The organism is Wenzhouxiangella psychrophila (assembly GCF_042310375.1).
Taxonomy (GTDB): Bacteria; Pseudomonadota; Gammaproteobacteria; order Xanthomonadales; family Wenzhouxiangellaceae; genus Wenzhouxiangella.
Genome location: NZ_JBHJMQ010000003.1, coordinates 109160 through 222882 on the forward strand (window position 1 = coordinate 109160; position 113723 = coordinate 222882).

General features: G+C 63.8%; 103 protein-coding genes and 1 tRNA gene (2 of these 104 running past the window's edge). 57 read left to right on the forward strand and 47 right to left on the reverse strand.

Annotated features, from left to right (window positions below; all coding sequences use genetic code 11):
• Both ACDC66_RS05210 and ACDC66_RS05215 read right to left on the reverse strand, forming a co-directional pair.
• Window positions 1-533, reverse strand: partial view of a hypothetical protein gene (locus ACDC66_RS05210; RefSeq protein WP_376695628.1) — the beginning only. The gene continues 643 nt to the left of window position 1, outside the view; only the first 533 of its 1176 coding nucleotides appear in the window; the start codon lies at window positions 531-533; its stop codon lies beyond the left edge, outside the window.
• Between the two features lie 108 nt (window positions 534-641).
• Window positions 642-1766 (reverse strand): GGDEF domain-containing protein, encoded by a 1125-nt coding sequence (locus ACDC66_RS05215; protein WP_376695629.1) that lies wholly within the window; start codon window positions 1764-1766, stop codon window positions 642-644.
• 135 nt (window positions 1767-1901) lie between these two features.
• Here ACDC66_RS05215 and ACDC66_RS05220 point away from each other — a divergent pair, with 135 nt between their 5' ends.
• Window positions 1902-3101 (forward strand): aminotransferase class V-fold PLP-dependent enzyme, encoded by a 1200-nt coding sequence (locus ACDC66_RS05220; protein ID WP_376695630.1) that lies wholly within the window; start codon window positions 1902-1904, stop codon window positions 3099-3101.
• A 45-nt stretch (window positions 3102-3146) separates the two neighbouring features.
• On the opposite strand, the gene ACDC66_RS05225 is transcribed toward ACDC66_RS05220, so the two are convergent.
• The 3 genes from ACDC66_RS05225 to ACDC66_RS05235 all read right to left on the reverse strand — a co-directional run bounded on the left by ACDC66_RS05225 (window position 3147) and on the right by ACDC66_RS05235 (window position 5609).
• Window positions 3147-3668: a protein tyrosine phosphatase family protein gene (locus ACDC66_RS05225; protein ID WP_376695631.1), complete on the reverse strand. Its 522-nt coding sequence runs from the start codon at window positions 3666-3668 to the stop codon at window positions 3147-3149.
• Window positions 3655-4773: a hemolysin family protein gene (locus tag ACDC66_RS05230; RefSeq protein WP_376695632.1), complete on the reverse strand. Its 1119-nt coding sequence runs from the start codon at window positions 4771-4773 to the stop codon at window positions 3655-3657. The genes ACDC66_RS05225 and ACDC66_RS05230 overlap by 14 nt, the downstream gene beginning before the upstream one ends.
• A gap of 77 nt (window positions 4774-4850) precedes the next feature.
• Complete coding sequence (locus ACDC66_RS05235) at window positions 4851-5609, reverse strand: SDR family oxidoreductase (RefSeq protein WP_376695633.1); 759 nt, start codon at window positions 5607-5609, stop codon at window positions 4851-4853.
• 95 nt (window positions 5610-5704) lie between these two features.
• Between ACDC66_RS05235 and ACDC66_RS05240 the strand changes: the two genes are divergently transcribed.
• Both ACDC66_RS05240 and ACDC66_RS05245 read left to right on the forward strand, forming a co-directional pair.
• A complete protein-coding gene (locus tag ACDC66_RS05240; protein ID WP_376695634.1) occupies window positions 5705-7585 on the forward strand; it encodes a DUF294 nucleotidyltransferase-like domain-containing protein in 1881 nt (626 codons plus the stop codon).
• Window positions 7586-7591: 6 nt separating this feature from the next.
• Window positions 7592-8311, forward strand: a complete 720-nt coding sequence (locus tag ACDC66_RS05245; protein ID WP_376695635.1) for a 3'-5' exonuclease — start codon at window positions 7592-7594, stop codon at window positions 8309-8311.
• A 108-nt stretch (window positions 8312-8419) separates the two neighbouring features.
• On the opposite strand, the gene ACDC66_RS05250 is transcribed toward ACDC66_RS05245, so the two are convergent.
• The 5 genes from ACDC66_RS05250 to ACDC66_RS05270 all read right to left on the reverse strand — a co-directional run bounded on the left by ACDC66_RS05250 (window position 8420) and on the right by ACDC66_RS05270 (window position 15429).
• Complete coding sequence (locus ACDC66_RS05250; protein ID WP_376695636.1) at window positions 8420-9595, reverse strand: alginate export family protein; 1176 nt, start codon at window positions 9593-9595, stop codon at window positions 8420-8422.
• A 90-nt stretch (window positions 9596-9685) separates the two neighbouring features.
• Window positions 9686-10408, reverse strand: coding sequence for a helix-turn-helix domain-containing protein (locus tag ACDC66_RS05255; protein WP_376695637.1), 723 nt, complete (start codon window positions 10406-10408; stop codon window positions 9686-9688).
• Window positions 10409-10483: 75 nt separating this feature from the next.
• On the reverse strand, window positions 10484-13606 hold the full coding sequence (locus ACDC66_RS05260; RefSeq protein WP_376695638.1) for an efflux RND transporter permease subunit: 3123 nt from the start codon (window positions 13604-13606) through the stop codon (window positions 10484-10486).
• Window positions 13603-14730, reverse strand: coding sequence for an efflux RND transporter periplasmic adaptor subunit (locus ACDC66_RS05265; protein WP_376695639.1), 1128 nt, complete (start codon window positions 14728-14730; stop codon window positions 13603-13605). Before ACDC66_RS05265 ends, ACDC66_RS05260 begins: the two co-directional genes overlap by 4 nt.
• A gap of 108 nt (window positions 14731-14838) precedes the next feature.
• Window positions 14839-15429: a TetR/AcrR family transcriptional regulator gene (locus ACDC66_RS05270; protein WP_376695640.1), complete on the reverse strand. Its 591-nt coding sequence runs from the start codon at window positions 15427-15429 to the stop codon at window positions 14839-14841.
• A gap of 160 nt (window positions 15430-15589) precedes the next feature.
• Here ACDC66_RS05270 and fabA point away from each other — a divergent pair, with 160 nt between their 5' ends.
• Entirely contained in the window at window positions 15590-16117 is a 528-nt protein-coding gene (fabA, locus tag ACDC66_RS05275; protein WP_376695641.1) for a bifunctional 3-hydroxydecanoyl-ACP dehydratase/trans-2-decenoyl-ACP isomerase, read from the forward strand.
• The gene (locus ACDC66_RS05280; RefSeq protein WP_376695642.1) at window positions 16114-17334 is read left to right on the forward strand and encodes a beta-ketoacyl synthase N-terminal-like domain-containing protein; all 1221 of its coding nucleotides are present in this window, start codon (window positions 16114-16116) and stop codon (window positions 17332-17334) included. Before fabA ends, ACDC66_RS05280 begins: the two co-directional genes overlap by 4 nt.
• Before the next feature lie 18 nt (window positions 17335-17352).
• Here the strand turns inward: ACDC66_RS05280 and ACDC66_RS05285 are convergent, their stop codons facing one another.
• The 4 genes from ACDC66_RS05285 to ACDC66_RS05300 all read right to left on the reverse strand — a co-directional run bounded on the left by ACDC66_RS05285 (window position 17353) and on the right by ACDC66_RS05300 (window position 19826).
• Window positions 17353-17859 (reverse strand): helix-turn-helix transcriptional regulator, encoded by a 507-nt coding sequence (locus tag ACDC66_RS05285; protein ID WP_376695643.1) that lies wholly within the window; start codon window positions 17857-17859, stop codon window positions 17353-17355.
• Window positions 17860-17964: 105 nt separating this feature from the next.
• Entirely contained in the window at window positions 17965-18600 is a 636-nt protein-coding gene (gene queE / locus ACDC66_RS05290) for a 7-carboxy-7-deazaguanine synthase (RefSeq protein ID WP_376695644.1), read from the reverse strand.
• Window positions 18597-19685 (reverse strand): 6-carboxytetrahydropterin synthase, encoded by a 1089-nt coding sequence (locus tag ACDC66_RS05295; RefSeq protein ID WP_376695645.1) that lies wholly within the window; start codon window positions 19683-19685, stop codon window positions 18597-18599. Before ACDC66_RS05295 ends, queE begins: the two co-directional genes overlap by 4 nt.
• A 64-nt stretch (window positions 19686-19749) precedes the next feature.
• Window positions 19750-19826 (reverse strand) — tRNA-Met (locus ACDC66_RS05300).
• A 176-nt stretch (window positions 19827-20002) separates the two neighbouring features.
• Between ACDC66_RS05300 and ACDC66_RS05305 the strand changes: the two genes are divergently transcribed.
• Together ACDC66_RS05305 and ACDC66_RS05310 are read left to right on the forward strand one after the other, a co-directional pair.
• Complete coding sequence (locus ACDC66_RS05305; RefSeq protein WP_376695646.1) at window positions 20003-20584, forward strand: type VI secretion system tube protein Hcp; 582 nt, start codon at window positions 20003-20005, stop codon at window positions 20582-20584.
• On the forward strand, window positions 20581-21018 hold the full coding sequence (locus ACDC66_RS05310; protein WP_376695647.1) for a hypothetical protein: 438 nt from the start codon (window positions 20581-20583) through the stop codon (window positions 21016-21018). Before ACDC66_RS05305 ends, ACDC66_RS05310 begins: the two co-directional genes overlap by 4 nt.
• Window positions 21019-21057: 39 nt before the next feature.
• Here the strand turns inward: ACDC66_RS05310 and ACDC66_RS05315 are convergent, their stop codons facing one another.
• Together ACDC66_RS05315 and ACDC66_RS05320 are read right to left on the reverse strand one after the other, a co-directional pair.
• Window positions 21058-23034 (reverse strand): DUF7452 domain-containing protein, encoded by a 1977-nt coding sequence (locus tag ACDC66_RS05315; RefSeq protein ID WP_376695648.1) that lies wholly within the window; start codon window positions 23032-23034, stop codon window positions 21058-21060.
• A 96-nt stretch (window positions 23035-23130) separates the two neighbouring features.
• A complete protein-coding gene (locus ACDC66_RS05320) occupies window positions 23131-24075 on the reverse strand; it encodes a carbohydrate kinase family protein (RefSeq protein WP_376695649.1) in 945 nt (314 codons plus the stop codon).
• Window positions 24076-24241: 166 nt separating this feature from the next.
• Here ACDC66_RS05320 and ACDC66_RS05325 point away from each other — a divergent pair, with 166 nt between their 5' ends.
• The 12 genes from ACDC66_RS05325 (at window position 24242) to ACDC66_RS05380 (ending at window position 38212) form a co-directional block, all read left to right on the forward strand.
• Window positions 24242-25288 carry a rod shape-determining protein gene (locus ACDC66_RS05325; RefSeq protein WP_376695650.1) on the forward strand — a complete coding sequence of 349 codons (1047 nt, stop codon included), beginning with the start codon at window positions 24242-24244 and terminating at the stop codon, window positions 25286-25288.
• A 12-nt stretch (window positions 25289-25300) separates the two neighbouring features.
• The gene (gene mreC / locus ACDC66_RS05330) at window positions 25301-26257 is read left to right on the forward strand and encodes a rod shape-determining protein MreC (RefSeq protein ID WP_376695651.1); all 957 of its coding nucleotides are present in this window, start codon (window positions 25301-25303) and stop codon (window positions 26255-26257) included.
• Complete coding sequence (gene mreD / locus ACDC66_RS05335) at window positions 26254-26745, forward strand: rod shape-determining protein MreD (protein WP_376695652.1); 492 nt, start codon at window positions 26254-26256, stop codon at window positions 26743-26745. The genes mreC and mreD overlap by 4 nt, the downstream gene beginning before the upstream one ends.
• The gene (mrdA, locus tag ACDC66_RS05340) at window positions 26742-28568 is read left to right on the forward strand and encodes a penicillin-binding protein 2 (RefSeq protein ID WP_376695653.1); all 1827 of its coding nucleotides are present in this window, start codon (window positions 26742-26744) and stop codon (window positions 28566-28568) included. Before mreD ends, mrdA begins: the two co-directional genes overlap by 4 nt.
• Window positions 28569-28573: 5 nt before the next feature.
• Entirely contained in the window at window positions 28574-29668 is a 1095-nt protein-coding gene (rodA, locus tag ACDC66_RS05345) for a rod shape-determining protein RodA (RefSeq protein ID WP_376695654.1), read from the forward strand.
• Window positions 29669-29888: 220 nt separating this feature from the next.
• A complete protein-coding gene (gene mltB / locus ACDC66_RS05350; protein ID WP_376695655.1) occupies window positions 29889-30860 on the forward strand; it encodes a lytic murein transglycosylase B in 972 nt (323 codons plus the stop codon).
• Window positions 30857-31642, forward strand: coding sequence for a septal ring lytic transglycosylase RlpA family protein (locus ACDC66_RS05355; RefSeq protein WP_376695656.1), 786 nt, complete (start codon window positions 30857-30859; stop codon window positions 31640-31642). The genes mltB and ACDC66_RS05355 overlap by 4 nt, the downstream gene beginning before the upstream one ends.
• A 40-nt stretch (window positions 31643-31682) precedes the next feature.
• The gene (locus ACDC66_RS05360) at window positions 31683-32852 is read left to right on the forward strand and encodes a D-alanyl-D-alanine carboxypeptidase family protein (protein ID WP_376695657.1); all 1170 of its coding nucleotides are present in this window, start codon (window positions 31683-31685) and stop codon (window positions 32850-32852) included.
• Complete coding sequence (locus tag ACDC66_RS05365) at window positions 32852-33121, forward strand: YbeD family protein (RefSeq protein ID WP_376695658.1); 270 nt, start codon at window positions 32852-32854, stop codon at window positions 33119-33121. Before ACDC66_RS05360 ends, ACDC66_RS05365 begins: the two co-directional genes overlap by 1 nt.
• A complete protein-coding gene (lipB, locus tag ACDC66_RS05370) occupies window positions 33118-33810 on the forward strand; it encodes a lipoyl(octanoyl) transferase LipB (RefSeq protein ID WP_376695659.1) in 693 nt (230 codons plus the stop codon). The genes ACDC66_RS05365 and lipB overlap by 4 nt, the downstream gene beginning before the upstream one ends.
• Window positions 33811-33826: 16 nt before the next feature.
• Complete coding sequence (locus tag ACDC66_RS05375) at window positions 33827-36004, forward strand: carboxy terminal-processing peptidase (RefSeq protein WP_376695660.1); 2178 nt, start codon at window positions 33827-33829, stop codon at window positions 36002-36004.
• A 48-nt stretch (window positions 36005-36052) separates the two neighbouring features.
• Window positions 36053-38212, forward strand: a complete 2160-nt coding sequence (locus ACDC66_RS05380; protein ID WP_376695661.1) for a primosomal protein N' — start codon at window positions 36053-36055, stop codon at window positions 38210-38212.
• A 60-nt stretch (window positions 38213-38272) separates the two neighbouring features.
• On the opposite strand, the gene ACDC66_RS05385 is transcribed toward ACDC66_RS05380, so the two are convergent.
• On the reverse strand, window positions 38273-38470 hold the full coding sequence (locus ACDC66_RS05385) for a hypothetical protein (protein WP_376695662.1): 198 nt from the start codon (window positions 38468-38470) through the stop codon (window positions 38273-38275).
• 188 nt (window positions 38471-38658) lie between these two features.
• On the opposite strand from ACDC66_RS05385, the gene ACDC66_RS05390 reads away from it, so the two are divergent.
• On the forward strand, window positions 38659-38910 hold the full coding sequence (locus ACDC66_RS05390) for a type B 50S ribosomal protein L31 (protein WP_116898216.1): 252 nt from the start codon (window positions 38659-38661) through the stop codon (window positions 38908-38910).
• Between the two features lie 9 nt (window positions 38911-38919).
• Here ACDC66_RS05390 and ACDC66_RS05395 read toward each other — a convergent pair whose 3' ends face one another.
• Window positions 38920-40059 carry an ATP-binding protein gene (locus ACDC66_RS05395; RefSeq protein WP_376695663.1) on the reverse strand — a complete coding sequence of 380 codons (1140 nt, stop codon included), beginning with the start codon at window positions 40057-40059 and terminating at the stop codon, window positions 38920-38922.
• A gap of 315 nt (window positions 40060-40374) precedes the next feature.
• Between ACDC66_RS05395 and ACDC66_RS05400 the strand changes: the two genes are divergently transcribed.
• Genes ACDC66_RS05400 through ACDC66_RS05420 form a run of 5 tightly spaced genes read left to right on the forward strand, consistent with a single transcriptional unit; the run spans window position 40375 to window position 44693 of the window.
• Window positions 40375-40770: a type IV pilin protein gene (locus ACDC66_RS05400; protein ID WP_376695664.1), complete on the forward strand. Its 396-nt coding sequence runs from the start codon at window positions 40375-40377 to the stop codon at window positions 40768-40770.
• Window positions 40771-40772: 2 nt separating this feature from the next.
• Window positions 40773-41276 carry a GspH/FimT family pseudopilin gene (locus ACDC66_RS05405; protein WP_376695665.1) on the forward strand — a complete coding sequence of 168 codons (504 nt, stop codon included), beginning with the start codon at window positions 40773-40775 and terminating at the stop codon, window positions 41274-41276.
• Window positions 41277-41287: 11 nt separating this feature from the next.
• A complete protein-coding gene (locus tag ACDC66_RS05410) occupies window positions 41288-41830 on the forward strand; it encodes a type IV pilus modification PilV family protein (RefSeq protein WP_376695666.1) in 543 nt (180 codons plus the stop codon).
• A gap of 34 nt (window positions 41831-41864) precedes the next feature.
• Window positions 41865-42575, forward strand: coding sequence for a PilW family protein (locus ACDC66_RS05415; RefSeq protein ID WP_376695898.1), 711 nt, complete (start codon window positions 41865-41867; stop codon window positions 42573-42575).
• Between the two features lie 33 nt (window positions 42576-42608).
• The gene (locus tag ACDC66_RS05420; RefSeq protein ID WP_376695667.1) at window positions 42609-44693 is read left to right on the forward strand and encodes a pilus assembly PilX family protein; all 2085 of its coding nucleotides are present in this window, start codon (window positions 42609-42611) and stop codon (window positions 44691-44693) included.
• A gap of 35 nt (window positions 44694-44728) precedes the next feature.
• Here the strand turns inward: ACDC66_RS05420 and ACDC66_RS05425 are convergent, their stop codons facing one another.
• Window positions 44729-45079, reverse strand: a complete 351-nt coding sequence (locus tag ACDC66_RS05425) for a hypothetical protein (protein ID WP_376695668.1) — start codon at window positions 45077-45079, stop codon at window positions 44729-44731.
• Here ACDC66_RS05425 and ACDC66_RS05430 point away from each other — a divergent pair.
• On the forward strand, window positions 45065-45772 hold the full coding sequence (locus tag ACDC66_RS05430) for a sensor histidine kinase (RefSeq protein ID WP_376695669.1): 708 nt from the start codon (window positions 45065-45067) through the stop codon (window positions 45770-45772). The genes ACDC66_RS05425 and ACDC66_RS05430 overlap by 15 nt on opposite strands.
• A 63-nt stretch (window positions 45773-45835) precedes the next feature.
• Here ACDC66_RS05430 and ACDC66_RS05435 read toward each other — a convergent pair whose 3' ends face one another.
• The 6 genes from ACDC66_RS05435 to rph form a co-directional block, all read right to left on the reverse strand.
• Complete coding sequence (locus ACDC66_RS05435) at window positions 45836-47200, reverse strand: MFS transporter (protein WP_376695670.1); 1365 nt, start codon at window positions 47198-47200, stop codon at window positions 45836-45838.
• 86 nt (window positions 47201-47286) lie between these two features.
• Entirely contained in the window at window positions 47287-48453 is a 1167-nt protein-coding gene (gene hemW, locus ACDC66_RS05440) for a radical SAM family heme chaperone HemW (RefSeq protein WP_376695671.1), read from the reverse strand.
• Window positions 48454-48492: 39 nt separating this feature from the next.
• Window positions 48493-48783 carry a type II toxin-antitoxin system RelE/ParE family toxin gene (locus ACDC66_RS05445; RefSeq protein ID WP_376695672.1) on the reverse strand — a complete coding sequence of 97 codons (291 nt, stop codon included), beginning with the start codon at window positions 48781-48783 and terminating at the stop codon, window positions 48493-48495.
• A complete protein-coding gene (locus ACDC66_RS05450) occupies window positions 48780-49004 on the reverse strand; it encodes an addiction module protein (RefSeq protein WP_376695673.1) in 225 nt (74 codons plus the stop codon). Before ACDC66_RS05450 ends, ACDC66_RS05445 begins: the two co-directional genes overlap by 4 nt.
• Window positions 49005-49117: 113 nt before the next feature.
• Entirely contained in the window at window positions 49118-49717 is a 600-nt protein-coding gene (gene rdgB, locus ACDC66_RS05455) for an RdgB/HAM1 family non-canonical purine NTP pyrophosphatase (protein ID WP_376695674.1), read from the reverse strand.
• On the reverse strand, window positions 49707-50429 hold the full coding sequence (gene rph / locus ACDC66_RS05460; protein ID WP_376695675.1) for a ribonuclease PH: 723 nt from the start codon (window positions 50427-50429) through the stop codon (window positions 49707-49709). The genes rdgB and rph overlap by 11 nt, the downstream gene beginning before the upstream one ends.
• A 41-nt stretch (window positions 50430-50470) precedes the next feature.
• Between rph and ACDC66_RS05465 the strand changes: the two genes are divergently transcribed.
• From ACDC66_RS05465 to recG, 6 genes are all read left to right on the forward strand, one after another.
• Window positions 50471-51385: a YicC/YloC family endoribonuclease gene (locus ACDC66_RS05465; RefSeq protein WP_376695676.1), complete on the forward strand. Its 915-nt coding sequence runs from the start codon at window positions 50471-50473 to the stop codon at window positions 51383-51385.
• Complete coding sequence (gene gmk / locus ACDC66_RS05470; RefSeq protein ID WP_376695677.1) at window positions 51375-52010, forward strand: guanylate kinase; 636 nt, start codon at window positions 51375-51377, stop codon at window positions 52008-52010. Before ACDC66_RS05465 ends, gmk begins: the two co-directional genes overlap by 11 nt.
• A 71-nt stretch (window positions 52011-52081) precedes the next feature.
• On the forward strand, window positions 52082-52354 hold the full coding sequence (gene rpoZ / locus ACDC66_RS05475) for a DNA-directed RNA polymerase subunit omega (protein ID WP_376695678.1): 273 nt from the start codon (window positions 52082-52084) through the stop codon (window positions 52352-52354).
• A 54-nt stretch (window positions 52355-52408) separates the two neighbouring features.
• A complete protein-coding gene (locus ACDC66_RS05480) occupies window positions 52409-54517 on the forward strand; it encodes a RelA/SpoT family protein (RefSeq protein ID WP_376695679.1) in 2109 nt (702 codons plus the stop codon).
• A gap of 109 nt (window positions 54518-54626) precedes the next feature.
• Window positions 54627-55016, forward strand: coding sequence for a RidA family protein (locus tag ACDC66_RS05485; RefSeq protein WP_376695680.1), 390 nt, complete (start codon window positions 54627-54629; stop codon window positions 55014-55016).
• Window positions 55017-55043: 27 nt separating this feature from the next.
• Window positions 55044-57101, forward strand: coding sequence for an ATP-dependent DNA helicase RecG (recG, locus tag ACDC66_RS05490; protein WP_376695681.1), 2058 nt, complete (start codon window positions 55044-55046; stop codon window positions 57099-57101).
• Between the two features lie 155 nt (window positions 57102-57256).
• Here the strand turns inward: recG and ACDC66_RS05495 are convergent, their stop codons facing one another.
• The gene (locus tag ACDC66_RS05495) at window positions 57257-58357 is read right to left on the reverse strand and encodes a hypothetical protein (RefSeq protein WP_376695682.1); all 1101 of its coding nucleotides are present in this window, start codon (window positions 58355-58357) and stop codon (window positions 57257-57259) included.
• 91 nt (window positions 58358-58448) lie between these two features.
• On the reverse strand, window positions 58449-59189 hold the full coding sequence (locus ACDC66_RS05500) for a hypothetical protein (RefSeq protein ID WP_376695683.1): 741 nt from the start codon (window positions 59187-59189) through the stop codon (window positions 58449-58451).
• Window positions 59190-59373: 184 nt separating this feature from the next.
• Between ACDC66_RS05500 and ACDC66_RS05505 the strand changes: the two genes are divergently transcribed.
• The gene (locus ACDC66_RS05505) at window positions 59374-60663 is read left to right on the forward strand and encodes a citrate synthase (RefSeq protein WP_376695684.1); all 1290 of its coding nucleotides are present in this window, start codon (window positions 59374-59376) and stop codon (window positions 60661-60663) included.
• Window positions 60664-60915: 252 nt separating this feature from the next.
• On the opposite strand, the gene ACDC66_RS05510 is transcribed toward ACDC66_RS05505, so the two are convergent.
• Window positions 60916-61737, reverse strand: coding sequence for an SDR family oxidoreductase (locus ACDC66_RS05510; protein WP_376695685.1), 822 nt, complete (start codon window positions 61735-61737; stop codon window positions 60916-60918).
• An 88-nt stretch (window positions 61738-61825) separates the two neighbouring features.
• On the opposite strand from ACDC66_RS05510, the gene ACDC66_RS05515 reads away from it, so the two are divergent.
• A complete protein-coding gene (locus tag ACDC66_RS05515; RefSeq protein ID WP_376695686.1) occupies window positions 61826-63832 on the forward strand; it encodes a VTT domain-containing protein in 2007 nt (668 codons plus the stop codon).
• Here the strand turns inward: ACDC66_RS05515 and ACDC66_RS05520 are convergent.
• The 3 genes from ACDC66_RS05520 to ACDC66_RS05530 are packed head-to-tail and all read right to left on the reverse strand — an operon-like array spanning window position 63795 to window position 66237.
• Window positions 63795-64382 carry an LON peptidase substrate-binding domain-containing protein gene (locus ACDC66_RS05520; protein ID WP_376695687.1) on the reverse strand — a complete coding sequence of 196 codons (588 nt, stop codon included), beginning with the start codon at window positions 64380-64382 and terminating at the stop codon, window positions 63795-63797. The genes ACDC66_RS05515 and ACDC66_RS05520 overlap by 38 nt on opposite strands.
• Entirely contained in the window at window positions 64379-65737 is a 1359-nt protein-coding gene (gene mpl, locus ACDC66_RS05525) for a UDP-N-acetylmuramate:L-alanyl-gamma-D-glutamyl-meso-diaminopimelate ligase (protein WP_376695688.1), read from the reverse strand. Before mpl ends, ACDC66_RS05520 begins: the two co-directional genes overlap by 4 nt.
• A complete protein-coding gene (locus ACDC66_RS05530) occupies window positions 65734-66237 on the reverse strand; it encodes a hypothetical protein (protein ID WP_376695689.1) in 504 nt (167 codons plus the stop codon). Before ACDC66_RS05530 ends, mpl begins: the two co-directional genes overlap by 4 nt.
• Here ACDC66_RS05530 and ACDC66_RS05535 point away from each other — a divergent pair.
• On the forward strand, window positions 66224-66499 hold the full coding sequence (locus tag ACDC66_RS05535) for a sulfurtransferase TusA family protein (RefSeq protein WP_376695690.1): 276 nt from the start codon (window positions 66224-66226) through the stop codon (window positions 66497-66499). The genes ACDC66_RS05530 and ACDC66_RS05535 overlap by 14 nt on opposite strands.
• Here the strand turns inward: ACDC66_RS05535 and ACDC66_RS05540 are convergent.
• Window positions 66468-67028, reverse strand: coding sequence for an adenylate kinase (locus ACDC66_RS05540; protein ID WP_376695691.1), 561 nt, complete (start codon window positions 67026-67028; stop codon window positions 66468-66470). The genes ACDC66_RS05535 and ACDC66_RS05540 overlap by 32 nt on opposite strands.
• Before the next feature lie 397 nt (window positions 67029-67425).
• Between ACDC66_RS05540 and ACDC66_RS05545 the strand changes: the two genes are divergently transcribed.
• The 4 genes from ACDC66_RS05545 to ACDC66_RS05560 all read left to right on the forward strand — a co-directional run bounded on the left by ACDC66_RS05545 (window position 67426) and on the right by ACDC66_RS05560 (window position 74615).
• On the forward strand, window positions 67426-68691 hold the full coding sequence (locus ACDC66_RS05545) for a 6-phosphofructokinase (RefSeq protein WP_376695692.1): 1266 nt from the start codon (window positions 67426-67428) through the stop codon (window positions 68689-68691).
• Window positions 68692-68813: 122 nt separating this feature from the next.
• A complete protein-coding gene (locus tag ACDC66_RS05550) occupies window positions 68814-70559 on the forward strand; it encodes a phosphoenolpyruvate carboxykinase (GTP) (protein WP_376695693.1) in 1746 nt (581 codons plus the stop codon).
• A gap of 284 nt (window positions 70560-70843) precedes the next feature.
• Window positions 70844-73513 carry a TonB-dependent receptor gene (locus ACDC66_RS05555; protein WP_376695694.1) on the forward strand — a complete coding sequence of 890 codons (2670 nt, stop codon included), beginning with the start codon at window positions 70844-70846 and terminating at the stop codon, window positions 73511-73513.
• Between the two features lie 130 nt (window positions 73514-73643).
• Window positions 73644-74615, forward strand: a complete 972-nt coding sequence (locus tag ACDC66_RS05560) for a class I SAM-dependent methyltransferase (protein WP_376695695.1) — start codon at window positions 73644-73646, stop codon at window positions 74613-74615.
• Window positions 74616-74619: 4 nt separating this feature from the next.
• On the opposite strand, the gene ACDC66_RS05565 is transcribed toward ACDC66_RS05560, so the two are convergent.
• Window positions 74620-75342, reverse strand: a complete 723-nt coding sequence (locus tag ACDC66_RS05565) for a TIGR02466 family protein (protein ID WP_376695696.1) — start codon at window positions 75340-75342, stop codon at window positions 74620-74622.
• Between the two features lie 133 nt (window positions 75343-75475).
• Here ACDC66_RS05565 and ACDC66_RS05570 point away from each other — a divergent pair, with 133 nt between their 5' ends.
• The 5 genes from ACDC66_RS05570 (at window position 75476) to ACDC66_RS05590 (ending at window position 85937) form a co-directional block, all read left to right on the forward strand.
• The gene (locus ACDC66_RS05570; protein ID WP_376695697.1) at window positions 75476-79465 is read left to right on the forward strand and encodes a sensor histidine kinase; all 3990 of its coding nucleotides are present in this window, start codon (window positions 75476-75478) and stop codon (window positions 79463-79465) included.
• Between the two features lie 33 nt (window positions 79466-79498).
• Window positions 79499-80083, forward strand: a complete 585-nt coding sequence (locus ACDC66_RS05575) for a LemA family protein (protein ID WP_376695698.1) — start codon at window positions 79499-79501, stop codon at window positions 80081-80083.
• On the forward strand, window positions 80084-81961 hold the full coding sequence (locus ACDC66_RS05580; protein ID WP_376695699.1) for a M48 family metallopeptidase: 1878 nt from the start codon (window positions 80084-80086) through the stop codon (window positions 81959-81961). It begins immediately after the preceding gene.
• A 116-nt stretch (window positions 81962-82077) separates the two neighbouring features.
• On the forward strand, window positions 82078-83484 hold the full coding sequence (locus tag ACDC66_RS05585; protein WP_376695700.1) for a hypothetical protein: 1407 nt from the start codon (window positions 82078-82080) through the stop codon (window positions 83482-83484).
• Window positions 83485-83564: 80 nt separating this feature from the next.
• Window positions 83565-85937 (forward strand): tetratricopeptide repeat protein, encoded by a 2373-nt coding sequence (locus ACDC66_RS05590; protein ID WP_376695701.1) that lies wholly within the window; start codon window positions 83565-83567, stop codon window positions 85935-85937.
• A gap of 49 nt (window positions 85938-85986) precedes the next feature.
• On the opposite strand, the gene ACDC66_RS05595 is transcribed toward ACDC66_RS05590, so the two are convergent.
• The 3 genes from ACDC66_RS05595 to ACDC66_RS05605 form a co-directional block, all read right to left on the reverse strand.
• Window positions 85987-86607, reverse strand: coding sequence for a hypothetical protein (locus ACDC66_RS05595; protein WP_376695702.1), 621 nt, complete (start codon window positions 86605-86607; stop codon window positions 85987-85989).
• Window positions 86608-86739: 132 nt separating this feature from the next.
• Window positions 86740-88359 (reverse strand): GMC family oxidoreductase, encoded by a 1620-nt coding sequence (locus ACDC66_RS05600; RefSeq protein ID WP_376695703.1) that lies wholly within the window; start codon window positions 88357-88359, stop codon window positions 86740-86742.
• A gap of 60 nt (window positions 88360-88419) precedes the next feature.
• Complete coding sequence (locus ACDC66_RS05605; RefSeq protein ID WP_376695704.1) at window positions 88420-89601, reverse strand: class I SAM-dependent methyltransferase; 1182 nt, start codon at window positions 89599-89601, stop codon at window positions 88420-88422.
• Between ACDC66_RS05605 and ACDC66_RS05610 the strand changes: the two genes are divergently transcribed.
• The gene (locus tag ACDC66_RS05610; protein WP_376695705.1) at window positions 89580-90347 is read left to right on the forward strand and encodes a pteridine reductase; all 768 of its coding nucleotides are present in this window, start codon (window positions 89580-89582) and stop codon (window positions 90345-90347) included. The two genes, ACDC66_RS05605 and ACDC66_RS05610, sit on opposite strands and share 22 nt — an antisense overlap.
• 170 nt (window positions 90348-90517) lie before the next feature.
• Here the strand turns inward: ACDC66_RS05610 and ACDC66_RS05615 are convergent, their stop codons facing one another.
• The 4 genes from ACDC66_RS05615 to tsaD all read right to left on the reverse strand — a co-directional run bounded on the left by ACDC66_RS05615 (window position 90518) and on the right by tsaD (window position 93329).
• Complete coding sequence (locus ACDC66_RS05615; protein ID WP_376695706.1) at window positions 90518-91075, reverse strand: hydrolase; 558 nt, start codon at window positions 91073-91075, stop codon at window positions 90518-90520.
• A gap of 237 nt (window positions 91076-91312) precedes the next feature.
• On the reverse strand, window positions 91313-91834 hold the full coding sequence (gene folK, locus ACDC66_RS05620; protein WP_376695707.1) for a 2-amino-4-hydroxy-6-hydroxymethyldihydropteridine diphosphokinase: 522 nt from the start codon (window positions 91832-91834) through the stop codon (window positions 91313-91315).
• The gene (gene folB, locus ACDC66_RS05625) at window positions 91831-92187 is read right to left on the reverse strand and encodes a dihydroneopterin aldolase (RefSeq protein ID WP_376695708.1); all 357 of its coding nucleotides are present in this window, start codon (window positions 92185-92187) and stop codon (window positions 91831-91833) included. The genes folK and folB overlap by 4 nt, the downstream gene beginning before the upstream one ends.
• 149 nt (window positions 92188-92336) lie before the next feature.
• Entirely contained in the window at window positions 92337-93329 is a 993-nt protein-coding gene (gene tsaD, locus ACDC66_RS05630; RefSeq protein ID WP_376695709.1) for a tRNA (adenosine(37)-N6)-threonylcarbamoyltransferase complex transferase subunit TsaD, read from the reverse strand.
• A gap of 60 nt (window positions 93330-93389) precedes the next feature.
• Here tsaD and rpsU point away from each other — a divergent pair, with 60 nt between their 5' ends.
• The 6 genes from rpsU to ACDC66_RS05660 all read left to right on the forward strand — a co-directional run bounded on the left by rpsU (window position 93390) and on the right by ACDC66_RS05660 (window position 99065).
• Window positions 93390-93605, forward strand: a complete 216-nt coding sequence (rpsU, locus tag ACDC66_RS05635; protein WP_116897063.1) for a 30S ribosomal protein S21 — start codon at window positions 93390-93392, stop codon at window positions 93603-93605.
• 47 nt (window positions 93606-93652) lie between these two features.
• Window positions 93653-94099 (forward strand): GatB/YqeY domain-containing protein, encoded by a 447-nt coding sequence (locus ACDC66_RS05640; protein WP_376695710.1) that lies wholly within the window; start codon window positions 93653-93655, stop codon window positions 94097-94099.
• A gap of 24 nt (window positions 94100-94123) precedes the next feature.
• The gene (gene dnaG, locus ACDC66_RS05645; RefSeq protein WP_376695711.1) at window positions 94124-95848 is read left to right on the forward strand and encodes a DNA primase; all 1725 of its coding nucleotides are present in this window, start codon (window positions 94124-94126) and stop codon (window positions 95846-95848) included.
• A 23-nt stretch (window positions 95849-95871) separates the two neighbouring features.
• Window positions 95872-97737, forward strand: coding sequence for an RNA polymerase sigma factor RpoD (gene rpoD, locus ACDC66_RS05650; RefSeq protein WP_376695899.1), 1866 nt, complete (start codon window positions 95872-95874; stop codon window positions 97735-97737).
• 130 nt (window positions 97738-97867) lie between these two features.
• Window positions 97868-98425, forward strand: coding sequence for a bactofilin family protein (locus ACDC66_RS05655; RefSeq protein WP_376695712.1), 558 nt, complete (start codon window positions 97868-97870; stop codon window positions 98423-98425).
• Between the two features lie 22 nt (window positions 98426-98447).
• The gene (locus ACDC66_RS05660; RefSeq protein WP_376695713.1) at window positions 98448-99065 is read left to right on the forward strand and encodes a hypothetical protein; all 618 of its coding nucleotides are present in this window, start codon (window positions 98448-98450) and stop codon (window positions 99063-99065) included.
• A gap of 83 nt (window positions 99066-99148) precedes the next feature.
• On the opposite strand, the gene ACDC66_RS05665 is transcribed toward ACDC66_RS05660, so the two are convergent.
• The 5 genes from ACDC66_RS05665 to ACDC66_RS05685 all read right to left on the reverse strand — a co-directional run bounded on the left by ACDC66_RS05665 (window position 99149) and on the right by ACDC66_RS05685 (window position 107014).
• Entirely contained in the window at window positions 99149-102319 is a 3171-nt protein-coding gene (locus ACDC66_RS05665; protein ID WP_376695714.1) for a choice-of-anchor D domain-containing protein, read from the reverse strand.
• A gap of 203 nt (window positions 102320-102522) precedes the next feature.
• Window positions 102523-103449: a GGDEF domain-containing protein gene (locus ACDC66_RS05670; protein WP_376695715.1), complete on the reverse strand. Its 927-nt coding sequence runs from the start codon at window positions 103447-103449 to the stop codon at window positions 102523-102525.
• 102 nt (window positions 103450-103551) lie between these two features.
• A complete protein-coding gene (locus ACDC66_RS05675) occupies window positions 103552-104691 on the reverse strand; it encodes a homoserine dehydrogenase family protein (protein WP_376695716.1) in 1140 nt (379 codons plus the stop codon).
• The gene (locus ACDC66_RS05680) at window positions 104688-105695 is read right to left on the reverse strand and encodes a homoserine O-acetyltransferase family protein (RefSeq protein WP_376695717.1); all 1008 of its coding nucleotides are present in this window, start codon (window positions 105693-105695) and stop codon (window positions 104688-104690) included. The genes ACDC66_RS05675 and ACDC66_RS05680 overlap by 4 nt, the downstream gene beginning before the upstream one ends.
• Entirely contained in the window at window positions 105692-107014 is a 1323-nt protein-coding gene (locus ACDC66_RS05685; RefSeq protein ID WP_376695718.1) for an O-acetylhomoserine aminocarboxypropyltransferase/cysteine synthase family protein, read from the reverse strand. The genes ACDC66_RS05680 and ACDC66_RS05685 overlap by 4 nt, the downstream gene beginning before the upstream one ends.
• Before the next feature lie 676 nt (window positions 107015-107690).
• Here ACDC66_RS05685 and ACDC66_RS05690 point away from each other — a divergent pair.
• Both ACDC66_RS05690 and ACDC66_RS05695 read left to right on the forward strand, forming a co-directional pair.
• The gene (locus tag ACDC66_RS05690) at window positions 107691-108941 is read left to right on the forward strand and encodes a hypothetical protein (protein ID WP_376695719.1); all 1251 of its coding nucleotides are present in this window, start codon (window positions 107691-107693) and stop codon (window positions 108939-108941) included.
• 331 nt (window positions 108942-109272) lie between these two features.
• Window positions 109273-109401 carry a hypothetical protein gene (locus tag ACDC66_RS05695; RefSeq protein ID WP_376695720.1) on the forward strand — a complete coding sequence of 43 codons (129 nt, stop codon included), beginning with the start codon at window positions 109273-109275 and terminating at the stop codon, window positions 109399-109401.
• 87 nt (window positions 109402-109488) lie between these two features.
• On the opposite strand, the gene ACDC66_RS05700 is transcribed toward ACDC66_RS05695, so the two are convergent.
• Together ACDC66_RS05700 and ACDC66_RS05705 are read right to left on the reverse strand one after the other, a co-directional pair.
• Window positions 109489-110445, reverse strand: coding sequence for a nucleotidyl transferase AbiEii/AbiGii toxin family protein (locus tag ACDC66_RS05700; RefSeq protein WP_376695721.1), 957 nt, complete (start codon window positions 110443-110445; stop codon window positions 109489-109491).
• Entirely contained in the window at window positions 110442-111236 is a 795-nt protein-coding gene (locus tag ACDC66_RS05705; protein WP_376695722.1) for a type IV toxin-antitoxin system AbiEi family antitoxin domain-containing protein, read from the reverse strand. The genes ACDC66_RS05700 and ACDC66_RS05705 overlap by 4 nt, the downstream gene beginning before the upstream one ends.
• A gap of 188 nt (window positions 111237-111424) precedes the next feature.
• On the opposite strand from ACDC66_RS05705, the gene ACDC66_RS05710 reads away from it, so the two are divergent.
• The 4 genes from ACDC66_RS05710 to ACDC66_RS05725 form a co-directional block, all read left to right on the forward strand.
• Entirely contained in the window at window positions 111425-112003 is a 579-nt protein-coding gene (locus tag ACDC66_RS05710) for a type I restriction-modification enzyme R subunit C-terminal domain-containing protein (protein ID WP_376695723.1), read from the forward strand.
• Window positions 111949-112254 (forward strand): type I restriction-modification enzyme R subunit C-terminal domain-containing protein, encoded by a 306-nt coding sequence (locus ACDC66_RS05715; protein ID WP_376695724.1) that lies wholly within the window; start codon window positions 111949-111951, stop codon window positions 112252-112254. Before ACDC66_RS05710 ends, ACDC66_RS05715 begins: the two co-directional genes overlap by 55 nt.
• Window positions 112255-112427: 173 nt before the next feature.
• Window positions 112428-113156, forward strand: coding sequence for a hypothetical protein (locus ACDC66_RS05720; protein WP_376695725.1), 729 nt, complete (start codon window positions 112428-112430; stop codon window positions 113154-113156).
• Window positions 113153-113723 carry the 5' portion of a tail fiber domain-containing protein gene (locus ACDC66_RS05725; protein ID WP_376695726.1) on the forward strand. 401 nt of this gene lie beyond the right edge of the window, so the window shows 571 of its 972 coding nt (coding positions 1-571); the start codon lies at window positions 113153-113155; its stop codon lies beyond the right edge, outside the window. The genes ACDC66_RS05720 and ACDC66_RS05725 overlap by 4 nt, the downstream gene beginning before the upstream one ends.

Below are 113723 nucleotides of genomic sequence, written 5' to 3' on the forward strand. Positions count from 1 at the left end.
TCGACCACGGCTTGGAAGTCCTCGTCGATGCCGTCTTCGGCTTGCGTTCTTCCGATGTACAGGCCGGCCGGTACATCACCGGGTGATGGCGGCTTGCAGTCCAGGCCGTGGGTAAAGGCCAGACGCTCCAGCGGCATCGAACCGCTGCCAAAGGCGGGATCCGACGAATCCCAGCGCAAGGTCGCCTCGACGCAATTGTCGAACTCGAGATCGACTTCGCCCCATTGCGGCGCTTCGAAATTCGCGGGATCGAACATGCCAAAACGCATGCCCTTTGGCGCGTAGGCCGTTCCCTCGATCGCGCGACCGGAGACTTCCCCTTCGATGTAGAGCGTCATCGGATTGCCGTCTGTGTCGAAGACATGCCAGACGACGATGGCAAGTTCCGGATTGGCCAGGGTGACCGAGAGGCCGTGCCCGGATTGGTCGGGGTTGTACCAGTGGCCGCTGATGCCGCCGGGCAGCGCCGCCGGGGCGGTTGATGCCAGCGACAGGGCGGTCGCTAGGATCAGTGCGGAGACGAGGTGCTTCATGGGATTGCCTGCTACATGCCAAACGGATGACCAGTCTAGCGCACCCCCCCCCAGCACAACGCATGCCAACAAAGAGATCCCGGCCCGGCCTTGATGGGCGTCCGAGTGTTATGCGCTCAGTGGCCGGTCGGGGGCGGCATTCCTGTCGTCATCGGCCGCGCACACGCGATTACGGCCCTGGCGCTTGGCGCGATACATGGCCGCATCGGCGCGCTTGATCAGGTCGGCGACATCGTTTTCGCCGTTGAAAGCAGCCACCCCGAAGCTGATGGTCACCGGAACCTCGTGGCCATCGCAGTGCAGCGGTGATGCGGCGATGGCTGAACGGATTTTCTCGGCAACCTTCATCGCCTCGGCCCGCCCGGTCGCCGGCAGAAGGATCAGGAACTCCTCGCCGCCCCAGCGCACCGCCCGGTCTTCGATGCGGATATTCGAACGCAGGATCCGGCCGATCTCGGTCAGTACGGCATCCCCGGTGCTGTGGCCGAAGCGGTCGTTGACGTGCTTGAAGTGGTCGAGGTCGCCCAGGATCAGAGCGAAGGTCGAATCGTGTCGGCCGGCGCGGGCCATCTCCATTGCGATCTGGTCCTCGACCTCCCGTCGGTTGCTCAACCCGGTCAGCGCGTCGGTCGTTGCCAGTTGCCGCAGCTGCTCGTCGAGCACCAGCATGCGGATTCGCGTCTGGTAGAAGACCTCCGAAATGATCAGCGCGATCACCGCCATCATCAGCGGGTCGAACAGGGTCACGACAACATCGTGCAAGGAAGCGCCCAGCGCATGGAGCCCGAGCAGTGTCGCTGCAAACGGCAGGCCGAAGAGCACGAGCAGCTCCCGCCCGCCTCGCAGCGAGATCAGCGAGACCGCGAACGTGGTCATGATCAGCCCCTGGATCATCCGATCGAGCGAGGCTGCCCCGTGGAGGTAGTCACTGGCGAACATGCCGAACATCATGCACATGATGCTCAGGCTGAGCAGCCTGAGCACGACCGGCGCGCCGCGGCCGTCGGGATGCGTGAAGCACCACGCCAGGGTCGCCAGCGCCGCGAAGACCACCAGCGAGCGCCATTGGGCGTGCAGCCACAGATGCTCCGTGGGGGCATGGTCGAGCCGCCATTCCACGAACTGGTAGAGAGGGACGATCAGAAGCGCCAGCCCCGATGCTGCCAGCGCCATCGTGCGCGCCATGTGCCGGCGTTCGGCGCGCATATCCGGCAGGTTGTCGTTCGTCGACATGGTTGGGTTCATTGCTGAGTGGTCTCGTGGGCGCTTGCGACGCAGGGATAGTTTAGAGTACAGGGTCGACCCGCGTTTTGACCCTGGACAAACCGACCTGCAGTCGGATGATTCGACCGAGTCAGGAGACTCCCAATGTATGAACCGTTGCCGGGCAGTCGTGAGCTCTTTTCCGGGCTCCAGACCGATGTCTATGCCAACCATGCCTCGCTGTCGCCGCCTTCGGAGCCGGTACGCGAGGCGGTCGGCGCGGTACTCGCCGGTTATGCCGAGCAGGGTATGGCCTGGTACGTCGAGGAGGTGGCGCGGCGTGAACGCCTGCGCGATTCCCTGGCCGGGCTGATCGGTGCGCCGTCCGGCAGCGTGGCGCTGACGGCCAATACTTCGACGGGGATCATCGCCATCGCGCAGGGCTTGCGCTGGCAGGAAGGCGATCGGGTGCTGGTCTTCGACGGCGAATTTCCCACCAATATCACGCCCTGGCAGCAGGCGGCCCGACGCTACGAGCTCGAGGTGGTCTGGCTCAAGGCCGACGATTTCCGCGTCGACCGGGATGCGGCGCTCGAGCGTTTCGAAGCCGAGTTGAAGCGTGGTGTGCGCCTGGTGGCGGTCAGCGCGGTGCAGTTCACCACCGGCCAGCGCATGCCGCTCGAGCGCATGGGTGAGCTGTGCAGGCGTTACAACACCGAGCTGTTCGTCGACGCGATCCAGGCCGCCGGCATCGTGCCGCTGGATGTCGCGGCGATGGGCATCGATTACCTCGCCTGTGGTTCGCACAAGTGGTTGATGGCGCCGGAGGGGGTCGGTTTTCTGCACGTCGCAGCGGAGCGTGCCCCGGCGCTGGAGCCGAACATGGCCGGCTGGCTCAGCCATGAAAACGCTTTCGCTTTTCTCACTCGCGCGCCCGGTGAACTTCGCTACGACCGTCCATTCCGAACCGGTGCTCTGATGGCCGAGGCCGGTACCGCCAACACGCTCGGTGCGGCCGGGCTCGAAGCGAGCCTGCAATTGATCGAACAGCTGGGCGTGAACACCATCCATCGGCACGTTCAGACATGGCTCGATGAACTCGAGCCGCAATTGATCGAACGGGGCTTCGAGTCAGCCCGCATGACGGATGCTCAGGGACGCTCCGGCATTCTGAGCGTGCGTCCAGATGATCCCGCTCATGCGCCTGCCTGGGTTCAGGCGCTGGCCGAGCGCGGCATTGCCTGTGCCAGCCCCGATGGTTGGATACGGTTTTCCCCGCACTGGCCCAACGCTCTCGAGGAAGTGCCACGCGTCATCGCGGCGATCGATGCCATCCTCGCGGAAGGATGGCCGCCGCAAGACTGAATCGAGGGTCTGCGCCAGGTCGGGTGCCGCTGAGCCGGGCGTGCCTTACTCGACCGACAGTTTCTCGCGCACCGCCGACTCCAGGCTGGTCAGGCCGTGCGTCTTGCCGATCTCCACGGCCGACTCCGCGTCTTCGCCCTTGATCCACGCCGCGCGCAGGGCGTAGAGGGCGCCGATGCGGTTGCCCGAGGCGCAGTGCAGCAGCGCCGGATCATCGCCGATTTCGGCCAGGATGCGATCGAAAGCCGCAACCGCCTCGCGATCGAGATCGTCGGTGCTGCCGATCGGCACGCGGTGGTAGGTCATGGCCAGGGAATCGACCAGCTCGCTTTCGTCCCAGGCCTCGAATTCACCGATATCGCGGGCGTTGACCACGTGCTGTACCCCGGCTCTCTCAGCCGCCACCAGTTCGGCCGGGGTCGGCTGGCCGGTGATCATGCGGTTGGGCTCCGGGGTGTGCGCACCGTCGATATCGGGCCAGCGCATGGTCTCCTGCGTCGTGGCGCAGGCGCTGACCAGCAGCACGGCTGTGAAGAGGCTCAGGAGTTGTTTTCTAGCTGTCATCATTGGGCTCCTTTTTCTTGTCCCGGCGTGATTCGTTGCCCGAATCCGCTTCATCATCCGGATGCGGCCAGTCCATGCCCAGTTTACGGGCCCGGGCTTTCCATTTTTCCCGCGCGGCATGGCGCAGGTCCTCGACAGTGTCGCTCTCGTCGACGATCTCCATGCCCACAAGGGTCTCGAGCACGTCTTCCATGGTCACCACGCCGGCCAGGCCGCCGTATTCGTCGACCACGACGGCGAAGTGATCCTGACGGGCCAGCAGCTGGCTGAAGAGGTTCTGCAGCGAAACGAACTCGGGCACGAACAGCACTTCGCGCTTGAGTTCTTCCAGGGGTGTGTCGCCGTTCCCCTGTGCCTGGGCCAGCATGATGTCGGTCTTGAGTACGTAACCGCGGATGTCCTCGTCCGAATCACCGTAGACGGGGAAACGCGAGAAACTCATGGCCCTCGGGGAATTCATGATCTCGCTGACGGTCTGGTCGCAACGCACCATGACCACGGCGACTCTCGGCGTCATGATGTCTTCGACGCGGATCGCGCTGAATCGGATCAGGTTGGCGAAGATGTTCGATTCTTCTTCTCCGAACACGCCTTCTCGCGAACCCATCTGCGCAAGCACGCGGAACTCTTCGCGGCTGACGGTGGGTGCCGACTTGTCGTGCGCCAGCCAGCGTGTAATCAGCTTTGAAAGCTGCACCAGCGGCCAGGTGAAGTAGATCAGCGCGATGCAGCTGGCGGCGGTGAATCCGGCCAGGGATTTTGAGTGCGTGGCGCCGAGGGTCTTGGGAATGATCTCGGAGAAGACCAGGATCAAAAGCGTGACCACCGCCGAGGCAAGGCTCAGCCAGGCCTGGCCGAAGACCACCTGCGCCTGGGCGCCGACGCCGGCGGCGCCGAAGGTATGGGCGATCGTGTTGAGGCTTAGAATGGCCGCCAGCGGCTGGTCGATGTCGCGCTTTAGCCGCCGCAGCCGTTTGCCCGTTCGGCTGCCGCGTTCGTTGAGCACGGCAATATGGGCGGGCGTGATGCTCAACAGAGCCGCTTCCAGGATCGAGCAGAGGAAGGAAACGCCGACGGCGAGAAACAGGTAGAACGCCAGTAAGGCCATACCGCCTCAGATGATGAAATCCCTTCGCATTGTAGCTAACCATTTGCACACGGATGTGCAGGGCAGGGCTGTTGTGACTAGAAGCCGTAGATGCTGAAGCCGCCGTCGACCGGCAGCGTCTGGCCGGTGATGTAGCCGGCCGCCGGCATGCACAGGAAGGCGACGGCCGCGGCGACTTCCTCGGGGCGGCCGATACGCCCAAGCGGGGTCCGTGACAGTACGTCGGCCAGGAAATCGGGATCGTCGAGCACCTGCCGGGCCAGCGGCGTATCAATATACCAGGGCGCGACAGCATTGACGCGGATGCCGTCGCCGGCCCACTCGGCGGCGAGGTTGCGCGTCATCTGGTTCATGGCCGCCTTGCTCATGGCATAGGGTGCGCCGGTGCGAAGATGCTTCAGGCCGGCCACCGATGACATATTCACCACGCTGGCTGAACCGGCTGCCTTCAGACTGGAATGGGCGGCGCGTGCAAGCTCGAAGCTGGCCACCAGGTTGGTGTCAAGAATGCCGCGCAGTTCATCTTCTGAATACTTCAGCGCCGGCTTCCGGATGTTGTAGCCGGCGTTGTTGACCAGGATATGCAGCGGTCCATCAAGCTTGTCCAGCATCGCCCGGCGCGCTTGGGCATCGGTCACGTCCGCGGCAATGGCGTGGACCTTCCAGCCCGCCGTGGTCAGTTCATCCACGGCCGCATTCAGTCGGTCACGTCCGCGCGCCGCCATCCACACCTCGGCGCCGCGTTCGCACAGTGCGTGGGCGACGGCCAGGCCGATGCCGCGGCTCGCGCCGGTGATCAGGGCACGACGGCCCGCGAGGGACCAGAGTTTACTCATCGAATCGTTCATGCGCGCATTATCACCGGGTGAACGCGACCACTCAATGCAGCGCGGTACCATGAAGGCATTCATCGACGCGGGGCAAGCACGGGATGGAAATCGAGCAGATCGAGATTCGCGAGCATCTCAGTGGCCGCGAGCCATTCAGTTTCCTGACCGCAGAGGAACTCGAAGAGGTCGCGCGCTCGGTCGAGGTGAACTACTTCCGTGCCGGCACGGACATTGTCAGCCTGGGTGATGAAATCCGTGACCTGCACTACATCCGCAGCGGATCGGTGGAGCTGTTCCGCCGCAGCGGCGAACTCTACAACCGCCTGGGCGAGGGCGACATCTTCGGGCAGCTGGGCCTGCTCAGCAGCAAGCCCGCCCGGTTTCCCGCGCGCGCAGTGGAAGACACGCTCATCTACTTCGTGCCGGGCGATCTGTTTCGTCGTCTTTTCGACAGCAATGTCGCCTTTGCCGACTACGTCGAAGTGGAAGATCGCACGCGGCTCAGGCAGGCCGCGCAACAGCAGGCCGGCGACAATCCGCTGCTGACTCTGCGCACCGGCAAACTGGTCCGCCACCCGCCGGTATCCGTCAGCATCTCGACAAGCGTCGAAGACGCGGCGCGGCTGATGACCGACGAGCGCGTCACCTCGGTACTCGTTCTGGAAGATCCTGAAGAGGAGGGAGAGGCCAACCCGGTACTCGCCGGCATTCTCACCGACAGCGACCTGCGACGACGCGTCGTCGCCGAGGGTCTTCCGTCGAGCACGCCGGTGGGCAAGGCCATGTCGAGCAACGTTGCCTGCGTGCAGAGCAGCCAGTTCCTGTTCGAGGCCTTGCTGGTGATGCTGCGCGAAAACGTGCATCACCTGCCCGTGCTCGATCACCAACGGCCCGTGGGCGTGCTCGACCTGGCCGACATCATTCACCACGAAACACAGAACAGCCTGTTCGTGGTCCGCAATATCTTTCACTGCAACTCGCAAGAGGAACTCGAAGCGCTCAAGCCCTCGGTGGCGGCGAGTTTCATCCGCATGGTCAACGAGGACGCCAATTCGCACATGATCGGCTCGTCCATGGCCACCATCGGCCGAAGCTTCAAGCAGCGCCTGCTCGAGCTCGGCGAGGAAAAGCTCGGGCCGCCGCCGGTACCGTATTGCTTTCTCGCGCTGGGCTCGATGGCCCGCGACGAGCAGTTCGTCTACACCGACCAGGACAATGCCATGGTCCTGGACGACGAGTTTGATCCCGGGGCCCATGACGAGTATTTCCGGGAGCTGGCCCAGTTCGTCAGCGACGGCCTGCATCGGGCCGGCTATATCTACTGCTCGGGCGACATCATGGCCACGAACAAGAAGTGGCGGCAGCCGCTGTCGGTTTGGAAGAAGCAGTTCATGGAGTGGATCCATCGGCCGAATGCCGAGCGCTTGCTGCACAGCTCGATCTTCTTCGACCTCGACGGCGTAGCCGGGGCAACCAGCATGGCAGAGGAGCTGAAGGTGTTGATTGCCCGTGAGGCCAGCGTCGAACCGTCCTTCCTGGGTTGCCTTGCGATCAACGCCAACAATCGCACACCGCCCCTGGGGTTCTTTCGCGACTTCGTGCTCGAGCACGGCGGGCGCCACGAGAACTCGATCAACCTCAAGCGCCGGGGCACCGCACCGCTGGTCGATGTGATCCGCGTACACGCGCTGGCGGCCGGCTCACGCTCGCAGAATTCCTTCCGGCGGCTGGAAGATACGGTGGCCGCCGGCTTCCTGACCGCGAGTATGGCCGCAGACCTGCGCGATTCACTGGAGTTCATCTCCATGGTACGGGCGCGCCACCAGGCCTGGGACGCCGAACGCGGGGGTGAGGCCAACAACAATATCGATCCAGAAACCCTGTCGGCCTTCGAGCGGCGAAGCCTCAAGGACGCCTTCAAGGTGCTGTCCAACGCCCAGAAGTTCATTCGATTCCGCTACCGGCCGGTGCGGACGGGCTAGGCTGTCATGTTCCCCGGCAGGCAAGCGGCAAGCGCTCCGACAGACTGGCAAGCGCGATTCGGCGAACTGGCCGGGCAAAGCCGCGTGGCGTCGATTCGCGATTTCTATCGTCGCGGCAGTATCGCGGCCGATACGGCGATTGCCGAAGTGCCGCTGGTTGCCCTCGACCTGGAGACCACCGGGCTCGACGCCAAGCGTCACGGTATCGTCAGCATCGGCATGGTGCCCTTCTCGCTGGGGCGCATCCGGCCTCCGGAAGGCTACTACCGGGTGTTGAGGCCGCGGCGCGAGATCGACGAGCACTCGATCACCATTCACAACATCACGCATCATGAAATCACCGATGCTCCGGATCTGGAGGAAGTCGCCGATGAATTGCTCGAGGCGCTTTCCGGCCGCGTGGCGGTGGTGCACTATCACGCCATCGAGCGGCGCTTTCTCTATCAGGCTTTCCAGCGCCGCTTCGGGGAAGGTCTCATGTTCCCGCTGATCGACACGCTGCAGATCGAAAAGATCGTCACCCGGCGCCCGACGCTCAATCCCATGACCTGGTTTGGCGGTCGCCGGGTGTCGCTCAGGTTGGCCGACGCACGACGGCGTTACCACCTGCCTGAATATTCACCGCATCACGCGTTGACCGACGCGTTGGCGACTGCGGAGTTGTTTCAGGCGCAAGTTGCTTACCATGGCAGTCCGAATGATGTAGTTTCGGAGTGGTGGCTATAGGCGGATTTAAAAATTCGAAATTCCAAGCACCAAGTACCAAACAAATTCTAATGACCGAAATTTGAATGTTCGAAACGGGTGTGGTGCTGCAACTCTGCCGAGTAGTCGCTACCAGTTTCCGTTCAATGTGAACCACACCTTTTGCACATCGGCGCGGTTGTCGTCGCCGTCGAACTGTGCGGCCTTGACCTCGAAGGAGAGGCCGGCAACCAGGGGGCGTTTGACCATCAGGCCGTATTCTCGGCCGTATTGGCGTGAGCGCCGGTCGCTGCGGAAGTCGTGCAGCTTGATCAGGGCGGTCCACTGTCCCAGTTGCGTTCCGGCCGCCGCGTAGGTGTCGACCAGGCCGTCCGCCGGGGTGGCAAGGAACTGATCCGTCCAGCCGTTGTGGGCGTGCAGTGTGGCCAGTGGGGTCTGGAAGGAATAATCACCGTCACCGCCCAGCCGTTCGTGGCCGGCGAACCAGTGCCAGCCTTCCAGTTTCTGGGCGAGACGGGCATGGATGTAGTTCTGGCCGTCGACGTCGTCGAGTTCGCGGATGCCGTCCTGGCGGGCGAATTCGAGCCGATAGCTGAACGTCTGTACGCCGGGTAACGGGCCGGTCAGGCGCAGGCCGAGATTGCGGTGCGAGGCCGCGCGGTCGTCGAAGGCGATGCGTTGGGCGTATACGGCCAGGGTGTTTTCTCCGAGGGGCCGGGACAGGGTGCCCATCCAGGTGTTCAGATCCGCCTCGGCCAGGAGATCGTTCGGGTTGGAGGGGCCGAAGATGCGATGGGCCTTGTCGATCCAGCGCAGATCCACGCGCCAGTCGCCGGGCTCGAATCCGGCGGTCACGGCGTCAAAGGTCTGTTCGAGCTGGCGGAAGCCGACATTGCCCAGGAAGCGAACGTTGTCCTCGATCAGCCGCTGTCGGCCGGCGCGGATCGTGAATCCCTCGGGCCGCGCGTAGCCGACCCAGGCCTCGGAGATGTTTTCGTCGTCGGGGTCGGCGACGACCGGATAAGCACTGCGACTGTTGGCAGTGGAGTTGAAGTCCTCGCTGCCGATATGGCGGTTGGCGTGGGCCGTGACGCCGAATTGCCAGCCGGACCAGTCGGGGCTGACCAGGCCGATCCGTGCGCGCAGGGTCGAGGCGGTCGCGTCTTCGGCGAAGCGATCGTCATCGACCAGCTCGAGCCTGTAGCGCAGGTCGAGCGAGGGTTGCCACTGATCGGTTTCGGCAGCCGCCGTGGCGCCGGACAGGGCCAGGGCGATGGCAAGGCAGTATCGAATCGGTGAACACATGAATGGCTCCCGGAGGCATCAATGATGGGGCCAGTATCCCGGTTATCTGCAAAGTCGTATTTGACCCGCATCAAAGAGGGGCAGGAATTTCTAGCAGTCGCCGAGCGCCTTGAGTCCGGCCATGTCGAGAATCTTGACTTCACGCCTGCGCACTTCGATAAGCCCCATCTCTTGCAGGCGGCCAAACAGGCGGCTGACGGTTTCGAGCACGAGGCCGAGGTAATTGGCGAGGTCGGCCCGGGACATGCTCAGCGTCAACTGATCCGGGCTGCGTCCCAGACGACTCTGGCGCTTGCTCAGGCTGTGCAGGAAAAGCGCCAGTCGGCTGATGGCCTGGTTGCGGCCCATCATGGCCATGTGGTCGTGGTCGTCGCCGATCTCGCGGCTGACCAGGCGCATGAACTGGCGCTGAAGGCCGGGGACGGCCGCGCTGATGCGCTCGAGTTCGGCATAGGGAAGTCGGCAGACGCTGGAGGCCTCGAGCGCTTCGGCACTGCACTGGTGGCGTTCACTGGCCAGCGCGTCGAAGCCCATGATTTCGCCGGGCAGGTGAAAACCGAGAACCTGCAGTTCACCGCCTTCGGAGACCAGCTGCGACTTGATCGCACCCGACTTGATCACGTAAAGCGCCCGGAAGGGGGATCCTGCGTGATAGAGCGTGTCGCCGGCGGCGAGGCTGGTTCGGTCGGCGACCATCTGGTCGACACGGTCGACATCCGCGCTTTCCAGGCCCGCTGGGAGACAGAGATCGCGGAGATCGCAACGTGCGCACTGGCGCCGCACCTGGTCCAGGTCGAAGGCGGTATTGGTCACTGGCATTGAGCCCCTAGAAAACGCGGTCGCTTTTGTCGATGCACTCTAGCATATGCAGTTGATATCACGACGATGTCAAGATTGGTCGGAAAGGCGGCCGGACGAGGGCCTGCCGGGGCTTCGGCCCAGCGTGAAACGTTGCACCAATACGAACAGCGTCGGCACCACCACCATGGTCAGTACGGTGGCCGTAATGATGCCGCCGATGATGACCGTGGCAATCGGCGAGAAACGCTCGGCCCCGACGGCCATCTCCAGTGCCAGCGGCAGCATACCGGCGATGGTCGACAAAGCGGTCATCAGGATCGGGCGCAGGCGGGTGGCCACCGCCACGCCGACGGCCCGTGCCGGGCTCGCGCCGGATGCCACCCGCTGCCGCGCCAGGTCAAGCAGGATGATCGAGTTGTTGACCACGATGCCGACGAGCAGAATCATGCCCAGCAGTGCCGACATGGAAACGTACTTTCCGGCGATCAGCAGGGCCGATGCCGCGCCGATGAATTGCAGGGGTACGGCCACCATGATCGTGATCGGATGGGCGAAGCTGGAGAACTGCACCACCAGCAGCAGGTAGACGGCCAATGCCGAAAGCATCAGGGCATTCATCATGCGAGCGCGAGCCTCGCCGAAGTCTTCCTGCTCGCCAACCAGCGTGACTTCGAGGCCGGATGGCGGGTCGAAGGTGGCCAGGCGTTCGCCCACGTCGGCAACGACCGCCGACAACGGCCGCCCGTCGTGGTAGCCGAGAATCTCGAGTGTCCGCAGGCCGTCCTCGCGGGTGAGGATGCGCGGCCCCTTGGCCGTCTCCAGCGAGGCGATCTCGCGCAGCGGCACGCTGCCGGCTGGCGTTCGAATGACGATGTTTTCGAGATCGTCGATCTGCTCCCGCTGCTCGGGCCGGTAGCGCACCACCACGTCCAGGTCACGTCGCGGCGGCTGTCGGTAGCGGGTGGCGACATGACCGTCGATGGCACGATGCACCGCCGCGGCGGTGCGACGCGCGCTCAAGCCCAGCTCGCTGACACGGTCCTCGTTGAGATGAACCCGTACTTCCGGAGTATCCAGTGACCAGTCCTTGTACAGGTCAGTCATGCCCGGAATGCCGGCCAGGTGATCGAGCAGGCGGGTGCCGGTTTCGTCGAGGCGGGCCGGGTCGTAGCCGGAGATGCGCACCACCACGGGCGCGGCGGTGCTGCTGCGCGCCGTGCCGCCCATTTCCTTGGGTACGCCCAGCATCACGCCCGGAGTGTGTTCGAGGGCCCGGCGGACCTCGTCCATGATTTCCCACTGGCTGGGCCCGCGCTCGGTGCGCGGCACGAGGCTCACGGTCACCTCGGCCTGGTTGGGGTTCATCGCCCCGCGCTGACCCATCGAACGGCCCCCCGGTTCGTGACCGACGCGGATGCCGACGTCGAGCACCTCTTCGCGGCCGACCAGTACGTCCTCGACCACGCCGAGGGTCGCCATCGTCTCCTCGACCGGGGTACCCGGCACCGTGTCGACAATGACCTGGAAGCTGCCCGAGTCGAAACGCGGCAGCATTTCGCTGCCGATCAGGCGCAGCATGCCGAAACTCGCCACCAGCAAAAGGGCGGCCAGACCCAGCGTGATGACGGGATGGCGCAGCGCGGCCCACAGCGCCGACAGGTAGCCGTGGCGGGTGGCCCGCATGGCCCCGTCCAGGGCGCTGGTGATGCGTCCCGGCGACGCGTCGGGGTCGGCGGGCTTGAGCCACCAGACCGCCAGCAGCGGAATGAGCGTGACGGCCATGACGAACGACGAAGCCAGGGCGAAGGCCAGCGTCATTGCCAGTGGCCGGAACAGCTCACCGATGAACCCGCCCATGAAAATCAACGGGACAAGTACGCCCAGGGTCGTGAGTGAGCCACCGAGCTTGGCGCCGAGAATCTCGCCGGTGCCGTCCATGGCCGCGCGGGTACTGCTGATATCACGCTCGCTCAAGTGACGGTGAATGTTCTCGAGGATGACGATGCCGTCGTCGACCAGCAGGCCGATGGCCAGGATCAGTGCCGACATGCTGACCATGTTGAGATCCAGGCCCGCCATCTGCATCAGCATGAAGGTGCTCAGGAAGGCGGCCGGAATCGACAGCGCGATGATCAGTGCCTGGCGCCAATTGGTCAGAAACAGCAGCACGACGATCATGGTCAGGGCGACGGCCAACAACACTGTGTTGGTCATGTCGTCGATGACCTTTTCGGTAAAGACCGAGTCGTCGTCGGCAATCACCAGATCGATCTCGGGCAGTTCCCTGGCCAGTTCGTCGACCGCCTCGCGGACGCCGGCGGCGACCTCGACAGTATTGGCATCGTCGCGCCTGAGGATCTGCACGGCGATGGCCTGGCGTCCGTTGTGGCGATAGGCCGAGCGCTGCTCGCCGGGAGCGAGTTCCACTTCGGCGACGTCGCCCAGGCGTACGAAACGGCTGTCGGCCGCCTTGAGCACGATGTTCTTGGCGTCTTCGGCCGAAGCCAGGGGCGCGTCAAAGCGCACTACCGCCTCGCGCCGGCCCTCGTTGATGCGGCCGCCGGGCGCGCTCAGATTCCAGTCATCGAGGGCGGCCATCACCCGGTCGGTGTCGAGGCCGGCGGCATCGAGTTGATCGCGGTCGATGGCCACGTGCAGTTCGAGCTTGTGCCCGCCGAAGATGTCGACCGCGGCTACGCCCGTCACGCGCTCGAGCCGATCGCGCACGGCGTTGTCGGCCAGCTCCCGCACCTGCTCGACGGGTAATGCCCCGGAGACCAGTGCGAGGGTCACGATCGGTTTGTCGGCGGTGGAGAATTCCAGCACCTGTGGTTCTTCGATGCCGTCCGGCAACGCCTGGCGAACGCGTCCGATGGCGTTCTGCACATCGACGGCGGCCAGCGCCGAGGTGGTTTGGAAGTCGAACTCCGTGCGCACCACCGACAGGCCGATCTGGCTGCTGGAACTGATGCTGGTGATGCCGTCGAGGCTGGCGAACTCTTCTTCCAGCAGCCGGGTCAGGTCGTTGTCCACGTCGGCCGCGGCCATGCCGGGAAACTGCGTGATGACGGTGACCGTCGGCGGATCGGTGTCGGGGAACAGGCGCACCGGCAGTTCGTAGCGTGCCTGCAGCCCCAGCACCAGGGCGGCAATGATCAGGGCGATCACCGTGTGGCGGTGGTCGAGCACCCATTGCGGCCAGCGGCTCATGATTCGCTCTCGCCGCTTTCAATGTGGATGCGCACCCCGTCGGACAGGCGCGGATCGGCGGTCAGAATGACAGGCTCACCGGCTTCAAGCCCAGCTTCGATGAGAATTCGGCCATCTTCGCCGGGCCCCGTTCGCACCGCGCGTCGCCGCGCCTTTTCGCCATCGGGTACATAGACCCAGCTTGCCCCGTGTTCGCTGTGGATGGCCTGGGCCGGCAACGTCAGGGCGTTCTCCCAGGCTCCGAGGCGGGCATGGACCACGGCAGCCATGCCCACGCTCATACCGGCCGCTTGTTCGGGCAGCATGACGGCGATGGTGGCATTGCGCGTGGAATCGTCCAGCGCGGGATAGATGCGGTCTATCCGCCCCTGTAATTCCCGATCGAGGGCGGGTATCGCCACGGTCACCGGCAGTCCTTCGCGGACATGACCGATATCGGTCTGGGCCACGCGCACCACCGCCTTGAGCGAATGGTCGGCAACCAGTTCGAGCACCGGGCTACCGGCGCGCGCCAGTTCCCCGCGCTGGACGTGCAGGCGTTGCACGGTGCCGGCAAACGGCGCGCGGCCGGTGGCGTACGCCAGCCGGGTCTCGACCAGCGTCAGATTGGCCGCGGCCTCGCGCTTTTGCGCGGCCAGGGAGTCGACGCGCTGGGCGGCATCGTCGAGCAGCTTCTCGGGGGTGAGTTCGCGGGCGAACAGGTCGCGCTGGCGTTCGAGATCACGGCGTGCGTTCTCGAGCTCGCCGCCGGCGCGTTCGATCACCGCCTCGAGGCGTGCGCGTTCGGCCTGCAGCTCGGCATCGTCCAGGCGAAAGACCGTGTCTCCGGCGGCCACGCGCCGGCCTTCCCGGTAAGGCAGTTCCAGCACCGTGGCCGTAAGCTGGGCCGAGAGCGTCGCGCGTTCGTCCGCGTCGATGCTGCCGCGCCAGCTTCGGTGCACGGAAAACGATTGTGGCGTCACGCTTTCTACCCGCACCGCAATCGGCGGGGCAGCTCGGGTCGGCTCGGGATCGACCGTCTCGCGGTATTTGACGACGGTTGCCCAGCCGATCCAGGCGACAAGGGCGAGCCCTACGGTGAGGCCGATCAGCGATTTGGGCGAAGGTCTGGCGGGAAGTTTCATGGCTGTCTCCGGGCCTCGCGCTGCGGCGGGCTGTGCGGCAATTGGGAATGCAGTTCGATCGTATTCACAGTTGCGAGTAAGTGCTTACTCGCTCCCATGTCAAAATTTTTACGGCTTGAGCAGCGCGGGCTCCAGCAACCGCCACAGTGCCGCGGCTTCGTTCGGGAGTTCGAAGTGGAAGTCGTGGATGGACCAGCGCATCACCAGGCCCTGGATCATGGCCAGGATCAGGCGCGCGGTCTCGTCGGCGTCGAGATCGGCGCGAAACACGCCGCTGTCGATCCCTTCGCGCAGCAGGCCGGCAACGGTGCTGGTGTAGGCATCCATGATCCGGCTTACCGCGCCCTTGAGTTGGGCGTTTTCCTGGTGCAGGCGCTCGGAGAACAGCAGTCGCGGCAGGCCCCGGTGTTTGGAGATGAAGTGAAGCTGCTGCTCGAGCAACTGGCGCAGGCGCTCGTCGGCCGGTCCCGAACCAGCGGCAACCGAACTGACCACGCCGAGTAGATGGCGCGCGATCCATTCGATCACCGCCTGGAGAATGCGATCGCGGGTCTTGAAGTGCCGAAACACTGTCGGCTGGGCAATACCGACACGCTCGGCAATGGCCTGGGCCGTAATTTGGCCACCATCGTTCTCCGCGGCCAGGTCGATCACGGCCTGTACGATTTCCTCGCGTCGTTGTTCACCGCTCTTGCGCATCTCAGTATATGTAAGTGAGCACTTGCTTTCTTATAGGAGTTGTCGAGCCGAATGTCAAGGGCAGCAACTTGACCAACGGTCAAGAAGACGACACCCAGAGTCAAGCGGGGGACAGGTCGGCTCGTTAAAGTGGGGGCTTTCCGACCGCGAATGGCTCTTCATGGATCGACCTGACCAATACGACAAGGCGGCTCTGGTCGCTTGTGGGCACGGCCGCCTGTTTGACGGCGACATGCGGCTGCCCATCGATGAAATGCTGATGTTCGATCGCATCACCCGCATCAACGACAGCGGTGGTGCCTACGGCCGCGGCGAGGTGGTGGCCGAGTTCGACCTGCATCCGAACCTGTGGTTCTTTCGTTGTCATTTCGAGGGGGACCCGGTCATGCCTGGCTGCCTGGGCCTGGATGCGTTGTGGCAGCTGGTCGGGTTCTTTCTGGCCTGGAACGGCGGCAAGGGCCGTGGGCGCGCCCTGGGAGTCGGTCAGGTGAAGTTCTTCGGCCAGGTGCTGCCCGACAACAGCCTGGTTCGCTATCGGCTCGATATCCGGCGCGTCATACAGCGCGGCCTCGAGATGGCCGTCGCCGATGGCACGGTTTCGGTCGACCATCGTGAAATCTATACCGCGCGTGATCTCAAGGTATGCCTGTTCACATCGATGGAAGCGTTCGGAGGTTCGACGTCATGAGGCGCGTGGTGGTGACGGGCATGGGCATTGTCTCCAGCCTGGGTTCTGGCCTCGAAGCGGTCGATCAATCCCTGCGCCAGGGTCGCTCCGGCCTGGTGTTCAGCGACGAAGCGCGCGAGGCCGGGCTGCGCAGCCATGTCTGCGGGGGGATCGACTTTGATCTGGAGGCGCATATCGATCGCCGCCTCCGGCGGTTCATGTGTCCGGCCGCCGGCTATGCCTGGCAGGCCATGCGCGAGGCGATCGAGGGTTCCGGCCTGGATGAGCGCCAGGTGCGATCGGATCGGACCGGGCTGGTCGCCGGCGCCGGCGGGAATTCCAGTGTGGAATTGCTCGACGCGATCGACACTCACCGCGAACGCGGTGTCCGCAAGGTGGGGCCGTTTCGCGTGCCCAAAACAATGAGCAGTTCGATCAATGCCTGCCTGAGCACGGCCTATGGCATTCGCGGCGTCAACTATGGGATCACCTCGGCCTGCGCGACGAGCGCACACGCCATCGGGCATGCCGCCGACCTGATCGCCTGTGGACGCCAGGACATCATGTTCGCCGGCGGTGGCGAGGACGTGCACTGGAGCCTGAGCATGCTGTTCGACGCCATGGGCGCGCTGTCGACACGTTACAACGATACGCCCGAACGCGCGTCGCGAACCTACGATGCCGACCGCGACGGATTCGTCATCTCCGGCGGGGCGGGCATGCTGGCACTCGAATCGCTGGATCACGCGCGCGAGCGCGGTGCCGAGATCATTGCCGAGGTCGGCGGCTTCGGGGCGACCTCCGACGGTGCCGACATGGTCCAGCCCAGCGGCGAGGGTGCGGGGCGCTGCATGCGCCAGGCGATGGCCGGCCTCGATCAGCCGGTCGCCTACGTCAACACCCACGGCACCAGCACGCCGGCCGGCGATATCGTCGAGCTGGAATCCCTCGCCGAGGTATTCGGCGGCGATATCCCGCCGCTGAGTTCGACCAAGCCGCTCACCGGCCATGCCCTGGGCGCGGCCGGCGTCCACGAGGCCATTTACTGCCTGCTGATGCAGCGCGGTCGTTTCATTGCGGCGTCGGCCAACATCGAGCGGCTCGATGAAAGGGCCGAGGGCTACCCGATCGTGCGCGAGCGCCGCGACGATGTCGACTTGCCGGTAGTGATGAGCAACAGCTTCGGCTTTGGCGGCACCAATGCCAGCCTGGTCTTCAAGCGCCCGGCTTCTGAATGACGGCTCGTCCGGGGGAAACTATTTCGGCTGAGCGTTACGAAAGCGTGCCGGTGATTGCCCCATCCAGCGCTTGAACGCACGGCTGAATGCGCTCAGTTCGGAAAAGCCCAGCTGGTGGGCCACCTCGGTGAGCGTGTGCCGGCGATCGCGTAGGAAGACAAGGGCCTGTTCGCGGCGCGCTTGATCGAGCAGGGCCTCGAAGGTCTGGTTTTCGTCCTTGAGGCGCTTGTAGAGGGTCTGCCGGCTCATGCTGAGCTGGTCGGCGATCACCGCCACCTGGGCCCGGCCGCTTTCAAGCTGCCGGTCGATCAGCGCGCGAACCCGCGCGCTGAAGCCCGGCTGCGAGCCCATCCGGTCCTGGACAAGCTGCCACAGCTGCGCCATCTGGGAAGGCGATAGTTCGGGGTTGTCGGTAGCCAGGCGGTCTGCCGGTATCCGGGTTTGCTGCGCCAGTTCGCGCGGCGAGATGCCGGCTGAAACAAGATAACGCAGCATGGCATCCGCCAGTTCGTTGATCGAACTCACGGTGTTTGCCTCCACCGGTCAGGCGCCGGGATCACAACGGGCCGATGATGGTACACCTTCGAGCGGGGCGGCGCGAGTCCAGGCGCGCGAGGATAAGCCGCTCGTTCAGTCGATTCCGAGCAGCTTGTGGGTCTGAATGCTCAACCGCCACCGCGGGTGCTGCATGCAGTAGTCGATGGCCAGGCGCGTGTTTTTTGCCACCTCGGGGCCGTCCATGGGTTGCAGCAGGAAATGATTGAAGTCGAGTTCTTCAAGATCGCCCGGCTCGAGGCCCTCCTGCGGATAAACCAGCTTGAGCTCTTCGCCTCTCGTCAGGACCAGGTCGGTGCCGGCCTTGGGGCTGACGCATAGCCAGTCGATGCCGGACGGCGCCGGCAGAGTGCCGTTGGTTTCCACCGCGATCTCGAAGCCTTGACCGTGCAGGGCCTCGATGGCGCTTGCGTCGAGTTGCAGCAGCGGTTCGCCGCCGGTGCACACCACGAGCCTGGGCCCCGATGCGTTGTGGGGCCAGCGCCGGGAGACGGCGGCCGCGAGCGATTGGGCATCCGCGAACTTGCCCCCGCCGGGCCCGCCCGTGCCGACGAACTCGGTATCGCAGAACTGGCAGATGGCGAGGTGCCGGTGCTGTTCGCGGCCCGACCAGAGGTTGCAGCCGGCAAAGCGCAGGAACACCGCCGGCCGGCCGGCGTTGAGCCCCTCGCCCTGCAACGTATGAAAGATCTCGCGCACGGAGTAGGTCATGGCACGAGCAGCCCCCGGTCGTCCGGCTGGCGGCAAAGCAGCGCGCCGCATCCGGGGGTTTCGAGCACATCGACGCGACTCAGTCCCGGCAACTCCGAAGCCATTTCGGCATCGATATAGGCGGCAATCGACGCCGGGCCGTTGTCGGACAGGCCGGGATGTTCGTAAAGGGGATGATGATCGAGCGCGCGAAAGACCGGATCGAAGCAGTGCTTGACGTCGCCGTAGTCGTACACCCAGCCCATGACCTCGTCGAGGCCGCCGGAAAGATGCAGGCGCGTGGTGAACGTGTGGCCATGGATCAATCGCCGGGGATCGCCTTCCGGCGCCCGGGCGAGCCGGACCGCGCTGTCGAAGGACATCGACTTCCAGATGCGCCAGCCCTGGCCGTCGAAGTGGCAGCCGGCCGATGCCGTTTCCATGACGGTCACGCCCGACAGGCCCGGCAGCGTGTCCCGGAGGCCTTGCCATATCCATTGTGCCAGCACTTCGCTGGTGGGGTTCTCCAGCCCTGGCAGGTCGTTGAGGCAGGCCAGGTTAAGTTGCCGGTGGATCGGGTTCCAGGCATCTGCAATGGCCTGCTGGACAGTCCGGGCATTGGCTTGCGGATCGAGGGCGGAGAACAAAACGACTTCGAATCCGTGCCCGTGCATCCGGCCGCATTTGTGACCGGCGGGTACGTTGGGTAATCGGTGGGCGGCTTCCAGGCGGAAGCGCTGCCAGGCAAGACGCGAGCCCTCGGGCCTTACGATCGCGCCGCGATCCGGTGCGCTCTGCAGCGCCAGGCCGGCCGTGCCTGCCAGTCGGGATTGATCCAGCAGCCACTCGGCAACGCTTGCGTCACAGGGCTCCGGGATTCGATCATTGAGCAGGCTGTAGTCGAGCGTTGCGACTTTCTGCGCCAGGCGATTGTGGAGCCATGCCGTCTCGTCCCCGCGAAAACCCGGCCGGCAGGCCGCGGCCGGAGCCACGATGCGCGCTTCGAAGCCGTGACCGTGGAGTGTCCCCCGGCCCGCAGGGTCATCCAGCTGCCGAGCGGCCTCGAAAGACTGACTGGCGACGACAAAAAGCGACGGAGAATGCATGCTGGAGAGCGGGTCGCGCCCGGAGCAGCCACGGTCGGACGGAGGAGGGCCGACTGGGGAAGAGTGGTGGCTACGGGTGGACTTGAACCACCGACACCAGCATTATGAATGCTGTGCTCTAACCAACTGAGCTACGTAGCCACGAACGAGCCGCGTATTGTTCTGTTTTTGGCGCCTGAAGTCAAGACTTTGGCGGCTTTCTGGCGGTGTGCAGCACGCAGCCAGATGCCGTGATGGAGTTCACGTTACCGGGCACTTTAATTGACTTCCGTCTTGGCCGGTGCTTTACTTGATCGATCCCACCGGGCGTCGTTGTCATGAGGAAGTCGTTGCAGGGTTCGGCCGCATGCCGCGGTCTTGTTTGCGGGGGGCTTTTCGTCATTCTGGCAGGGTTTTTCAGTTCGCCATTGCTGGCCCAGGACTTCCTGGTCATGCAAGCCACTTGCGGCTCGCTCCTGACCCAGGGGGAGGGGACGCGCAAGGGTCTGGAAGATTACGTCGAGATCAGTTCTTTCCATCACGGAGTGGCCAACAATATTGAGCTGGGCGGCTCCGGCGGTGGCGGCAAGGTCACGCTCGACAGTTTCCGCGTGGCCAAGCCCGTATCGGGCAGCTCGATCGGGCTGGTCGACTCGCTCGTCACCGGTAAGCAATGCCAGGAAATTCGTATCGAGCGCTGGGGCGCGGACCCCGGCACCGGTGAGAGCGTTCAGCGCTGGCGGGTCTTGGCGAGCAGCGTCTTCGTTGAGGAGCGCAAGGAGTGGCATGCCGGCAGTGACGGGCCGGCCGAGGAATCCCTTGGATTTCTAGTGGCCGAGAAAATCGAGTGGACCTACATCGACGCCAAGGGTGGGGAGCTCAGCACGTCATGGAACTTCCTAACCGTTTCCGCCGAGTGAAACAGCGGTACTGCTTACCGCTCGCCGGCCTGCTGGTCTGCGGCCAGGTGGCCGCCGGCCCGGTTCGCGTCATAGTCGACGGCGAGAAGCTCGAAGGGCTTGCAGTCGAGGCGGTCTTTCTCCTGCCCGACGGCACCCAGCAGACCTGGCAATCGCTCCTGGCCGACTGTTTTGCCCAACAGGGCGCCGGCCTGCTTGTCTACGATCCTGGTAGTGGCGATTGCCGGCCTTTCGAACTTGCGCTGCCTTCCGAATGGCCGGATACGTTCGAGCTCGAAGGCGGTGTGGTCGTCTTCGACACGCTCACGCGTGAGACCTGCCTGCCGGGCGAATGCGTCGTAACGGCCGGAGGTGGCGCGCCCACTGGCGGCCCGGTCGAACCGCCCGATCCGATTTTTGCCGACGGATTCGAGTTGCTGATTCCCCAGTCCTGAGTACATTTCTCCCTGGGGCGGCACAGTTGCAATGTGCCGTTACAGGCCTTCGAAGCGATCGCTGAACAGGCCGCAGCCCTGACTGTCGCCGTCGATGATCACGTGAAATGCGGCGTTTTCGGGCATCGGTAGTTGGTCCTGGTTGAAGATCGCCCAGCGGCTGCCGTCATACCAGATGCCGATGGGGTGGGCGTTAAAAACCCCCTGGTCGGCACTTTGAGTGACCTGCATGCGGGCGCAGGGGTTGCCGTCGAGCAGCGGGTGACGCAGCCAGGTCCAATTGTTCGAAATGTTCGCGCCGCGGGCGATGTGCTCGAAGGCGTTCTGGCTGGGATCCTGGGCGAACAGGGTGAAATCGGCGCCAGCCGGGATGTTCTCGATGTCGAGATTAGCGATGCGCCAGTGACCGGCGGCGTAGAGTACGCCGATCGGGTGGTCATTGTAGGTGCCGGGGGCGTCATCCAGATTCCAGTGCTGTGAAACGGCAAGCAGGCGCTTGGGGTGGTCGTTGGTTATCCCTTTGTCGATCTGCGTAGTGCTTTGGCTGGTGTTGTTGAAGTGGGCGGTGGCTTGAAGGCTGTCACCGGGGACAAAAATGGCGAAAGCCGCGCCTTGCGGAATATCGTCACCGATCGATTCGTTGAATACTCGCCAGAAACCACTGCCATAGTAGAGCCCCTCGTTGGCATCGTTGTAGATACCGCCCCGGCCGTAGGGATTCCAAACCTGGGTGATCTGCGGATAAAGCCCGGGCTGGTCATTGAGCGATGGATTGTCGATGGCAAAATTGTTGTTTCCACCAGCGGGGTCACGCACCAGCAGCCATTGATCGCCGAACTCGAATGCCCCGATGTCGACGCTGCCGCTGATGTAACGGCTGTTGCCGCGAGCATCCAGTGCCGGGAACCCGCCGGTTGCCACATTGTCTCCCGCGTCGATGGCGGGCGAGCCCGCACGCAGTCTGCCGGGCAGATTGGGATGCAGCAGTGGGTCCGCCATGATCGAGGTCGCATCGATGCTGTCGGGCTCGCTGACATTATCGAAGAACAGATTGTGGCGTTCGTCCAGCGTGGCCTCTTCAGCGACGAGCCAGGCGCTGAAATTGTGGGCAATCAGGTTGTTGGCCACATTGGCCGTGGTCGATCCGCCGTCGCCGACCCTCAGGGCCAGGGCATAGCCCTTGTTGATCACTGTGTTATTGGTGATATAGCCGGTGACGGGCTCGCCGAAGCTCCACAGCGCGATGCCGTCGCCCTTCTGGCTCTCCGCAGGCGGGTTGTGCACCAGGTTGGAGTAGACATAGGCCCAGATGCTGCCGCCAGCGGCGCCATTGTAGATATCAATGCCCCGGCCGACGGCACCTACGACGGTATTGCCGTAGATTCGTGTGCTGTGGGCGCTGCCTTCGTAGTCGTACACTGCGATGCCCTTGCCATTGGGGCCGCGGACGCGGATCGTGTTGCCTTCAATTTTCCCCCGGATCCAGCCGGAGGCGGGGCTCCAGCCGTTGACGCGGATCGTTCCGTGCGATTGAGGGGGGCTGTCGGAGATGGTGTTGTAGCGAACGGCGTAGTCGAGATCCGCACCGGCCACGTCGGAATGCGAAGATATCCAGATAGCGGGCTCTCCGTCCGGCCCGGAATCGAAGCGGTTGCGTTCGATGACGATCGAGCCGTCGCCGTCGTCGTGAAAGACATTGATCTGTCCGCGGGCAAATCGCAGGCCACGAATGTTGGTGGTGTGGTTACCCCCATCGGTGAAGTTGACGATAATCTCGTGGTCCTCGACAAATCGAGGCAGGTAGCCCGCCGCGGCCTCCAGGGTGAGCGACTTGTTGATGACGGAGATACTTTCTTCGACATCGTTGGCTGCAATGCGAACAACGTCGCCAGGACCGGCCGTGAAAACGCAGGATTGGAGTGTGCCGTCGCAGGGTGCGGCGCCGGGCCAGGTCAGCACGGCAGCCTGGGCGGCGGCGCCAAAGGCAAGCGCAGTTAAAAGAATGGCTGCTTTCATGCCGATCTCCCTGAATTGTTCTGCTTTTTATAGGCGAACCGGGATCGAATTACAAATCTCGGTTTGCACCCGGTGGAGCAGCATCAGAACAATTTTTCAGGGGGTCGGCATGGGGTGACCGAATTCGGCCTTGAAGCGCTCGGCAATCTGTTCGGGGTTGAACTCGTGGTTCTGCGGCCCGGATTCGGCGATCTTGAGCGAGCCGAGTATGGCACCTAACCGACAGGCGTCGTCCGGGTTCCAGCCGCGTTCCAGGCCGTAGAGCAGGCCGGCGCGGTAGGCGTCGCCGCAGCCGGTGGGGTCGATGATCTGCTCCGGCTTGACCGCCGGGATTTGGGTCTTGCCTTCACCCGTCCACAGTTCCGAGCCGTCGCCGCCGAGGGTGATGACCAGGCCGCCGTCCAGCCGCGAGGTGATGTCGGCGTGTTCCCAGCCGGTCTTTTTCTTCAGCATCTCCCATTCGTAGGAGTTGACCGCCAGCCAGTCGGCATTGGTGATCATGCGCTGAAGTTCCTCGCCGCTGAAAAGCGGCAGGCCCTGGCCGGGGTCGAAGATGTGGGGAATGCCGGCGGTGCGGAACTGCTCGGAATGATCGAGCATGGCCTGCTTGCCGTCTGGAGAGACGATTCCGAAAGCAATGTCTTCGTCTTCCGGAACGGGCTGGCAGTGTGCCTCTCCCATCGCGCCGGGGTGAAAGGCGGTGATCTGGTTATCGTCCAGGTCGGTGGTGATGTACGCCTGTGCGGTCCAGTGGTCGCCGAGGCAGCGGACGTAGTCCTGGTTGATGTCGAGCCGGTCGAGGTGGCGCGCGTAGTCGTCGAAATCCGGGCCGACGGTGGCCATCGGCAGCGGGTCGCCGCCGAGCTTGCGCAGGTTGTAGGCGATGTTGCCGGCCGTTCCGCCGAAGTTGCGATGCAGCTCGGGCACCAGGAAGGCGACGTTGATCATGTGGGTCTTGTCGGGAAGGATGTGGTCCTTGAAGCGCTCCGGAAAGACCATGATGTTGTCGTAAGCCAGCGAGCCGCAGATAAGCACGGACATGAAGTTGTCCTCGGGGAGTCGGTGAATCAGCGCAGCATTGTAACTAATCCCCGACGCGAACCCCCGTAAATTCTACTTTTCACAATATTTTACGGTTGCCGGAAGTGCCCGGCATTGCTACATTAGTCGGTCTTTTGCAATGCTGACTGGCAACCCTCCCTAAATCATGTTCAAGCGACTGCGCGGTATCTTCTCCAATGACCTGTCCATTGACCTGGGCACGGCCAACACCCTGATCTTCGTTCGCGGCCAGGGCATCGTTCTCAATGAGCCCTCGGTTGTGGCCGTGCGCATGGAGCGCGGACCCGGTGGGCCGCAGGAAGTCGCGGCGGTGGGTGCCGAGGCCAAGCAGATGCTCGGCCGCACCCCGGGCAACATCCGCACCACCCGCCCGCTCAAGGACGGCGTCATCGCCGACTTCAACATGACCGAGCAGATGTTGCAGCACTTCATCAAGAAGGTGCACTCCTCGCGCTTCCTGCGGCCGAGCCCGCGCGTGCTGGTGTGCGTGCCCTGCTCGTCGACCCAGGTCGAGCGCCGCGCCATCAAGGAGTCGGCCGAGGGCGCCGGCGCCCGCGAGGTTTTCCTGATCGAAGAGCCCATGGCCGCGGCGATCGGCGCCGGTATCCCGATTCACGAGGCGCGCGGCTCGATGGTGCTCGACATCGGCGGCGGCACGACCGAGGTGGCGGTATTGTCCCTTAATGGCATCGTCTATTCCAATTCGGTGCGCGTCGGCGGCGACCACTTCGACGAGGCCATCACCAACTACGTGCGCCGTTCCTACGGCACGCTGATCGGCGAATCCACGGCCGAGCGCATCAAGATGGAGATCGGCTGCGCGCATCAGCAGGACGAGCTCAACGAGATTCAGGTCTCCGGGCGCAACCTGGCCGAGGGCGTGCCCAAGATGATCACGCTCAACAACAATGAGGTGCTCGAGGCGCTCAGCGAGGCGCTGTCGAGCATCACCGGCGCGGTCAAGACCGCGCTCGAGCAGACCCCGCCGGAGCTGTGTGCTGACGTGGCTGAAACCGGCATCGTGCTCACAGGCGGCGGCGCGCTGTTGCGCGGCCTCGACAAGCTGCTGATGGAAGAAACCGGCCTGCCGGTGATCATCGCCGACGACCCGCTCACCTGCGTGGCGCGCGGCGGCGGCCGGGCACTCGAGTTGATGGATGAGAACAAGGGCGATTTCTTTTTCGCAAGCTGAGCCTAAGGAATCGTGACTCCGGGCGGCGGTTCATGGCCTGCGGCAATAGACGGCCAGGCGGCCGCGCGCATCGCCCGGCTGATGTTCTACGGCATGCTCTCCATCGTGCTGATGACCCTGGATTACCGGGGAGGTTATGTCGATTACCTGCGCGGCCTCGCCTGGCAGGCCCTCGAGCCGGTCATTCTCGCCGTGGAGGCGCCGTTCGACCTGGGCCAGCGCCTCGGCGAGGAAATGCGCACCCGCCACGAACTGATGGAACGCGTCAGCGTGCTCGAACGCCAGCGGCGCGAAAACCGCACGGAACTGGCCCTGCTCGAGGAGCTGCGCGACGACAACCGGGAATTGCGCGCCCTGCTGGAGGCCTCGCAGCGGGTCGCCCCGCGGTTCGAGGCGGCCGAGCTGATGAATATCGATCTCAACCCCTGGTCGCACCGGGTGCTCATCAACCGCGGCAGTCGTGACGGACTGACCGCCGGTCGGCCCGTGATGGATGCGCATGGCGTCATGGGCCAGGTCGACGACGTGGCCTACAGCACCGCGCAGGTCATTCTCATCTCCGATCCCGACCACGCCCTGCCGGTGCGCGTCCAGCGCACGGGACTGCGTACGGTGGCCTACGGATCCGGCCGCATCAATCAACTTCGCTTGACCGACCTGCCGATGAACGTCGATCTGGAGTCCGGCGACATCCTGGTGACCTCCGGCCTGGGCGGTGCCTTCCCCGCCGGGTTGCCCGTGGCCGAGGTCGAGTCGCTGTCCCGCCCGGTGGGCGAGGCCTTTGCCCGGGCCGAAGTGCGGCCGCTGGCCCGTCTCGATCGGGCGCGGCACGTGCTGGTCGTCGATTCCCCCGAACCCGCTGCGCCGTCCACACCGTCCGATGAGGAAATGCCCGGGGAAGATTCGGACGAGGCCGGCGATGAATCGACCGCACCCGCCGATGAGCCGGCGGCGGACGACGCGCCGTGAACAGGAAAAGCGTCGGCAACTGGACCCTGGCGGCCTCGCTCGTGGCCGTACTGCCCCTGACCCTGATGCCCCTGCCCGAGGCGGTCGCCGACGCGCGCCCCTACTGGGCGGCGCTGGTGTTGATTTACTGGAACCTCGAGGCGGGCCGCTTGCGGCATCTCGGCCAGGCCTTTCTGGGCGGCCTGGTACTCGACCTGCTGACCGGCTCCCTGCTGGGGCAACACGCCCTGAGCCTGGTGATCATCAGTTACCTGACCGAGCGGTTCCGCTACCGCATTCGGTTCTTTCCACCCTGGCAGCAGGCGGCCGTGGTCATGCTGCTTTTGTTCAACGACCGCATTGTTCAGCTGTGGATCATCGGCCTGGTCGGCGACCGCTGGCCGGCCTGGCAATGGTGGATGGCGCCGGTGGTGGGCATGCTGCTCTGGCCGTGGCTGTTCCTGCTGCTCGATGCGCTGCGACAGCGTGAGCGTCGCCGCCGACCATGATCAGCGAAGGCGGGTCAAGCGGCATGGGCGATTCACGCAGCGCGCTGGCGCAGGTGGATCGTCGCGTTCAGTTCCTGGTCGTCCTCATGTTGGTCCTGCTCGGCCTGCTCGGCCTGCGCCTGGGGATCCTGCAGCTGGGCGACCATGAGCGGTATGCCGCCCGCGCCGACGAAAACCGCATCAGCCTGCGCGCACTGCCGCCCAATCGCGGCCTGATCGTCGATCGCCGCGGGCGGGTCCTGGCGGAAAACCTGCCCGCCTACCGTCTCGTGATCGTTCCCGAGCGCGCCGAGAACCTCGAGGAAACGCTGGCCCGGCTGGCCGACCTGGTGCCCGTCAGCGACGATGAGCGTCGTCGCTTCGACCGGCAGCGGATTCGCTCACGGCCATTCGAATCCATCATGCTCAAGAGCAATCTCGACGCCGAAGAGGTTGCCCGGCTGGCCATCCATCGCCACCGCATGCCGGGCGTGGATATCGAGCCCTACCTGACGCGCCATTACCGCCACGGTGAATTGTTCGCGCATCTCGTCGGCTATGTCGGGCGTATCGACGGGCGCGATCGCGAGCGGCTCGACGCCGATCGCTATCGTGCGACCACGCATGTCGGAAAAACCGGAATCGAGCACCAGTACGAGAATCGCCTGCACGGTCGATCGGGTTTCGAGCGCGTCGAAACCAACGCCCAGGGACGGGTGTTGCGCGTGCTCGAGCGAACCGACCCGGAGCCGGGTGAAGACCTCCGGCTCAATGTCGACCTGGACGTTCAGCGTGCCGCCTACGAAGCGCTCGGCGACTTTGCTGGTGCGGTGGTCGTGCTGGAAGCCGGGACCGGCCGGGTGCGGGCGCTGGTGAGCAAGCCGGGTTTCGACCCCAACCTGTTCGTCCACGGCATCAGCCATACCGACTACGACCGGTTGCTCGGTCACCACCTGAGACCGCTGTTCAACCGGGTGCTTTCCGGTGGCTACGAGCCGGGATCTACCGTCAAGCCCTTCATTGCGATGGCCGGCCTGCAGGCCGGCGTCATCAGTCCCGAGACCGAAATCTTTTCCACCGGTCAGTACCGGCTGCCCGGGCACAATCGCACCTACGGCGACTGGAAGGACGGCGGCCACGGACTCGTCGACCTGGAGCTGGCCCTGGCCGAGTCGGTGAACGTCTATTTCTACAAGCTGGCCGTCGAGCTGGGTATCGACCGGATATCGCGCGAACTGGCGCTGTTCGGTTTCGGTCGCCGCACCGGGCTGGACCTGCCCGGTGAAAAAAGCGGCATTCTCCCCACCCGGTCCTGGAAGCGGGCCACGTTCAACCAGCCGTGGTTTCCGGGTGAGACGGTAATTACCGGAATCGGCCAGGGTTTCACCGTGGTCACCCCGATCCAGCTGGCCCACGCCACGGCCGCCCTGGCCGGCAAGGGGGAGACCGCCATGCCGACCCTGATCGGTGAGCGCGAACCGGTGCAGATGGTGCGTCACGATGAGCGTCAATGGCGTGCCGTCCACCAGGGGCTGGAAGCCGTCGTTCACGGTCCCAGCGGCACGGCGCGGGCGATTGAATCCGGGCTCGATGTGCGCATAGGCGGTAAAACCGGAACGTCGCAGGTCTTCGGACGGCCGTTCGACACCGAGGAAGTCGACGAGCGCGAACAGGACGAATTGCCCGAGTTCCTCCGCAACCACGCCCTTTTCACCGGTTTCGCGCCGATCGACGAGCCGCGCCTGGTCGTCACCGTCGTCGCCGAGCACGGCGGTGGTGGCGCCCGCGTGGCCGCACCCATTGCTGCAACCGTCCTGAATGCTGCCCTCGAGGCCGGGCTGTGACCTCGATGTCGAATTCCTTCCTGATCGGCGGACTGACCCGGTTGCGGCTTGATCCCTGGCTGTTGGGCCTGCTCCTGCTTTTGATGGCTTTCGGCAGTCTCGTCCTGTACTCGGCTTCCGAGCAGAGCATGGCGCTGGTCTGGCGGCAGTGGGTCCGGCTGGGCCTGGGCATGGCCGTGATGCTTTTCATTGCCCAGTTACCGCCGCGCCTGCTCAAGGCCTGGGCGCCAGCGTTGTTCGCAGCCGTGCTCTTGATGCTGGTGGCCGTCGTGTTCTTTGGTGTCGGCCGCGGCGCCCAGCGGTGGCTGGATTTGGGCGTGATGCGTTTCCAGCCTTCCGAAGGCATGAAGCTCGCCCTGCCGCTGGCCCTGGCCGCGTTGATGCACCGCAAGCCGCTGCCACCGGACTGGCGGACCGTGCTGTTCTCGGCGGTGCTGATCGGCGTGTCCGTGGGGCTGATCGTCATCCAGCCTGACCTGGGCACCGCGGTGCTGGTGGGCATGAGTGGCGCCTGCGTGCTGTTTCTCGCCGGCTTGCGCTGGCGGGTGATCATCGGACTGGGCGCGGCACTGGCGGCGGCCGCGCCGTTGATCTGGCTCAACCTGCACGAGTACCAGCGCGACCGGATACGCACCTTCCTGGATCCGGAATCCGATCCGCTGGGAGAGGGCTGGAATATCATCCAGTCGAAAATCGCCGTGGGCTCCGGGGGCTTGTCGGGCAAGGGCTGGCTCGAAGGCAGCCAGTCGCACCTGGAATTCCTGCCGGAACCGCATACCGACTTCATCTTCTCGGTGTTGGCCGAGGAGTTCGGGTTCATCGGTGTGGTGGCGGTGCTGACCCTCTACGGGGCCATCATTCTTCGCGGCATGTACCTGGCCAGCCAATGTCGTGACACCTTCGGTCGTCTGCTCGCCGGTGCGATGATCTTCATGTTCTTCGTTTACCTGGCGGTCAATGTCGGGATGGTCGCAGGCGCCCTGCCCGTGGTGGGTGTGCCGCTGCCGCTGGTCAGCTACGGCGGCACCTCGGCGGTGACCCTGCTGGCCGGTTTCGGCCTGGTGATGGGGCTCTACAGCCGCCGTCGATTCATGGGGTAGTCGCCACGGCTGTCGTCCCGGAAGCCGCGCAGGCCCCGATGTGCGAGATCCCGGCTCTCCGCTTCGCTCCGGCCGGGACGACAAGGATGTATCCCGGCTTGTCCGGAGGCCCGGTGAATGGTTGTAGAATCCAACCCAGGCGGGCGGGGTCAAACTTTTTCTTTACTCTGCCCTCTATATTCTCGAGTCAATTCCCTTTCTTAAAGAGCGATACAAGACGATGCTGCGATTTGCCTTGCTTGCCATGGCCCTGATGTCGACCGCGGCCGCCGCCGCGAACGAGAGCGAGGAACCGCACCCGGGCGCAGCGGCGTTCGTCGATCGCGTGGTGGCCGAGTACGGCCTGGATCCCGAAAAGGTACAAGACGTGCTGGGCGATGCGACCTACCAGCAGTCGATCATCGACGCCATCACACGGCCGGCCGAGGGCAAGCCCTGGCACGAGTACCGCAAGATCTTCATCACGCCTACGCGTGTGAGTTCCGGTGTGGAGTTCTGGCGCGCCAACGCCGATCTGCTGGCCGAGATTTCCGACCGCTTCGGCGTGCCGACCGAGGTGATGGTCGCCATCGTCGGCGTCGAGACCAGCTACGGGCTCAATACCGGCAGCTATCGCGTCATCGACGCCCTGGCCACCCTGGGCTTCTATTATCCCAAGCGCGGCGAGTTCTTCGCCGACGAGCTCGGCCAGTTCCTGCGCCTGGCCGAGGAAGAATCCCTGCCGGTGACCGAAATCCGCGGTTCCTACGCCGGCGCCATGGGTGTGGGGCAGTTCATTCCTTCCAGCTACCGCGCGTATGCTGTCGACATGGACGAGACCGGCAAGCGCGACCTGTGGCGCTCCCTGCCCGATGCGATGGGCTCGGTGGCGAATTACCTCGCCACGCACGGCTGGCGTGCCGATGAGCCGATCGCGCTCCCGGCCGAGCTGTCCGGCGAGCCGCCGCAAAAGGATTTTTCGCTCAAACCGGCGCACACGCTTGATGAGCTGGCCACCATGGGTGTGCAGTTCGATGCCGGCGACCTGCCCGGCGACACCGAGGCCACCCTGATCGAGCTCGAGCAGGCCGAAGGCCAGGAGTACTGGGTGGGTCTGAACAACTTCTACGTCATTACCCGCTACAACCGCTCGCCGCTTTATGCCATGGCCGTCACCCAGCTGGCCGGCGAGATCCGCGAGCAGCGTCAATGAGTGCTGCTCGCGCGACGGCGCTGTTTGCCTTCGCGGTCTTACTGGCCGCCTGCGGCCGGGAAGCGGTACGCGAGGCGCCCGACGGCCCGCCCTCGGAGCGGCTCGATCCGGCCTTGATCGAGCGACCCGACCCGCAACCGGAGCCGCGCAGTGCCTACGGCAATCACAGCCCTTACGAAGTTCTGGGTCGCAGTTACCGCGTCATGGACAGCGCGGTGGGCTACCGCGAGCGCGGTACGGCTTCGTGGTACGGCACCAAGTTCCACGGGCGCCCGACGTCCTCGGGCGAGCCCTACGATCTCTATCAGCTCACCGCCGCACACCGCACGCTGCCCCTGCCGACCTGGGTAGAGGTGACCCGCCTGGATACCGGCAAGACCGTCGTCGTGCGCGTCAACGACCGCGGGCCCTTTCACCCGGACCGCATCATCGACCTGTCCTGGGCGGCCGCCAGCGAGCTGGGCATGACCGAACTGGGCACCGCCCCGGTCGAAGTCCGCGCGATCACGTTCGACGGCGGGCCCGGCGATACACCCCGGCCGGCGCGCGTGCCGGTCTATGTCCAGGTGGGCGCCTTTTCCGAGCGTGAACGCGCGCGCCGGGTGATGAATGACCTTGAACGCGCCGGAATCGGACCCATTGAATCCGAACGGACACGCACCGACGTTGGCCGCGTGTGGCGCGTCCGACTTGGCCCGGTCGACGAGGTCGAGCGGGCCATCGCGCTGGTCGACCGTGTTGCCGAACTCGGCCTGGGCCGGGCCCGTTACGTTTATCCTTGATAATCCGACTTTTCCGAACTCCCCGAATCGACCCGAACCCATGAATCCTGCTCCGAGAATTGCCCATTCCATTCTGCTTGCCGGCCTGCTGCTGGCCGCAAGCGCGCTCGTGAACGCCCAGTCGCCCGTACCTGCGGCGCCGTCGGTGGGTGCGACCAGTTACGTGCTGGTCGACTTCCACAGCGATACCGTGGTCGCCGAACGCGAGGCCGACGCGCGCGTGGAGCCGGCCTCGATCACCAAGATCATGACCTCGTACGTGGTTTTCTCCGAAATCGCCGAGGGCAACCTTTCGCTGTCGGATGAAGTGCTCATCTCGGAGAAGGCCTGGCGAACGGAGGGGTCGCGTATGTTCATCGAGGTCGGCACGCGGGTGACTGTCGAGGAGCTGCTCAAGGGGGTCATCATCCAGTCGGGCAACGATGCCTCGGTGGCCCTGGCCGAGCATGTCGGCGGCTCGGAGGAAGTGTTCGCCGAAATGATGAACGAAGCCGCCCGAAACCTCGGTATGTCCGGCACGCACTACGTCAACGCCACCGGGCTGCCGCACGAGGAGCAGTACACCACCGCCCGCGACGTGGCGCTGCTGGCCGACGCCCTGATCAGCGAGTTTCCGGATTTCTACAGCTGGTATTCCGAGCGCGAGTACACCTACAGCGGTATTCGCCAGCACAACCGCAATCGCCTGCTGTGGCGCGATCCCTCCGTCGACGGTCTCAAGACCGGCCACACCGAGTCGGCCGGCTATTGCCTGGTCACCTCGGCCATGCGCGACGGCATGCGCCTGATCAGCGTGGTCATGGGCACCGACAGCGAGGATGCGCGCGCGACCGCCAGCCAGGCTTTGCTCAACTACGGTTTTCGCTTCTTCGAGACCTACCAGCTCTATTCGGCGGGTGATGAAATCAGCGTTGAGTCGATCTGGAAGGGTGAAGCGGACGAGGTTTCTCTCGGCGTCGATCGCGACCTGTTCGTGACCATCCCGCGTGGTCGCTACGACGCGCTCGAAGCCCGGCTGGAAGTCGACGACACGCTGACCGCCCCATTGGCCGACGGCGAACAGGTCGGGCGCGTGGTCGTTTCCCTCGATGACGGCGACCTGGCCGACCGGCCGCTGGTTGCGCTCGACGCGGTCGAGCAGGCCGGCTTCTTCGGGCGCAGCATCGACGGTTTCCGGCTGTGGGTTGGCGGCCTGTTCGGCGGCGATTGATGGCCGGCGAAAACGACAGCCCCCTGGAGTTTCCCTGCCGCTGGCCGGTCAAGGCCATGGTGACGGCCGGCGAGGATTCGCTGCGCGAAGTGCTGAGCGTGATCGCGCGCCACGCCGAGCTGCCGGAGGATCAGGACGTCAAGATCCGGCCCAGCCGCCACGGGCGCTATGAAAGCATTACCGTGGTCGTGGAAGCCCAGTCGCGGCGGCACCTGGAGATCCTCTACACCGAGATCCGGGCGCTGGATGCGGTGAAGATGACCTTATGAGCCAACCAGCCAACCAGCCAACCAGCCAACCGCTGACCGTGCGGCAGCTCGGTCGGCGCTCATACGAGCCGGTCTGGGCGGCGATGCGTGATTTTACTGACGCGCGAGATGAATCGACGCCCGACGAGCTGTGGATCGTCGAGCACGACCCGGTTTTTACCCAGGGCCTGGCCGGCAAGCCTGAGCACCTGCTCAATCCCGGCAACATCCCCGTGGTCCAGACCGACCGCGGTGGCCAGGTGACCTACCACGGCCCCGGCCAGGTGGTCGCCTATCCGCTGCTCGACATCGAGCGCAAGGGCGAGAGCGTGCGCTGCCTGGTCGATCGCCTGGAGCAGGCGGTCATCGACGTGCTCGCCGACCTGGGGGTCGAAGGCGGCCGCCAGGAGGGCGCGCCGGGCGTATTCGTGGATGCGTCCAAGATCGCCTCGATCGGCCTGAAAGTCCGCCGCGGCCGCACCTATCACGGCCTGGCATTCAATATCGAAATGGACCTGGCGCCGTTTTCCCTGATCAATCCCTGCGGCTTCAGCGGCCTGACCATGACCCAGGTGGTCGACCAGGTCGGCACGGCCGAATGGCAGGACATGGCCGACCGGCTGATGACGGCGTTCTGCGCATTGATGGGTTACCATCCGGTGACAGGTGACAGGCCCGTCATCGACGCGGGCCAAACTTCCACCGCTTGATCCGGTCATAGCCGACATGAATATTAAATCGATCAGACTTTTTCTCGTCCCCCTCCTGGCCGCGCTCGTGGTCCCGGTCCTGCTGTTGCAGCAGCCGGCGACCGAGGCGAATGCCTCCACCGAGAAGGCCGTCTCCCTGAGCCCGGAGACCAAGCATCGCTTCGCCAGCCGGCTGGCGTCGCGTTTCATGACGAGTTACCACTATCGCAGCCCGGAGCTCGATGACGCGTTCTCCCAGCGCGTATTCGAGCAGTACCTGACGGCGCTCGATCCCAACCGCATGTATTTCACCGCCTCCGATGTCGAGGCGCTCTCGGAATACCGCGATCACATGGCCGACGCCGTGCGCACCGCGGACCTCGAGCCGGCCTATGACATCTTCAACCGCTATGTCGAACGATCCGACGAGCGGATTTCCCACGCTCTGAGCCTGCTCGAGCAGGGTTTCGACTTCGACGTCGACGAGGACTATCGCTTCGATCGTTCCGAGGAGGCCTGGGCGGAAAGCGGCGAGGAGCTCGACGAGCTCTGGCGCAAGCGCGTCAAGAACGACTGGCTGCGACTCCGGCTGGCCGACCAGGACGACGAGGAAATCGTCGAGACCCTGACCGAGCGCTACGAGAATCTGCGCCGCCGCATCAACGAGTTCAACAGCGAGGAAGTGTTCTCGTTCTTCATGAACGCGTTCACGCGTTCGATCGAGCCGCACTCTTCCTACATGTCGCCGCGCACCTCCGAGAACTTCGAAATCTCGATGCGCCTGTCGCTGGAGGGCATCGGCGCCATGCTGCAGCGCGAGACCGAGTACACCACGGTGGTGGAAATCGTCCCCGGCGGACCGGCGGACCTGGACGGTCGTCTCGAGCCCGGTGACCGCATCGTCGGCGTCGGGCAGGGCGAAGACGGCGAGATCACGGACGTGGTCGGCTGGCGCCTCGACGACGTCGTCGACAAGATCCGGGGCGAGCGCGACACCGTGGTGCGCCTGGAAGTGCTGCCGGCCGAAACCGGCATGAGCGGTCCCCCGGACGTCATCCGCATCGTGCGCAATGAGGTCAAGCTCGAAGAGCAGGCCGCCAGCAGCGAAGTGATCGAGTTGCCCGACGGCGACGACACCCGCCGCATCGGCGTCATTCGCGTGCCCGTGTTCTACGTCGACTTCGAGGGCCGCTCGCGCAACGAACCCAACTATCGCTCCAGCACGCGCGACGTACGCAAGCTGATCGGCGAACTCAAGCAAAAGGACGTCGACGGCGTGGTCGTGGACCTGCGCGGCAATGGTGGCGGCGCGCTGGTCGAGGCCACCACCATGACCGGCCTGTTTATCGACACCGGCCCGGTCGTCCAGGTGCGCGACTCGCGCGGCCAGGTCGAACTCAAGAGCGACAACGAACCGGGCATGGCCTGGGAAGGCCCGCTGGGCGTGCTGGTCGACCGGCGCAGCGCCTCGGCTTCGGAGATTTTCGCTGCCGCCATCCAGGATTACGGCCGCGGCGTGGTCATCGGCGAACCCACCTTCGGCAAGGGCACCGTCCAGAACCTGATCGATCTCGACAACATGGCCCGTAACGAAGACACCAAGCTCGGGCAGCTCAAGCTGACGATGGCGCAGTTCTACCGAGTCGCCGGCGGCTCGACCCAGAACAAGGGCGTGATCCCCGACATTCGCCTGCCCACCCCCGGTGATCCCGACGAGTACGGTGAGAGCGCTCTCGACTTCGCCATGCCCTGGGCCGAGATCGAACCGACCGACTACGAGCCGGTGGCCGATCTCGAGCCGCTGATCGACCTGGCCCGCCATCGTCACGAAATGCGCCGGGAGTCCGACGAGGATCTGGTCGAGCTGCTCGAGGACCTGGCCGAATGGGAAGCTGACAGCGACCGCCAGTCCATTTCACTGCGTGAATCCAAGCGCCGAGAAGAAATGGAAGAGGCCGAGGAGCGCCGCGCCGACCGATTCGGCGCAGCCGACGGCGTCGCCATGGTCGACGACGTTGAAGCGGGCGATGGGTCATCCCAGGATCCCGCTGCCGAAGGCGACGAGGACAGTGCCGAGACGGACAAAGAAGGCGACGAGGGCGAAGAGAGCGAAGAGGAAGACGACGATGTCTATCTCGAGGAGACGGCCCGTATCCTTAGCGACCTGATCGACCTGGACCGGGAGCGCCTGCTGGCGCATCGCCAGACGCCGTAATCGGTCGTGGTTCCCGGCGCCATTTCCCGCGTCCGATATCCGGCCTGAATGAGCGCGTCACCCTCGACGGTGGCGCGTGTTGCGGTCCCGGTGCCGCTGCCGCGCCTGTTCGACTACCTTCCCGTTTCCGACCAGCCCCTGCCGCCGCCGGGTAGCCGCGTACTCGTTCCATTTGGTCGACGCCGATTGGTCGGACTGGTGTTCGAGCACGGTGTCCCCGACGAACAATCGCGCGCCGGATTGCGCCCCATGGAGGCCGTGCTCGACGAGGCGCTGGTCGGCCACGACATGCTCGAGCTGATCGACTGGTGCGCCCGCTACTACGTGTTTCCGCCCGGCGAGGCCGTCAACCTGCTCTTGCCAGGGGCTCTCCGGCGCAGCAAGGCCTTCCGCCCGCCGCCGCCCGCGGCCTGGGAACTCACCGACGAAGGCCGCCGGGCCGACCTCTCGCGCGCCCCCCGGCAGGAGAAAGTACAGCACTGCCTGCTCGAAGGCCCGCTCGGGCGCGCCGAGCTGATGGCCCGCAGCGGCGCCGGCAGCGACATCATTCAGCGCATGGCCCGGGCCGGCTACCTGGGCGCGCTCGATCAGCCCCCGCCGCCCGCACCGGTCGAGGGCCCGACCCTCAACGACGAACAGCGCGCCGCCCTGGCGGCCGTGTTGCATCATCGCCGGCGCTTCAGCGCCTTCCTGCTCGCCGGCGTGACCGGCTCCGGCAAGACCGAAGTATATCTTCAGGCGGCGCGCCACATCCTCGAGAGCGGCCGGCAGGTGCTGATCCTGGCCCCGGAAATCGGCCTGACGCCACAGCTCGTCCGCCGCATCGAATCGCGCCTGGGTGAAGCCGCGCATCTCTACCATTCCGGCCTGAGCGATGGCGAACGCCTGGCCTGCTGGCGGGCCGCGCGCTCGGGTACGGCGCGCGTGATCGTGGGGACCCGCTCGGCGGTGTTCCTGCCCCTGGCCCGGCCCGGCCTGATCGTGGTCGACGAAGAACACGATGGCTCGTTCAAGCAGGGCGAGGGCGCTCGCTATCACGGCCGCGACGTGGCGGTGCTGCGCGCGCGCTCGGCCGGCATTCCGGTGATGCTCGGCACGGCCACGCCTTCGCTGGAGAGCCTCCACAACGTCGACCAGGGCCGCTACCGGATGCTGCGCCTGGCGCGTCGCGCCGGCACCGCCCGGCAGCCGCGCTGGCGCATCGTCGACCAGCGTGGCTCGCGCGCCAGCCTGGCGCCGGAGCTGGCCGAGGCCATGCGCCGCCACCTGGGCGAAGGCGGCCAGGTGCTGCTGTATCGCAATCGCCGGGGCTATGCGCCGGTGCTGATGTGTACCGAATGCGGCTGGCAGGCCGACTGCGAACGCTGCAGCGCGCATCTGACCTACCACCAGGGCCGCGGCAGCCTGCAGTGCCATCACTGCGGCAGCCAGCGGCCCGAGCCCCGGCGCTGCCCGGAGTGCGAATCGCCCGAGCTGGTGGCACTGGGCGCCGGCACCGAACGCCTGGAATCACAGGTGGAAGAGCTGTTTCCTGAGGTGCCGGTCCACCGGGTCGATCGCGACGCGATGAGCGGCAAGCACGAGTTCCACGAGCTGCTCGAGCAGGTGCGCAAGGGCGAGCCGTGCGTCCTGGTGGGCACGCAGATGCTGGCCAAGGGCCACCATCTGCCCGGCGTCACGCTCGCCGCCGTTCTGGATGTCGACCAGTCGCTGTTCAGCGCGGATTTCCGCTCCCCCGAGCGGCTCGGGCAGGCTGTCGCCCAGGTGGCTGGAAGAGCCGGGCGCGGCGACCGGGCGGGGGAATTCATGTTGCTCACGCGCCACCCGGAGCATCCCTTGCTGGAATCGCTGGGGCGCGGCGACTACCTGGCCTACGCCCGGCCGCTGCTGGAAGAGCGCGTGCAGGCGCAACTGCCGCCCGCCAGCGCGTTGGCCATGCTCAGGGCCGAGGCCCACCAGGCCGAGCCGGCAAGGCGTTTTTTGATCGAAGCATCCAGGTTGCTTACGGGCGGGGAGATCGAGATCATCGGGCCGCTGCCGGCCATCCTGGCCCGTCGCGGCGGCTATTGGCGCTTCCAGTTATGGATTCAGGCGTCAAGCAGGGCGGCGCTGGCCAACCGTCTGAGCGCGAATCTGGCCGCGCTGCACGATCTACCAGGCGCGCGCCGGGTTCGCTGGCACGTGGATGTCGATCCGCTGGATCTGTAATTCAAAAGAACTCCTCCGCCCCGGGCGGGGCGGAAGGAGCCGTCGAGACCGGGCGGGCTGTCAGCCCTGGTCGTCGGTGTCGCGCTTGCGCGTCGGCGGGTTGACCCACTGCACATCGACGCCGGCATGGCCTGCGTGCCTTTCAACGGCGTTGACGTACTCGAGATCGATTTCAGTGGGGGACCTGGAACTGGGCGTGCTCGCGCATGCGGCCAGGAGCAGGGACGCCAGTAGGGCTACAACGTATCGCTTTGTCATGGTGAACCTCCCGTAACGGGTCAGGGAATCACTCAATTACTATTGACAATACATCTTGTTCACGGTTCCGTCCAGCCATGCCGTGCGGCGGCGTCTGCGACCGGTTGCGCGCCCGGCTTGCAAAAAACGCCCCCATGGATGAAAATACCCGGCTATTTTCGTCAAGACCGACCCAGGAATCGAGTGCCATGAAACCCGAAATTCATCCCGAATACCGCGAAGTGGTATTCCAGGACCTCTCCAGCGACCTGATGTTCAAGACCCGCTCGACCGTCAAGACTCAGGAAACCATCAAGTGGGAAGACGGCAACGAGTACCCGCTGGTCAAGGTGGAAGTCTCGAGCAAGTCGCACCCCTTCTACACCGGCAAGCACAAGATCATGGATTCCGGCGGCCGCGTCGACCGCTTCAAGCAGCGTTACGGCAAGGGCAAGAAGTAAGTTTCGCCGTTACTTGCGTTCCTCCCGGATGATTCCGTTACCGCTTGCCAACTCGGTAAGCGGAACGGCTTCCACCCCGTCGGCAATCGGATACCTGCGTCTGCCCGGATAGACCACGGACACGCTTTTCAGCCCAAGATTTTCAAGCGCATTGCGGATCGAAGGCGTCATGCGGGGCGCGTCGGCTCGCTTGCATTCGATACCGTAAAGCGACTGACCGCGTCTTAGAATCAAGTCGATCTCGGCGCCCTGGTGCGTAGCCCAGAACCAGGCCTCGTCATGCGGTTCGGTCAGCAGCGTTTGCTCTATTACGAAGCCCTCCCAGGAAGCCCCGATCTTGGGGTGTTCCAGGAGTGCCTTGTCCGAATCAATACCCAGTAACTGATGGCATAGCCCGCTGTCGCGCACATAGATTTTTGGGGACTTGACCTGGCGCTTTCGGATATTGGCGTGATAAGGCTGTAGTTGCCTGACCATCAACGCGTCAGTCAGCAGATCCAGATAATGCCTCGCGGTGTTTGTCGAAACCCCCATTGCGCGAGCCGGCTCGGCGGCATTCCAAGTCTGTCCATGGTAATGCGCGAGCATGCTCCAGAATCGTCGTAGTGCCGTGGTCGATACTCTCACGCCCCATTGCGGAAAATCCCGCTCCAGCAAGGTCTGGATAAACTGCTTGCGCCAGGCAAGGCTATCGCTGTCGTTTTCCGCTAGAAAAGACATCGGAAACCCGCCCCGCATCCATAGACGCTGTTCAGCGCCGTTGCCCAGTTCCTGTAGCGACAAGCCGCCAACGGGAATGCGCTCTACCCGGCCGGCGAGACTCTCCGAACTTTGACGCAACAAATCGCCAGAGGCGCTTCCCAAAATCAGGAAGCGGGCAGGGTTGTCACTCCGGTCGGCCAGCACCCGGAGCGTGGGGAACAACTCCGGCCGATGCTGGATTTCATCGATAACGACTAGACCCTCGAGGGGTTGCAGCGCGGTCATCGGCTCATCCAGGCGCGCCAGGCTGACCGGGTCTTCCAGATCGAAGTAGTTGATCGAATTCTCATCGACAAGCTGACGGGCCAGCGTCGTCTTCCCGCATTGCCGAGGCCCGGTCAAGATGACGACCCGACTGCGCTCGAGCGCACGCTCAATCGACCCCATAACCTGGCTTCTTTCAATCATGGCGACACTATACCATGAAAATCGTCAGGGCTACTTAGGCTTTTCATGGTGAATTGACCGGTTCTATAACCGGTGACGGGCCGCGTCGACCGCTTCAAGCAGCGCTCGCCCGTATTTCCCGCCCCGAAACACCGCTCGTCCCACGCAGGCTGCCGCCCATCGGCAAGTGCTTGCGCAGCCCCGCGCCCTCCCTAGACTGTTAAATTCCTGTAACCCGGATTCGCGGCCGATTGGCGTCACCGCCCCTGATCCGCCATAATCCGGGCAGGGAGAACACCAAAAGGCAGTCATGCAATGACAGAGCGCGGATTCACATTAATCGAGCTGATGATCACCATCGCCGTCCTGGCGATTATCGTGGCCATCGCCATACCTTCTTACCAGAACTATATTGAGAAGACTCGGCGTTCGGATGCCGTAACCGGATTGACGACAACGGCTCAGCAGTTGGAGCGCTGCTTCACTCGAACTAGCAGCTACAATCACGCCGATTGTCCAAGTGGCACATTTGATTCTTCGGAAGAGTATTACGACATCAAAGTTGAGGCTGATTCCACCTCCTACACGCTAACAGCCACTGCAAAGTCGGGTGGCCCTCAAAGCGGAGACGACTGCAGTCCCTTCACTCTCGACGACGAGGGGAATAAAGGTGACGCTGGTTCTGATACTGATCGGTGCTGGGGTAACTGAAAATGAGCTGCCAACGACCCACAAACAAAGAGCCAGGCTTTACGCTGATCGAGTTGATAGTCGCGATCGCAGTTGCCGCTATCTTGTTAACCATCGCTGTTCCCTCGCTGTCCAATTTAATCCGTAATAATGAGGTAACAGGGCAGACCAACGAGCTCGTGGCGTTGATCAACTTTGCTCGCAGCGAAGCCATTCGAAGAAACAAGAGCATCAACATAGACCTGGTCTCCAGCGCCGATGGTTGGAGCGCTGAAGTGAGAAGCCCGGACAGCACCGAGGACTCAGAAGAATGCACGGTTGGTGTGCTGCGTTGCGCAAGCTACAACGACGTTTTGCTCAGTGGCGCGTCTTCCGTTTCGTTTAACAGTCGTGGTTACCTCCAGCCATTTGGGGCAAAAAACCTTGTGCTTGAACACACGAATTGTAGCGGTGATCGCCAGCGAAGAGAGATCGATATATTGCCCACCGGGCAGCTCTCTACCAGTGATGCATCTTGCTCGGGATAATGAGAGTCCAAATGATGATCAAGAAATTTCACCGTCAAAGCGGTTTGACTCTGATAGAAGCGTTGGTCGCATTGTTGGTTTTATCCATTGGCCTTGTAGGTCTTGGCGCGCTGATGATGACGTCTCTGAAGAACGTTCACTCCGCATCCTACTACTCCGCAGCATCTGCGCTCACCCTGGATTTGGAAGAGCGCCTGTGGCAACGGATTACCCTGGCAGTCGGTGATCCTGCAACAACGGACCTGGATACTGACGGCTGTTTAACAAGTGATGTTGTGGAGGCCGTTGCGAAAGAGTTGGTCGAGGACTGGAACAAGTCCGCTCTTGGTGATGGTGGTTGGACCGATGCCATTAGATTTGCGCCACCTGAACTGGCGGTGCAGGAAGATGAATTCAGTGTAAGTAGTACAGCGGCCGGAACGACTGAGAAGCCACTTGACTACCAGGAGATTGATTTTTCATTTACCTGGACAGAAGCCCGGTTCGAGCTGGACTCCGATAAAGAAACATTTGAAGGAAGGGTCGTGATGGTTTGCCGGCCAACTTACTTGTAGGGCGAGGCTGATGCCAATGATCTCAAGACGCTCAATGCTCCCATCCCCTTGTAAGGGGTTTACGCTAATCGAACTAATGGTTGCGATGGTTTTGTCGTTGTTCCTGCTTGGCGGCGTAATTCTGATGTACGCGTCCACGAAATCGACATACGAAGATGTCGATAGGTTGTCGCGACTACAGGAAAATGTGCGGTTTGCCAGCGACTACCTTGTACGTGATGTTCGAAATGCGGGTTTTCGTGATGAAATGACCCTGACCATTGGTAATGCTGACGAGATCAGTGATCCAATGGCCGTGGTCTCGGATGATGGAACTGAGCTCACAATTCGCTATGCCGGTAGAGGGCATTGCTCGGACCCTTTCTCCGAAACTAGCGATACAAGAAGATATTACGCCGTTGAGAACCGCTATTACGTCGATGCCAATACTGATGAGTTGATGTGCGAAGGCGCATACGTTGACGAAGACGGCACCAGAACCGACGTAGACAGCCAGGCGCTTATAGCCGGCGTTACGGGCTTGAATTTTCGTCTTATAAAAGGCGACGGTGCTGTAGTCGGTGACGACGTTTGCCGGGAACTCGACATAGTTCCTCCTGATGATCGATGCATTGGCGTGATCATAGGGATGACATTTGAGGGTCTTCGAGGTTCTTCCGGTGATCTGGAGGAGCGTTTCGTCGAACTCGTTGCCACATTCAGAAATTCGGCCATGGACAGAATTTTTGCGACCACTGGAAGCTAGTGGGGCGGAATGCCGCATATGGAGAGTAAAAAAATGAATAGACGCGTTGCTTGCAATAATCAATCGGGCGTTGCGCTGATTCTCAGTTTGCTGATCCTTCTTGTGCTGACCGTTATTGGCGTTGCCGCCATGAACGGCACCATCATGCAGGAAAGGATGTCGGGCAATGCTCGCACGCAAGCTGAATCCTTTGAAGCTGCGTCTGAAGGTGTCGGCCGCTCACTTGATCTATTTTATGACAATGCAGATGACATACTTAATGACGACAGTTTCTGGCCGGACACGGACGCTCAACACGACGATTACGATATCCTTTGCGGCTATGCTCACAGCGTAAATACTGACGATGCCCTGACGGACAACCTCGTCTGGCAATATCCCGCAAATGGTGATTTTGCCACAATTGCGACAACTGATGACGGAACGCAACTGAAGCAGCGGATGTACTGTTGCCAGAATTGGGCTGAATCAGACGTTCTCGATGAGGACGGTAACGTGGTGGACACTTGGATTGAAAATCCGTCCAAGCTTTTCGTTCTCAACCAAGGCGAAGCCTTGAGTGGGGATGGGGAAGTAATTTCCACTAGAGAAATTGAAGTGCAGGTTGCTGAAGCAGCTCCTGCCGATCCGACATGCGCTTTCTGTCTGCCGGGCCCTGTGGGCGACTTTAATGAGCCAACGTCGGGCGCTCTCTCAATGGACGGAATGTGCGGTCCTGCTGTTGTAACGCAGAGCCCCACAGATGCTGCAACGCTCAGGGATCCATTGAAAAAGCAAGTCCTCGACAACCTGGAAGGGGGAATCACTCACGGGAATATGCCCCCGCCTTGGGATGATCCGCTTAATCTTGCGCAGTTCATATTCTGGCTGAAGCTTGGCCTGCCGGATCAATCGGAAACTTCTGATGACAGTGGTTACTGGTCAGAGAGCGATGTTGGAAGCCTGCCCGGCAAGCCACAATTTGGGTCGGAGGGCAATCCGGCAATCACCTACGTAGATGGCGACCTAACCGTCTCCGGTAATACGAAAGAGGGCGGGCACGGCATCTTAATCGTGCGTGGCACTTTGGAATGGAAAGGTACACCTGATTTCAAAGGTCTGCTTGTATCCCTTGGTGGCGGGTTCGATGTTGGTGGTGGTGGATCTGGTGGCGCACCCGAGGGTAGCGTAGTCGCAACCAACTTAGCTCCTGATTCAGCATCGAGCGAGGCTGTTGCCGCCGATTTGCTGGATCGTGAAACACTTATATATCCAGTGGCAAAGGAGTCCGATCCGTCAGCAGAGTTTGATGACATGGTGAAGATGTATCGCACTGACGACTTCGGCGGAGGGCAAGAAGTAAGGCGCGCAGAACCCAACGATCAAATGGCCGGGTCGTCCATATCCGAAAAGTATGTTCCTGAGAGGCCTGTTTTGCGTGCTGACGACGGAACCGAGTTGATTCACTATTATGACGCCGTGGCCGACAAGCACCGATTTTTTTATTACTCAAGCGGTGACGAAGTAGATCTGACTCTTTCTGCGATTGGCGATGACTTTATATTCTCTGACGCGAGTGGGCCCGTGATGCAACTGTCATCAACCGAAGATCTGCCGCGGGATCGCTTTGGTAGGCTGATTCCGGACTTTGTGCTGACCGATAATTGGCCGCCGGATTCCTACGGCTTTGATCCCAATAAATGGCTGTGGGAGCCGGGGTCGGACTTTCCTTTCAATCTCGAGGCTACTGACCTCAGCTGGAATGGTGGTGGCAATCAATCCTTTGTATATGATTGCCGCAGACTGTTGAAAATGAGGCATGAGTTAATGTGCGCAAGTAAGAAGCAAAGTAGCCTCCCGGCGGATTCAAACGATGACTATTACGAGAACCCTAGTCACTTTGATGATGATTACTGCAATCATCCTGAGGAGAATATCGAGTACAACGCGGATATAGAAGATTTGGATGGTGATTTCGGGAATCAGTTTGCTTGGCACATGTGGGTTCCCAAGTGTGATTGCATGGGCATTAACAGCGAGACGGATATGGTGATTGGCGGCTGGCGTGAGAACCTGGGTTGGCGAGATACTGGTTCAGACTTTGAAGGTTGTGCTGCGCTCCCCTCTCCCAGCTCCTGATTCGGTAACCATGGCACTACTTGCTTGCTGTGTCGTCATCCAAGCTTAACCGGCTGCGCATCGCGCGCAGCCGGTTTTGTGATTCGGCTTCGGGACTGCTGGTTTTTCTGCTCGCGAGCGTGCTTCTTGCGCTTTGTTTGAGCCTGATCGAGATCCACACCTTTGCGGACTTCTGGCCGGCGTTCGGGCTGAACGCTGTGTTCATCGTCTGGGTGGGTGTTGTGGTGGTTGCGCTGCATTGTTTCTTGGTCAGCCACCTGTCTGAACGCGTTGCTCTCACCGAAGCGACCGTTTTCTTCTTGGTTGTACTGTTCGTCGTTGCAATTACTTCTGCCGTTGTCATTGGGGCCGAGCCCTGGCTCTCGTCCTTGATGCTGGTGGCGCATGACAACCCCTTCTTCTTCCTGGTGCGCAACATGCTGTTCGCCCTGGTCGGCGGCTTTGCCGTATCGCGCTACCTGGCGCTCCAGGATCGTTGGCAAAAACAGGTCGTGGCGGAATCGCGGGCCCGCCTGGACGCGCTGCAGGCCAGCATCCGGCCGCATTTCCTGTTCAATTCGCTCAACACTATTGCCAGTCTGGTCCACGACAAGCCCGACCAGGCCGAGCAGGCGACGCTCGATTTATCGGATTTGCTGAGGACCGGCCTGCGCTCGGGGGCGACACAGTCGCTGGCCGACGAGCTCGAACTGGTGCGCGGTTACCTCCGCCTGGAGGCCTTGCGCCTGGGTGAGCGCCTGAACGTGGACTGGGATCTGGCCGATGACTTGCCGTTGGACCATGAACTACCGGCCTTGCTGATCCAGCCGCTGGTCGAGAACGCCATCGTGCACGGTATCTCGCGCCTGCCCGGCGGGGGCACGCTTTCGATACGCGGCGAGCTGTCAAGCAGGAAGCGGCTGCGATTCGTTATCGAAAACCCGGTGCCCGCCGAGGAATCGGCGTCCGCGCCGGGTAATCGAACGGCCCTGGAGAACATCCGCCAGCGCCTCGAATTGGCCTGGGAAGAGGGCGCCCACCTGCGAACGCGCCGGGACGGCAATACCTTCTGCGTGGAACTCGTGTTGCCGTTGGATTAGGTGGAGCTTGGTGTCGCGGGGTCCCGGATAACAACTTCGGTGTTTCCGGGACGACAGTCTTGTCTAGTTGTCCTGCCCGCGCTTCGAGGCTTTGGTCTCCTGATGTTGCCGATAGTCTGCTTTGGCATCCACGTCGGAAGGCACCAATCCTGAGATTGCGTCGTCCCGGGGCCCTGCTTCGATATCCTCCTCGGCCGTTTCTGATTCGACTTCCTGTTCCGGATGCATCTCCAGCGCCGCCGGGGAGGTGGCGAACTGCGGTACCCAGCCGCTCTGGTCGTCCAGAGGCACGGGCGGGCGTACCCACATGCGCCAGCGGGCGAATCCGGCCGGGACCAGCGCGGCGACGCCTATGAAGGCGAGCAGAACCGGTGGGCCGAGCCACTGCATCAAGAACCCCGCCGAGAGCGGGCCGATGATGGCACCGCTGCCATAGAGCAACTGCAGGCTCGAGGTGGCCTCGAGCATGTGTTCGGTCCCGATATGGTCATTGGTATGCGCGGCCGACAGCGAGTACATGCTGAAGCCCGTCGCCCCGTAGAGGAATCCGGCGAGCAGGATCAGACGCGCGTCCCAGTTGATCAGCCACAGTGCACCCAGCGCGGCAAAGCCGGTCATCAGGCAGACCCAGGCCAGCACCTTCCGCCGGTCGAGACGGTCGGAGAGGCTGCCTATGGGCCACATCACGAGCGCCCCGCCGAAGATGCTCAGGGCCATGAAACCTGAGATGCCCGCCGGATCCAGGCCGATGCCCGCGGCCATGACCGGCGCGAGACCCCAGAAGGCCCCGGTGCCGACGCCCGAAAACAGGGCGCCGACCACGCCCAGCGGCGAGGCCTCGTAAAGCCTGCGAAGCCCGAGCCGGTGCGCCTCGACCAGCGGCGGTTCCTGGACCCGGGTGAAAGCCACCGGCACCAGGCCGACCGACATCAGAACCGAACCCAGGGCAAACAGCTGCAGCGTGTTGACGTCGCCGGTCTGTAGCAGCAGCTGGCCGATGCCCAGGCCGACAAACGTCGTGGTCATGTAGGCCGAAAAGATATGTCCGCGCTGCTCGTTGGTCGTCTGCTCGTTGAGCCAGCTCTCGATGATGATGTAGATGCCGACGATGCAAACGCCGGCCGCCGCCCGAGCGATGAACCAGATCAGCGGATCCGGGTACAGGCCGTGCAGCAAAACGGTCACCGAGCAGATCGACGCCAGGGCAGCGAAGGTGCGCACGTAGCCGGCGCCGCGAATCAGGCGCGGGACGATGAAGGTGCCGGCGACGAAGCCGCTGAAATAGCCGGCCATGATCATCCCGAGGACGGAAGTGGAGAAGCCCTCGATGCCGCCGCGAACGCCCAGCAGGGTGCCGATCAGGCCGTTGCCGGCCAGCATCAGGCCGATGCCGAACAGCAGTGTGAAGATGGCGATGATACTGCGCATGCCGCAAGATCTCCGGTTTCGCCGCCGATTATGTCAGACAGAACGCGCTCTGACAGGGCGCCCGCGCAGTAGTTCTCAGCGGCTTCCTAAAGGAAGTAGGCCTGCAGGTCGTTCAGGAACTGGTGGCCGCGTTGCGTGCGCCGAACGACAGCCGAGCGATCGACGTTGGGACCGGGATCGGCGTTTCGACGTCCGGCGCCGGAGATTTCGACCAGGCCCAATTCAACGGCCCGCCCCATTGCACCCTCAACCGCGCCGGCATCGAGCCCGGTGCGATCCTCGAACTCGGCCATCGTCACGGGCTCGTCCAGGCGGAAGCGATTGAGGAAGTACTCGAAAGCCAGCTCTGATTCGGCGATCGATTTCTCTTCGGCAATGAAACTGCCGTCTTCCAATGCCTTGAGGTAGGGCCTCGGATGCGACTTGCGGCGTGTACGCAGGATGCGGTCTTCGGCCGGCAGGGTGATCTTGCCGTGGGCGCCCGCGCCGATGCCCAGGTAGTCGCCAAAGCGCCAGTAGTTGAGGTTGTGGATGCTCTCCTGGCCCGGCTCGGCCCAGGCCGAGATTTCGTAGGCATGAAGCCCGGCGCCTTCCAGCCGTTCCCCGCAGGTCTCCTGGATGGCGATGACCGTGTCTTCGTCCGGCAGTGAGGGCGGGTGCTTGGCAAAGACCGTGTTGGGCTCGAGGGTGAGCTGGTAGTGCGATAGGTGGCGCGGGCCGAAGCCCAGCGCACGCTCGACATCGTTCAAGGCGCCTTCAACGCTTTGCCCCGGCAGGGCCCACATCAGGTCGAGGTTGAAGCGCTCGAAACCGGCGGACTTGACGGCTTCGATGGCGTGCTCGGCCTCCGCACTGGAATGGATCCGGCCCAGGGTCTTCAGCTGGGTGTCATTAAAGCTCTGGATGCCGAGGCTGATGCGGTTGATGCCGGCGGCTCGGTAGGCCTCGAAACGGTCGTGCTCGACCGTGCCGGGGTTGGCTTCCATCGTGATCTCGGCCCCGGGCGCCAGCTGGAGCCGGGCGCGCACGCCGGCCAGCAGCCGGTCAATCGCTGCGGCCGAAAACAGGCTGGGCGTGCCGCCGCCGAGAAACACGCTGACCACCGGCCGTCCCCACACCCGCGGCAGGTCGACTTCCAGGTCGGCCAGCAGCGCATCCACGTAACGATCCTCCGGCAATTCGCCGTCGAGCGCATGCGAGTTGAAGTCGCAATACGGGCACTTGGCCACGCACCAGGGTAGGTGGATGTACAAAGATAGGGGTGGCGTGGAGAGCATCTGCTCAGGCCGGCTTTAAAGCCGCTTTTTCCAGTAGGCGGGGATGCGATGCAGATGCATGACTGCAATAACCAGAATGCCTCCGTTATTCTCAGTGTATAGGATTCCGTAAGGAAATCGCCGAACCAACGAGCGCCGAATCTCCCCTTCCAGAATGGTCCACGCCTTTGGGTGGGCTACGGCACGCTGGATTGCAGAGTACGCTTCAATTGCAAAGTCTTGCCCCAAGCCCGGCTCGATATCCTCGTAGTATTGAACGGCTTCGGACAGCTCAGTCTCTGCGTCCGGATGAAACCGAAAGCTCACTTCTCAAGCCTTTCCCGTACCCTATTGAATACTTCTTCGCCTGGAATGGAACTGACGGCACCGGAGCGAATGTCGTCCAAGCGCTCACGCGCAATATCCGCCCACTTTGTGTCGACCTCCGATTCCGGAGGATTCATGCTGCGCAATAGTGAATCAATAACCCTCGCCCGCTCTTCAACCGGCAGGGATTCTGCTTCGCTAATCAAATCCTTGATTCTCATCTCATTACCCAGCGTTCCAAGGGGTGTTGTGTACTAATATTCTACATTTAGGGTCATTCGAACATTCGAATTTGTTTGCAAATTGATGCTTGGGATTTGGTGCTTTTTCAGTTCTACCTCAACCGATCCATCAAATTGGCCAGCGCTGCGCCGCGATGGCTGGTTCGGGCCTTTTCTTCCATCGGCAGTTCGGCGGCGGTTGCGCCGATTTCGCGGTCGTGGAACAGCGGGTCGTAGCCGAAGCCGCCCTCGCCGCGCGGGGCTTCCAGGATATGGCCGTGCCAGCTGCCCTCGGCAATGATCGGCACCGGGTCGGACTCGTGGCGCAGCAATACCAGGCAGCAGTGGAAGTGCGCGGTGCGGCGCTCCATCGGCAGGTCGGCGAGCTCGCGCAGCAGCTTTTCATTGTTGTCGGCATCATCGGCATTGGCGCCGGCAAAACGTGCCGAATGAATGCCGGGGCGGCCGTCGAGCGCGTCGACCACGAGGCCGGAGTCGTCGCCCAGCGCCGGCAGGCCGGAGACCCGTGCGGCTTCGCGCGCCTTCAGCAGCGCGTTCTCGACGAAGGTGCTGCCCGTTTCCTCGACCGCGTCGACGTTGAATTCCGCCTGCGAAAGCACTTCGATATGCAGCGGCTCGAGCATGTGGGCCAGCTCCCTGAGCTTGCCCTTGTTGCCGCTGGCCAGGACCAGCTTGCCGCCCTCAAGCGCCATTGAGCGCGGATTCCTGGGCGGCGATGAGTTCGCCAACGCCCTTGTCGGCCAGAGACAGCATGGCGTCGAGTTCGTCGCGGCGGAAGGCGTGACCCTCGGCCGTACCCTGGATTTCGATAAAGCCGCCACCGTCGTTCATGACCACGTTGAGGTCGGTGTCGGCGGTGGAATCTTCCTTGTAGTCGAGATCGAGTACGGCGTCGGACCCGAGCATGCCCACCGACACCGCCGCAACCCGGCCGTGGATGGGGTTGCGCTTGACCTTGCCGCTGTCGAACAGGGCATCCATGGCGTCGACCAGGGCGACATAGGCGCCGGTGATCGAAGCGGTCCGGGTGCCGCCGTCGGCCTGCAGCACGTCGCAATCGAGCGTGACGGTACGCTCGCCCAGGGCTTCGAGGTCGATGACCGCGCGCAGGCTACGGCCGATCAGGCGCTGGATTTCGAGCGTGCGTCCGCCCTGCTTGCCGCGCGTGGCCTCGCGCATGTTGCGCGTGCCGGTCGCCCGCGGCAGCATGCCGTATTCGGCGGTCACCCAGCCCCGGCCCTTGCCCCTGAGCCATGGCGGCACACGGTCTTCGACGCTGGCGTTGCAAAGCACCTTGGTGTCGCCGCAGGCGATCAGCACCGAGCCTTCGGCGTGAAGCGTGAAGTGGCGTTCGATCGAGACGGCACGAAGCTCGTCGTTCTGGCGTCCGGAAGGTCGGGTCAAAACGGGGAAATCCTTTCTCTGGGAGGTCGGAGAAGGGTACCATGTCGGCTTGTTTTGAAAGCGATTGCGCGGCCGATTCCATGGCAATGATCAAGAGCATGACCGCCTACGCCCGGCGCTCCGGGAGCCTTGAAGTGGGGCAGGTTACCTGGGAGCTGCGCTCGGTCAACCAGCGTTTTCTCGACCTGAGCCTGCGCCTGCCCGAGGATTTTCGCCCCCTGGAACCGGGCGTGAGAGGTCGGCTCAAGGATCGCCTGGGCCGCGGCAAGGTCGAAGTCTCGCTCAAGTTCCAGCCCGACCCGGCCGCGGCGGCCGCCGATATGCGCATCAATATCGACGTCGCCCGCAACCTGCTACGAGCCCACGACGAGATCGCCGACCTGGCCGGCGGCAGCGCCGAACCCGACCTGGTTCACCTGCTGTCCTGGCCGGGCTTGGTCGAGCAGGTCGACAGCGACCTGGAATCGGCCTTCGAGCCGGCGCTGGAGCTCCTCGATGAAGCCATCGAGGACCTGATCGCCGCGCGTGAGCAGGAAGGCCGCGCCATTGCCGAAATGCTCGAGCAGCGCCTGGCCGGTATCGAGGCGCAGGCCCGCAATGTGCGCGAACGTCTGCCCGAGATTCGGCAGGCGCTCGATGCACGCTTTCGAGAACGGCTGGAGACCCTGGCGGTCGAGGCCGAGCCCGGCCGTATCGAGCAGGAAGTGGCGATCCAGCTGCAAAAGCTCGATGTCGACGAGGAGCTCGATCGGCTCGAAACCCACGTGACCGAGATCCGGCGGGTGATGCAGCTGGACGAGCCGGTCGGCCGGCGGCTGGATTTCCTGATGCAGGAGCTCAACCGCGAGGCCAACACCCTCGGCTCCAAGGCGACGCTGGCCGAGGTCGGACAGGCCGCGGTCGAGCTCAAGGTGCTGGTCGAGCAGATGCGCGAGCAGGTGCAGAATGTCGAGTAAAGGCGACCTGTTCCTGATCGCCGCGCCCAGCGGCGCCGGCAAGACCAGCCTGATGCGCGCGCTGCTGGCGGATTGCCCGGGGCTGGCCCTTTCGGTGTCCGATACCACGCGCTCGGCCCGCTCCGGCGAGATTGACGGTGAGCAGTATCACTTTGTCTCGGTGGAGGAATTCCAGAGCGGTATCGAAAACGGCGACTACATCGAATACGCCGAAGTCTACGGCAACTATTACGGCACCCGCCGCGACCGGGTCGAGGCGCTGTGGGATTCCGGGCGCGACGTGCTGCTGGAAATCGACGTGCAGGGCGCCGAGCAGATCCTGCGTTCGCATCCGGATGTGTGCACCATTTTCATCCTGCCGCCGTCGATGGCGGTGCTGGCCGAGCGCCTGCGCGCGCGCGGCTCCGATACGCCCGAAGTCATCGAGCGCCGCCTGGGCGAGGCCCGGCGCGAGATCGCCGCCTGCGGTGATTTCCGCTGGATGGTGATCAACGATGATTTCGACCGGGCCCTGGCCGACCTGCAGGCTATCGTGCGCACCTGGCCGTTGCGGCGCCAGCGCCAGCAAGGTCTGGTGGATCGCCTATTGGACGAATCGGCAACCGGCGGTACAATAACCGATTGATTTTCTGTTGGGGTCGCCAGGCTGGACGACGTCCGGTGCGGCCCCGGCTAACACCGGAGTAGCAAAGAGTCATGGCACGAGTAACCGTAGAAGACTGTATCGAGGCGGTACCGAATCGTTTCGAACTGGTCATGTCCGCCGCCCAGCGCGCCCGCATGATCGCCAACGGCGCCGACCCGCTGGTCGAAGAGGAATCCGACAAGCCCACGGTCATCGCCCTGCGCGAGATCGCCGAGGGTGTCGTTACCGACGAGAATATCGCCCAGCTGCAGGCCGAGCTGGATGCCCGCCTGGCCGCCATGCAGGCCGAAGTCCCGGCGCCGCCCGAAGACGACCTGGACTGATCGGGCGAGCCGTCGAATGCTCATGAGGTTCCTGTAGCCGACCGGAGACACGCCATGCTGCCTGCCCCGGTCCGCCAGCTCAGGGACCTGCTCAACACCTACCTCGAACCGGAGCACGTGGCCGTCGTGCTGCGTGCCTATGAAGCCGGCGCCCAGGCTCACGAGGGCCAGAAGCGCAAGTCGGGCGAAGACTACATCATGCACCCGGTGGCGGTGGCGCACATCCTCGCCGGAATGCGCATGGACCACCAGACCATCGCCGCGGCGATCCTGCACGACACCATCGAAGATACCGAGGTCGAGCACGACGACCTCGCCGAGCAGTTCGACGAGCAGATCGCCAAGCTGGTCGACGGAGTCACCAAGCTCGACAAGATGAAGTTCCGCACCCGCCAGGAGGCGGATGCCGAGAGTTTCCGCAAGCTCCTGCTGGCGATGAGTCGCGACCTGCGGGTGATCTTCATCAAGCTGGCCGACCGCCTGCACAACATGCGCACCATCGGGCACATGACGGCGCCCTCGCAGCGGCGCATCTCGGCCGAAACCCTCGACATCTACGCGCCCATCGCCGCGCGCCTGGGCATGAACGAACTGCGCGAGGAACTCGAGGATCTCGGATTTCGGCACCGCCATCCCAACCGATACCGGGTGCTGAGCGCGCGCGTGAAGCAGGGCGCGGGCAATCGCGCCGAGATCATCGACTCGGTGAGCGAAACGCTCAAGAGAAAACTCAGCGAGGCCGGCATTCCGGCCCGGGTCGAGGGGCGCACCAAGACGATCTACAGCATCTACTGCAAGATGCGCGACAAGTCGCTGAGTTTCGAGCAGGTGATGGATTTGTACGCGTTCCGCATCGTCACGCAGTCGGAGCCGCATTGCTACCAGGCCCTGGGCGTGGTCCATTCGCAATACAAACCGAAACCCGGCAGTTTCAAGGACTACATTGCCCTGCCCAAGCCCAACGGCTATCAGTCGCTGCATACGGTGGTCAATACCCGCTTTGATGTGCCGATTGAAATCCAGATCCGCACAGAGGAGATGGACCTGGTGGCCGAAAAGGGCGCGGCGGCCCACTGGCTCTACAAGGCCACGCCCGACGGTCAGACGGCGGTGCGCGCGCGCGAGTGGCTGCTCAAGCTGGTCGAGACGCAGTCGCGCGCGACCGACTCTGTGGAATTTCTGGACGCGGCCAAGTCGGAGCTGTTTCCCGACGAAGTGTTCGTGTTCACGCCCCGCGGCAAGATCATCGACCTCAAGGCCGACGCCACCGCGCTCGACTTTGCCTACGCCATTCACACCGATGTGGGCAACCAGGCCGTGGGTGCGCGCATCGAGCGCGAGCCGGTGCCGCTCAATTCCCGGTTGGAGTCGGGCCAGACCGTCGAGATCATTACCCAGAAGGGCGCCACCCCCCAGCCGGAGTGGCTGGAGTTCGTCGCCACTTCCAAGGCGCGCTCGAGTATTCGCGCACATCTGAAGAACCTCGAGCAGGCCGACTCGGTGGCGATCGGCCATCGCCTGCTCGATCAGGCCCTGGCCCGCCGCGGCTTCTCTCTGGAGAAGATTTCCGAGCGCCGGCTGGACCGCTATCTCAAGAAGCTCAAACTGGAGCGCCTCGAGGATCTGCTCATCCGCATCGCCCGCGGCGACATGCTCGCACGCGTGGTCGCGCACAAACTGCTGCCGCTGACCCAGCGCCGCACCAGCGAAGAGCAAGATTCCGAGGCGCTGACCATCGGCGGCACCGAGGGCAGCGCGATCGAATACGCCAATTGCTGCCATCCGGTCCCCGGCGATCCGATCATGGGTTATCTATCTCCCGGCAAGGGCCTGGTCATTCACCGGCAGCGCTGTCCCAACGTGCCGGAACTGCGCAAGGACCACGCCGACCGCTGCCTGGAAGTCGGCTGGGCGCCGGTGATGCACGGCTACTTCTCGGTGCGCTTGAAGATCGTCACCATCAACGGCCCCGGTGTACTCGCTTCGGTCTCGGCCACGCTCAGCCAAGTCGGCGCCAACATCGAACGCGTCGAGCAACCCACCACCACGCGCGAGACCGCCATCCTGCAGTTCACCCTCGCCGTCTCCGGCCGCGATCAACTCGCCCGTGTCATGCGGCGCCTGCGGCGGAATCGGCACGTTCTGAGGGTTGGCAGAGAGTAAGGTTGGCTAGTTTTCTGGTTGGCTTGTTGGCTGGTTTTTGAGTCGAGCGAGCCAACCAGCCAACGAGCGAACAAGCGAACAGTCAAACAACGCTATCGGAGGCTCAACCATGTCAAAACAGCCAATAGAAACGTCCGCTGCCCCTTCCGCCATCGGCCCATACTCGCAAGCCGTAAGGGCCGGCAATACCGTCTATCTCTCCGGCCAGATTCCGCTCGACCCGGCTACCGGTGAGGTCATCGAGGGGGACTTCACGGCGCTGACCAACCGCGTGTTCGACAACCTGGCCGCGGTGGTCGAGGCCGCGGGCGGGAAGATGGACGATATCGTCAAGCTCAACGTCTTCCTCACCGACTTGTCGCATTTCGCCACGGTCAACGAGCTGATGGCCGAGCGTTTCGGCGAGCCTTATCCGGCGCGCGCGGCCGTGCAGGTTGCCGCCCTCCCGAAGGGCGTGCCGGTGGAGATGGATGCGATCATGGTGCTCGGGGAAGGCTGAGCGCCGCCTCCCGGGATATCCAGTCGCGTGACGGACGGAGGCTTGCGGCCGGTTGGCGAGCTCGACGGCGTCGGGCCGCAGGTGGCCTCGCGCCTGAAGGCGTTGGGTATCACCCGCGAGCTGGACTTGCTGTTCCACCGCCCGCTGCGCTACGAGGATCGCACGCGCATCGTTCCGATGAACCGCGTGCGGCCCGAAACCCGCGCCCAGGTGGAAGGGCGGGTCATGCACCAGGAAGTTGTGCAGCGGCGACGGCGCATGCTGTTGGTGACCCTGGCCGACGACAGCGGCCAGATCACGCTGCGCTTCTTCCGTTTCTATCCCTCGCAGCGGCGCATGTTTCGCGAAGGCAACTGGGTGCGCTGCTTTGGTGACGTGCGCTTCGGGCCGCAGGGTTTCGAGATGGCACACCCGCAGTGCCAGGTGCTGAATGCGGGCAAATCGCCGCCGCTGCCGAAGCACCTCACAGCCATCTACCCGGTTACCCAGGGCCTGGCGCAGGCCACGCTGGCGAAGGTGATCGACGGCGCGGTCGAGCGCTTGCTTGCCGGTCGTATCGAGCTGCGGGATCCGTTGTCCGATGGCGAGAACCTGCCGCTGGTCGAATCACTCGCCGTGATCCACCGGCCGGGCCCCGGCGAGGATCTTGCGGCACTGGTCGACGGTCATCATCCAGCCGTGCAGCGCCTGGCCATCGAGGAGTTGCTTGCACACCACCTGGCATTGACCCGGCTCAACCAGGCACGCGAGCGACAGCGGGCACATCCGCTCGAGCCGGATGAGGGCCTGCAGGAACGACTGCTCGAAGTCGTCGGTTTCGACCCGACCGGTGCCCAGGCCCGGGTCACCGGCGAGATCATGGCCGACCTGGCCGGCAAGCGGCCGATGCGCCGGCTGCTCCAGGGCGACGTGGGCTCGGGCAAAACCCTGGTGGCCGCCTTCGCGCTGCTGGCCGCGGCAGCCAGCAGCCGGCAGGCGGCCATCGTGGCGCCGACCGAAATCCTGGCCGAGCAGCACTACCGCACCCTGTCGCAATGGCTCGAACCGCTGGGTATCGAACCGGTCTGGCTGGCCGGCAAGGTCAAGGGCAAGGCCAGGCGCGAGGCGCTCGAGCGCCTCGCTGGAGAGGCCAGCATTGCCATCGGCACGCATGCCCTGTTCCAGGAAGGGGTCGAGTTCCGGGACCTGGCGCTGATCGTGGTCGATGAGCAGCACCGCTTCGGCGTGCACCAGCGCCTGGCGCTGGCGGCCAAGGGCAGCGAGGGCGCCCGCTCGCCGCACCAGCTGGTCATGACCGCCACGCCCATTCCACGCACCCTGGCCATGACCGCCTACGCCGGATTGGATATTTCGGTCATCGACGAACTGCCGCCCGGCCGCAAGCCGGTGACCACCGTTGTTCTCAGCCAGGGAAGGCGCGAGGAAATCGTCGAGCGGCTCAGGCGTGCACTGGGTGAGGGAAAGCAGGCTTACTGGGTCTGCCCGCTGATCGAGGAGTCCGAAGTGCTCGAGGCCCAGGCGGCCGAGTCGACCGCTGAAGAACTCTCTCGCGCGCTGCCGGAATTCAGCGTCGGCCTGGTTCACGGGCGCTTGAAGCCGGCCGAAAAGCAGGCGGTCATGGATGATTTTTCAGCCGGCCGGACCGCCCTGCTGGTGGCCACCACGGTGATCGAGGTCGGCGTCGACGTGCCCAATGCCAGCCTGATGATGATTGAAAACGCCGAGCGCCTGGGCCTGTCGCAATTACACCAGCTTCGGGGCCGGGTCGGCCGCGGCAGCGAGCAGGCCGCCTGCGTGCTGATCTACAGGCCGCCGCTGGGCGAGACGGCGCAGAAGCGCCTGGAAGTCATGCGCGAGACCACCGACGGCTTCGTCATCGCCGAGAAGGACCTGGAACTGCGCGGGCCGGGCGAAGTGCTGGGTACGCGCCAGACCGGGATGCTGCGCTTCCGCGTCGCCGACCTGGCGCGCGACGCCGACCTGCTCGAGCCGGTCAAGTCCATGGCCGGGGCTCTCGACACTGCAGGTGCCGATTGCATTATCGAGCGTTGGCTGGGTGATGCCGAGCAGTTCGTCGACGTGTGATTTCCGAGGTCCGTAGTCCGTATTCAGTAGTCCGTAGTCCGTAGTCTGTAGTCCGTCCCCCGAAGTCCGTAGTCAGTGGTCCGTTGTCGGGTTCAGTAGGCAGCTAGCCTGTGGCAGACCACAGACCACAGACCACAGACCACAGACCACAGTCTTCAATCCACTTCGGCCAGCCGCACCACGAACTCGGTCAGGAACCAGACCGTAGTGGCCTCGAAACCCGAGTCGCTCAGGCCATAGACCCAGATCTGGCCGTCTTCGTTGGTTGTGACGGTGAAATCCTGCCCGGCGGTGGACACGCGCTTGAGGTGCCAGGGCGCATCCATTCCGCTGCAGAATTCGTCGCCGGCGCCGCTGGTCATGTCGCCGACACTGAGCGCATCGGTGCCGGGATTGGCCTGCTGGCCCAGGTCGAGGGTGGCGCGGCGGTAATCGTCGACGACCTCATGGTCGGGTGCTTCACTGGCCGCACCCAGCCGCATATAGACCGACTCACCGGGTGGACCGCCGACGCCGACGCAACCCGCGGGCACGTTGGTGGCGAACTGCATGCCCAGCTCGACGTGGTATTCGGTATCGGGCTGGAGGCCGCCGAGGCGGCGGTAGAGCAGCATCATCAGGTCGTCGGAATGATTGTTGCCGCGGATCATCACGCCGCCGCGCTCGTCCCAGGGTTCGGGTAGCGTGCGGAAACCGGATTCGAGTTCGTAGAAGTCGCTCTCGCCGTCGGGATAGTCGAAGAACTGCGCCTGGAAACCGCCCGAGTTCCTCGCCGGCGTGAAGCTCAGCTCGCGATCCCAGTAAGGTGTGCTGCAGTGCTGGCCGTCGATCCGGGTCACGCGCTGGAGGGGCATCTCGCCGCTTTCGTAAGCGTCGGTCACCGGCATCCATTCCAGCGTTGCCTCGTTGCAGCCTGTGCGGCGGAAGACGACCTCGCCCCAAGTGGCTCCGCTGATTTCATCGGGATCGAAGTCGGGCGGGAATCGGGTTCCGGAATATTCGAGCAGCTCGGCGCGCAGCGTGTCGCCCTGGATTTCGCCGCTGCCGAACAGCCAGAGCGGGTTGCCTTCCTCATCGAAGGTGTACCAGGCAACCACGGCCTCGCTGAGATTGAGTACTTCGATCTGCAGGCCGTGACCGGCCTGGTCCGGGTTGTACCAGTTGCCGCTGGCGTCGGCGTCGATCAAGGTTGCCGAAAGCGTGTGCGGCAGCCAGACGAGCGTGATTGCCAGCAATGCCAAAGCCTTGCGTATCATCTCAACCTCCGCTCTTTTTTACCCATTCGTTCTGCCCCAAAGCGTAACGAGGGTGGTGGTCGGGATCAATGCCCATGGCGGGCTTGTCGGCTCAGCGCCGGAGCTTGTGATGCGGCGTACTGAACCACATCACGATGCTGACCACCAGCCCGGCGAGCGCGAGCCAGAACAGCTTGCGCCAGACCGTGCTCATCGATCCGAGGATTTCCATGTCGGCAACGTAGATGGTCTCGCAAGCGCCGTCGCCGGTGTCCGTGCGCGTGGTGGAGGTCTTGCGGAACGGGCCGCCGGGTTCGCCATATTCGGCCAGCCAGCCTTCGACGCGGATCTGGTCGCCCACGTCGAGTTCGTCGACGACTTCGCGTACCCGCGGGTCGTCGGTGATGAGATGATTGTTCGAGAGTTTGTGCTTGTCGAAGCTGCGCCAGGCCGACTCGTCGCGCGTGGCGAAGGTGCAGGTAAACTCGCCGTTCCAGAAATCAAAGGCGTTGAGGTCCACGTCGGTCGCGTTGCCGCCCCAGATCACGCACACGTCGGCGATGTTGATGAAGTCGTTCCAGCGCTTGTGCAGGCCGTAGTCCCGGGAAAAGCGCTTGTAGGAAACCACCAGGCCCGTCAGCTCGTAGCGGTACTGGGGCCGCACGACGTAGTCGACCTCGTTGGCGCGAGTGGTGAATTCGGGTTCGTCGACCGGCGTCTGGCGCGGCTCGTCGGCCACGGCCGGATGAATCCACATGTCCGGATCGAAGTCGTCGCGGTGGCCCCAGGCAACCGCCAGCAGGATCGCGCTGCCGAAAAACAGCCAGGAGACGAGTCGTCGGCGGGTCAGCAAGCAAATGATTCCATGCCGAAAAATCCGAGCGTCATTATCCATACAGCCAAGGCGCTATGGAAGAGTAGCCGGGCGTCACGCAAGGTTGATGAAGCGACATGAGCAATATGCGATACTACGCAGCTCCGTACGGTGCGGTACTGCCGCTGCGCGCACCATCAACGTTTCCCAAGGAGAGCTCCCGGTGACTGAACGCAAACTCACCCTGACTGATCACGAATCCGGAAAGACCCTCGAACTGCCGACTGTCGCCGGTACCGAGGGCGACCCCACCCTCGACATCAGCAGGCTGCATCCAGAGCTGGGTTACTTCACCTACGATCCGGGCTATGGATCGACCGCCAGTTGCAAGAGCGATATTACCTACATCGACGGCAACGCCGGCATCCTGCGCTATCGCGGCTATCCCATCGAGCAGCTCGCCGAGAACTCCAGTTTTCTGGAAGTCGCCTACCTGCTGCTTTACGGCGAGTTGCCCGCCAGCGACGAGTTCGCGACCTTCGAGCGCGACATCACCTACCACACGATGGTCCACGCGAAGGTCAACAACTTCATCTCGGGCTTTCATTACAACGCGCACCCGATGGCCATTCTCTCCGGCGTGGTCGGTTCGATGGCGGCTTTCTACCACGACAAGCTCGACGTCAACGATCCCGAGCAGCGCGACCTGGCGGCCAAGCGCCTGATCGCCAAGATGCCGACGATCGCCGCGGCCGCCTACCGTCACTACATGGGCTGGCCGAGCGCCTATCCGCGCAACTCGCTCGACTACTCCGAGCGTTTCCTGGACATGATGTTCTCGGTTCCGGCCGAAGACTACGAGGTCAATCCGGTCGCCGCCAAGGCGCTGGATCTGCTGTTCATCCTGCATGCCGATCACGAGCAGAATGCCTCGACCTCGACCGTGCGCCTGGTCGGTTCGACCGGCGCCAACCCCTATGCCTGCACTGCCGCCGGTATCGCCGCGCTGTGGGGTCCGGCCCACGGCGGCGCCAACGAGGCCGTGTTGAACATGCTCAACGAGATCGGCAGCGTCGACCAGGTCGCCAAGTACGTCGAGAAGGCCAAGGACAAGAACGACCCGTTCCGCCTGATGGGCTTCGGCCACCGCGTCTACAAGAATTTCGATCCGCGCGCGACCATCATCCGCAAGGCCTGTCACGAGGTGCTCGACGACCTGGGCCAGGCCGATCCGCTACTCGACCTGGCCATGGAGCTGGAGCAGATCGCGCTCGAAGACGACTACTTCGTCGAGCGCAAGCTCTACCCGAACGTCGATTTCTACTCGGGCATCATCTACAAGGCGCTGGGTATTCCCACCAGCATGTTCACCGCCATGTTCGCCATCGGCCGCACCGTCGGCTGGGTCAGCCAGTGGCTCGAACAGTCCGCTACCCCGCACCGCATTGGCCGCCCGCGCCAGGTCTACACCGGCGCCGGTGAGCGCGACTACGTGGATATCGACAAGCGGTAGTGTGGAGGATAGGTAGCTGACAGGCTTGAGTTATTAACGTCTCACGCAGAGCCGCAGAGTACGCAGAGAAAAGACAGAGAAAAACAAAAAGCGATTAACCGCAAAGACGCAAAGACCGCAAAGAAGTCCAAAGAGGACCTTGAAAGGCACTGAATCTCTACGATCTCTGCACCTCAGCGACTCTGCGTGAGGCCAAACAGCACGACACATCTACCGCCCCCGGATCTTGGGGGCGCGACAACGCGACCTGAGTCAGAGGAACAGATCCGGCAGCAGGTCGTTGCCCGGCTCGACGGCATACTGATCCAGATCGGTGATCCCCATTTTCTCGAGCACGTCCTCGTCGATGAAGAAATTGCCGGTGACCTCGCCCGAGGGTTGGGTCAGGATCCAGTGGGCGGTGTCGGCCAGGATCTCGGGCTTGCGGCAGTTCTCGGGTTTTACGGCATCGCCGAGCATGGCCAGCGCGGCGGTGGCGATGACGGTCTTCGGCCATAATGCGTTGACCGCCACGGCGTCCTTCCTGAATTCCTCGGCCATGCCCAGCACGCACATGCTCATGCCGTACTTGGCCATGGTGTAGGCCACGTGCGGCGCGAACCACTTCGGGTCCATGTTCAGCGGCGGCGAGAGGTTGAGGATATGCGGGTTGTCGGCCTTCTTCAGGTACGGCAATGCAGCCTGGGAACACACGAAGGTGCCGCGTGTGTTGACGCTATGCATCAGGTCGTAGCGCTTCATCGGCACTTCCGGCGTCGGCGCCAGGTAGATCGCCGAGGCATTGTTGACGAGCACGTCGATGCCGCCGAAGGTTTCGGCCGTCTTCGCCATGGCCTCGCGTACCGCGTCCTCGTCGCGAATATCGACCTTCAGGGGCAGGGCCCGGCCGCCGGCCGCCTCCATCTCTTCGGCGGCGGTGTGGATGGTGCCGGGCAGCTTGGGGTGGGGCCGGTCGGTCTTGGCCGCGATGGCGACGTTGGCGCCGTCGGCCGCGGCCCGGGTTGCGATGGCCTGGCCGATACCGCGCGAGGCGCCGGAAATGAACAGGGTCTTTCCCTTCAGCGATGCCGTCATGGTTTCATGCTTCCTCAAATGCGAGACTGAAAGCATATCCTAAGAGGCATGAGCCTCTTTCGCACGGACCCGTCCTGAGCCGCCGGCCATGGAATCGAATCTGATCGACCGAATCTTCGAACTGGGGCAGTCCCATCCGGGCTGGCTCATCGCGATGTCGGCGGTTTTTGCCTACTTCGAGTCGGTCGCGGTGCTCGGCCTGTTGCTACCGGGCGTGATCCTGCTGTTCATCATCGGGGCGGTCGTCAGCGGCGATCCCGTGCTTTTCCTGTGGTGCTGGCTGTTCGCTTTCTTCGGTGCCCTGGGGGGGGACTGGACCAGCTACTGGGTCGGGCGGCGCTATCGCGACCGGATCGATGGCTGGCCGCTGTTGCGGCGTCATCCCGAGTTGATGTCGAGGGCGCGCCAGGCTGTGGTTCGCTATGGCGGCAAGGGGGTCTTTCTCGGCCGTCTGCTCGGGCCCACGCGACCGGTCAGTGCGTTGATCGCGGGCGCAATGAGCCTACCGCCGCGCACCATGCTGATGGCCACGATTCCAGCCTGCGCCGTCTGGGTGCCGATCTACATGCTGCCGGGTTTGTTGTTCGGCGCCTCGCTGGAGCTGGCGGCCGAATTCGCCGGGCGCCTGGTGGTCGTGCTCGTGATCCTGCTGCTGATGCTCTGGGCCGTGACCTGGCTGACACGCGTTGTATATGCCTTCACCGCGCGTCGCAGCGGCTGGTGGCTGCGCAGCCTGATCCGATACTCGAGCGAGCACCCCCTGATCGGCCGCTGGGTCGAGCCGCTGTTCGGCAGTGGTCCGGGCCGGCGCGAGTTGCTGTCGGTAACGCTGCTGGGGCTGTTCCTGATGGTGTGCCTGGCGGTGCTTCTGGGCGTCCTGATTGCCGCACCGTTTGCTGCGGGTACGCTGGATGCCGAGCGGCAACTGGCCTCGGTGGCAACGAGCCTCCGCAACCATGTGGCCGATCCGGTGATGATCGTCATCGCGCTTGCCGCCGATCTGCGTGTGCTGGTCCTGGTGGCCGGGGGGATGGCGCTGTTGATGCTCGCGCTGGGCCGGGGCAACGCGGCGGCGCACTGGCTGGCGGCGACCGCCGGCGGCTGGTTGCTGGCCGAATTGCTAAACGGCTGGCTGGGCTTCCTGTTTCCGGCACCGGGAGCAGCGCCCGGCTACGGCGAAGTGCCGCATACGGGACTGACCCTGACGACAGTCATCCTGGGATTCTTCGCCGTCATGGTGGCCAAGGACATGCGCGCCGCCCACCGCAAGTGGGCCTACCTGGTCAATACGGTGCTGCTGGCGCTGGTGTCGTTTGCCTGTTTCTACCTGGGCCTCGTTACACCGCTGGGCCTGGTGGCCGGCCTTGCGCTGGGCGGCGGCTGGCTGGCCCTGGTGGGGATCGGTTATCGGCAACGCGCCCTGTCGCGTCGCCATCCCGGCCTGCTCGCCCTGTTGTTCTACGGATTGCTCGTGTCGGTAACGGCCTTTCAGCTCGACGGCGGTTACCAGCGGCTGGTTGAAGTCACGCGGCTGGAGCTGCCGCAGCAGGTGCTGTCGCTCGGTGACTGGGAGTCTGGCGGCTGGCGCGCGCTGCCCGAAGAGCGCTCCCGCCTGGGCGCGGATGACGACCAGCGATTCGACTTCCAGTACGCCGGTCCGCGCTCCTGGCTGGTTTCCCGGTTGAGGGGGGCGGGCTGGCGCCAGCCCGAGGAACGAACCCTGCGCTGGTCCTCATTGCTCAGCGCCCGCCCGCGGCCGGAACGGCTGCCCCACCTGCCGCGGGATTTTGCCGGCCGGCCGGAGGCGCTGATCATGGTGCGCGACCGGGAAGACGGCCGTCGCGATGTGCTTCGCCTGTGGGCGTCCGGCGCCCGACTGCAGCCCGGAGATATTCCTGTCTGGCTCGGTCAGGTGCGGATCGAGGCCATCGAGGACATGTTCGGGTTGTTCAACCGATGGCGCGATAGCGGCGACGGGGAAGCGGCCATGGCGGCGCTCGAGCGGTCTCTGGACGAGATCGATATTCGGGTGGTCGGGGAACGCGGACTTTACCTGATCAGTCCTCGTCGGAATCCTCTTCCTGAAGCAGACTGATCAGGCCTTCCAGGCGGGAAACCGGATCGGTCATCTCCAGCAGGGCCTGGGCATGCTCCTCGGGCAGGGCCAGGCTCGCCGCCAGAGTTCGTCCGAGGCTGCTGGCGTCCTCGACGTCGACTTCGAAGTGGTCCGCCAGGTCACGGTGGCGCATCAGTTCCTGCATCAGCGTCTGCAGGGCGGCGCAGCTCGGCGGGACCGGCACGGCCGGTTCGGGCGGCAGCCAGTCGACTTCACCGATGAGCAGTCCGTCGTCGCGGGCGCGGGTGCCGCGAATCAGGAAACGCCGCTGCCCGCGGCAGGTCACGCCCAGCAGCCCGTCTTCGAGTTGATCGAAATCGACCATCATCGCCTCGGTGCCGATGCGGGCATGCTTGGCCTGACCTTCCTGTTCGGCCGGCCAGGCGCAGACGACGCCGAAACCGGTGCCGGTGCGAGCGCAGTCGCGAACCATGTCGAGGTAGCGCTGTTCGAAAATGCGCAGGCTCAGTGGCGCACCGGGAAAGAGCACGGTCTTCAACGGGAAAAGCGGCAGCATCTCGTGACTCACGCCAGGGCCTCGAAAAATCGTCGCGGCGCATTCTCGAAGCCGCGGTTGCTCATGAAAATCACGTGGTCGCCCGGCCGGGCTTCGGCGAGCAGGTCCTCGAGCAGATTCTCGACCCGGCTGCGCGGACGCCCCTGCCCGCCGGACTTCTCGATGACCTCGAGGGGATCCCAGTCCATGCCGTCGGAGCTGCGCAACCAGACGAAGTCGGCGGCCGTCAGCGCGGAAGGCAGGTCGCCGACGTGGAAGCCGGCGCGCATGGTGTTGCTCGCCGGCTCGAGCGCGACCAGGATGCGGGCGTTGCCGACGGCGCGACGCAGGCCTTCCAGCGTCAGGCGGATGGCGGTGGGGTGATGGGCGAAATCGTCGTAGACGTGGATCCCGCGGCGCTCGCCGAGCAGCTCCATCCGGCGCTTGACGCCGCGAAACTCGGACAGGGCCTCGATGGACTTCGACGGCTCGATGCCGGCGGCTTCGGCGGCGGCAATGGCGGCCAGCGCGTTGAGCGCGCTGTGTTTGCCCGTCATGGTCCATTCGAGCGTGCCCACCGGCTGGCCGGCGTAGTGGATCGCGAGCTTTCGGCCGGCCGGCTCTTCCAGCGTGACCTGCCAGTCGCCGACTCCGGCCTCGCTCAGGCCGAACCCGGACACCGGCGTCCAGCAACCGCGCTCGAGTACGGCCTTGAGGTTGGCATCGGCGGCATTGACGACCAGCCGGCCATTGCCGGGAATGGTGCGCACCAGGTGATGGAACTGGGTCTGGATCGCGGACAGGTCCGGATAGATATCGGCGTGGTCGAACTCCAGGTTGTTGAGGACGGCGATGCGCGGCCGGTAGTGCACGAACTTGGCGCGCTTGTCGAAAAAGGCGGTGTCATATTCATCCGCCTCGACCACGAACAGATCCTCGCCGGTGCGGGCCGACAAATCAAAGTTCACTGGAACGCCGCCGATCAGGAAGCCGGGGTTCTTGCCGGCGTGCTCGAGGATCCAGGCGAGCATGCTCGCCGTGGTGGTCTTGCCGTGAGTGCCGGCAACGGCCAGCACAGTGCGGCGGCGCAGGTAAGTCTCGCCGAGCCAGCGGGGGCCCGAGGCAAAGGGGATGCCGTTGTCGAGCACGAACTCGACCGACGGATTGCCGCGGCTCAGCGCGTTGCCGATGATGACCAGGTCGACGTCGTCGGGGATGTGCTCCGGGTCGTAACCTTCGCGCAATTCGATGCCGAGCGCTTCGAGCTGGGTGCTCATCGGCGGGTAGACGTTTTCGTCCGAGCCGCTGACCTGGTGACCGTCGGATCGGGCCAGGGCTGCAAGCCCGCCCATGAAGGTGCCGCATATGCCGAGAATGTGGATTTTCACAACGGGCCTGCAATAGAGGTAATGACGTACATCGATACCGCGAACAGTACCACTGCCACCGCCAGTCCGACGGCAAAAGAGGCGTCCAGGGCGTGGCGCCAGATATGACCGTCCACGGCGAAGGACCAGAAGAACAGCACGAGGCTGGCGACGGTCACCACGGGGTTCGGTTCGGTGCCGCCGCCGGCGGCGATCGCGAGGGGCAGGGACAGCAGCGACAGCAGGCCGCTCGTGCCGAACAGTGCGGTCAGGGTCTGTCCCCAGCGCGAGGTATGGCCGCGAAGGCCGAGTACAATGCGGACCAGGGCCAGGGGCAGGACAACCGCCAGCACGAGAACGCCGACGGGATTTTCCGGGCCTTCTCCGACCGACAGTGACAGCGCGGTAGCGACCAGGTAGAAGCCGGTCGCCAGCGTCGGGGCCACGACACCGGCCGGCATGTCCTGCGGGCCGTTCTTGAGCATCAGTATGCCGACAAGGCGCGAGATGAATTCAGACATGAGCGAGCGGGATTCCAACGTTCGGGTCGTCGACTGCCGCGGCATGGCGTGCCCGGAGCCGGTGTGGCGCACGCGCCGGGCGATTGAAGGTCTCCCGCCCGGCACCGAGCTGGACGTGCTGGCCACCGATCCGATGGCCGAGCTCGATCTCACGGTCTTTTGCCAGAGGACCGGTCATGAGCTGGTTCGGGCGGATACGCGCGACGGAGTGCTGCGCGCGCGAATCCGCGTCAGGCCAGCGCAGCCGCCAGGCGCTGGTTGACGGTCTCGATTTCGCCGATGCCGTCGACCCGGACCAGGAGGCCCCTGGTCGCATAGTGTTCCGAAATCGGCGCGGTCTGTTCGCGATAGACGGCCAGGCGATTGCGCACCACCGCTTCGGTGTCGTCCGAGCGACCTTCTTCCTCGGCCCGCTTGGCCAGGCGTTCGACGATCTGTTCTTCGTCGACAACCAGCTCCAGCGCCCGGTCGAGCGGCTGTCCCAGGCGCTCGAGCAACTGGTCCAGCGCCTCGGCCTGGGCCTGGTTGCGCGGATAGCCGTCGAGAATGAAGCCCGGTTCGACTTCCGGCTGGCCCAGCTTTTCCTCGATCAGGCCCAGCATCAGTTCGTCGGAGACCAGCTCGCCGGCATCCATCGCCGCCTTGGCCTTCTTGCCGAGTTCGGTGCCTTCAGCCACGGCCGAGCGAAGCAGCTCGCCGGTGGAGATATGCACAACGCCGAGTCTGTCCTTGAGCAGAGCGGCCTGGGTGCCCTTGCCGGATCCGGGAGGGCCGAGCAGTACGATACGCATGATGTTGACGCTCGCGCTTGCGCGCGTGGTAGTGGAATCAAGCCGACAAAGCTAACCGGAAGGGTGGGGGCTGTCAAACGCCGGGGAAGGAATCGCTGGGGAGTGCCCGCTTCCAGAGAGTCGACAATAGGAATTGTTCGCTGGTTTGCTGGTTGGCTTGTTCGCTGGTTCGGCGCCGGAAAGGCTTGGTGGGCGGCTTCGCCGCGAAAGCGGGTGAACCCTAGATGGGCACTCGCTTGCAGGTGGCATTGGGCCATCGCGGCTGGGGCGCCCCGCAATACCGGCAGTTGCCGAACCAGCCAACCAGCCAACCAGCCAACCAGCCAACCAGCCAACGAGCGAACAGGCCGATGATTCGATATCCTCTCTCAGTATTGCCGACCGAGGAAGCCGCACCATGCCAAAGAAGAAGAACATCCTTTACGCGCAGTCCGGCGGTGTCACGCCGGTGATCAACGCCACCGCGGCAGCGGTGATCGAGGAAGCCCGGGCCAACCGGGACCGCATCGGCAAGGTGCTGGCCGCCCGCGACGGCATCATGGGGGCGCTCGAAGAGCGCCTGATCGACACCAGTAAGCTGAAGAAGTCGGAGGTCGCCGCGCTCAACCACACGCCCGGCGGCGCGTTCGGCTCGTGTCGGTACAAGCTCAAGTCGATCGAGGAGAACCAGCGCGAGTACGAGCGCCTGATCGAGGTCTTCAAGGCGCACGACATCGGCTACTTCTTCTACAACGGCGGTAACGATTCGGCCGACACCGCCTGGAAGGTCTCGCAGATCGGCGACAAGCTGGGTTTCCACGTTCAGTGCATCGGCATCCCCAAGACCATCGACAACGACCTGGCGGTGACCGACAACTGCCCGGGTTTCGGCTCGGTCGCCAAGTACGTGGCCGTGTCCATTCTGGAGGCCAGCCTGGACGTGATGGCGATGGCCTCGAGCTCGACCAAGGTGTTCATCATGGAAGTGATGGGCCGCCATGCCGGCTGGATTGCCGCCGCCGGCGGACTGGCCGGCCGCGAGAAGGGGGATCCGCCGCAGGTCATCCTGTTTCCGGAAGTGCCCTTCGACCGCGAGAAGTTTCTCGACAAGGTGCGCCGCTCGGTGGAGGCCAACGGCTATTGTTCGGTCGTCGTTTCCGAGGGGGCACGCACGGCCGACGGGACATTCCTGGCCGATGCCGGCACCACCGACGCCTTCGGCCACAAGCAGCTCGGCGGGGTGGCGCCGGTGGTGGCCGGGATCGTCAAGCAGGATCTCGGCTACAAGTGTCACTGGGCGGTCAGCGATTACCTGCAGCGCTCGGCGCGCCATATTGCCTCGGCCACCGACCTCGAGCACGCCCGGGCCGTCGGCAAGGGCGCGGTCGAGCTCGCGCTGGCTGGCGAGTCGGGCGTCATGCCCGTCATCAAGCGCAGCAGCGACAAACCCTATCGCTGGAAAATCGAGTCGGCCCCGCTGTCGCGTATCGCCAACCACGAAAAGAAGATGCCGAAGAAGTTCATCTCGGCCGACGGCTTCGGCATCACGCCGACCTGCCGGGCCTATCTGGAGCCGCTGATCCGGGGCGAGGCCTACCCGCCTTACGGCAAGGACGGCCTGCCGGAGTACGTGCGCCCGGAGTTCGTCTACGTCGATCGAAAACTGGGGCCTTTCGAGGTTTGATTATTGGCCACTTTTTCGGTCGGCTCGAGCAGTATTGGAAAATCCGATCCCGGGCGATTGATTCCCGCACGGCAAGCCGCTAACCTGCCCAGCCTTGGTTTATCGCGAACAGCGGCGTGACGATGTCTTCAAAACTGCAAGCGCTCAACGACTGGGTCGAACAAGTAGCGGCCCATACCCGGGCGGCCCGGGTTCACTGGTGTGACGGCTCGGAGGCCGAAAACGCAAAGCTCATCGCCGGGATGCTCGACTCGGGCGATCTCGAACGCCTCAACCCCGAAACCCACCCGGACTGCTACCTGCATCGCTCCGACCCGGCCGATGTCGCCCGGGTCGAGCACCTGACCTATGTATGCAGCGAGCGCGAGGACGACGCCGGGCCCAACAACAACTGGATGGCGCCGGCCGAGGCGCACGCGCTGATGAACGGCCTGTTCGCCGGCTGCATGGAAGGACGCACCCTCTACGTCGTGCCCTACTGCATGGGCCCGGTCGACTCGCCGCTGTCGCGCTGCGGCGTGGAGATTACCGACAGCCCCTACGTGGTGGCCAACATGCGGCTGATGACGCGCATGGGCAGCGACGCCCTGGCGCGTATCGAGCGCGACGGCACCTTCGTCAAGGGCTTGCACTCGACCGGCGATCTCGACCCCGATCGGCGCTACATCATGCACTTCCCCGAAGAACTGAGCATCCAGAGCTTCGGTTCCGGCTACGGCGGCAACGCGTTGCTGGGCAAGAAGTGTCATGCCCTGCGCATCGCCAGTTACCAGGCGCGCACCGAGGGCTGGCTGGCCGAGCACATGCTGATCGTCGGTATCGAGAACCCCGAAGGCGAGGTTCGCTACATCGCCGGCGCCTTCCCCTCGGCCTGCGGCAAGACCAACCTGGCCATGCTGATTCCGCCGGAAGCCTATCGCGAGGCCGGCTGGAAAGTCTGGACGGTGGGCGACGATATCTGCTGGCTGCATCCCGGCGAAGACGGCCGGCTGTGGGCGATCAATCCCGAGGCCGGGTTCTTCGGCGTCGCGCCGGGCACGAGCGCCAAGACCAACCCCAACGCCCTGGCCATGCTCGATCGCGAGACGATCTTCACCAATGTCGCGGTGACCGAGGACAGCCAGCCCTGGTGGGAAGGCCTGGGCGAGGGCAAGCCGGCAAAGGACTGGCGCGGCCGGCCATTCGACCCCAAGCACGGTCCGGCGGCGCATCCCAATTCGCGCTTCACCGTTTCGATCGATCGCTGCCCCAGCTATTCCGACCAGGCCGACAACCCCGACGGCGTGCCGATCGACGCCATCATCTTCGGCGGCCGGCGCGCCAGCCTGGCGCCGCTGGTGCTCGAGGCCCGCGACTGGACCCACGGCGTGCTCGTGGGCGCCGGCATGGCATCCGAGACGACTGCCGCCGCCACCGGCCAGGTCGGCATCGTGCGGCGCGACCCCATGGCCATGAAGCCTTTCTGCGGCTACCACTTCGCCGACTACTGGGCGCACTGGCTGGACGTGGGCGAAAAAATCACGCGCCCGCCGAAGATCTTCCAGGTCAACTGGTTCCGGCGCGACGCCGACGGCGGCTTCATCTGGCCGGGCTTCGGCGACAACATGCGCGTGCTCGAGTGGATCATGGCGCGCTGCCGCGACGAGGTGGATGTCGTCGACACGCCGGTGGGCGGGCTGCCCGACGCCGGCTCGATCAACCTCGAGGGGCTCGAGGATCGCCCCGACATGGAAGAGTTGCTGAAGGTCGATCCGGCCGAGTGGCGCACCGAGATCGAGGCCATCGGCAAACACCTTGAATCCTTCGGCTCGCGGGTGCCGTCGACCCTGCATGAAGCCCTCGGGCGGATTAGAGAAGCGTTAGGCTGATACCGGCCGATCGGGTCCGGCTGACGCTCCAAAAGCCGCCCTGGTCGCCCGGAGCCCCGCTGCCCGAAGGGTTTGGCTCGATATTTCCGGGGTTTACACGGGCTTAACATAACCCTTTTCATTACCCAGCGATGGTGCTAGTATCGGCGCTGAGTCGGATGCCGGGTCACCTCGGGCCGTGCGTCAGTGCGCCTGACGTGGCGGGTTGTCCGCTCCGACACATTGCTGTCGATACTAGTATCGAATGCTTTACCCAGAAATCAAAAGACAATATGGAGAGTCTGATGAAGCACAACCGTAACCCACTTGCCAAGGCAATCAACTACGCCCTCGGGGCGGGTATGATCGCCAGCCTGGCGATGACCGCTGCCCCGGTCTCGGCCCAGGATGACGAAGAAGAGTCCGCTGACCTCGATCGCTTCCAGGTCACCGGTTCGCGCATCAAGCGCGCCGATGTCGAAGGGGCCCTCCCGGTCCAGGTCATCGACCGCGAAACCATCGAATTCTCGGGCAAGAGCTCGGTCGCCGATCTGCTGCGCAATCAGCCGATCAACAGCGCCGGTTCCTTCCGTCCGCAGTCGGGCAGCACCGGTCAGGCCTTTGCCGGCCTTTCGCTGCGCGCGCTCGGCTCCGGCCGTACCCTGATCCTGATCGACGGCCGCCGTGCCCCGGTCGCCCCCAACATTGGTAGCGCGCAGGACCTCAACAGCATTCCGCTGGGCGCGGTCGAGCGCATCGAAATCCTGTCCGACGGCGCCTCCGCCGTTTACGGTTCCGACGCCATCGGCGGTGTGGTCAACATCATCACCCGCAAGGACTTCAGCGGCGCCGAAATCATGCTGGGCACTTCCGAGCCCGAGCGTGAAGGCGGCGAACGCCGTGAAGGTCACGCCGTGTTCGGTATCGCAGGCCAGCAGGGCAACATCATGGCCGGCGTGTCCAACAACAAGCGCGACATCGTCTTCCAGAAGGATCGTCCGTGGTCGCAGGGTGGTGCTTCGATTTTCTCGAACAACTTCCTGAACCCCAACTTCACCTTCCTGGAAAACGACGAATTCGGTTCGGCCAACGTTCCGGGCTGCCAGGGTGAAGGCTTCATTACGTCCAACATCGGTACTTCGGGTGGTCGCTGCTTCTACGACTTCACGCTGCAGGCCGCCGACGAGGCCGAGGTCGAGAACCAGTCGATCTTCGTGCGCTCGAACTACAACATCAACAACGACTGGACGCTGTACGGTAATGCCCAGATCAACCGGGTTCGTAGCTTCGGCCGCTATGCGCCGGTTCCGTCCTCGCCCTGGCTGGTCGGCGGCTTCGGCGCCATCGTGCTTGGCCCGGGCCTGCCCAACCATCCGGGAACTCCGCCGTCCGAAGGCGGCCTGAACCCGAATTGGGAATCCTATCAGGACCGCGCCGACGACACCCTGCTGCTGACCCATCGCTTTGCCGCCAACGGCCCGCGTGACACGCAGACCGACGCCCAGGTCTACGATCTGGACATCGGTGTCCAGGGTCGTGTCGGCAACTTCGACGTCGATGCCGGTATTCGCCGCGTCGAGTCGCAGTACAACGAGCTGGGCCGCAACTACATCGTTTCTGCCCTGGCTCAGCCGCAGTTCGACAGCGGTGCGTACAACATCTACGATCCGTTCGGCAACTCGGAAGAAGTGCTGTCGTCGTTCACGTCGACCATCAACCGCGATGCCCGCTTCGTCTCCCGTGAAGCCTACGCCATGGCCAGCACTGACCTGTTCGACATGGCCGCCGGCCCGGTCGGCATCGCCTTTGGTGCCGAGTACCGCGACGAGAACTACAAGGACATCTTCGATGACCTTCAGGCCAACGGCAACATCACCGGTTCGGCCGGCAACTCCGCTTTCGGTAGCCGCGACCAGTGGGCCGTGTTCGGCGAGGCGCTGTTCCCGATCCTGGACAACCTGGAAGCCACCGTCGCCGTTCGTCACGATGACTACTCCGACTTCGGCAGCGAAACCTCCCCGAAGGTGGCCTTCCGCTTCCAGCCGACTGAAGAGCTGACGCTGCGTGCTTCCTGGGGTCAGGGCTTCCGTGCGCCGCCGCTGGACATTCTTTCGGCGCAGCCGGCCTTCAGTGCCGAGCCTGTGGTCCACGAACCGACCGCCAACTTCTTCGGCAACGAAGACCCGACCGAGTCGATTCAGATCACGGCCTTCTCGATTGCCAACCCGGATCTCGGTGCCGAGCAGTCCGAGCAGTTCGGTTTCGGTGCGGCTTTCGAACCGCTTGACTGGTTCAACGGCTCGATCGACTACTTCAACATCGAGATCGAGGATCGTGTCGCCAGCATCGGTGCCCAGCAGATCATCAACTGCCTGGAAGGCACTTCCCAGAACTGCCCGCCGGGACTGACCGAGTTCCCGACCGGTTCCTCGCAGCCGAACGCCAATCTGGGTCTCGGCGCCGAGTTCGGCGGCCAGGGTCAGATCGTGTTCCTGCAGCAGGGTTTCGCCAGTCTCGGTACCATCGAGACCGACGGTGTGGACGTGAACCTGCGCACCAACTTCGACTTCGGCAATGCCGGTCGCCTGAGCAACGAATTGCAGGCCACGCATACGATGTCGTATGAGACCGACGGTGGCGACGATGTTGCTGGCGAGGCGGGTCTGCCCGACCTGCGTGCGGTCCTGGCCAACGTGTACCGCTTCGGTGACTTCGCGTTCTCCTGGAACATCAACTACATTGATGGACAGAGCACGAACCTGGCGAGCGGCGAAGACGGCAGTCTGCCCTCATGGACGACGCACGATGTGCAGGTCAACTGGTTCACCCCGTGGAACGGCCGTCTGACGGTTGGCGCCACCAACCTGGGCGACAAGGACCCGGTGCTTGATGAAGGTGAATCCCGCGGATTCAACTTCAACCTGTACAACGCCTACGGTCGCATTCCGTACGTGCGCTACACCCAGAGCTTCTGATCCCGTTTAGCGCTTAGCTAACAGGAAAAGTTGTTCAAGCAAGACCAGCACGGCCCGGGACTCCCGGGCCGTGCTTTTTTTGGGAAACGCTACTATTAATCCGGTCGAGCTCTTGCGATAATCCGTCGCCATGGCTGCCGACCCTTCCGATACCCCCGACAGATCCTCAGCGCACTGGTCCGACTATTGGGCGAGTGGCGCACTGACCTCCCTGCCGCAGGATTTCGCCTTCAACTACGATGGCGAGGTTCAGGCCTTCTGGCAGGAGCAGTTCGAAACCCTCCCCGACAATGGTCGAATGCTGGATATCTGCACCGGCAACGGTCCGATTCCCCTGCTTGCGGCCGCCTGGGCACTGGAACGCAACCGCTCGGTAGCGATCACGGCCGTCGACGCGGCAGCGATCCGACCTGGGGACATCGCTCGGCGCCGGCCCGAAGTTGCACCGCTGCTCGAGCGAATTCACTTTCTGGGCGAAACGCCCGTGGAGTCCTTGCCCTTCGAGGATGATTCCTTCGACCTGGCGACCAGCCAGTACGGGCTGGAGTACTGCCGGCTGGAACTCGCGGCCCGGGAGCTGGCGCGGGTTGTACGGCCCGGTGGCCGGCTGGCCGTGATTGCCCACGAAGCCAGCAGCGACATGATCGCCACAATGGCCGACGAGCAGCGGGATTATCGCGTACTGGAGTCTGTGCGATTTTTCCGCGTGCTGCGGTCCTGGGTGAAAGGCCAACTCGCCGAACCGGATTTTCAGCGTCGCCTGGCGGGGATTCGGGACCAGCTTCACGAAGCGTTCCGTCAGTCCGGTTCGGCACTCCTCGGGCAGGTCGGCCAGTCGATAGACAGTTTGCTGTCCATGACCACCGCCGAGCTACGCGGCAACCGCGAGGCCGTGGCTGGCTTCTTGGGGAGAATGGAGGCAGGCCGGGATCGACTCGAGGACATGCTGCGGGTCAACCGCTGCATTGAAGCCGATCCTCAATGGCACCAGCCGCTGGCTGATGTCGGCTTCAGGCTTCTGGATACGCGCGAACTCGTCTACCGGCAGCGTCACCCCATGGGGCAGTGCTTTATCTGGGAACGAGCCAGACAGGGCGCCTGACGCCTCAGACTACTCGTTCCCGACCAGCGTACTTGAACTTGGCGTTGAAGGCGACGGTGATGCGTTCGCTGTCACCCTCGTAGGGCATGACTTCGTGCAGCAACCAGGACGGAAACAGGACGAGCTGGCCCGGGACCAGCCGCAGCATGATCGGTGCCATCGAGTAAGGCCGCTTGAAGCGCGCCGACGCGGTATCGATATACATCGTTCCGGCGATATTGGGATTGATGAATGTCAGCTTCCCGCTGTCACTGGCCGGATCGTCGCCGTCGTGCTTGACGCAGTAAACACCCGACCAGGAATGCAGCGGATGGTTGTGCGCGCCGAAGTAGCCGCCCTGGTGGGTAAGGTGAAACCATGACTCAACCGCCATGTGCATATTCTGCAGGGTCTCCACCGTGTAGCCGTTGAGTTCCTGGATCGCCCGGTAGAGATTTTTCATGCAGAACTCGTTCAACCGCTGCACGCAGCTATCCGGCCACTCGAACAGGTCGAAGCGGCTTTCGAACAGCGGTTTGTTGCGTCGAACCCGGGGTTCGTCATTACTGTAGCGTTCGCCCTCGGCCGCGCGCTGGACGAACAGGTCGCGAAGCTCCCGGTTGAGCCCGTCGCAGTCGGGCATATGGGCGTCGACCATCGGAATCGAGAAGGCCGGGATGATCTGGAATTCGGGACGTGACTGCGTGCCGCTTCCGCTCGCGGGGCCGGGCTGGTTCGGGTTCTGCATGCCTTGTTTTACCGCTCGTTGATCCGGCTCCATTCTAACGACATCGCGGCCGTTTGCCTCGGTCCCTTGCCGAAAGGCTTGAAACCCGCTCTCACGTCGCTATCCTTGGAGCCAAAGGCGGGAGGGAGACCGCATGAGGGCCAGAGACATTCCGAATAGCGATGCACCGGTGCGCGCGCTGCGACTTGTAGCGTTCCTGCTGTCGTTTCTGTTCCTGACCGCTCCGTTGTCCGCCAACGAACTCGGCCCGGTATTTCGAACCCTGAGCATCTCCGAGGGGCTGCCCGACCGACGGGTCGAAGACATCGTCCAGGACACGCACGGCTACATCTGGATCGGAACCCGCGGCGGCCTCGTTCGGCATGAAGGTGATCGCATGCGCCTCATTCCAAGCGACCCGGAGCAACCCGATCCGCTCCCGGGCAGCAACATCATGTCGCTCATGGCGCACAGCGATGGAACGGTGTGGGCCGCGGTGGAGGATCGCGGCGCGGTCCAGATCGGCCCCGACCTTGGCCTGCAGAGCCATCTCGAAACGCAGGAGCGGGGCGGTCCCCTGCCTGCCGCACAGATCTGGTCGATGGCCGAGGACTGCGACGGCCGCGTCTGGATGGCCTTCATGCGAGGCGGCGTCGCGGTCTACGACCCGGCAACCGAGGCAGTCCAGACCCTCCCCCAGTCTGGCGAAGCCGGCCTGAACCCGGAAGGGTTCCAGGTGCATTTCGAAGTCGACAGCAGCTGCCGGATCTGGCTGGTGCAGACCAGCCAGGTTTCCTACTACGAGCCGGCCAAGAAAAGGTTCATCCCGATTCGAAAGCCCGGCGAAGGGCGATTCGCCATGAAGCTGGCCGAGGTCGGCGGCCGCATTTACTTTAACGAAGGCGGTGCGCTCTACGACCTCGGGCCGGTCGAGAACGCGCCGAACGCCGAGCCGGTCCGCATTGCCGCCATACAGGCCATGATCACCGATATCGCCGACGATCCGCACAGCGACGAAATCATCGTGGGCACCACCATCGGGCTGCACAGAAAATCACCGGGTGTCGACGGCCCGCTTCGCGTCGTTCGCAACGTGCCGGGCATGGCCGACGGCCTGCCTTCGAATTCCATCGACGGCGTGATGTTCGACCGCGAAGGCGCCCTGTGGTTGACGACGACGCGCAGCGGTGCGGCCTATCTGCCCCCGGGGTCGGCGGCCTTTGGACGCTACCAGCCGCTTCTCGGCCTCGACGACCAGGCGGCCATGAATGTCGAACTCGTCGTCAGCCTTTACTGGGATGAAGAAGCCGGCGGCTACTGGATCGGGGGCCTTCGTGGTGAACTGGAGTTCCTGCCGGTTGACACCCCCGAGGGCAGCGCCCCGAAACCACCGGATAAAGCCCTGCAGGCAATCCCGCGGTCTGCGGTGCTGGATGTCCTGCGCGAGGACCAGACGATGTACGTCACGATGCAGACGGGGGTGATACGCGTCGACCTTGCCGAGGACGGCGCCTTCGATGTCCTGATGCGCCGTGAAGAACTTGAATCCGGTAATTTCTGGCTGACCCGGCGCAAGGACGACGATCATCTTTGGATCGGCACCCGGGATGTTGGCCTTTTCGAGCTCGACGAGCGAACCGGCAAACGCGTGCATTTTCATCCAGAGGGGCGGGGACGAAACCGGCTGCCTGAAAGCGACGTCAAGGACCTGATCCAGGGGCCGCAGGGCGGTTGGTGGTTGATTGAGACAGAGGGCGTATACCGTTGGGACGAGGCGCGCGGCTTCGAGGGGCAGCCAATCTCCTTCAAACCACCGCTTGCTTCGGCTGCCTGGCGCGGCGACGAATTGTGGCTTGCCACGAACGACTCGATCCAGGCGTGGCGCCATGACGAAACGGGCTTCGAAAAAACGCACGAGGCTTCCCTGGCACGTCGCATGCCGCCGGGTCGCATGTCCAATGTCATTCCCGATCACCAAGGACATTTCTGGTTGCTCAGGACCAGCGGGCTGACCGTGTACCGTCCCGCCGAAGGCAGCCTGCGACACCTGGGCCGAAAGGACGGACTGGCGCCCGTCGAGTTTGGAGAACGCGCAGCCATACGCTTGCCCGATGGAAAGCTCGCGTTCGGCGGGCGTGGCGGTATCGTCACGGTCGACCCCGAGCGCATGAGCCGCGTGACGGTCGCGCCGAACGTACACGTCACCGGCCTCCAGGCGGGCGACCGGACCGTCGAGCTTTCGCCGGGCGACAGGGATGCAATCGAGCTCGAGCACCACCAGAACGATCTGTTCATCGACTTTCTGGCCACGACTTACCTGGCGCCGGAGCGCACCCGCTACCGCGTCAGGCTGGAAGGCTGGGACAGCGACTGGATCGAACTATCCGGCCAGACGCGGCACAACTATTCGAGCCTGCCGCCCGGAGGCTACCGATTCCGGGTTCAGGCGGCGGCGCCGGACGGGCCCTGGAACGAGACGGGCGACGAACTGCCGGTCATCATCCGGCAGCCGCCCTGGTTGAGCGGCTGGGCGATGGCCGCCTACTTCCTGCTGGCCGTCACCGCTACCGGTGCCGGGTTTCGGGGTTACCGGCGCGCCAACCAGCGCAGGCGGGAAGTCCAGGAGGCCCGTCAGAAGCGCGCCCTGGCCGAGGAGCAGCGCCAGATCATTACCCGGCTCAATCGCAGCCTCGAGCCGTTGCCGCTTGCCGAAACCATTGCGCGCGAGATCGCCCTGGTTACCGGCGGCCGGCGGGCCTGGCTGGGTTATGTCGACGAACATCTGCCCCGGGAACTGACCTGTAGCGACCCGGACGCCGAGCCGCTGACCCGCGAGCAATGGCGCCAGCGCCTCCAGCAGGCGAATGGCGTGACGGATCTTGCGCTCAACCTTCGGGTGGCCGAACGTGAAGTGGCCCGCGTCCTGGTCGAGGGCGCCGAGCCCGATTTTTCGGGTGAAGGTAGCGAGCGCCTGCGCCTGCTCGAGGAAATGGCCGGCCAGGCCCTTCACAATGCCTTGTTGCTCCAGCGCGTTCGCATGCTGGCCGAACGCGCCGAGCAGGCCAGCAAGGCCAAATCCGAGTTTCTGGCCACCATGAGCCACGAAATTCGAACACCGCTCCACGGCGTGCTGGGCATGGTCGAGTTGCTGCATGAAACCGAGACCGAGCCGGGCCAGCAGGACATCCTCAATACATTGCGACAGTCGGGGCTGCAGTTGCAGCGCATCATCGACGACGTACTCGACATCTCACGCATCGAAGCCGGGCGGATGAGTCTCAATCCTCAGCCCTTCGACCTGGCCGCGATGCTGGAGCAGGTTGTCGATCTTCACGCCCCGAACGCGGCCCGGAAAAGCCTGGACCTGCGCTTGAGAATGGTGGCCGACCTGCCCCTGGCCGCCAACGGAGACAGCGATCGCATCAGCCAGGTGCTCGGCAACCTGCTCAATAACGCGGTCAAGTTCACCGAGTCGGGCGGCATCGAATTGAGCGCTGCCGTTGGCGATGACGGCCAGCTCGTGCTCGTGGTGTCGGATTCGGGGCCGGGCATCAGCGACCACGATCGTGAGCGGTTGTTCGAGCCGTTCACCCAGCTGGATGCCTCGATTACCCGCTCCTATAGCGGCTCGGGCCTCGGGTTGGCGATCTGCCGCCGGCTCGTCGACGCCATGGACGGCAGCCTGGACCTGATCGACGCCTGCCATGGCGGCAGCCGATTCCGGGTTCGGCTTCCCGTACTCGAGACACCGGGCGAAGTATCCGCCGACCGGTTTTCGAACCTTCTGTCCGGGCAAAGCGTCGCGGCCAGGGTCTCGGCGCCAACCCTGCGGGTTCTCCGGGGGCTGGGACGACGATGGGGCATTCACGTGGTCGATGCCAGCGCGGATCCGCAGCCCTGCAGCGTGCTGCTGGTGGACCCGCAGACGCTGGATGAGACGGACGCGGATCGCCTGGACCAATGGCGTCGCCGGGCCGAGACCCTGGTCTGGCTGCAGTCACCGTTCAGCTCGCGCTCGGGCCCGGCGCCGCTGTTGCCCGACGGTGCGCATTTCCTGCGCTGGCCGCTGGTCGAGAGCCGGTTCATAGGCCTGCTGTTCGACCTGCGCATCGGTACCGCTGACGGCCATGATGTAAGCGAGTAGACTGAATCCGGATTCCACAAGGAGGATAGGCCCATGGAATGGGTGCTCTTGACCATTGTCGTGGCGGCGGCGTTCTTCGCCATCACGCTCTACAACCGGCTGGTGGCCGCGCGCAACCGCTACAAGAACGCATTCGCGCAGATCGACGTGCAGCTCAACCGGCGCCACGACCTGATTCCAAACCTGGTCGAGGTGGCCAAGAAGTACATGAGCCACGAGCGCGAAACCCTCGAGGCCGTCATCCAGGCTCGCAACGGGGCTCACCAGCAGCTCAAGTCCACGGCCGCCGATCCGTCCGATCCGGACGCCATGCGCAAGCTCTCCGAAGCCGAGCAGGGCCTTTCCGGTGCCCTGGGGCGACTGTTCGCCCTGTCGGAGAACTATCCCGATCTAAAGGCCAACCAGAACATGATGCAGCTGTCGGAGGAATTGACCAGCACGGAAAACAAGGTCGCCTTCGCGCGCCAGGCCTTCAATGACATGGTCATGCACTACAACACGCTGCGCGAGAGCTTCCCGGCCAACATCATCGCCGGCATGTTCACCTTCAAGCCGGCCGAACTGCTCGAGATCGACGACCCGGAGAAGCGGGAAGCGGTGCAAGTGGATTTTGGTTAATTGAATTTTTTCGAGCACCAGGACAAAGCCCGCCGCCAGAGTCGATTTCTGGTCGTCATGTTCGCCCTGGCGGTGGTCGCGATCATCGCCGCGGTCGATGTATTGGTCTACTTCACCATCGGGCCCGATCCCTGGACGCTGTTCTGGGCGACGGTGATCACCGGCGGTATCATTCTCGGCGCCAGCGCGATGCGCACGCTGCAGTTGCGCGGCGGCGGGGGCGAGGTCGCACACGCCATGGGCGGCACACGCATCGACGCCGCTCCCTCCGATCCCCTGCGTCAGCGCCTGCGAAACGTGGTCGAGGAAATCGCCATTGCCTCGGGCGTGCCGGTGCCGGAGATCTATGTGCTCGAGCAGGAGCAGGGCATTAACGCCTTCGCCGCCGGCTTCTCGCCGGCCGATGCGGCGGTCGCGGTCACGCGCGGCACGCTCGAGCAGCTCGACCGCGATGAACTGCAGGGCGTGATCGCCCATGAGTTCAGTCACATTCTCAACGGCGACATGCGGCTCAACATCCGCCTGATCGGATTCCTGTTCGGCATCCTGGTGATCGCCATCGTCGGCCGCAAGCTGTTGTATTCCGCCCGTTTCGCGCGCGACAGCCGCAACGCGGCCCCGGCGGTCCTCGCCGGCCTGGGCGTCGTCGTGCTGGGCTACATCGGCCTGTTCTTCGGGCGCTGGATCAAGGCGGCCGTCTCGCGACAGCGCGAATTCCTGGCCGATGCTTCGGCGGTTCAATTCACGCGCAATCCCGACGGCATCGGCACGGCGCTCAAGAAGATCGGTGCGCTCTCCGCCGGTTCCTACATGACGGCCGACAGCGAAGAGGTCGGGCACATGCTGTTTTCCACCGGCATGGGCTATCAGATGTTCGCCACGCACCCGCCGCTGGAGAAGCGCATCCAGGCCATCGATCCGTCGTTCAGGGTCGAGGAGCTGGAAGACATCAAGCGCGAGATGGATCGGCACGCCCAGGCCCGCAAGGCCGAGGCGGAGGAGGCCGAGCGTCGACAGCAGGCCACCGAAGCGGCAGAGGGCATCGATCCGGCCCGCCTGCTTACCGACCTGGGCGGCCTGGCCGAACAGATCGGCCAGCCGGGTCTTGAACAGGCTCTGACCGCGGCGGTGATGGCCGCGGGCATTCCCGCGCCGCTCGAGCGCGCCGCTCACTCGGACGAGTGGGCCCAGGAGCTGGTCTGCTGTCTGTTGATCAGCCCCGACAGCGATGTGCGCGAACGGCAGCTGCTGCAGATCGCGCGCACGCTCGGCGGTGACAGCGAAGAGAAAGTGCGTCAGCTCTACGAGGCGGCGGCCGGCCAGCCGCGCGGCATCCGACTTCCGCTGGTCGAGATGGCTTTTCCGCAGATCCGGCGCCGGCCCGAGTCGGAGCTGTTGGAGTTCATGCGATTGCTCGACGGCCTCGCCGGGGCCGACGGCGAACTGGACCTGCACGAGTTTGCGCTGACCCGCCTGGTCAATGTGCTGGTGCGTGACGCGTTAAGGCCGGCGCAGTCCGCATCCTCGGGCCGGCGCAAACTCGCCGCGCGCAAGCCGGAGGCGACCGAGCTGATGGTCATCCTGGCCCGATACGGTCATCCGGACGACCCGGCGGGTGCCGATTCGGCCTTTGCTGCCGGCATGTCCGAACTCGAGGGTCAGGTGCCTGCCATGCCCGAGGTGTCCGGTTGGGCCGGCCGCCTGGACGACCTGCTATCCCGGCTCGACGATCTGCGACCGGCCTCGAAGCATTCGCTGGTGGTGGCGCTCCTGCGCTGCGCCGCCGATGACGAACAGGTCGTCGACGATGAACTCGACCTGCTGAGGGTGGTGTGCGCGCTTTTGCACGTACCCCTGCCGCTGATGGGCCCGAAATAGGCCTGATTTGACCTCGATTTGATGTTGATCTGAACTTCATGGCAAGCCCGACCGGGCCGTTCCGCTGAACATGTTGCTCCCACCAAAGAGAGTTCGATCCGAGGGAGTAGACAAACATGAGTTCATTTGTATTTTCGACGAGGGCGGTTCGGTTGGGACTGGCGCTTGTGAGTCTTGTATCGGCCGCTGAACTGGCGGCCGATACCTGGCCAAGGGCTGAAGTTGAGGAGATCGACCCCGTTCTTTCGGCCGATTTTGAGGACCGGGCGATCGGTGAACTTGGCAATGGCGGCGCGGAGGCCGGAGAGCCCGCCTATCGATTTGGTCAGTTTTCGGCCGAAGTCATGGCTGCCGGGCCCGACAACCAGGCACTGCGGCTGACAAAAACGGAAGACTCGAGTCTGGCGCGGCTGGCCAACTGGCGGTTTCTCGAGGCGCTCGACTTCGACTCGGGGAAGCTCTCCATCACCTTCGATATCACGCCGCGGACCATCGACTTTTTTGCATTCACTGTCCGCAACTCGACCTTCAGCGGACCGATCTATATCCAGTTGGGCTTCGACGATTCGGGGCAGGTTGACGTCAGTTTTCCCGCCAGTGGTTCATCCTCGCCGGCAAGCTACGTCATCGATCAGCAGTATTCGGTCGAGATTGATTGTGATATCGATCTGGAACACTGCAGTGTCAAGTTCGATGACACAATGATCGCGGAGGAAGTGACATTTCCGTCGACCATCACGGACCCGGCCATCGGCGGCTTCGCGACCGGCTTCACCGGCTCGGCGGCCGTTGGCGCACAATTCGATCTGGATGATCTTACAGTCACCGCGACTGCGGCACCCTCGATCCCCGTGGCACTGGCCTTTGACCCGCAACCCGGCGACATCGAGCTTGGTCAGTCGTTCCAGCCAACAGTTGGTGTGCAGGTGCTCAATGCCTTCGATCAGCCGGCCACAACGGCCGCCGATGTCACCCTCGAGCTGCTCGGGGGCAGCGCCGAAACCGGGTTGTCCGGCGCATCTGCCCAGAGTGACGTCGAAACAGGCGTGGCACGCTTCGAATCACTGGAACTGGATGAAATCGGAAGCGGCTATCAGCTCGAGGCCAGTCTGGATGCATGGGAAAATGTCACTGCGGTAAGCAGCGTTTCATTCGATGTGCTCGAGCCCTCGCCTTCCACACTCAGGTTCAGCGAGATCCCGGCGTCGGTCGTGGCAGACAGGGTCGTTGCTCCGGCGATCGAAGTCGCGGTCGAAGATGCTTCGGGAGATCCGGTGGTAGACGGGACGCCCGTGACGCTAGGCATTTTCTCCGGCCCCGCCTCGGGCGCCTCGCTCAGCGGCACAACTGTTCGGGCAACCTCCGAAGGCGTGGCTGTCTTCGACGACCTCGTCCTGAATCCTCCCGGAGAGTATGTGCTGCAGGCTGAAACAGACAATAATGTTTCGGAGACCAGTCCGACAGTCGAGGTGCTCGGCGACCGCATCTTTCACGATCGCATGGAGGTCTCCAGCGAGCTTTGAAACCTTGCTGGTATCCCTCCACGGCGAGCCATCATCCCGGTGATGGCTCGCCAACTCGACCGCGGTGTAAACTTCACCGCATGCGCTACCATTTCGGCGAATTCACCCTCGATACCGATACAGGTCGGCTGAATGGGCCTCGCGGCGCCCTGGTCCTGCGACGACAGGCTTGGCGACTGTTGCTTGAACTGCTTGAGCGGGCACCAGCCCTGATTAGCCACGATGAGTTGCTAGACCGGGTGTGGGGGCGGCATGCCCTTTCGCCCAATGTTCTGCCGCAGACAATCAGTGAGTTGCGTCGTGCGTTGGGTGATAGGGCAAGCGACCCGCGCTACATTGAAACACTCAGGGGGCGCGGTTATCGCCTGGCGTGCTCGGTAGATACCGTTTCGGTTGCCCCCCGATCCCCGAGTTTTCGAGAGGCTAACGCCCGGCGTTATCTGCAGTCCGCCCTGGTTGGCATATCTATTGTGACAGCAGGAGTGGTCATCTGGCTGTTGGCCGATGACACCGCACACAACACGGCTGGTTCAGCAGCCCAAATAGTCGATCCGGTTACCGAGTCCGGGCCGGCCGGACGCTTGCGTCGTCAGGCCCGTCAGGCCGAGTCGCGCCATGATGTAGCCACTGCCGTGGCGCACTGGAGAGCGCTCGCCGCTTTGCGTTCTCAGGATGCCGAGGTACTCAAGGCGCTGGTTCGCGCTGAACTCGACGATCTGCAGGGAGAGCAAGCTCGCCGGTCGCTGGGGCGCCTTCAGCTCTTGCCGCAGGCACAAGACGATCCGAGCGTTGACCTGCTCGATGCCGAGATCGCAGTCATCGACAATGACCTTGAGCGTGCCCTGGACCGGGCTGAGTCGGTCTTTGTCGCGGCCGAGGCTGCCGGGAAAGGTCCTTTAATGGTCGAGGCTGCATTGCTGCGCGCCGGGATCAGCAAGCGTCGCGGCGATATTCGTTCAGGTCGCGAGTTGCTGGTTGGGCTGGCGGATGAGGCAAATGGTGTGCTTTCGAGATCGGAGCGAACCCATCTGCTGATCGAGGCGGCTGCCCTGGCACGTGAGGAGGGACAGCTTGGCCTGAGTGAAAGGCTGCTTTCTCGCACCAGCGGGCTGGAGCCCGAGCTCGCCACGCGCCAGCGTCTCCAGGTCGAGCGAGCCCTGCTCGATGTGCGTAATGGCCGTTCGGGAAGAGCGTGGCAGAAGCTCCAGGTACTGCTCGACAGTACCGAGGGGTCATCAATAGCGACGGATCTCGAAATCGCCTTGTACAACGCGCTGGGTATGGCCGGTATCGAGCAGGGTCTGCTGAGCGAGGCTTCCGGATATTTCCAACGGGCCATGTCGCTCGCGCGCAGCAGTGGCAACGCACTTCGTGCAGCGGGCGTTCAGGTCAATGCCGGCACGCTGCTGGCGCGCCAGTCACGATGGCAGGAAGCCGACGCGCTGTGGAGACGAGCAATCGAGGTTTTCGAGCAGATCGGTGATCGGCGTGGCGTGGCCACCTGTCTGGGCAACCTGGCGGCTTCAGCTTCCAGCCGCGGATTGAATGAGCGGGCGCGTGAGCTCAATGAACGGGCATTGGAACATTTTCGTACGCTCGGTCTGGACGGTGATCGAGCCCGCACCGCTTTCAACCTGGCGCTGTTGGCCAGCCGAAGCGGTCGCCTGGAAGACGCCGAAACCATGCTGGCTGAAGCGCAGGCCGCGTATCGGGATCAGGGCGATCCCGAGTTGATGTTGCACGTCGGCGCATATCGCGTCGAGCAGCGCGTGCTGGCCGGGGCCGTCGACGAGGCAAGACGCCTGCTCAGAGACCTGGATGCATCGCTCGAAGATGGATCGTTCCTGCGTCAGGCTGCTGTTCATGCGGCCAGGGGCCGGCTGGCGCTTATCGAGGGCAATCCAGACGCCGCGCGGGCCGCTTTCGAACGAGCCCTCTCCCTTCGCGAGCAGGCCGGCCATGAGGACTGGGTGCGCGCCTCGCAGCTGGAGCTGCTCGGCCTTGATCTCCTGGAGGGATTGGATCCCTGGACAGTCAGGGTCGAGGCCGAAGCGCTGGCCGAGCACTTCGAAGATTCGGGACAGCTGCGCGATGCCGTTCGCGGCTGGTTGATAGCGACCGAAGCTTTGCTCAGCCTCGGCGAACGAGAGGATGCCCGAGCAATTCTTTCCCATGCAAAGTCTGTTGCCGGCGAGTTTGAGGATGCCGCCCTGTCACTCGAACTCGAGTGGCTCACGGCATGGAGTGGGCGCATTGAAGAGCGAGAGCCGAGATTGAAGACGCTGGCGCGACAGGCGCGCGCTCAAGGCTTTGGGGGGAAAGTCGATCGGATCCGCGCCAGCCTGTCTGAGCGGCGGGACCAGCGGCCCACGATACGGGCTCCAAGCCGAGGCGACGATGCAGACCGTATCCTCCTGCCACCCTATGCCACGGCGCAGGCAGAGGACGCATGAACCAGCCGGAGGCGCAGCTCCGGCCGGTCCAGACCCCTTGGCACACGACTCAATCTTCGGCGAAAGCGCAGTCGACTTCCGGGTTGAAGTCCTCGAACAGCCCGGCCGGGTTTTCGCGAGCCGACCAGACGTGCAGGGCCCAGATGTCCAGGTTGGGATTGAAGTGCAACTCGCGGCCGAAGAACTGCGGCGCCTCCTCGTGGGGCCAGTCTTCGGCCGGAATGATGTACTCCACACCCAGAAACGCCATCGAGCCGTCCTCGGTGGGCGCGTACAGCAAAACCTCGGGCTGGAGCAGGCTCAGCTTTCCGCCGTCGGCCAGGTAGTCCAGGTTGGCGACGTGATAGCCCATTCCGCCGGGCGGTGCCTCGACGCATTCGCTGATGGGCGCGTTCCAGCCGGCCGCCGCGGCGACATCGTGGCTGTGGAAGGCCACCGTGGCCAGGCGAAGCTGGTCGAGCTCGGCGCTGTAGTCGTGCTGTTCGTCCTCATCCAGGCATTCCGGAGGCAGGTTGCCGCCGAGCATGCCCAGGAGCACGCAATAGCGCATGCCCGGGCCCGCGTCCCCGGGCGGGCCGGATTGCGCCAGGGCGGACGGAGCGGCGGCGGCAAGGGCCAGCAGGAACACTGAGGCCGGAAGGGTGGTGATGAACTTGTTGTATCGAGTCATGACGGTCTCCTGTACGTGCTTTGGAACCGGCGCCGTCGGGATGGCGACGCTTGTCCCGCAGTTTCGGCAGGAGAACGGGCGGTGACTTGCGAAAAACCTGAAGAAATCCTCAGGAAATGCTCAAACGGGCGCTCAGGCGGCTTCGCCGGCCTGCGGTGCCTGGTCTGCGGCCTCAGCACGGATCATGTCGGCGGCTTTTTCGGCGATCATGATGGTCGGCGCATTGGTATTGCCGCCCACCAGCGTGGGCATCACCGAGGCGTCGACCACCCGCAGACCCTCGAGGCCGCGAACCTTCAGCTGCGGACTGACCACGGCATGGGGATCGCTGCCCATGCGGCAGGTGCCGACCGGGTGATAGATCGTTTCGGCCTTGGTGCGGATGAACTCGATCAGGCCGTCTCGATCGTGCACGTCATTACCGGGGTAGATCTCGTGAGCCCGGAAGGGCCGGAAGGCCGGCTGCTCAAGAATACGCCGTGAGAGCTTGACGCATTCGAGCATCATCTCCAGGTCCTCGGCCTCGCTCAAGTAGTTGGCGTGAATGGCGATCGGCTCCCGGGCGTCGCCCGAACGGATGGCCAGATGACCGCGGCTTTTCGGCCTGAGCGGGCAGGCATGCAGGGTGTAGCCGTCGCCGGGCAGGCGGTTGCGGCCGTGGTCGTCTAGCAGCGCCGGCACGAAATGCATCTGGATGTCGGGCCGGTCGTCGCGATCGCGGCCGCTGACGAGGAAGGCGCCTGCCTCGGCGATGTTCGAGGTGCCTTCGCCCTCGCGATGCAGGAAGTAACGCAGGCCCACGCGAAGCTCGCTGAGCTGGTCGTAGGTGACCGGCTGGGAGCATCGCGTGAGCGTGCAGATATCGAGATGATCCTGGAGATTCCGGCCCACCTCGAGCAATTCGTGCCGGCAGCTGACCCCGGCCGATTCGAGCATTCCGGCCGGGCCGATGCCCGAAACCATCAAAAGTTGCGGCGAATTGATCGCACCGGCGGTCAGCAGTACTTCGCGTTCGGCGACAGCTGTTTGCGTGCTGCCGTGGCGGCGGTACCGGACGCCGTTGATCCGGTCACTTCCGGCGAAGGTCAGGCCCAGGGTGAAGGCGCCGGTGAGCACCGTCAGGTTGGGGCGCGACCGGACCGGGTTGAGGTAGCCGGCGGCCGCGCTGCAGCGGCGCCCCTGGCGCTGCGTGACCTGGTAGAAGCCCACGCCACGCTGCGCGGGGCCGTTGAAATCGGGGTTGCGGGCGAAGCCGGCTTGCTCGGCGGCCTGGATGAAGACGTCGCTGAGTGGATTGGTGTAGCTCAGGTCGGAGACGCTCAGCGGGCCGTCCGTGCCGTGCAGCTCGGACTCGCCGCGCGCCTGGTCCTCTGATTTGCGAAAGTAGGGCAGTACGTCCTGCCAGCTCCACCTGGGATTGCCCGCGCCCGCCCAGTCGTCGTAGTCGCTGCGGTGCCCGCGCGAGTAGCACATGGCGTTGATCGAGCTCGAGCCGCCCAGCACCTTGCCGCGCGGCCAGTAGAGCCGCCGGTTGTTGAGCGCCGGCTCCGGCTCGGTCTCGTAATTCCAGTTGAGCGACTTGAAGTTGACCAGCTTGGACAGACCGGCCGGCATGTGGATGAAGGGGTTCCAGTCGCGCGGACCGGCCTCGAGCAGCAGGACGCGCACGCCGGGATCGGCGCTCAAGCGGTTGGCCAGCACGCATCCGGCCGATCCGGCGCCAACGATGATGTAGTCATAGGTCTTGGGCATGTTACTGCTGCCGAGTTTATCTCACGTTCGATGATAGACGCGCGATTTAGAACAAGGGTTCTAGAGCCTATGCAATTGACTCATCATCTCGAACCCACTCAGGCGCGTATTGAAGTCGCGTGTCATGCCGATGACCTTGAACTTCTCCCCCATCTCGCCGGGCAGGGCCAGGCGCTTGAGTTCCCCGGCCAGTTTCAGGCGCTGCTGCTCTTCGCTCGCCGCGTCGACGGCTTCGTGCGCGCCGAGGCCGAGCAGGAAACCCGCCTGGCTGGTGAAACCGGCCACTTCGAGTCCGGCCTCGATGCCGGCTTCGGCCACGGCGGTGAAATCGACAAAAGCGGATAGATCGGTCAGCCCCGGCCACACGAAGGGGTCGAAATGGGCGCGGTGGCGGTAGTGGCAGACCAGGGTGCCGTCGCTGCGGTCGGGGTGGTAGAACTCCTCGCGCGGATAACCGTAGTCGATGAACAGCGCCAGCCCGCGTGAGAGCGTTTCGGTGACGGTTTCGATCCAGTCGGGCAGGTCGACGCAGATTTCGCTGACGTAGCCTTCCGGAAGCGGCCGTGAAAGCCGTTGCCGGAGCCTTCCGGCGGCTTCTTTCAGTCGTGTTCGCGGCTGGCGATGGACCCAGCTGAAGCGGTTTTCGCTGAAATCCACGCATTGTTCCAGCAGCTCATCATTCTCGCCGATCTCGAAGCGGGCGACCGGCAATGCATCGATGACTTCGTTGGCGATGATGATGCCGTCAAAGGGCTCGCCTGGCGGCTGGTCGATCCAGCGAACGCGCTCGAGAAGCCCGGCGGGCAATTGCGACAGCATTTCTTGCTGAACTTCCCGCAGGGGCGCGCTGGGCTCGAGAATCAGGTATTCGCGTGGCAAGGCGCTCATGTTCTCGAGCAGGTCGCGTGCAAGTACGCCCGAGCCGGCGCCCAGCTCCACCAGTGTCCAGTCCCCGCCCAGTTGCTCGGCCGCTTCGTCGCACTGGCGCGCCAGCGCGGCGGCGAACAGGCCGCCCTGTTCCGGCGCGGTGACGAAATCGCCGGCCGCGCCGAACTTGTGCAGGCCGTTGACGTAGTAGCCCAGCCCCGGCTCGTACAATGCCATGTTCATGTACCGGTCGAAGGGCACGGGGCCGTCGCGTTGGATTTCGGCCACGATTTTTCGGCACAATCGTTCGCTCAGGCTCGCCAGTTCGGCCGGCGGCTCGGGCAGTGTCAGGGATGGAGAAACGGATGATGACAAGCGTGGAAGCCCGGCGTGGACGTGTGGCGATTGTAACCGGCGCGGCCCGGCGTATCGGTGCGGCCGTCGTCCGGGAACTTCATGGCCGGGGGCTGGATGTCGTGATTCACTACCGTGGATCGGCCGACGAGGCAGGAGTTTTGCGCGATGAATTGCTCGCACTGCGGCCTGGTTCGGTCGCCCTGGTCCAGGCCGACCTGGCCGATCACGCCGCTCCCGAGCGGATTCGCGACGCCGCCCTGGCCGCCTTCGGCCGCATCGACGTGCTGGTCAACAACGCGTCGGCCTTCTATCCCACGCCGCTGGGGTCTGTCACGAAGGCGCAGTGGGACGAATTGTTCGACAGCAACCTGCGTGCGCCGTTCTTCCTGTCCCAGGCCTGTGCGTCCGAGCTGGGTGGGCGTCAGGGCGCGATCGTCAACATGGTCGACATTCACGGACTGGTGCCGTTACCCAGCCACCCCGTCTATAGCCAGGCCAAGGCCGGCCTGATCGCCCAGACGCGCTCGCTGGCGAAGGAGCTGGCGCCGGAGGTGCGTGTCAACGGCGTCGCACCCGGGGCCATCCTGTGGCCGGAGGGCGGGGAGTCGCCCGAGGCCGGCGAGGAAATCCTCCGGCACGTCCCGCTGGCGCGACAGGGCCGGCCCGAAGACATCGCGGGCGCAGTCGCCTTTCTCGCCCTGGACGCGCCCTACATCACCGGCCAGATCCTCGCCGTAGACGGCGGGCGGCTGCTGAATATGTGAAGGGAAAACCTGTTAAACGCAAAGACGCGAAGACGCAAAGAAAACAAATTGAAAACGCTGACTCAGAACCATTTCAGAATGGATTTTGATCTCTTCTGTGGTTTCTGGTTCTATCAGTTCTTGGCGTCCTCGCGTCTTTGCGTTTTAAAGCTTTTTTGACCTTGGGGTTCCTACTTCAATAACTTGGTGACGTCGCGGAAGCGTGGGTGGCTGGCGTCGTGCATGAGTTCGAACAGCACCATCTCGACGTTGCTCAGGTGCACGCCGGCGGCTTCCATGCGGCGGAAGGCGATGTCGCGGTTGAAGGCCGAGCGGGACGACACCGCGTCGGCCACCAGGTGGACCTCGTAGTTCTCCGTCCTGAGTGCGGCTGCTGTCTGCCATACGCAGACGTGGGTCTCGATGCCCGCCAGCAGGATGTGGTCTCGTCCCGAATCACGGATGGCCTTCCTGAGACTTTCGTCGCCCCAGCAGCCGAAGCTGTCCTTGGCGCAGGGCGAGTAGCCTTCGAGTTCCTCGGCCAGCTCGGGCACGGTGGGCCCCAGCTTGTCGGGCAATTGCTCGGCCCAGGCCACCGGGACGTCGAGCAGGCGACAAGCCTCTATGAGTACCTTCTGCTGGTGAATCATCGCCTCGGACTCGTGCATGATCCGGGCCAATTTGCCTTGAACATCGACCAAGAGGAGGAGGGCATTCTGCGGGGTTGGGTGGTCGGGGATATGGCTCATGGGTCTTGCCTGCAGTGGATCGTGACATGTCGCTTGGAGTTTGATGGCTTGCGGAGGTCCGGGTTTCAGGGTTCAGGTTTCAGGGTTCAGGCGGCATCGTCCGGGTCATGTTGGGCGGCTACGCCGCGATATCGGATCGAAGGCCGCGTAGCACGCCGTCGCCTCGCGGCGAAGTCGCCCCGCACCGCTCTCAGCAGCCCGCTCCTGAACCCTGAACACTGAAACCTGAACCCTTCTTCAGCCACTGCCCCACCAGTTGGGCGTGTTCGGTCGTTCATTGCCCAGGTCGGCCGGCTCCAGGGACCGATCCCCGTCAAACTCCTCCCAATGCTCTGCAAACGTCTTCCCCGTTTCCGGGTGCTGAAGCTGCGGCGCCAGGTCGGCCATGGGCTTGAGGACGTGAGCGTACTTCAGGATCTCGTCGCGCGGCAGGGTCAGTCCGTCGAAGTCGCCCACCTTGTCGTCGTGCAGCAGGATGTCGATATCGAGCGTGCGGTCGGAGAACTTGGGCTGGTTGCGATTGCGTCCGTACTCGTCTTCCAGCGCGGTCAGCCAGTCCTTGAGTTCGGCCGGAGACAGATCGGTATCGATGCGAGCCGCGCAGTTGAGAAAGTCGTTGCCGGAGAAGCCCACGGCGGCGGATCGATACACCGGCGAAATCGCGGTATTGGCGAACTTGCGGTACAGCGCGCGGATGCCGGCACGGATATTGGCTTCGGCATTCCGGTTCGACCCCAGTCCCAGGTAGACGGTGCTCATGGCGCTCGGCCCCGCTCGATACGAATGCCGACCGACTTGGCGCCTCTGACGGCCCCGGGCTTGTCGAGCTCGAGCCGAAGCCAGTCGACCGGGAACTCCTCGAGCACGATTTCCGCACATCGCTCGCCCAGTGTTTCGACCAGCTGGAAACTGCTTGATTCGACAAAACCGATCAGCCGCTTGGCCACGGCCTTGTAGTCGAGTGCGTCCTCGATGCGGTCGCTGGCAGCACCCTTGCGAATGTCGCTGCTCATTTCGAGATTCAGCCGGACGGTCTGGCGAATCTTGCGTTCCCAGTCGTAGATGCCGATAACGGTCTCGACGTCGAGGTCCTTGATGAAGACTATGTCCATAGGGTTGGCTGGTTCGCTTGTTGGCTAGTTCGCTGGTTCAAAATTCCGAGAATGTTAATTCAATTCACGCCTGATCCGACAGCGCCATCGCGGCTGAAGCCCAATGCACGATGGCCAAATATCCATAAACCAGCCAACAAGCCAACCAGCTAACCAGCCAACGAGTCGATTGCCCACCTCGGCCTCACGCCGATCAACCCATCCCTCGTCGCCTCCCCCCGCCGATACCACCCCGCATGGGCGATCATGGCGCCGTTGTCGGTGCACAGCTTGAGCGAGGGATAGTACACGCGGCCGGGGACGCGGTGCTCGAGTTCGGCGCGCAGGCGGGTGTTGGCGCTGACCCCGCCGGCGATGACCAGGCGCTGCATGCGGGTTTCCTTGAGGGCGCGCTTGCACTTGATGGCCAGGGTCTCGGCCACGGCCTGTTCGAAGCCGGCGGCGACGTCGGCGTGGTCGGCCTCGTTGACGCGCGCGATCAGTTCGCGTGTATGGGTCTTCAGTCCGGAAAAGCTGAAGTCCAGGCCGGGCCGGTTGGTCATCGGCCGGGGGAATTCGAAGCGCTCGGGATCGCCGGCCTCGGCCAGGCGGGCGACTTCCGGTCCGCCGGGATAGCCCAGGCCGAGCAGGCGCGCCGTCTTGTCGAAGGCCTCGCCGGCGGCATCGTCGAGGGTCTCGCCCAGCAGCTTGTAGCGGCCGAACCCTTCCACCGCCACCAGCATGGTGTGGCCGCCCGACACGAGCAGGGCCACGAAGGGAAAATCCGGTGACGGGGTCTCGAGCAGGGGCGAGAGCAGGTGGCCTTCCATGTGGTGGACCGCGATGGCGGGGCGATCGAGCGCGGCGGCCAGCGCCACGCCCGTGGCCGCGCCCACCAGCAGTGCGCCGGCCAGGCCGGGCCCGGCGGTGTAGGCGATTGCGTCGAGTTCGCTCGTCGGCATGCTGGTCGATTCGAGCAGTTCGCGCACCATGCCCGGCAGCTTGCGCACGTGGTCGCGCGAAGCCAGTTCCGGGACCACCCCGCCGTAGGCGGCGTGATCCGCCTGGGTGTAGACCAGGTCTGCGACAAGCCCCCGTTCGGCGTTGTAGAGGGCCACGCCGGTCTCGTCGCAGGAAGTTTCGATGCCAAGAATGTTTTGCACGTCGGGGATTTACGGGTTTATAATGGTCAGCTTTCCACAAATTACCGGAACGGGATTTTAATGCCGAGTGTAAAGGTCAAGGAAAACGAGCCGTTTGAGTACGCCCTGCGCCGCTTCAAGCGCTCCTGCGAGAAGGCCGGTGTGGTCGCCGAAGCGCGTCGCCGCGAGTTCTACGAGAAGCCGACCCAGGAACGCAAGCGCAAGAAGGCCGCGGCCGTCAAGCGCCACCTGCGCAAGATCTCGCGCGAACGCGTGAATCGCAAGCGGCTGTACTAAATACTGAACACGTATTCTACGCAACTTCTCGGCGAGGCGGGTCGATCATGTCGCTGAAGACGCAGATCAACGATGACGTCAAGCAGGCGATGCGTTCCGGTGAAAAGGAACTGCTGAAAACCCTGCGCATGATCACCGCCGCGGTCAAGCAGCGTGAAATCGACGAGCGCACCGAGCTCGACGACACGCAGGTGCTGGCCGTGGTCGAGAAGATGATCAAGCAGCGCCGCGAGTCGGCCGAGCAATACCGGGCCGGCGACCGCCCCGAGCTGGCCGAAGCCGAAGAAGCCGAAATCGCACTGCTCGAGCCCTATCTGCCGGAGCAGCTCTCCGACGAAGAGTTGGCAAAGGCCGTCGACGAAGCCATCGAAGAAGCCGGGGCCAAGGACATGAGCTCGATGGGGCAGGTAATGGGACTGCTCAAGCCCCGTCTCCAGGGTCGCGCGGACATGAGCAAGGTTTCCGGGCTGGTCCGTTCGAAGCTGGCCGGCTGAGCGTCAGGCCGCTAAACTGGTTCTGTGGCCGGCCGCATCCCCGAAGACTTTATCGAATCCCTGCTGGAGCGTACCGATATCGTCGAGATCGTCGGTGCGCGTGTCGATCTCAAGCCCGCCGGGCGCGGCGAGCACAAGGCCCTTTGCCCCTTCCATGACGAGAAAACCCCGTCCTTCACGGTCAGCGGTGACAAGCAGTTCTATCACTGTTTCGGTTGCGGTGCGCACGGCACCGCCATCGGTTTCGTGATGCAGTACGACGGGCTGGAGTTTCCCGCCGCGATCGAGGAGCTGGCGCATATGGCCGGCCTCGAAGTGCCGCGCGAGGCCGGCCAGGCGCCGATCAAGAAGAATGATCGCCTCTACCAGGCGTTGAGCCAGGCCCAGACCTGGTTTCGGCGACAGCTCGGTGCCAGTGAAGCCGCCCGCGATTATCTCAAGTCGCGCGGTTTCGACAAGGCGACGGTGGATGAATTCGGCATCGGCTATGCGCCCGACGCCTGGCAGGCCCTGGCCGACTTCATGATCAACGAGGGCTTCCGGCCGCAGGAGCTCGAGGAAGCCGGCCTGGTCACGCGTCGCGACGGCCGGGTGACCGACAAGTTCCGCGACCGGGTGATGTTCCCCATTCACGACCGGCGCGGCCGGGTCATCGCCTTCGGCGGCCGGAGCCTGGGTGAGCGCGGGCCCAAGTACATGAACTCGCCCGAGACCCCCGTTTTCCACAAGGGTCGCGAGCTCTACCGTTTGTTTCAGGTGCGTCGCGGCGGACTGCCTCCGCGCATCCTGGTGGTGGAGGGCTACATGGACGCCGCCGCGCTGTTCCAGTTCGGTTTCGACAATGCCGTGGCCACGCTCGGCACATCGGTCACGCCCGACCACATGAGCCTGCTGTTTCGCGCCTCGCCGGTTGTGGTGTTCTGCTTCGACGGCGACCGCGCCGGTCTGCAGGCGGCGTGGCGCGGCCTGGAAGCGGCGCTGCCGGAGCTGAAATCCAACCGCGAAGTCCGTTTCCTGTTCCTGCCCGAAGGCGAGGATCCCGATTCACTGGTGCGCGGCCAGGGCGCGGAAACCTTGACCCGCATGCTCGACGAGGCGAAGCCGCTGTCGGCCTTTTTCTTCGATCACCTGGCCGAGTCTCTGGACATGGCCACGCTCGACGGGCGCGCACGCCTGGTGGCGCTGGCCGAGCCCTACCTCGAGAAGCTGCCGGAAGGCGCCTTCGCCGACATGATGCGCGACGAGCTGGTGCGGCGCGCCGGCCATGGCGGACGCATCCAGCCGGCGGGCGAATCGAAGGCTGCATCGCCCCCGCCGGGCGGAAATGACGAGCGCCCACTGACGCCGGTGCAGTATGCTGTCGCCTTGATCGTGCAGCGTCCGACGCTGGCCGACGGCGTCGAAGAGGGAGCTCTCGAGGGGCCGGCGACGGTCCGAGGGGTCGATTTCCTGCGGGAATTGATTGACTTTTGCCGTCACAAGCCCCAGTTTTCTACGGCTAAGCTTCTTGAGGCCTGGCGGGAACGTCGGGAAGCGCCCTGGCTGGCCCGACTGGCGGCCCGGGACGTACTGGCCGATCGGGATGAAATGCCAACGGCGCTGGCGCAAACTCTGGCCAGAATTCGTCGTCAAATGGTACAGACCAGAATTCGCGAACTTCAGCAAGCCCAGCTCAACGAAGGGGGGCTCGATGAGGACCGCACCAGCGAGTTGCGCCGGCTGTTGAGTCAGCGCAACCAAGACGGATAAACATGAAAGCCGAAAACGCAGCTATGGAAAACGCACCGCGACCCTCTCAGCTCAAGCAGCTGATCCAGAAAGGCCGTGAACAGGGGCAGTGGTTGACCTACGCCCAGGTCAATGACCACCTGCCCGGCGATATCGTCGATCCCGAACAGATCGAGGACATCGTCAACATGATCAACGACATGGGCATCAAGGTCTTCGAGGAAGAACCCGAGGATGCCGATGCGCTGATTCTCAACGATTCGGCCAGTACGGACAACGACGATGAAGCCGCGCAGGCGGACGCCGAGGCCGCACTGGCCGCGGTGGAGAGCGACCTCGGGCGGACGACCGACCCGGTGCGCATGTACATGCGCGAGATGGGCTCGGTCTCGCTGCTCACGCGCGAGGACGAAATCGACATCGCCAAGCGCATCGAAGACGGCCTCAACCAGGTCAACCAGGCAATGGCGCGCTTCCCCGGCACGATCGAGACCCTGCTCGAGGAAGTCGAGTCGTGGAAGGAGGGCAACCTCCGGCTCAACGAACTGGTCAGCGGCTTCATCAATCCGACCTTGCTGGCGGAGATGGAGCTGATCTCCCAGGATGCGATGGAAGCGGCCGTCGAGGAAGAGGCCGAGTACATCGACGAAGACGAAGAGGAAGACGAGGACAAGCCCGCGCCGACGGTCAATACCCTGCCGGATCCCGAGCAGGTGACCCAGTTCTTCGACGAGATGCGCAAGCTGCACGAGCGCTTCACGACGCTGCATGACCGCTATGGTCCCAACAGTCCCAAGGCCTCGGAGCTGCGTGACCTGATCGCCGAACAGTTCATGCGCCTGAAGCTGCCGCCGCGCCTGTTCGACTACCTGATCGACCGCATGCGCTTCCAGGTGGCGCGTACGCGGGATGTCGAGCGCACGATCATGAAGATCTGCGTGGAGCGCTGCGGCATGCCGCGCAAGGAATTCATCACCAGCTTCCGCGAAAATGCCGCTGACCCCGAATGGCGCAAGGGCCTTCTCCGTCGCCGCAGCACCTGGGCCAAGGCCCTCAAGGACTACGCCGACGAGCTGGAGGGCCTGCAGGATCGCCTGGGCCGCTTCGAGCGAGATCAGCGCATCCCCATCGGCGACCTGCTCGAACTCAATCGCTCCATGTCCATCGGCGAGGCCAAGGCGCGTCGTGCCAAGAAGGAGATGGTCGAGGCCAACCTCCGACTGGTCATCTCGATTGCCAAGAAGTACACCAACCGCGGCCTGCAGTTCCTGGACCTGATCCAGGAAGGCAACATCGGCCTGATGAAGGCCGTCGACAAGTTCGAATACCGCCGCGGGTACAAGTTCTCGACCTACGCGACCTGGTGGATCCGCCAGGCGATTACCCGCTCGATCGCCGACCAGGCGCGCACCATCCGCATCCCGGTGCACATGATCGAGACGATCAACAAGCTCAACCGGATCTCTCGCCAGATGCTGCAGGAAATGGGCCGCGAACCCACGCCCGAGGAACTGGCCGTGCGCATGGAAATGCCCGAGGACAAGGTCCGCAAAGTGCTCAAGATCGCCAAGGAGCCGATCTCGATGGAAACGCCCATCGGCGACGACGAGGATTCGCACCTGGGCGATTTCATCGAGGACGCCAACATCCTCTCGCCGATCGACACGGCCACAACCACCGGCCTGACCGATACGGTGCAGAAGGTGCTCTCGGGGCTGACGCCGCGCGAGGCCAAGGTGCTGAGAATGCGGTTCGGCATCGACATGAACACCGACCACACCCTCGAGGAAGTCGGCAAGCAGTTCGACGTCACCCGCGAGCGCATCCGTCAAATAGAGGCCAAGGCGCTGCGAAAGCTGCGCCATCCGACGCGTTCGGAACAGCTCCGGAGCTTCCTCGACCTCGAGTGACGTGACGCCCGTCACGACCCCGCCGGGCCACGCTGCCCGGCTGGCCTCGATTCCCGCCGCGGCACTTGACCGTCTCCCTGCCCGGGAGTAGTTTGAACAGCCCCCAATCCGGCAAATCAGGTAAACAGGCATGTTCAACAAGCGCGAACAAGAATCCGAAGGCTCCACCAGCGAAAATCACACGGCAGACAAGCCCGCCCCGTCATCGCGATCGGCAGCGCCGCGCAATGTCGGCGGTACGGCCATGATCGGCCCGTCGATCAACGTCGACGGCAAGCTACTTGGTGACGAGGACCTGGTCATCGAAGGCAAGGTCAAGGGGACCGTCGAACTCAAGAAGAACAGCGTGACGATCGGCAACCAGGGGAATGTACAGGCCGATGTGTATGCCCATTCGATCTTTGTCGACGGCCAGATGGACGGCAATCTCGTGGCTTCCGAGCAGGTGGTTATCCGAAAGAGCGCCCGCGTGAAGGGCAGCATCGCAGCCCCGCGCGTCAGCCTGGAAGACGGCGCGCAGTTCAATGGCTCGATCGACATGGATGCCAAGGGCGAAACCCTCGGCAAGGCTTTCTCCGGCCAGAAGTCCTCGCAGGAATCGAGCGGCGCCGCAAAGACCGAATCCTCGCGTTCGGATAGCGGCTCGGGCAAATCCGGATCCGAAGCCGGGAAGCAGGCCAGTCTCTGACGCTCGATAAGGGGTAGCGATCGTGAGCAGTAACGCCGCGGGTCCGCTGGAAGACAGCGGACCGGAGCCGATACGTGCACCGTTGTTCTCGAAGGCGGTCGAGGCTTTCGAGGACGACCGCCGTCACGTCGTACTCGACCTAGGCCGGGCGCGTGAAGGCACTGTGGCGTTGTTCAGCGCCTACCGCTGCCGGCTCGACATTGTTGATCTGCCGGCTCACCTGGGCGCTCTGCCGAACGTCGACGAAGAAGGCGGGTCCGAGGCCGTCGAGCGCTGGCTCGACGGCCTGCTCCCGCCGTCTCAGGGGGAAACCGTCGACCTGGTGCTGTGCTGGAACCTGCTTAACTACCTGCCGGCGAGCGTCATCGAGGCGCTCGGCAGGCGCCTGGCCGAGCGGGCCTCGCCGCAGGCCCGGCTGCACGCACTCATCGAGTACCGAGCCACCCGCATGCCGGCCGCTCCCGTTTCGTTTGCGCCGGTCGGGCTCGAATTGCTGGATGATCCGCCCGAAGGCGATCCGGCCGCGATTCCGGCCCCTCGCTATACCCCCAAGGAACTGGAGAAGCGCCTGCCGGGCTTTACTTCCGAGAAAACCATGCTGCTGGGCAACGGCATGCAGGAATATCTCTACCGGCGCTGAGCGCGGAATTGGTACAGAAAAAAGCCCGGGCCACGCGAGGTGGCCCGGGCTTTTTCATTGCTGGCCGAAGCCGCGCCTGACGATCAGTCGGCCAGGCGACCCGAATCGCGCCGACGTCTCAGGCCCAGCAGCCCCATCAGGGCGAGCAGGCCGGAGCCGACGATCAGGCCGAGGCGGTCCAGTGTAGGAATCGGGGTTGCCGGTGCGGTTGGTGCAGCACCCCGACCGGAGACGGCAAGCGCCGTGCTGCCGGTTCCGGTGCCGTCGTCGAAGCCGAACACCAGGCTTTCCCCGTAATCACCGGCGCTTTCCGGCGAGAAGGTGACGATCAGCGTGCACGACTCGTCCGGCTCGAGCGTAAACGGCGGCTCGGGGCAGTCGCCCGAGATGCTGAATGGCTCGGGCAGGTTGGTCCAGTCTTCCACCGTAACCGGTGCCGAGCCTCCGTTGGTCAGGGTTAGCTCGACTTCACTCGACTCGCCGGGATTGACCTCGCCGAAGTCGATATCGCCGCCCGGGCTGACGGTCAGTTGTCCGATCACGCCCTGGCCGGAAAGCGGCACCTCGGCTGGTTCGCTACCGGCGTTGCTGGATACGCTCAGGACGCTGTCGAACGCGCCCTCGGCCGGCGGCGTGAAACCGACTGTAACCGTGCAGAAGTCCCCGGCAGCAATCGGCGTGTCGCAGTCGTCGCCGATCAGGCTGAAGACGCTTCCGCGAGCTGCGCCAAGGGCAATGTTGTCGATGACCAGCTCGCCCTGTCCGATGTTGGTGAGGTCGATTTCGCCCTGGGTCGGCTGGCCGACCAGCTGATCACCGAAGTCCAGTGGCTCGAAGCCCAGGCCGGGAACGAGTCCCGTGCCGGTAAGTTCGAAACTGTTGTCGCCGCCCACGCTGTTGGTGACCACGGTGACGGTCTGCGTGGAGGTTTCTCCCGCCGCGGGCAAGAAGCCGGTCAGCAGGGTGCAACTTTCGCCGGCGGCCAGTTCGAAGGGCAGGCCGGCCGCGCAGTCGGAGAAGTCCAGGCTGAACGGCGCACTGGGCCCCTGGAAACCGGTGACCTCGAGGGTGCCGTTGCCGTCATTGAGAAGCGTCACCGGCTCTGTGGCCTCGACCTCGACCGAGACGGAGCCGAAATCGATGTCCGGGTTGGCGTCGACCACCGGAATGGCGCGCTCGACACTGCCGGCGTCGCACTGGCCGGTAATCGGGTCCGGCCGGCTCTTGCCGCGCTGGTCGACGTTGAAGTCGGTACCGCAACCGTCGGTGTCGGTGACGACGTTCAGCGCCGGGCTGTTTGTCGCCGGCAGGTGCGTGCGGGTCGGACCACCGTTGTCGGCCAGTTCGCCGAGCTGCGGGGCTTCGCCCAGCAGATCGGTGCTGGTGGTGTCGGTATTGAATGTACTGCCGTCGTCCGGCCCTTCGCCGATCAGGCTGGCGCTGACTTCGAAAGTCGTGTTCCCCGGAACGGGCTCGGTGTTTCCGCGCGCCTCCCAGTCGGGCAGTTCGAGCTGCGGGAAGGCCTGGGCCAGACGATCCCAATAGCCAGCCATCCGTGCGGTCTGGGGGGGCTCTGGCTCTACTACGGTACCCAGATCGGCCGAACCCTGTGCCGAGCTGTTGCCGGCGATGATGCTGCCCGCAATCTCGGCGGTGCGGTACTGGCTGAATGCGACCGACAGCCCGCCGCCGCGACCGACTGTTGCGGTGTTGCCGGTCAGGGTCATGCCTTCCAGCCGTACCGGCCGCGGGTCAATTCGGGACTCGCCATCGTTCTGTCCGATTGCCCGTCTGGGATCGGGAAAGTACAAGTATGCACCGGCCGCGTAGGCCGCGGAGTTGTTGCTGATGGTCGACTGCTGCATGGCGACCGTGCCCGGGTATTTGTTAACCATGTACATGCCGCCGCCGATGCTGCCGAACTCATCTTCGCTCACGGCCTTGTTGCCGCTGATGGTGCTGCCCGAAAGCGTGAAATCCAGGGCATCGGAGATAACGAACATGCCGGCGCCGACTGCGGCGCTGTTGTCGGAAATCTCCGTATCCTCGATGCTGATCGAGCCGTACTCGTTGATGAACGTGGCACCGCCACCGGGACCGCTGGTGCTGTTGCCGCTGATGACCGAGCGCGTGATGGAAACCAAGCCGGCCTCGATGAGTTCCTCACCGCGTTCGGCGGATTCCGGTGTCTGTTCGATTAGGAAACGCGCATTCAGGCTGAACAGGCCGCCCGCGCTGAAGTACTGGTCTCCGGTGACGCTGTTGTCGACAATCTGCGTATCGGTTACGGACAGGCTGCCGTAAGCGGCAACGCCGCCGACCCCGGATTCCGTGGAATTGCCCGAGATCGTCGAGTCGACGATCTCGGTGCCGTAGTAGGAGTAAACGGCCAGGCCGCCGAAGCCGTAGCTGCCCCGGTTGTCGCGTATTTCGCTTTGCTCGATATTGATCTCATAGCCGGTGATCCCTGCACCGCCACCGCCGTTGGTTTCAACGCCGTCGGCTTCCCAGGGCGTATTGTCACTAATGGTCACGTTGGACAGCTGGATGGTGTATCCCTCCAGCTCTGCGCCGCCGATCCCCGTGCGGGAGCGATTGCCGGAAATGGTGGTGTCGCTGATCTCGATCGAGTTATAGACATCGACATGCAATCCGCCACCGTACTCGTAGGCGGTGTTACCCGAGATTTCGGAGCCGCTGATCATGACCTGTCCATCGCCCTTGACCGCAATGCCGCCCCCAGCCAGTTGGTATTGCGTATCGGGCGTATCTTCCGGCGCGGCGTTGTTGGTGATCCGGCTGTTGTTGACCGTAAGATCGCCGCCACCAACGAAGATGCCTCCGCCTTCCAGATCGACGGTGTCGGAATTCGAACCAAAATAACGGCCAACACACCGGGTGATGGTCATGTCGTTGACCGAGAGGCTGGCGCTCCGGGTGGCCAGGCAGCGGTGCTCGGTCGCTCCGTCGAGCGTCACTTCGCTGCCCTGCAGGGTCAGGTCCTCGCTGAGCTGCGGCAGGTCGTCCTCGAGCGCGATGGTTTCGCCGGAGACCTGCGAAAAATCGATCGTGTGGGGGCCGGAAATCGCGTTGGCGTCATTGATGGCTTGCCGAAACGATCCTGCCCCGCTGTCATTGGTGTTTCCCACCTGGAAGGTATCGGCATGCGCCGCACCGGAGGCAAGCGCCATGCCGATGCCGACAGCCAGCGTACGGCGTGCGAGATGGATATCTCGGAAATTGCGAGTCGTCATGGTTCCCCTTTTTCAGGCTGGTTGTTGTTCAGGCGCGGGAGCGCAGCCCCGGATGGCAGGCGTTCTCCCTCAGCCGCCGATATTACGAGAATATGGAGCGTGATACAACTCACAGTTCCCCGGAGAGGTCGCCTGCGGGATTGTCATTAAAAAGGCCCGAATCGCAGTGCGATCCGGGCCATGTTTCAGGCGATCTGTTTTCCCTACAAGTCGGACACACACACCCTGTTGCGCCCGCCTTCCTTGGCCTGGTAGAGGGCCTCGTCGGCGCGCTGGAACAATGACCCGGCGTCTTCATCGGGCCGACTCTGCGCCACGCCAAAACTGGCCGTGACGCTGATTTCATCGTGGAAACGAGTACCGGAGATCAGCTTCCGGAAAGCTTCTGCGGCCAGGCGGGCGCCTTCCAGGTCGGTTTCGAAGAAGACCAGCAGGAACTCCTCACCACCCCAGCGCACGCCAATATCCTGCCGGTTGAGGTGCTGGGTGATCAGGTGGCCGATTCGTTCGATCACGAGATCGCCCATGGCGTGGCCGTGATGATCGTTGACGGCCTTGAAGTGATCGATATCGAGTAGCGCCACGCTCAGCGGTTGCTCTTCCCGTCTGGCACTGGCAATCGCGGCATTGAGCTCGCTCTTGCCGGATACGTGGTTGAGCAGTTCGGTCAGGCCGTCGGACTCGGCTCGCTCGCGAAGGCGGCGCATCAGACGAACCTGGCCGGTCACGTCGCGCTGGATGGCCAGGTAATGCGTCACCTCGCCCTGCTCGTTCTTGACCGGTGAGGTGCGCCATTCGATGTGGAAGGGGCGCCCGTCCTTGCGATAGTTGATGGTGCGGCCCTCGAAATCGCGGCCGGCTTCCAGCGCAAGTCGCAGCCGGCGCACAACGTTCCGATCGGTTTCCTTGCCCTGGAGGATGGCGGGGGTGCGGCCGATGACCTCCTCCCGGCTCCACCCGGTCATCTCGCAAAAGGCGGGATTGACGTAGATGATTTCGGGATGATCGAGATTGCTGTTGGTTATCACGATCGAGTCGTAGCTCGCCTCCAGTGCGGCTTCCGCCAGGCTCCGGATATCGTTCTTGCCGGGCAATCGCGCTAGTCTGCCGTGGGCCGCACTTTCGCTCATGGTGTTCTCGATGACATCGAACGGACTCCACGCCGCTTTCCTTGCTGGAAAGTAGCAGGCTCCGCGGGCAACGGCAAGCGTCGGCGAACTCCGATCTCCTTGTCAGGAACGGCGCCGGGAAAGCTCGGACGCCGCATCGGCCAGGTCGGCCATCACCGCGCTGGCGGTGACCGCCACCCCGGCGCCGGGTCCATGAACTTCCAGGGGCGTTTCCGGGTCGTCGGCCAGCTGGATTCTGGCCAGGTTGCCGCTGCCGCTGAGCCGGGCCAGCGGCGAGTTGCATTTCACCCGGACCGGAGCGACTCGTGCACCCGCGGGCTCGAACTGCGCCAGGTAGGCCCAGGTTTCGCCGTTTGCATGAGCAGCCTGCAAGCGCCGTGACCAGACCCGGTCCTGGTTTTGGAGCGCCCGGATCACGTCGCTGCCGGGAAGCACCGATTCGGCCCACTGGTCGGCGACGACCGGCTCGCGCTCGACCGATATCTCTTCCAGGCCCGCCTCGCGCAACATGATCGTCAGCTTGCGGGCGACATCGCGGCCGGAAAGGTCTTCGAGCGGGTCGGGTTCGGTGAAACCGCGAGCGCGGGCGTCGTCGACGGCGGCGGAAAGCGGCCTGCCGGCGGCCATCTGCGAGAAAACGTGCACCAGGGTGCCCGAGACGACCGCGGTGAGACCGGTCGGCGTTGCACCGGCACGTCGCAGGCGCCTGAGCGTGGACAGGATCGGCAGCCCGGCGCCGACAGTGGCCGAGTAGCCCAGCGGTGCGCCGCCGATACGTGCCGCCTGCCGAATCGAGCGGTAGAGCGCCAGCTCACCGGAGAAGCCGTGTTTGTTGGGCGTGACCACGCCGATGCCGGCCTGCAGCCACTCGGGGTAGTAGCGCGGCAGCACCGGATCGGCCGTGCAGTCGACGATGACCGTCGGCCGGCCGTCGGCGGCGATCCTTGTAGCCAGGCGGTCGAGTGTTTCCGGATCGCGCCTGCGGTCTTGCTGTTGGCGCTCGGCGACGACCAGGTGGGTGCTGCGATTGATGGCTTCGCGGAGCGCGAGGCCCGGCAAGTCCGTCGAATGGCCGACCTGCCCCAGGCGCGAGACCAGCGCCGAGCCCACCTGCCCGGTGTGCCCGATGACAACGACATCAACGGTTTGTGTCGCTGCCGCGGGACGGGGGGAGCCGAGATTGTCCCGGATTCCGGCAAGCGCCGGCTCACGGGCGGAAAGCGTGCGCGTGGTGGTATTCATGCGTGAGCCTCCAGAATGTTTTCGTTGGTGGCGCCCTGGCGCCGGAAACCGCAGACGATGCGGTCGAGGCGCTCCTGCTCGATCAGGAAGGCATCGTGTCCCTGGGGCGTTTCCAGCCAGGCGATCGAGGATTGCGGCAGGGCCTCCGCCAAAGCCTTCTGGTCGCGCGGCGGATAGAGCAGGTCGGATGTGATGCCGACGATCAGCGTGCGGGCCTCGACGGCCTTGAGCGCTTTGTGCCAGCCCCAGCGGCCGAGTCCGATGTCGTGGCCGTCCATGGCGTCCATCAGGCGCCGATAGCTGACCGGATCGAAGCGTTCGCGCAGGTCTTGCCCGTGGTGATCCAGCCAGCCCGGCGCGGTGCGTTCGCTGCCGTTGTCCGGCCCAAAGCGGTCGTCGAGGTTGTCCCAGTGCCGGTAGCTGAGCATGGCGATCATGCGCGCCAGTTCTAGGTCGCCGTGCTCGATCAGCGCCCGGCGCTGGGCGTGGTTGAGCGCGCTGGCCCAGGCGGACTGCCTCGCGGGCGCGGCAATAACGACTGCCGACTCGACCCGGTCGGCCTGGCCGACCGCCCATTCCAGCACCTGCATGCCGCCCAGGGAGCCGCCGATGACCAGCTTCAGGCGCCGGATGCCCAGCGCATCGAGCAGCAGGCGCTGCACCGTCACCATGTCGCGCACCGACACGGCCGGGAAACGCTCGCCCCAGGCACGCAGGCCGCGCCGGTGGCGCGGGCCGGTGGTTCCCCCGCTGCCGCCGAGCACATCCGCGGCAACGATGAAGTCGGTGTTGGGGTCCAGGCTGCGTCCGGCACCGAGCAGCCCCGGCCACCAGTGCTCGAGGTGCCGGTCGCCGGTCAGCGCCGGGCAGACCAGCACGGCGTTGCCGGCGCCGGCGTCGAGCCGGCCCCAGGTGCGAAACGCGATCTCGAGCCGATCCAGTCGCCCGCCGCCGGCAAGCGGCGGCGGGTTCTCGATGGTAATGACGCGATCCTCGCCGTTCATGCCGCGGCCGCCAGTCCGGCACGCTCGAAGGCACCGGCGAAGTCGTCGATGATGTCGTCGATGTGCTCGATGCCCACCGCGACCCGGATCAGCTCGCTGCTGACACCCGCGGCGCGGCGCTCGTCCTCGCTCAACTGCTGGTGTGTCGTGCTGGCCGGGTGGATCACCAGGGTCTTGGCATCGCCGACGTTGGCCACGTGGCTGGCCAGCTCGACGCTGTTGATGAACTGCCGGCCGGCCACCTCGCCGCCGCGAATGCCGAAAGTCAGCACCGCGCCAAAGCCATGGTTCAGATAACGCTTGGCACGTTCATGCGAGGGATGGCCGGGCAGACCCGGATAGTTGACCCACTCCACGGCCGAGTGCTTTTCCAGCCACTCGGCCAGCGCCTGCGTGTTGTCGACGTGGCGCTGAACGCGCAGCGACAGGGTCTCGAGGCCCTGCAGGAACAGGAAGCTGTTGAAGGGGCTCAGGGCCGGGCCGAGATCGCGCAGCCCCTCGACGCGGGCGCGAATGGCAAAGGCAATGTTGCCGAAGGGGCTGTCGGGACCGAAGGTCTCCCAGAAGTTCAGGCCGTGATAGCCGGGCGCCGGTTCGGTGAATAGCGGGAAGCGGCCGTTGCCCCAGTCGAAGCTGCCCGCGTCGACAATCACGCCGCCGATGGAGGTGCCGTGCCCGCCGATCCACTTGGTCGCCGACTCGACCACGATATCGGCGCCGTGCTCGATCGGCCGGGCTAGGTAGCCGCCGGCGCCGAAGGTGTTGTCGATGATCAGCGGCAGGCCCTCGCGCTTGGCCAGGGCCGAGAGCCCTTCGAAATCGGGGATCCGGAAGCCGGGGTTGCCGATGGTCTCGGCGTAGATCGCGCGGGTCTTGTCGTCGATCTGTGCGGCAAAGGCGGCCGGGTCGTCGTCGTCCACCAGGCGCACCTCGATGCCCAGTCGCGGCAGGGTCACCTTGAACTGGTTCCAGGTGCCGCCGTAGAGCGACGAGGCGGCCACGATGTTGTCGCCGGCCTGGGCCAGCGTCGTGATGGCGATCAGCTGCGCGGCCTGGCCCGAACCCGTGGCCACGGCGGCGACCCCGCCCTCGAGCGCGGCGATGCGCTGCTCGAACACGTCGGTGGTCGGGTTCATGATGCGCGAGTAGATGTTGCCGAACTCTTCCAGGGCGAACAGGCGTGCGCCGTGATCGGCATCGTCGAAGGTGTAGGAAGTGGTCTGGTAGATCGGCACGGCCCGGGCGTTGGTGCCCGGCGCCGGCTCCTGGCCGGCATGGACCTGCAGGGTTTCGAATCGTCTCGTTCTGTCGTTGCTCACGGTCTGTCTCCTCAAGTTTGCGGTGGATCGCGGTTGCCGCAGCGGAAGACAGATGAGGGGGTTGGACAAAGAAAAACCCGCACCGGCCAGGCCGCTGCGGGTTTTTACGTGATTCGGTTTGGTCTAGTGGATCAGAACACAGCCGTACACGCATCCGCAGCAGAGGCTTGCAGACACATGCACATGCACATTGCGCAGTTGAAATGTTTGGCGGGTTCGAAACTCATAACCCTATTTACTCAGTTTCGGGACGAGCTGTCAACAGCCTTGAAGGAATTCGAACTGATCGTCGCGCCGGTCGCATAGCGGCGTGCGAGTCCGAACGCACGGCGCCAGATCAGCCATGGCTTCGGCCGGTGGCGCAGCGCTCGAAGCTGCGCCTATTTCCCGACTGAACCCAAGCTTATGTGCGGCGCCACACTGTTCGTCCCGGCTGGTTCCGTTAGAGTGCTGCGGGCTTGGTCAGATCACGCCAAGAAGGCGTGATGTGATCGAGTTCATGGCAGTTTGTAAAAAACCAATACCTGAAATTGATAATGCGGCGTTACACTTTTGATAGCGGTTCTATTCGAAAGCGGAACGCCGCCAAGCAAGGGGGATTCATCCACATGACAGCAGAGTCCAGGAGCGAATCCAGATGCACCCCGACAACACGCAAAATCCCATTCGATACCGCTTGGCAGCATTAGTCTTTGCCGCCGTGGCACTCATGGCCTCGTCCGCCTCGGCACAGATGGTTACCGGCGGCTTCACGGGCTGGTGGGCCCAGCCCGATCAGCAGAACCACGGCCTGATCATCGCGATTTCGCGCCTGCCCAGCGGCGAGCGCACCGGCGTGATCTACTGGGCCCATTTTGATGACGAGGGCAATCCCGCCTGGCTGATTGCCCAGGGCGACCTGGACGACGACAGCATCGATGCGGCGGTCTTCGAGGTGGAAGGCGTCACCTTTATGCAGCCAGCCGAGGAAGGCAGTAACTTCGGCGAGCAGGTCGGCACGATGGAGGTCTCGTTCGAGAACTGCCTGACCGGACAGGTGGCCTTCGAGACCAGTACGGTCGGCAGCGGCGAGTTCAGAATCGAGCGGCTGACCGACCAGCCCGGTGCGGTTTGCAGCGGCGGCATTGGCGATGATCAAGAGCCTGGTACCGGGCTGGAGGAGTTCGATGTCGACCTCGTCTCCACCGGGGTTCACGTCGGCGCCGAGGGTGAGGCGGAATTCGAGATCCGCCCGGGCAAGGCCGAGTTCGAAGTCGAAATCGAAGACCTTCCGGCAGGCGACTACGAGCTTCAGGTCGGCGAGATTACACGCGGCACGATTACGGTGATCGAAGACGACGAGGGGGATACTGAAGGCGAAATCGAATTCCGCTCGCCTGAAACGGACGATACCCTTCTGCTGGATTTCGATCCACGCGGCCAGATCATCGACGTGCTCGACGACGGCGTGATCGTCCTGACCAACATGGCACCGGAAAACGGCGTAACGCCGGGCCAAGAGGATGCACCTCCCTTCGGCGACAGCGAGATCGAAGTCGACTTCAACAACGACGGTGTGTATCCGGATGGCGAGGCCGAAGCCGAGTTTGAACAGGGCTCCGACGAGGTGGAATTCGAAATCGAGGTCGAAAACATCCCGGTTGGCAGTTACGCCGTCCTGGTCGATGGAATCGAACGTGGAGAAATCCTGGTCACGGCCGACGACGAAGGCACGGAGGGTGAACTTGAATTCCGCTTTCCGCAGGAGACCGATACGTTGCTGCTCGATTTCGACCCCAGGGGCAAGCTGGTGGAGATCTTCGAGGATGGCGTGTCAATTTTCCACGTCGACTTCCCTGTTGTCGGCAACGACGACGATGGTGACGACGACGACGACGATGACGATGACGATGACGATGACGATGACGACGGCGACGGCGACGATTGATCGTTGCTCGCCGTTGCCCGTATAGACTTTCGCGGGCCCGTTATCGGTCCTTGTTCGTGCCTGTCACGGCAAGTAACCTTCCCCGGCCGGCTCCCTCGCGGGAGCCGGCTTTGCACTGATTCGACCCCAAACGGATGTGCGGAGCCAATGGCTGGAGCACATGTTGCTTTCGAGGTTCGTTAGAGATCAGGCGGAATCCGGAGCCACTGGGACAGCTCAGAAGACCGTTTCGCTACGGCTGCTGAGATCGCTCCAAATTCCCAATCAGAATTCTGCCCAACAGAGAGAAGTAATTGCTCGACTCGACGCATTGCAGGAGCATACACAGCGCTTGATTTTAATCTACACGACAAAGAAGGCAAGGTTAGTAGAGCTCAAGCAATCCCTCCTCCAGAAAGCCTTCTCCGGCGAACTGACCGCCGACCGCGCCGAGCGCGAGATCGAGTCGGCCACGGCCTAAGCGGCGCCGACCTGCGGGCGATATTCAGACAAGCCGTCACCCCAAATCAAAAAATGGTGACGGTTTGTCTGGGTCCGCGTTCGTGCTTCATCGTTGGGCCTGCTGTGCCCGCCACTGCAACGCCGGGTAGTTGTCGAGATGGGCTGCCAGCTCGGGCTCCAGCTCCAGCAGGTCAGGGCGGATACTTCCTTTCTCGATCAACTGGTGGAGAAACTCGTGCTCGATTTCGTCGAGAGGTAGCAGCGATGCCAGGGCCTGACGCGTTTCGCCGATCAGTCGTTCGAGCATTTCCTCCTGCTCCTTCCGGCGTGTCAGTTGGTGCTGAACAAGCAGGGGGAACAGGTTGCGTCGTGCATCCCGGTAGCCGACGTCGACGTCGTCCAGCGTGATGGTGCGCCAGTCGCGGCGGTTCATGGCGCCGTAAAGGATGAATGCAGCACGCAGACGCGATGGATCGGTTCGTGAAACGGTCAGAAGATGATGGGCATCGAACAGATCGCGGGCGGCCGTGCGGGAAAACAGTGCCGCCAGTTTTCCACCGGCCAGTTCGTGAATATCCAGAACCGGAATCCCACGCGCAACGATAGTGCCAAGCGGCTGCGAGTCGAGTCGCTGCAGCGGCCACAGTGGTTGCCGGTAGAGGTAGTTGAGATCGACTTCGAGAGTTCCACCCCCACCGAACGCATCGCTGTAGCGAAAGCTCCACTTGCAGCCGGCGTGGCTGCTGGGTGCGCGAATGAGCGAGAGATTATGGCGCCCGGCAATGGCCTGGATTCTCTGCTCGATCTGTGGTCGTTCGCCAAGCATCTTTTCCCGATCGAGAGCCCCGATGTAATTGAGGTCGATATCGACCGACAGACGGGGCAGGCCGAAGTGAAACAGATTGAGTGCGGTTCCGCCTTTCAGGGTGAGCCGGCTTGCGAGGAATGGATCGTCAAACAGCGCCTGCAAGAGTTCCACCAACCGGTCGACCTTCTCCAGGAACTCGATGCGGAAGCCGGTTTCGCCGGCGAGCCGGTTCAGGGATTCCGCCGACAGCGTCATGTGGGCTCCTCCCAGCTCCGCTCGGCTACAGACAACGGAACCACCAGATTCCACCGGGACAGAAACCGGGTGGGTTCGCTGCTGCCGCGACTCAGGTAATGCGGGCTGGACGGAGACAACCGGCATAGCTTTTCGAGCGCTTGATCATCGACCATCAGCGGGTTGCGGTTGACTTCCAGATACCAGCCGACCTTGGCGGCGGTCGTGGCGTTGCCCAGGGCGGCGACGTAGCGACATACGAGTGTGAGGTCAAGGTACTCGATCATGTCGAGCGAGCGCCAGACTTCTTCCCAGCCGCCGCACAGTTCGGGACGGTCCAGCGCATCCACCAGGCAGCGTTCGAGTCCGGTTACCCGGATGGATATGCCGGCGCGATCCAGTGTCTCCATTCCGAGATCCTGCTGGCCCGTGCGGACAAGTGCCGGCAGTGTGTTCAGCGCGCGGTAATGCGTGCCCCGAAAGTCGAAAGGGCGTACCTTACGGTCGGTGAGAAACTGGACCTCGTTGAAGCTGCTATAGGCGCGGCCTTGCAGCTCCAGGGCGCTGTGGTAGGCGAGGATAGCGTCGGGGCTGATATGTCCGCCGACCAGGAACGGGTCGACAGGACAGTTTGCCGGCGTCATACCCGGCGGAACCACCCAGTACAGTCCTCGGCGAATCGGAAGGATATGGCCACGCTTGCGGTGGTAGTCGAGGGAGGTCTTGCGGCCCGCTCCACGCAGCCCGGTCCCCGCCTCGAACTCTTCGACGCGAAATATCCTGTGCCGCTTTAGGAACGTTCCAGGCTCCATGACTTGATGATAATGTTGTGAAGGCATAAATAGTTTATGCTTATCGGGCAGATACATCAAGTAGACGTCGATCGGTACAGCGGGATACGCGCCTGGGCGGGCGGCTTCTGGCGACCTCGCAGAAGCTCTCGACCGGCGTAGATGCCCGCAACGTACGCAACATTGTGCTGATGCGGCCAGTCAACTCCATGATCGAGTTCAAGCAGATCATCGGCCGCGGCATGCGTCTGTACGACGGCAAGGACTATTTCACTATCTACGACTTCGTGAAAGCCTACGAATACTTCAACGATCCAGAGTGGGACGGCGAGCCGATCGAGCCGGAGCCGGTCGAGCCGAGGCCGGAGCGACCGAAGCCAGGTGATCCGGAGCCGGCTGACCCCGCCGATGAACCCCAGGAGCCGGGGGAAGGCCCTCAACCGCGGAAGCTCAAGATCAAGCTGGCGGATGGCAAGGAGCGCAAAATCCAGCACATGAGCGCGACCAGCTATTGGAGCCCCGACGGAAAACCAATGTCGGGAGCGCAGCTCGTCGAACAGCTCTTCGGCGAACTGCCCGAGCTGTTCCGAAACGAAGACGAACTGCGCGAGCTTTGGAGCAAACCTGAAACACGCAAGGCCCTGCTCGAAGGCCTGGAGGAAAAGGGCTACGGCACCGAGCAGCTCCGCGAGATCGGCCGTCTGATCGATACCGAAACAGCGACCTGTTCGACGTGCTTGCCTACATCGCCTGGGCGCGCCCGCCGATCAGCCGCGCCGAACGCGTAGAGTCACATCGGCCAATGATCTTCGAGGGCATCGACTACGCCCAGAAGGAGTTTCTGGAATTCGTACTCGACCACTACGTCGAGCGCGGTGTCACCGAACTCGATCCGGAAAAACTCCCCCACCTCATCGACCTGAAGTATCACAGCGTCAACGATGCTGTTCGGGAGTTGGGTACCGTCGCCGACATTCGCACTGCATTCGTGGATTTTCAGTGGGTCCTAAACCAAAACAGTCCGCTGTTTGTCGAATAACTTGTCCGAGAGTCTCAGAACAGACCCTTCGATGGAGCCGGTTGCCAACAGGAAGTGCGCACGAGACCGTGGGAAGTCCAATTTCGCGTACCCTGTATTTGACGCCACCGGTTTTTCGGCGTGCCGGTCTACGGCGCATGCCACGACAACCGTTCGTACATCAGGAAGATTTCATGAGACATCTCGTAATTGCTCTGGCCTTTCTGGGCCTGATACTGCCGGTATTGGCATCCCAATCCGCGATCACCTACCAGGGCCAGCTGCAAGATGCCGCCGGCCCCGTGACCGACACGCATAAAATGGCGTTCAGGCTGTTCGACAGCGAAACCGGAGACGGCCAGATCGGCAGTGAGGTGAGCATTGCCGCCGTATCGGTTCAGGATGGCCTGTTCGAGGTCGAGCTTGATTTTGGCAGCGAGGCTTTTTCGCAGAGACCACGCTATCTCGAGATTGAGGTCGCCGGCTCCGTGCTCGAGCCGCGCCAGCGGATTGCGCCGGCTCCGACGGCGTTGAGCGTGCTTAATATGCCCGAGGACCTGTACTGGAACCGTGGCGGTAATGCCGGCACCGACCCGGCCGTCGACTTTATCGGCACCACGGATGACCAGCCGCTGGAAATTCGGGTGGATGGTCAGCGTGTGTTGCGGCTGGAGCCTGCAATCTCTGCAAATCTATTTTCGCCCAACTGGATCGGTGGTAGTTCGAGCAATGAGGTCGAGGCCGGTACGGTTGGTGCGACCATTGCCGGTGGCGGGCGCCGGGATTCTCCAAACGTCGTGAGCGGAGCGTTTGGAACCATCGGGGGCGGGATGGAGAACACCGCCAGCAGCTTCACTACAACGATCGGGGGTGGTCCGTCAATACCGCCAGCGGCGCCCGGGCAACGATTGGGGGCGGTTTGACCAACGAGGCCAGTGGCGATATTGCATTCATTGGGGGCGGTGCGAACAACACCGCCAGCGGCATCCGGGCAACGGTTCCGGGCGGCGCCGACAATGAAGCCTCGGGCAGCCACAGCTTAGCCGCCGGCTATAACGCAAAGGCCGAACACGATGGCACCTTCGTTTGGGCCGATTGGACCGATGATTCCTCGACCTTCGCCTCGACCGGTGAAGACCAGTTTCTCATCCGTGCCAGGGGCGGAGTGGGTATCAACACCAACGCGCCAACTGGGATGCTGCACATGAAGGGGGGTGTGAGTCTGACTCCCACGATCCTGTTGGAATCCGAGGATGCCCCGGTTGACCGGCGCGTCGCCGCGCTGTTGATGAATGCGACAACGGGTCACATGAGCATCGGCCGCATGACCGACGACGGCACTTCACTGGCTTCCACCCATTTACAGATTCGCTCCGACGATGGTCATGTGGGCATCGGCCGAACCGACGGCAACATTTCGCATCCGCTGCATATGGACAGTGGGGCTCACGTGACAGCCGGCGGAACTTGGACGAACAGTTCGGATGCGG

Excerpts from the sequence above, each read along its gene's own strand:
- ACDC66_RS05680 (WP_376695717.1), bottom strand. The coding sequence starts at position 105,695 with ATGAACGGCGAGGATCGCGTCATTACCATCGAGAACCCGCCGCCGCTT.
- ACDC66_RS05515 (WP_376695686.1), top strand. The coding sequence starts at position 61,826 with ATGGAATCGAATCTGATCGACCGAATCTTCGAACTGGGGCAGTCCCAT.
- ACDC66_RS05615 (WP_376695706.1), bottom strand. The coding sequence starts at position 91,075 with ATGAGCCATATCCCCGACCACCCAACCCCGCAGAATGCCCTCCTCCTC.
- ACDC66_RS05595 (WP_376695702.1), bottom strand. The coding sequence starts at position 86,607 with ATGACTCGATACAACAAGTTCATCACCACCCTTCCGGCCTCAGTGTTC.
- ACDC66_RS05280 (WP_376695642.1), top strand. The coding sequence starts at position 16,114 with ATGAGGCGCGTGGTGGTGACGGGCATGGGCATTGTCTCCAGCCTGGGT.
- ACDC66_RS05640 (WP_376695710.1), top strand. The coding sequence starts at position 93,653 with ATGTCGCTGAAGACGCAGATCAACGATGACGTCAAGCAGGCGATGCGT.
- ACDC66_RS05405 (WP_376695665.1), top strand. The coding sequence starts at position 40,773 with ATGAGCTGCCAACGACCCACAAACAAAGAGCCAGGCTTTACGCTGATC.
- ACDC66_RS05385 (WP_376695662.1), bottom strand. The coding sequence starts at position 38,470 with ATGACAAAGCGATACGTTGTAGCCCTACTGGCGTCCCTGCTCCTGGCC.
- queE (WP_376695644.1), bottom strand. The coding sequence starts at position 18,600 with ATGACCTACTCCGTGCGCGAGATCTTTCATACGTTGCAGGGCGAGGGG.
- ACDC66_RS05550 (WP_376695693.1), top strand. The coding sequence starts at position 68,814 with ATGTCTTCAAAACTGCAAGCGCTCAACGACTGGGTCGAACAAGTAGCG.
- ACDC66_RS05400 (WP_376695664.1), top strand. The coding sequence starts at position 40,375 with ATGACAGAGCGCGGATTCACATTAATCGAGCTGATGATCACCATCGCC.
- ACDC66_RS05560 (WP_376695695.1), top strand. The coding sequence starts at position 73,644 with ATGGCTGCCGACCCTTCCGATACCCCCGACAGATCCTCAGCGCACTGG.
- ACDC66_RS05710 (WP_376695723.1), top strand. The coding sequence starts at position 111,425 with ATGATCGAGTTCAAGCAGATCATCGGCCGCGGCATGCGTCTGTACGAC.
- ACDC66_RS05665 (WP_376695714.1), bottom strand. The coding sequence starts at position 102,319 with ATGACGACTCGCAATTTCCGAGATATCCATCTCGCACGCCGTACGCTG.
- ACDC66_RS05240 (WP_376695634.1), top strand. The coding sequence starts at position 5,705 with ATGGAAATCGAGCAGATCGAGATTCGCGAGCATCTCAGTGGCCGCGAG.
- ACDC66_RS05420 (WP_376695667.1), top strand. The coding sequence starts at position 42,609 with ATGAATAGACGCGTTGCTTGCAATAATCAATCGGGCGTTGCGCTGATT.
- ACDC66_RS05360 (WP_376695657.1), top strand. The coding sequence starts at position 31,683 with ATGAATCCTGCTCCGAGAATTGCCCATTCCATTCTGCTTGCCGGCCTG.
- ACDC66_RS05270 (WP_376695640.1), bottom strand. The coding sequence starts at position 15,429 with ATGCGCAAGAGCGGTGAACAACGACGCGAGGAAATCGTACAGGCCGTG.
- ACDC66_RS05700 (WP_376695721.1), bottom strand. The coding sequence starts at position 110,445 with ATGACGCTGTCGGCGGAATCCCTGAACCGGCTCGCCGGCGAAACCGGC.
- ACDC66_RS05320 (WP_376695649.1), bottom strand. The coding sequence starts at position 24,075 with ATGTCCGTGCTTATCTGCGGCTCGCTGGCTTACGACAACATCATGGTC.
- ACDC66_RS05365 (WP_376695658.1), top strand. The coding sequence starts at position 32,852 with ATGGCCGGCGAAAACGACAGCCCCCTGGAGTTTCCCTGCCGCTGGCCG.
- ACDC66_RS05435 (WP_376695670.1), bottom strand. The coding sequence starts at position 47,200 with ATGCGCAGTATCATCGCCATCTTCACACTGCTGTTCGGCATCGGCCTG.
- ACDC66_RS05510 (WP_376695685.1), bottom strand. The coding sequence starts at position 61,737 with ATGACGGCATCGCTGAAGGGAAAGACCCTGTTCATTTCCGGCGCCTCG.
- ACDC66_RS05670 (WP_376695715.1), bottom strand. The coding sequence starts at position 103,449 with ATGAGCGAAAGTGCGGCCCACGGCAGACTAGCGCGATTGCCCGGCAAG.
- fabA (WP_376695641.1), top strand. The coding sequence starts at position 15,590 with ATGGATCGACCTGACCAATACGACAAGGCGGCTCTGGTCGCTTGTGGG.
- ACDC66_RS05720 (WP_376695725.1), top strand. The coding sequence starts at position 112,428 with ATGAGACATCTCGTAATTGCTCTGGCCTTTCTGGGCCTGATACTGCCG.
- ACDC66_RS05585 (WP_376695700.1), top strand. The coding sequence starts at position 82,078 with ATGAGTTCATTTGTATTTTCGACGAGGGCGGTTCGGTTGGGACTGGCG.
- rodA (WP_376695654.1), top strand. The coding sequence starts at position 28,574 with ATGTCGAATTCCTTCCTGATCGGCGGACTGACCCGGTTGCGGCTTGAT.
- ACDC66_RS05235 (WP_376695633.1), bottom strand. The coding sequence starts at position 5,609 with ATGAGTAAACTCTGGTCCCTCGCGGGCCGTCGTGCCCTGATCACCGGC.
- rpoZ (WP_376695678.1), top strand. The coding sequence starts at position 52,082 with ATGGCACGAGTAACCGTAGAAGACTGTATCGAGGCGGTACCGAATCGT.
- ACDC66_RS05530 (WP_376695689.1), bottom strand. The coding sequence starts at position 66,237 with ATGTCTGAATTCATCTCGCGCCTTGTCGGCATACTGATGCTCAAGAAC.
- lipB (WP_376695659.1), top strand. The coding sequence starts at position 33,118 with ATGAGCCAACCAGCCAACCAGCCAACCAGCCAACCGCTGACCGTGCGG.
- ACDC66_RS05220 (WP_376695630.1), top strand. The coding sequence starts at position 1,902 with ATGTATGAACCGTTGCCGGGCAGTCGTGAGCTCTTTTCCGGGCTCCAG.
- ACDC66_RS05425 (WP_376695668.1), bottom strand. The coding sequence starts at position 45,079 with ATGCGCCACCAGCATCAAGGACGAGAGCCAGGGCTCGGCCCCAATGAC.
- ACDC66_RS05575 (WP_376695698.1), top strand. The coding sequence starts at position 79,499 with ATGGAATGGGTGCTCTTGACCATTGTCGTGGCGGCGGCGTTCTTCGCC.
- ACDC66_RS05375 (WP_376695660.1), top strand. The coding sequence starts at position 33,827 with ATGAATATTAAATCGATCAGACTTTTTCTCGTCCCCCTCCTGGCCGCG.
- ACDC66_RS05480 (WP_376695679.1), top strand. The coding sequence starts at position 52,409 with ATGCTGCCTGCCCCGGTCCGCCAGCTCAGGGACCTGCTCAACACCTAC.
- ACDC66_RS05430 (WP_376695669.1), top strand. The coding sequence starts at position 45,065 with ATGCTGGTGGCGCATGACAACCCCTTCTTCTTCCTGGTGCGCAACATG.
- folK (WP_376695707.1), bottom strand. The coding sequence starts at position 91,834 with ATGAGCACCGTCTACCTGGGACTGGGGTCGAACCGGAATGCCGAAGCC.
- ACDC66_RS05230 (WP_376695632.1), bottom strand. The coding sequence starts at position 4,773 with ATGGCCTTACTGGCGTTCTACCTGTTTCTCGCCGTCGGCGTTTCCTTC.
- ACDC66_RS05555 (WP_376695694.1), top strand. The coding sequence starts at position 70,844 with ATGAAGCACAACCGTAACCCACTTGCCAAGGCAATCAACTACGCCCTC.
- ACDC66_RS05265 (WP_376695639.1), bottom strand. The coding sequence starts at position 14,730 with ATGAAACTTCCCGCCAGACCTTCGCCCAAATCGCTGATCGGCCTCACC.
- ACDC66_RS05485 (WP_376695680.1), top strand. The coding sequence starts at position 54,627 with ATGTCAAAACAGCCAATAGAAACGTCCGCTGCCCCTTCCGCCATCGGC.
- ACDC66_RS05535 (WP_376695690.1), top strand. The coding sequence starts at position 66,224 with ATGAATTCAGACATGAGCGAGCGGGATTCCAACGTTCGGGTCGTCGAC.
- mrdA (WP_376695653.1), top strand. The coding sequence starts at position 26,742 with ATGATCAGCGAAGGCGGGTCAAGCGGCATGGGCGATTCACGCAGCGCG.
- ACDC66_RS05540 (WP_376695691.1), bottom strand. The coding sequence starts at position 67,028 with ATGCGTATCGTACTGCTCGGCCCTCCCGGATCCGGCAAGGGCACCCAG.
- ACDC66_RS05415 (WP_376695898.1), top strand. The coding sequence starts at position 41,865 with ATGCTCCCATCCCCTTGTAAGGGGTTTACGCTAATCGAACTAATGGTT.
- ACDC66_RS05545 (WP_376695692.1), top strand. The coding sequence starts at position 67,426 with ATGCCAAAGAAGAAGAACATCCTTTACGCGCAGTCCGGCGGTGTCACG.
- ACDC66_RS05465 (WP_376695676.1), top strand. The coding sequence starts at position 50,471 with ATGTCGGCTTGTTTTGAAAGCGATTGCGCGGCCGATTCCATGGCAATG.
- ACDC66_RS05245 (WP_376695635.1), top strand. The coding sequence starts at position 7,592 with ATGTTCCCCGGCAGGCAAGCGGCAAGCGCTCCGACAGACTGGCAAGCG.
- ACDC66_RS05450 (WP_376695673.1), bottom strand. The coding sequence starts at position 49,004 with ATGAGAATCAAGGATTTGATTAGCGAAGCAGAATCCCTGCCGGTTGAA.
- ACDC66_RS05570 (WP_376695697.1), top strand. The coding sequence starts at position 75,476 with ATGAGGGCCAGAGACATTCCGAATAGCGATGCACCGGTGCGCGCGCTG.
- ACDC66_RS05325 (WP_376695650.1), top strand. The coding sequence starts at position 24,242 with ATGTTCAAGCGACTGCGCGGTATCTTCTCCAATGACCTGTCCATTGAC.
- ACDC66_RS05600 (WP_376695703.1), bottom strand. The coding sequence starts at position 88,359 with ATGCCCAAGACCTATGACTACATCATCGTTGGCGCCGGATCGGCCGGA.
- ACDC66_RS05295 (WP_376695645.1), bottom strand. The coding sequence starts at position 19,685 with ATGCATTCTCCGTCGCTTTTTGTCGTCGCCAGTCAGTCTTTCGAGGCC.
- ACDC66_RS05590 (WP_376695701.1), top strand. The coding sequence starts at position 83,565 with ATGCGCTACCATTTCGGCGAATTCACCCTCGATACCGATACAGGTCGG.
- rpsU (WP_116897063.1), top strand. The coding sequence starts at position 93,390 with ATGCCGAGTGTAAAGGTCAAGGAAAACGAGCCGTTTGAGTACGCCCTG.
- mltB (WP_376695655.1), top strand. The coding sequence starts at position 29,889 with ATGCTGCGATTTGCCTTGCTTGCCATGGCCCTGATGTCGACCGCGGCC.
- ACDC66_RS05305 (WP_376695646.1), top strand. The coding sequence starts at position 20,003 with ATGAGGAAGTCGTTGCAGGGTTCGGCCGCATGCCGCGGTCTTGTTTGC.
- ACDC66_RS05410 (WP_376695666.1), top strand. The coding sequence starts at position 41,288 with ATGATGATCAAGAAATTTCACCGTCAAAGCGGTTTGACTCTGATAGAA.
- ACDC66_RS05380 (WP_376695661.1), top strand. The coding sequence starts at position 36,053 with ATGAGCGCGTCACCCTCGACGGTGGCGCGTGTTGCGGTCCCGGTGCCG.
- ACDC66_RS05250 (WP_376695636.1), bottom strand. The coding sequence starts at position 9,595 with ATGTGTTCACCGATTCGATACTGCCTTGCCATCGCCCTGGCCCTGTCC.
- ACDC66_RS05655 (WP_376695712.1), top strand. The coding sequence starts at position 97,868 with ATGTTCAACAAGCGCGAACAAGAATCCGAAGGCTCCACCAGCGAAAAT.
- gmk (WP_376695677.1), top strand. The coding sequence starts at position 51,375 with ATGTCGAGTAAAGGCGACCTGTTCCTGATCGCCGCGCCCAGCGGCGCC.
- ACDC66_RS05610 (WP_376695705.1), top strand. The coding sequence starts at position 89,580 with ATGGAGAAACGGATGATGACAAGCGTGGAAGCCCGGCGTGGACGTGTG.
- ACDC66_RS05395 (WP_376695663.1), bottom strand. The coding sequence starts at position 40,059 with ATGGGGTCGATTGAGCGTGCGCTCGAGCGCAGTCGGGTCGTCATCTTG.
- ACDC66_RS05675 (WP_376695716.1), bottom strand. The coding sequence starts at position 104,691 with ATGAATACCACCACGCGCACGCTTTCCGCCCGTGAGCCGGCGCTTGCC.
- ACDC66_RS05390 (WP_116898216.1), top strand. The coding sequence starts at position 38,659 with ATGAAACCCGAAATTCATCCCGAATACCGCGAAGTGGTATTCCAGGAC.
- rpoD (WP_376695899.1), top strand. The coding sequence starts at position 95,872 with ATGGAAAACGCACCGCGACCCTCTCAGCTCAAGCAGCTGATCCAGAAA.
- ACDC66_RS05355 (WP_376695656.1), top strand. The coding sequence starts at position 30,857 with ATGAGTGCTGCTCGCGCGACGGCGCTGTTTGCCTTCGCGGTCTTACTG.
- ACDC66_RS05215 (WP_376695629.1), bottom strand. The coding sequence starts at position 1,766 with ATGTCGACGAACGACAACCTGCCGGATATGCGCGCCGAACGCCGGCAC.
- ACDC66_RS05315 (WP_376695648.1), bottom strand. The coding sequence starts at position 23,034 with ATGAAAGCAGCCATTCTTTTAACTGCGCTTGCCTTTGGCGCCGCCGCC.
- folB (WP_376695708.1), bottom strand. The coding sequence starts at position 92,187 with ATGGACATAGTCTTCATCAAGGACCTCGACGTCGAGACCGTTATCGGC.
- ACDC66_RS05495 (WP_376695682.1), bottom strand. The coding sequence starts at position 58,357 with ATGATACGCAAGGCTTTGGCATTGCTGGCAATCACGCTCGTCTGGCTG.
- ACDC66_RS05225 (WP_376695631.1), bottom strand. The coding sequence starts at position 3,668 with ATGATGACAGCTAGAAAACAACTCCTGAGCCTCTTCACAGCCGTGCTG.
- ACDC66_RS05260 (WP_376695638.1), bottom strand. The coding sequence starts at position 13,606 with ATGAGCCGCTGGCCGCAATGGGTGCTCGACCACCGCCACACGGTGATC.
- rdgB (WP_376695674.1), bottom strand. The coding sequence starts at position 49,717 with ATGGCGCTTGAGGGCGGCAAGCTGGTCCTGGCCAGCGGCAACAAGGGC.
- ACDC66_RS05565 (WP_376695696.1), bottom strand. The coding sequence starts at position 75,342 with ATGCAGAACCCGAACCAGCCCGGCCCCGCGAGCGGAAGCGGCACGCAG.
- ACDC66_RS05705 (WP_376695722.1), bottom strand. The coding sequence starts at position 111,236 with ATGGAGCCTGGAACGTTCCTAAAGCGGCACAGGATATTTCGCGTCGAA.